103 protein-coding genes, 2 tRNA genes and 5 pseudogenes (1 of these 110 cut by a window edge) are annotated in these 115343 nt (G+C 39.6%); 54 read left to right on the top strand and 56 right to left on the bottom strand.

The features are described 5' to 3' along the window. Positions 1-250 precede the first annotated feature (250 nt). Complete coding sequence (locus EAL44_RS01685; protein WP_121074004.1) at positions 251-1171, bottom strand: tetratricopeptide repeat protein; 921 nt, start codon at positions 1169-1171, stop codon at positions 251-253. A 151-nt stretch (positions 1172-1322) separates the two neighbouring features. On the opposite strand from EAL44_RS01685, the gene rfaJ reads away from it, so the two are divergent. Next, a complete protein-coding gene (rfaJ, locus tag EAL44_RS01680) occupies positions 1323-2417 on the top strand; it encodes an HP0159 family lipopolysaccharide 1,6-glucosyltransferase (protein ID WP_121074164.1) in 1095 nt (364 codons plus the stop codon). A gap of 4 nt (positions 2418-2421) precedes the next feature. Here rfaJ and EAL44_RS01675 read toward each other — a convergent pair whose 3' ends face one another. Genes EAL44_RS01675 through recA form a run of 6 tightly spaced genes read right to left on the bottom strand, consistent with a single transcriptional unit; the run spans position 2422 to position 7109 of the window. Then, a complete protein-coding gene (locus EAL44_RS01675) occupies positions 2422-3378 on the bottom strand; it encodes a PDC sensor domain-containing protein (protein ID WP_000952263.1) in 957 nt (318 codons plus the stop codon). Positions 3379-3399: 21 nt separating this feature from the next. Further along, positions 3400-3888, bottom strand: a complete 489-nt coding sequence (locus EAL44_RS01670) for a shikimate kinase (protein ID WP_078245749.1) — start codon at positions 3886-3888, stop codon at positions 3400-3402. Positions 3889-3892: 4 nt separating this feature from the next. After that, positions 3893-4489, bottom strand: coding sequence for an AMIN domain-containing protein (locus EAL44_RS01665; RefSeq protein WP_025447172.1), 597 nt, complete (start codon positions 4487-4489; stop codon positions 3893-3895). Between the two features lie 16 nt (positions 4490-4505). Further along, on the bottom strand, positions 4506-4781 hold the full coding sequence (locus EAL44_RS01660) for a hypothetical protein (RefSeq protein ID WP_000146224.1): 276 nt from the start codon (positions 4779-4781) through the stop codon (positions 4506-4508). Next, positions 4774-6054, bottom strand: a complete 1281-nt coding sequence (eno, locus tag EAL44_RS01655) for a phosphopyruvate hydratase (RefSeq protein ID WP_121074001.1) — start codon at positions 6052-6054, stop codon at positions 4774-4776. Before eno ends, EAL44_RS01660 begins: the two co-directional genes overlap by 8 nt. A gap of 11 nt (positions 6055-6065) precedes the next feature. Then, a complete protein-coding gene (gene recA, locus EAL44_RS01650; RefSeq protein ID WP_000952108.1) occupies positions 6066-7109 on the bottom strand; it encodes a recombinase RecA in 1044 nt (347 codons plus the stop codon). A 97-nt stretch (positions 7110-7206) separates the two neighbouring features. On the opposite strand from recA, the gene EAL44_RS01645 reads away from it, so the two are divergent. Then, positions 7207-8070: a menaquinone biosynthesis family protein gene (locus tag EAL44_RS01645; protein WP_121073998.1), complete on the top strand. Its 864-nt coding sequence runs from the start codon at positions 7207-7209 to the stop codon at positions 8068-8070. Here the strand turns inward: EAL44_RS01645 and EAL44_RS01640 are convergent. From EAL44_RS01640 to ccoN, 8 genes are all read right to left on the bottom strand, one after another. Further along, positions 8067-8834 carry a hypothetical protein gene (locus EAL44_RS01640; protein WP_121073995.1) on the bottom strand — a complete coding sequence of 256 codons (768 nt, stop codon included), beginning with the start codon at positions 8832-8834 and terminating at the stop codon, positions 8067-8069. The two genes, EAL44_RS01645 and EAL44_RS01640, sit on opposite strands and share 4 nt — an antisense overlap. Before the next feature lie 88 nt (positions 8835-8922). Next, complete coding sequence (locus EAL44_RS01635; RefSeq protein ID WP_121073992.1) at positions 8923-9504, bottom strand: hypothetical protein; 582 nt, start codon at positions 9502-9504, stop codon at positions 8923-8925. 12 nt (positions 9505-9516) lie between these two features. Continuing rightward, positions 9517-10104, bottom strand: a complete 588-nt coding sequence (locus EAL44_RS01630; protein WP_121073990.1) for a hypothetical protein — start codon at positions 10102-10104, stop codon at positions 9517-9519. Positions 10105-10204: 100 nt separating this feature from the next. Continuing rightward, on the bottom strand, positions 10205-10411 hold the full coding sequence (locus EAL44_RS01625) for a DUF4006 family protein (RefSeq protein ID WP_000670518.1): 207 nt from the start codon (positions 10409-10411) through the stop codon (positions 10205-10207). A gap of 10 nt (positions 10412-10421) precedes the next feature. After that, positions 10422-11300, bottom strand: a complete 879-nt coding sequence (gene ccoP / locus EAL44_RS01620; protein WP_121073987.1) for a cytochrome-c oxidase, cbb3-type subunit III — start codon at positions 11298-11300, stop codon at positions 10422-10424. A 1-nt stretch (position 11301) separates the two neighbouring features. Then, positions 11302-11520 (bottom strand): cytochrome c oxidase, cbb3-type, CcoQ subunit, encoded by a 219-nt coding sequence (locus EAL44_RS01615; protein ID WP_001879413.1) that lies wholly within the window; start codon positions 11518-11520, stop codon positions 11302-11304. Between the two features lie 10 nt (positions 11521-11530). After that, positions 11531-12229: a cytochrome-c oxidase, cbb3-type subunit II gene (ccoO, locus tag EAL44_RS01610; RefSeq protein WP_121073984.1), complete on the bottom strand. Its 699-nt coding sequence runs from the start codon at positions 12227-12229 to the stop codon at positions 11531-11533. A 12-nt stretch (positions 12230-12241) separates the two neighbouring features. Further along, entirely contained in the window at positions 12242-13708 is a 1467-nt protein-coding gene (ccoN, locus tag EAL44_RS01605) for a cytochrome-c oxidase, cbb3-type subunit I (protein ID WP_121073981.1), read from the bottom strand. 168 nt (positions 13709-13876) lie between these two features. On the opposite strand from ccoN, the gene EAL44_RS01600 reads away from it, so the two are divergent. Together EAL44_RS01600 and EAL44_RS01595 are read left to right on the top strand one after the other, a co-directional pair. Next, a complete protein-coding gene (locus tag EAL44_RS01600) occupies positions 13877-15325 on the top strand; it encodes a DASS family sodium-coupled anion symporter (RefSeq protein WP_121073978.1) in 1449 nt (482 codons plus the stop codon). Continuing rightward, positions 15326-16312: an adenine-specific DNA glycosylase gene (locus tag EAL44_RS01595; protein ID WP_121073975.1), complete on the top strand. Its 987-nt coding sequence runs from the start codon at positions 15326-15328 to the stop codon at positions 16310-16312. 23 nt (positions 16313-16335) lie between these two features. Here EAL44_RS01595 and EAL44_RS01590 read toward each other — a convergent pair whose 3' ends face one another. Both EAL44_RS01590 and EAL44_RS01585 read right to left on the bottom strand, forming a co-directional pair. After that, positions 16336-17991, bottom strand: a complete 1656-nt coding sequence (locus EAL44_RS01590) for an L-lactate permease (protein WP_121073972.1) — start codon at positions 17989-17991, stop codon at positions 16336-16338. A gap of 48 nt (positions 17992-18039) precedes the next feature. Next, positions 18040-19689 (bottom strand): L-lactate permease, encoded by a 1650-nt coding sequence (locus tag EAL44_RS01585; RefSeq protein WP_121073969.1) that lies wholly within the window; start codon positions 19687-19689, stop codon positions 18040-18042. Between the two features lie 220 nt (positions 19690-19909). Here EAL44_RS01585 and EAL44_RS01580 point away from each other — a divergent pair, with 220 nt between their 5' ends. From EAL44_RS01580 to EAL44_RS01565, 4 genes are read left to right on the top strand one after another with little or no spacing between them, the layout of a single operon-like run. Next, on the top strand, positions 19910-20638 hold the full coding sequence (locus EAL44_RS01580) for a (Fe-S)-binding protein (protein ID WP_078249827.1): 729 nt from the start codon (positions 19910-19912) through the stop codon (positions 20636-20638). A 28-nt stretch (positions 20639-20666) separates the two neighbouring features. Continuing rightward, a complete protein-coding gene (locus EAL44_RS01575; RefSeq protein ID WP_121073966.1) occupies positions 20667-22112 on the top strand; it encodes a LutB/LldF family L-lactate oxidation iron-sulfur protein in 1446 nt (481 codons plus the stop codon). After that, the gene (locus tag EAL44_RS01570) at positions 22105-22740 is read left to right on the top strand and encodes a LutC/YkgG family protein (protein ID WP_053574858.1); all 636 of its coding nucleotides are present in this window, start codon (positions 22105-22107) and stop codon (positions 22738-22740) included. Before EAL44_RS01575 ends, EAL44_RS01570 begins: the two co-directional genes overlap by 8 nt. A 9-nt stretch (positions 22741-22749) precedes the next feature. Further along, positions 22750-23208, top strand: a complete 459-nt coding sequence (locus tag EAL44_RS01565) for a peroxiredoxin (RefSeq protein ID WP_000412952.1) — start codon at positions 22750-22752, stop codon at positions 23206-23208. Positions 23209-23441: 233 nt separating this feature from the next. Here EAL44_RS01565 and EAL44_RS08065 read toward each other — a convergent pair whose 3' ends face one another. Both EAL44_RS08065 and EAL44_RS01550 read right to left on the bottom strand, forming a co-directional pair. Further along, a complete protein-coding gene (locus tag EAL44_RS08065; protein ID WP_001222899.1) occupies positions 23442-23576 on the bottom strand; it encodes an HP0135 family lipoprotein in 135 nt (44 codons plus the stop codon). Positions 23577-23865: 289 nt separating this feature from the next. Next, complete coding sequence (locus EAL44_RS01550; RefSeq protein ID WP_121073963.1) at positions 23866-25215, bottom strand: class II 3-deoxy-7-phosphoheptulonate synthase; 1350 nt, start codon at positions 25213-25215, stop codon at positions 23866-23868. Positions 25216-25395: 180 nt separating this feature from the next. On the opposite strand from EAL44_RS01550, the gene EAL44_RS01545 reads away from it, so the two are divergent. Continuing rightward, positions 25396-26637, top strand: coding sequence for a serine/threonine transporter (locus EAL44_RS01545; RefSeq protein WP_121073958.1), 1242 nt, complete (start codon positions 25396-25398; stop codon positions 26635-26637). Next, positions 26637-28004: an L-serine ammonia-lyase gene (locus EAL44_RS01540; RefSeq protein ID WP_121073955.1), complete on the top strand. Its 1368-nt coding sequence runs from the start codon at positions 26637-26639 to the stop codon at positions 28002-28004. The genes EAL44_RS01545 and EAL44_RS01540 overlap by 1 nt, the downstream gene beginning before the upstream one ends. A 629-nt stretch (positions 28005-28633) precedes the next feature. On the opposite strand, the gene EAL44_RS01535 is transcribed toward EAL44_RS01540, so the two are convergent. From EAL44_RS01535 to EAL44_RS08060, 9 genes are all read right to left on the bottom strand, one after another. Next, entirely contained in the window at positions 28634-29491 is an 858-nt protein-coding gene (locus tag EAL44_RS01535; RefSeq protein WP_078286716.1) for a hypothetical protein, read from the bottom strand. Between the two features lie 115 nt (positions 29492-29606). After that, complete coding sequence (locus tag EAL44_RS07825; protein ID WP_162970314.1) at positions 29607-29747, bottom strand: hypothetical protein; 141 nt, start codon at positions 29745-29747, stop codon at positions 29607-29609. A 155-nt stretch (positions 29748-29902) separates the two neighbouring features. Beyond that, complete coding sequence (locus EAL44_RS01525; protein ID WP_121073952.1) at positions 29903-30334, bottom strand: DUF1104 domain-containing protein; 432 nt, start codon at positions 30332-30334, stop codon at positions 29903-29905. 490 nt (positions 30335-30824) lie between these two features. Then, positions 30825-31685, bottom strand: coding sequence for an outer membrane protein (locus tag EAL44_RS01520; protein ID WP_121073949.1), 861 nt, complete (start codon positions 31683-31685; stop codon positions 30825-30827). 200 nt (positions 31686-31885) lie between these two features. Continuing rightward, a complete protein-coding gene (gene rplT, locus EAL44_RS01515; protein WP_001264156.1) occupies positions 31886-32236 on the bottom strand; it encodes a 50S ribosomal protein L20 in 351 nt (116 codons plus the stop codon). A gap of 94 nt (positions 32237-32330) precedes the next feature. Continuing rightward, on the bottom strand, positions 32331-32525 hold the full coding sequence (rpmI, locus tag EAL44_RS01510) for a 50S ribosomal protein L35 (protein ID WP_001125542.1): 195 nt from the start codon (positions 32523-32525) through the stop codon (positions 32331-32333). Then, on the bottom strand, positions 32506-33117 hold the full coding sequence (infC, locus tag EAL44_RS01505; RefSeq protein WP_121073946.1) for a translation initiation factor IF-3: 612 nt from the start codon (positions 33115-33117) through the stop codon (positions 32506-32508). The genes rpmI and infC overlap by 20 nt, the downstream gene beginning before the upstream one ends. After that, positions 33114-34952 carry a threonine--tRNA ligase gene (gene thrS, locus EAL44_RS01500; RefSeq protein ID WP_121073943.1) on the bottom strand — a complete coding sequence of 613 codons (1839 nt, stop codon included), beginning with the start codon at positions 34950-34952 and terminating at the stop codon, positions 33114-33116. Before thrS ends, infC begins: the two co-directional genes overlap by 4 nt. A 57-nt stretch (positions 34953-35009) precedes the next feature. Beyond that, positions 35010-35141, bottom strand: coding sequence for a hypothetical protein (locus EAL44_RS08060; protein ID WP_001892720.1), 132 nt, complete (start codon positions 35139-35141; stop codon positions 35010-35012). A gap of 174 nt (positions 35142-35315) precedes the next feature. On the opposite strand from EAL44_RS08060, the gene ppsA reads away from it, so the two are divergent. The 3 genes from ppsA to EAL44_RS01485 all read left to right on the top strand — a co-directional run bounded on the left by ppsA (position 35316) and on the right by EAL44_RS01485 (position 39264). Continuing rightward, the gene (gene ppsA, locus EAL44_RS01490) at positions 35316-37748 is read left to right on the top strand and encodes a pyruvate, water dikinase (protein ID WP_121073940.1); all 2433 of its coding nucleotides are present in this window, start codon (positions 35316-35318) and stop codon (positions 37746-37748) included. A 96-nt stretch (positions 37749-37844) separates the two neighbouring features. Continuing rightward, positions 37845-37973 carry a DUF874 family protein gene (locus EAL44_RS07930; protein WP_240448860.1) on the top strand — a complete coding sequence of 43 codons (129 nt, stop codon included), beginning with the start codon at positions 37845-37847 and terminating at the stop codon, positions 37971-37973. Next, positions 37915-39264: a DUF874 family protein gene (locus EAL44_RS01485; protein WP_240448868.1), complete on the top strand. Its 1350-nt coding sequence runs from the start codon at positions 37915-37917 to the stop codon at positions 39262-39264. The genes EAL44_RS07930 and EAL44_RS01485 overlap by 59 nt, the downstream gene beginning before the upstream one ends. 146 nt (positions 39265-39410) lie before the next feature. On the opposite strand, the gene EAL44_RS01480 is transcribed toward EAL44_RS01485, so the two are convergent. Further along, positions 39411-40337: a radical SAM protein gene (locus EAL44_RS01480; protein WP_121073933.1), complete on the bottom strand. Its 927-nt coding sequence runs from the start codon at positions 40335-40337 to the stop codon at positions 39411-39413. Continuing rightward, positions 40330-42540, bottom strand: a complete 2211-nt coding sequence (gene topA / locus EAL44_RS01475; protein ID WP_121073930.1) for a type I DNA topoisomerase — start codon at positions 42538-42540, stop codon at positions 40330-40332. The genes EAL44_RS01480 and topA overlap by 8 nt, the downstream gene beginning before the upstream one ends. Before the next feature lie 165 nt (positions 42541-42705). Here topA and EAL44_RS01470 point away from each other — a divergent pair, with 165 nt between their 5' ends. Both EAL44_RS01470 and EAL44_RS01465 read left to right on the top strand, forming a co-directional pair. After that, on the top strand, positions 42706-44250 hold the full coding sequence (locus EAL44_RS01470; RefSeq protein ID WP_000010011.1) for a flagellin B: 1545 nt from the start codon (positions 42706-42708) through the stop codon (positions 44248-44250). A gap of 60 nt (positions 44251-44310) precedes the next feature. After that, positions 44311-46194 (top strand): motility associated factor glycosyltransferase family protein, encoded by a 1884-nt coding sequence (locus tag EAL44_RS01465; RefSeq protein ID WP_162970313.1) that lies wholly within the window; start codon positions 44311-44313, stop codon positions 46192-46194. Between the two features lie 11 nt (positions 46195-46205). Here EAL44_RS01465 and EAL44_RS01460 read toward each other — a convergent pair whose 3' ends face one another. Beyond that, complete coding sequence (locus tag EAL44_RS01460) at positions 46206-46502, bottom strand: hypothetical protein (protein ID WP_078245758.1); 297 nt, start codon at positions 46500-46502, stop codon at positions 46206-46208. A 20-nt stretch (positions 46503-46522) separates the two neighbouring features. Beyond that, entirely contained in the window at positions 46523-47161 is a 639-nt protein-coding gene (locus EAL44_RS01455) for a class II aldolase and adducin N-terminal domain-containing protein (RefSeq protein WP_121073924.1), read from the bottom strand. A 210-nt stretch (positions 47162-47371) separates the two neighbouring features. Here EAL44_RS01455 and EAL44_RS01450 point away from each other — a divergent pair, with 210 nt between their 5' ends. The 3 genes from EAL44_RS01450 to dnaK are packed head-to-tail and all read left to right on the top strand — an operon-like array spanning position 47372 to position 50667. Next, positions 47372-48199 (top strand): HrcA family transcriptional regulator, encoded by an 828-nt coding sequence (locus tag EAL44_RS01450; RefSeq protein ID WP_121073921.1) that lies wholly within the window; start codon positions 47372-47374, stop codon positions 48197-48199. Then, positions 48199-48774 (top strand): nucleotide exchange factor GrpE, encoded by a 576-nt coding sequence (gene grpE, locus EAL44_RS01445; RefSeq protein WP_121073918.1) that lies wholly within the window; start codon positions 48199-48201, stop codon positions 48772-48774. Before EAL44_RS01450 ends, grpE begins: the two co-directional genes overlap by 1 nt. Positions 48775-48804: 30 nt before the next feature. Continuing rightward, positions 48805-50667, top strand: coding sequence for a molecular chaperone DnaK (dnaK, locus tag EAL44_RS01440; RefSeq protein ID WP_121073915.1), 1863 nt, complete (start codon positions 48805-48807; stop codon positions 50665-50667). 233 nt (positions 50668-50900) lie between these two features. Here the strand turns inward: dnaK and EAL44_RS01435 are convergent, their stop codons facing one another. Further along, positions 50901-51479, bottom strand: coding sequence for a hypothetical protein (locus EAL44_RS01435; protein ID WP_121073912.1), 579 nt, complete (start codon positions 51477-51479; stop codon positions 50901-50903). Between the two features lie 120 nt (positions 51480-51599). Between EAL44_RS01435 and EAL44_RS01430 the strand changes: the two genes are divergently transcribed. From EAL44_RS01430 to EAL44_RS01405, 6 genes are all read left to right on the top strand, one after another. Continuing rightward, the gene (locus EAL44_RS01430) at positions 51600-52517 is read left to right on the top strand and encodes an O-acetylserine-dependent cystathionine beta-synthase (protein ID WP_162970312.1); all 918 of its coding nucleotides are present in this window, start codon (positions 51600-51602) and stop codon (positions 52515-52517) included. 24 nt (positions 52518-52541) lie between these two features. Further along, positions 52542-53684, top strand: a complete 1143-nt coding sequence (locus tag EAL44_RS01425) for a cystathionine gamma-synthase (protein ID WP_121073909.1) — start codon at positions 52542-52544, stop codon at positions 53682-53684. Positions 53685-53713: 29 nt separating this feature from the next. Next, positions 53714-54181 (top strand): S-ribosylhomocysteine lyase, encoded by a 468-nt coding sequence (locus EAL44_RS01420; protein WP_162970311.1) that lies wholly within the window; start codon positions 53714-53716, stop codon positions 54179-54181. 142 nt (positions 54182-54323) lie between these two features. After that, positions 54324-56069: a bifunctional metallophosphatase/5'-nucleotidase gene (locus EAL44_RS01415; protein WP_121073906.1), complete on the top strand. Its 1746-nt coding sequence runs from the start codon at positions 54324-54326 to the stop codon at positions 56067-56069. A 206-nt stretch (positions 56070-56275) separates the two neighbouring features. Then, positions 56276-57973, top strand: a complete 1698-nt coding sequence (tlpB, locus tag EAL44_RS01410; RefSeq protein WP_121073903.1) for a methyl-accepting chemotaxis protein TlpB — start codon at positions 56276-56278, stop codon at positions 57971-57973. A 30-nt stretch (positions 57974-58003) separates the two neighbouring features. Then, positions 58004-58768: a glycosyltransferase family 2 protein gene (locus EAL44_RS01405; protein WP_121073900.1), complete on the top strand. Its 765-nt coding sequence runs from the start codon at positions 58004-58006 to the stop codon at positions 58766-58768. Here the strand turns inward: EAL44_RS01405 and EAL44_RS01400 are convergent. The 3 genes from EAL44_RS01400 to tlpA form a co-directional block, all read right to left on the bottom strand. Continuing rightward, a complete protein-coding gene (locus EAL44_RS01400; RefSeq protein ID WP_121073897.1) occupies positions 58765-59526 on the bottom strand; it encodes an outer membrane beta-barrel protein in 762 nt (253 codons plus the stop codon). The two genes, EAL44_RS01405 and EAL44_RS01400, sit on opposite strands and share 4 nt — an antisense overlap. Before the next feature lie 406 nt (positions 59527-59932). Continuing rightward, positions 59933-61039 carry an epoxyqueuosine reductase QueH gene (locus EAL44_RS01395; RefSeq protein WP_121073894.1) on the bottom strand — a complete coding sequence of 369 codons (1107 nt, stop codon included), beginning with the start codon at positions 61037-61039 and terminating at the stop codon, positions 59933-59935. Further along, entirely contained in the window at positions 61039-63066 is a 2028-nt protein-coding gene (gene tlpA, locus EAL44_RS01390) for a methyl-accepting chemotaxis protein TlpA (protein ID WP_121073891.1), read from the bottom strand. The genes EAL44_RS01395 and tlpA overlap by 1 nt, the downstream gene beginning before the upstream one ends. Before the next feature lie 195 nt (positions 63067-63261). Here tlpA and thrC point away from each other — a divergent pair, with 195 nt between their 5' ends. Together thrC and EAL44_RS01380 are read left to right on the top strand one after the other, a co-directional pair. Beyond that, complete coding sequence (gene thrC / locus EAL44_RS01385; RefSeq protein ID WP_121073888.1) at positions 63262-64716, top strand: threonine synthase; 1455 nt, start codon at positions 63262-63264, stop codon at positions 64714-64716. Positions 64717-64822: 106 nt separating this feature from the next. Beyond that, positions 64823-65536 carry a hypothetical protein gene (locus tag EAL44_RS01380; RefSeq protein ID WP_120910614.1) on the top strand — a complete coding sequence of 238 codons (714 nt, stop codon included), beginning with the start codon at positions 64823-64825 and terminating at the stop codon, positions 65534-65536. Positions 65537-65692: 156 nt separating this feature from the next. On the opposite strand, the gene EAL44_RS01375 is transcribed toward EAL44_RS01380, so the two are convergent. Beyond that, entirely contained in the window at positions 65693-66637 is a 945-nt protein-coding gene (locus EAL44_RS01375) for a D-2-hydroxyacid dehydrogenase (protein WP_121073885.1), read from the bottom strand. A gap of 72 nt (positions 66638-66709) precedes the next feature. Here EAL44_RS01375 and EAL44_RS01370 point away from each other — a divergent pair, with 72 nt between their 5' ends. From EAL44_RS01370 to futC1, 3 genes are all read left to right on the top strand, one after another. Next, positions 66710-67240: a hypothetical protein gene (locus EAL44_RS01370; RefSeq protein WP_121073882.1), complete on the top strand. Its 531-nt coding sequence runs from the start codon at positions 66710-66712 to the stop codon at positions 67238-67240. A 95-nt stretch (positions 67241-67335) separates the two neighbouring features. Next, entirely contained in the window at positions 67336-67809 is a 474-nt protein-coding gene (locus tag EAL44_RS01365; protein ID WP_121073879.1) for an O-fucosyltransferase family protein, read from the top strand. Further along, positions 67793-68233: an alpha-(1,2)-fucosyltransferase FutC1 gene (futC1, locus tag EAL44_RS01360; protein WP_121073876.1), complete on the top strand. Its 441-nt coding sequence runs from the start codon at positions 67793-67795 to the stop codon at positions 68231-68233. Before EAL44_RS01365 ends, futC1 begins: the two co-directional genes overlap by 17 nt. A 19-nt stretch (positions 68234-68252) precedes the next feature. Here futC1 and EAL44_RS01355 read toward each other — a convergent pair whose 3' ends face one another. From EAL44_RS01355 to EAL44_RS01345, 3 genes are all read right to left on the bottom strand, one after another. Further along, positions 68253-69077, bottom strand: a complete 825-nt coding sequence (locus tag EAL44_RS01355; protein WP_121073873.1) for a DNA-methyltransferase — start codon at positions 69075-69077, stop codon at positions 68253-68255. Next, positions 69043-70086: an HTH domain-containing protein gene (locus EAL44_RS01350; RefSeq protein ID WP_121073870.1), complete on the bottom strand. Its 1044-nt coding sequence runs from the start codon at positions 70084-70086 to the stop codon at positions 69043-69045. The genes EAL44_RS01355 and EAL44_RS01350 overlap by 35 nt, the downstream gene beginning before the upstream one ends. Positions 70087-70304: 218 nt before the next feature. Continuing rightward, positions 70305-70396, bottom strand: a tRNA-Ser gene (locus tag EAL44_RS01345). A 132-nt stretch (positions 70397-70528) separates the two neighbouring features. Here EAL44_RS01345 and fabD point away from each other — a divergent pair. The 9 genes from fabD (at position 70529) to tlpC (ending at position 80715) form a co-directional block, all read left to right on the top strand. Then, positions 70529-71458: an ACP S-malonyltransferase gene (gene fabD, locus EAL44_RS01340; RefSeq protein WP_121073867.1), complete on the top strand. Its 930-nt coding sequence runs from the start codon at positions 70529-70531 to the stop codon at positions 71456-71458. A 10-nt stretch (positions 71459-71468) separates the two neighbouring features. Then, positions 71469-72164: a 5'-methylthioadenosine/adenosylhomocysteine nucleosidase gene (locus tag EAL44_RS01335; protein ID WP_121073864.1), complete on the top strand. Its 696-nt coding sequence runs from the start codon at positions 71469-71471 to the stop codon at positions 72162-72164. A 223-nt stretch (positions 72165-72387) separates the two neighbouring features. Then, positions 72388-74427, top strand: coding sequence for an RNA polymerase sigma factor RpoD (rpoD, locus tag EAL44_RS01330; protein WP_121073861.1), 2040 nt, complete (start codon positions 72388-72390; stop codon positions 74425-74427). A 19-nt stretch (positions 74428-74446) separates the two neighbouring features. Next, a complete protein-coding gene (locus EAL44_RS01325; protein ID WP_121073858.1) occupies positions 74447-75820 on the top strand; it encodes a C40 family peptidase in 1374 nt (457 codons plus the stop codon). A gap of 53 nt (positions 75821-75873) precedes the next feature. Then, the gene (locus EAL44_RS01320; RefSeq protein ID WP_121073855.1) at positions 75874-77226 is read left to right on the top strand and encodes an FAD-dependent oxidoreductase; all 1353 of its coding nucleotides are present in this window, start codon (positions 75874-75876) and stop codon (positions 77224-77226) included. A 6-nt stretch (positions 77227-77232) separates the two neighbouring features. Continuing rightward, positions 77233-77421, top strand: a complete 189-nt coding sequence (locus EAL44_RS01315; protein ID WP_001178796.1) for a DUF5408 family protein — start codon at positions 77233-77235, stop codon at positions 77419-77421. Positions 77422-77715: 294 nt separating this feature from the next. Next, positions 77716-78141: a 50S ribosomal protein L13 gene (gene rplM, locus EAL44_RS01310; protein ID WP_000167671.1), complete on the top strand. Its 426-nt coding sequence runs from the start codon at positions 77716-77718 to the stop codon at positions 78139-78141. After that, positions 78138-78527, top strand: a complete 390-nt coding sequence (rpsI, locus tag EAL44_RS01305; RefSeq protein WP_001227269.1) for a 30S ribosomal protein S9 — start codon at positions 78138-78140, stop codon at positions 78525-78527. Before rplM ends, rpsI begins: the two co-directional genes overlap by 4 nt. 166 nt (positions 78528-78693) lie before the next feature. Beyond that, on the top strand, positions 78694-80715 hold the full coding sequence (gene tlpC / locus EAL44_RS01300; RefSeq protein ID WP_121073852.1) for a methyl-accepting chemotaxis protein TlpC: 2022 nt from the start codon (positions 78694-78696) through the stop codon (positions 80713-80715). A gap of 388 nt (positions 80716-81103) precedes the next feature. Here tlpC and EAL44_RS01295 read toward each other — a convergent pair whose 3' ends face one another. The 5 genes from EAL44_RS01295 to rpsT form a co-directional block, all read right to left on the bottom strand. Then, the gene (locus EAL44_RS01295; protein WP_121073849.1) at positions 81104-82855 is read right to left on the bottom strand and encodes a dentin sialophosphopreproprotein; all 1752 of its coding nucleotides are present in this window, start codon (positions 82853-82855) and stop codon (positions 81104-81106) included. A 245-nt stretch (positions 82856-83100) separates the two neighbouring features. Then, on the bottom strand, positions 83101-84873 hold the full coding sequence (locus tag EAL44_RS01290; RefSeq protein ID WP_121073846.1) for an outer membrane beta-barrel protein: 1773 nt from the start codon (positions 84871-84873) through the stop codon (positions 83101-83103). Between the two features lie 10 nt (positions 84874-84883). Continuing rightward, a complete protein-coding gene (locus EAL44_RS01285; RefSeq protein ID WP_121073843.1) occupies positions 84884-85141 on the bottom strand; it encodes a hypothetical protein in 258 nt (85 codons plus the stop codon). 401 nt (positions 85142-85542) lie between these two features. Next, the gene (gene prfA / locus EAL44_RS01275; RefSeq protein ID WP_121073840.1) at positions 85543-86601 is read right to left on the bottom strand and encodes a peptide chain release factor 1; all 1059 of its coding nucleotides are present in this window, start codon (positions 86599-86601) and stop codon (positions 85543-85545) included. A 123-nt stretch (positions 86602-86724) separates the two neighbouring features. Beyond that, positions 86725-86994, bottom strand: coding sequence for a 30S ribosomal protein S20 (gene rpsT, locus EAL44_RS01270; protein WP_001273619.1), 270 nt, complete (start codon positions 86992-86994; stop codon positions 86725-86727). Positions 86995-87083: 89 nt separating this feature from the next. On the opposite strand from rpsT, the gene glmM reads away from it, so the two are divergent. The 10 genes from glmM to EAL44_RS01220 all read left to right on the top strand — a co-directional run bounded on the left by glmM (position 87084) and on the right by EAL44_RS01220 (position 95168). Beyond that, the gene (glmM, locus tag EAL44_RS01265; protein ID WP_121073837.1) at positions 87084-88421 is read left to right on the top strand and encodes a phosphoglucosamine mutase; all 1338 of its coding nucleotides are present in this window, start codon (positions 87084-87086) and stop codon (positions 88419-88421) included. Beyond that, positions 88415-88888 (top strand): signal peptidase II, encoded by a 474-nt coding sequence (lspA, locus tag EAL44_RS01260; protein ID WP_121073833.1) that lies wholly within the window; start codon positions 88415-88417, stop codon positions 88886-88888. The genes glmM and lspA overlap by 7 nt, the downstream gene beginning before the upstream one ends. Before the next feature lie 18 nt (positions 88889-88906). Continuing rightward, positions 88907-88982, top strand: a tRNA-Val gene (locus EAL44_RS01255). Positions 88983-89230: 248 nt separating this feature from the next. After that, positions 89231-89947: an urease subunit alpha gene (ureA, locus tag EAL44_RS01250; protein ID WP_120877511.1), complete on the top strand. Its 717-nt coding sequence runs from the start codon at positions 89231-89233 to the stop codon at positions 89945-89947. Between the two features lie 3 nt (positions 89948-89950). After that, positions 89951-91660, top strand: a complete 1710-nt coding sequence (gene ureB, locus EAL44_RS01245; RefSeq protein ID WP_000724295.1) for an urease subunit beta — start codon at positions 89951-89953, stop codon at positions 91658-91660. A 193-nt stretch (positions 91661-91853) separates the two neighbouring features. Continuing rightward, positions 91854-92441, top strand: a complete 588-nt coding sequence (ureI, locus tag EAL44_RS01240) for an acid-activated urea channel protein UreI (RefSeq protein ID WP_000901274.1) — start codon at positions 91854-91856, stop codon at positions 92439-92441. Between the two features lies 1 nt (position 92442). Continuing rightward, positions 92443-92955 (top strand): urease accessory protein UreE, encoded by a 513-nt coding sequence (gene ureE / locus EAL44_RS01235; protein ID WP_121073830.1) that lies wholly within the window; start codon positions 92443-92445, stop codon positions 92953-92955. A gap of 23 nt (positions 92956-92978) precedes the next feature. Further along, positions 92979-93743: an urease accessory protein UreF gene (locus EAL44_RS01230; RefSeq protein WP_121073827.1), complete on the top strand. Its 765-nt coding sequence runs from the start codon at positions 92979-92981 to the stop codon at positions 93741-93743. A gap of 28 nt (positions 93744-93771) precedes the next feature. Continuing rightward, positions 93772-94371 carry an urease accessory protein UreG gene (gene ureG, locus EAL44_RS01225; protein ID WP_000238762.1) on the top strand — a complete coding sequence of 200 codons (600 nt, stop codon included), beginning with the start codon at positions 93772-93774 and terminating at the stop codon, positions 94369-94371. Next, the gene (locus tag EAL44_RS01220) at positions 94371-95168 is read left to right on the top strand and encodes an urease accessory protein UreD (protein WP_121073824.1); all 798 of its coding nucleotides are present in this window, start codon (positions 94371-94373) and stop codon (positions 95166-95168) included. The genes ureG and EAL44_RS01220 overlap by 1 nt, the downstream gene beginning before the upstream one ends. 100 nt (positions 95169-95268) lie before the next feature. On the opposite strand, the pseudogene EAL44_RS01215 reads toward EAL44_RS01220, so the two are convergent. The 11 genes and pseudogenes from EAL44_RS01215 to EAL44_RS01165 form a co-directional block, all read right to left on the bottom strand. Continuing rightward, positions 95269-97682 (bottom strand): annotated as a pseudogene (locus tag EAL44_RS01215) (FtsK/SpoIIIE domain-containing protein). Beyond that, a complete protein-coding gene (locus EAL44_RS01210; protein WP_121073821.1) occupies positions 97675-98022 on the bottom strand; it encodes a hypothetical protein in 348 nt (115 codons plus the stop codon). The pseudogene EAL44_RS01215 and the gene EAL44_RS01210 overlap by 8 nt, the downstream one beginning before the upstream one ends. 1 nt (position 98023) lies before the next feature. Further along, complete coding sequence (locus EAL44_RS01205) at positions 98024-98449, bottom strand: SMI1/KNR4 family protein (protein ID WP_121073818.1); 426 nt, start codon at positions 98447-98449, stop codon at positions 98024-98026. Further along, positions 98419-99823 (bottom strand): annotated as a pseudogene (locus EAL44_RS01200) (HNH endonuclease). The gene EAL44_RS01205 and the pseudogene EAL44_RS01200 overlap by 31 nt, the downstream one beginning before the upstream one ends. Positions 99824-99832: 9 nt before the next feature. Next, a complete protein-coding gene (locus tag EAL44_RS01195; protein ID WP_121073815.1) occupies positions 99833-100078 on the bottom strand; it encodes a type VII secretion protein in 246 nt (81 codons plus the stop codon). 32 nt (positions 100079-100110) lie between these two features. Further along, on the bottom strand, positions 100111-100680 hold the full coding sequence (locus EAL44_RS01190) for a hypothetical protein (RefSeq protein WP_121073812.1): 570 nt from the start codon (positions 100678-100680) through the stop codon (positions 100111-100113). Next, positions 100677-103103, bottom strand: a complete 2427-nt coding sequence (locus EAL44_RS01185) for a hypothetical protein (RefSeq protein WP_121073810.1) — start codon at positions 103101-103103, stop codon at positions 100677-100679. The genes EAL44_RS01190 and EAL44_RS01185 overlap by 4 nt, the downstream gene beginning before the upstream one ends. A 10-nt stretch (positions 103104-103113) precedes the next feature. Beyond that, positions 103114-103587 (bottom strand): hypothetical protein, encoded by a 474-nt coding sequence (locus EAL44_RS01180; RefSeq protein ID WP_162970309.1) that lies wholly within the window; start codon positions 103585-103587, stop codon positions 103114-103116. After that, entirely contained in the window at positions 103577-104314 is a 738-nt protein-coding gene (locus EAL44_RS01175) for a coiled-coil domain-containing protein (protein ID WP_121073807.1), read from the bottom strand. Before EAL44_RS01175 ends, EAL44_RS01180 begins: the two co-directional genes overlap by 11 nt. Then, positions 104315-105184 carry a hypothetical protein gene (locus EAL44_RS01170; protein ID WP_240448858.1) on the bottom strand — a complete coding sequence of 290 codons (870 nt, stop codon included), beginning with the start codon at positions 105182-105184 and terminating at the stop codon, positions 104315-104317. It lies immediately after the preceding gene. A 726-nt stretch (positions 105185-105910) separates the two neighbouring features. Beyond that, positions 105911-106114, bottom strand: a complete 204-nt coding sequence (locus EAL44_RS01165; protein ID WP_121073804.1) for a hypothetical protein — start codon at positions 106112-106114, stop codon at positions 105911-105913. Positions 106115-106435: 321 nt separating this feature from the next. On the opposite strand from EAL44_RS01165, the gene EAL44_RS01160 reads away from it, so the two are divergent. From EAL44_RS01160 to EAL44_RS01130, 6 genes and pseudogenes are all read left to right on the top strand, one after another. Then, entirely contained in the window at positions 106436-109993 is a 3558-nt protein-coding gene (locus EAL44_RS01160; RefSeq protein ID WP_121073801.1) for a bifunctional proline dehydrogenase/L-glutamate gamma-semialdehyde dehydrogenase, read from the top strand. Positions 109994-110019: 26 nt separating this feature from the next. Then, on the top strand, positions 110020-111510 hold the full coding sequence (gene putP / locus EAL44_RS01155) for a sodium/proline symporter PutP (protein ID WP_121073798.1): 1491 nt from the start codon (positions 110020-110022) through the stop codon (positions 111508-111510). Positions 111511-111709: 199 nt separating this feature from the next. Next, positions 111710-111802 (top strand): annotated as a pseudogene (locus tag EAL44_RS08095) (type II DNA modification enzyme (methyltransferase)); the annotation flags it as partial. Between the two features lie 134 nt (positions 111803-111936). Further along, positions 111937-112720: pseudogene (locus EAL44_RS01145) on the top strand (restriction endonuclease). Positions 112721-112729: 9 nt separating this feature from the next. Next, positions 112730-113760 (top strand): annotated as a pseudogene (locus EAL44_RS01140) (site-specific DNA-methyltransferase). Between the two features lie 357 nt (positions 113761-114117). Further along, a protein-coding gene (locus EAL44_RS01130; RefSeq protein ID WP_121073791.1) for an HNH endonuclease crosses the window boundary here: on the top strand, positions 114118-115343 show its 5' portion. It continues 10 nt past the right edge of the window; the window shows 1226 of its 1236 coding nt (coding positions 1-1226); it begins with the start codon at positions 114118-114120; the stop codon falls past the right edge of the window.

Raw genomic sequence — 115343 nt, 5'->3', positions numbered from 1 at the left:
TTTTTTAACCCCATTAAATCCTAAGATCGCTTTAAAAATTATCGCTTGGTGTCGGTGCAAGCTCTTTTATGTTTATTTTAGAAGGCCTTTGAGTATTCTTATTATCAATATGAGAATAAGTCCAAACCCTAAATCTGTAGATTTTTAGTCTCAATATCCATCAATAAAGACGCTTAATCCCTATTTGATAGCAAGAGAGATGAAAGATTTCTATAAGATGAGTTTTAACGATTAGCCCTTAAGCTTTAGCTTATTGCGTGTCATCTTGCGTGTCGTTTTGTGCGTCATCTTGCAAATTATCAGACTTCTTGCCAATCACTTCTTCTAACACTTTACAGCTACCACTAAAGCCTAAAGTGCACCCTTTCTTGTAATATGAAACGGCTTTATCTAAATCCTTTGGAGCGCCCTTACCGGTGTAATACATCACCGCCACATTATGACAGCCGCTCCCTTCTTTTAAAAAACAACCCTTTTTATAAAGATTCAAGGCTTGCTCTCCATTTTGCTTGACATTCATACCGACTTCATACATGTATCCCAAACTCACACAGCTCGCTCCGTCTTTTAAATGGCACCCTCTTTTAAAATTCGTAAGGGCTTTTTTCAAATCCTTCTCCACGCCTTTGGCGTTCCTATACATATACCCTGCAAAGTTACAACTGATGCCATAATTCAAACTGCAAGCGTATTTAGAAAGAGAAAGGGCTTTGGCATAATTTTGCTTAACGCCCGTGCCATTAAAATACATAAAACCTAAACTACCGCAACTCACCCCACCTTTTAAGTGGCACCCTCTCCTATAATAATAGATAGCCTTTGGAAGGTCTTTTTGAACGCCATCGCCATCTTCATACATAGAGCCTAGACTCGCACAAGCCAAATGATTTCTTAAATTGCACCCTCTTCTATAATAGAAAACGGCTTTTGTAATATTCTGATCCACGCTATCGCCATCTTCATACATAGAGCCTAAACTCGTGCAACCAACCCCCACCCTCAAATTACAGCTCCTCTTATAAAACGCCACCGCTCTATGGTAATCCCCTCTCTTAAAGGCTTGATTGGCCATCTTAAAATATTTCTCACCGGTTGTAGCCATCAAATGACCAAAACAGCTTGCCATTAAAAACAAAATCAAAACCCACTTTTTAGTCCAACTCTTTATCATCTCATTCCTTACAAAACTAAGCCAAAGCTCACACAAAGAAAATCAGTAAAACCCCAATCTAATTGGTTATTATAGTATAATATTCAAAAAAATAAATTCAACTTTTAGATTAAATTTGATTAAAAAGCCTATTTTAGGGAAACCACTTAAAATGAGTATCATTATTCCTATTGTCATCGCCTTTGACAATCATTATGCCATCCCAGCTGGCGTGAGCCTGTATTCCATGCTAGCTTGCGCTAAAACAGAAAATCATAACAAAAAGTTATTTTATAAAATCCACTGCTTGGTGGATAATCTAAGCCTTGAAAACCAACAAAAATTAAAAGAAACTCTAGCCCCCTTTAGCGCTTTTGCGAGCGTGGATTTTTTAGACATTTCAACCCCTAATCTTTACACCACTTCAGTAGAACCCTCTGCGATTGATAAAATCCATGAAGCTTTTTTGCAACTCAATATTTACGCCAAGACTCGCTTTTCTAAAATGGTCATGTGCCGCTTGTTTTTGGCTTCTTTATTCCCACAATACGACAAAATCATCATGTTTGATGCGGACACTTTGTTTTTAAACGATGTGAGCGAAAGTTTTTTTATCCCGCTAGATGGCTATTATTTTGGAGCGGCTAAAGATTTTTCTTCTCCTAAAAACCTTAAACATTTTCAAACAGAAAGGGAGAGAGAGCCTCGCCAAAAATTTTCTCTCTATGAGCATTACCTTAAAGAAAAAGACATGAAAATCATTTGTGAAAACCACTATAATGTTGGGTTTTTAATCGTGAATTTAAAGCTATGGCGTGCTGATCATTTAGAAGATAAACTATTCAATTTAGCCCATCAAAAAGGCCAATGCGTGTTTTGCCCTGAACAGGATCTTTTAACGCTCGCATGCTATCAAAAAGTTTTACAATTACCTTATATTTACAACGCCCACCCTTTCATGGCCAATCAAAAACGCTTCATTCCTAACCAACAAGAAATCGTCATGCTGCATTTTTATTTTGTAGGAAAACCTTGGGTTTTACCCACTTTTTCATATTCTAAAGAATGGCATGAGACTCTTTTAAAAACCCCTTTTTATGCTGAATATTCCGTGAAATTCCTCAAACAAATGACAGAATGTTTAAGCCTTCAAGACAAACAAAAAACCTTTGAATTTCTTGCCCCCCTACTCAATAAAAAAACCCTTTTAGAATATGTTTTTTTTAGATTGAATAGGATTTTCAAACGCTTAAAAGAAAATTTTTAAACTCTTAGCGTTCTCGTTTGGGCAACACGCTATAAGCGAATTTAACATAAATCGCCAAACTGATCAAAAGCACTGCCACGCCGATAGCCAAATACACCGCATAAGTGATTTTATCCGGTTCGCTCACGCTGAATTTAAACACTAGCATTAACGCTTCAATGGCTAATGCGATAATAATAGAGCCTAAAAACCTGATCATCGTGCGGTGGATCGCATGGTGGTTGTCCCCGCTATTTTTACCCAAAACTTCCTCTTCAAAAATCGCCTTGACCAAATCAAAGGTGGCTAAGGCTAGGGTCAAAAGCACAATGGGGTGGAACACTTCTTTAATGTCAAAACTGCTAAAATTGACAATCGCTGTCCAAAAGCTAGAAATGCATTTCACAAATAAAAGCAACGACACTAAAGTGAGCATGATAGAAATCATAAAATACATGACCATGCTCCCTTCGCTAAAGGTCCTGAAATACTTTGAAGGCGAGCTGATTTCAATCGCCACTCTCAAAGGGATTTGCAAGCACACCACAAACGCTAGATCGTTATTTTGATCATACACCGGGTAAGACGCGCTCACTACTAAATGGTTTCCTTTTTTAGAAGGATAGGGGTCCGTTAAAATGCAACGCTTTTCACTCACGGCTTGATAAAAATAATACTTATCGCTAAAACTGGCATGCGATTCCAATTCAATCCCTTCTGTTAAATCATGCTCTAATATCCCCTCCTTATGCCCCTGCTCTTTAAGTTGGCTTGGCTTAAGAATTAGCATACCCTTAGCGTCTAACACAAAAAAATTTTTTGCCATTTTGATTTCAGCATGCATTTTTCTAATCTGTTTGTTTAAATAATCCAAAGTGATTTCAGGGAGGTGGTTGCGGATATTGTGCGAAAACAAATAAGTGAGATAAGCATATAGCTCGGTGCGGATCTTGGAATATTGGACAATGTCTCTACTTAACATCACAAGGCCTTTAAAAAAAATTTATGCGATGAATTGTAGCACTTGTTTTAAAGAATTATTTAAACCACCTCTTGCATCAATGATAAAGGAGGCGTTTTTTTCATAGAGGGCTTGGCGTTTTTCAAAAAGCTCTTTGGCTTGAGTGAGATTATTTAAAAGGGGGCGTTTTTCCCTTTCTTTTTGATTCAAACGCTTAATCAAGGTCTCAAAATCCATTTTGAGGTAAAAAGTTGTGCCTAAACCCTTAAGATTTTCATGCATCACAATGCCCCCACCGGTAGAAATGATATGGGGGGTTTTGAGCGTTTTTAATTCATCAATCAAATTTTTTTCAAACATCCTGAAATTGTCTTCGCCAAGCTCTTCAAAAATTTCTCTCACGCTCAAGCCCACCCTCTCGCTAATGATCATATCCGTATCCAACACTTCCAAATTCAAAGCCAGCCCCAATTCTTGCGCTAAAGAGCTTTTACCGCTCCCCATAAAACCGATTAAGACTAAATGCTGCATGCTTTTATTTCAATTGTAATTCATACGCCCCGTTTTTTTCTTCCAAAAGATAGCGGTATTTCCCGTCTAAAATGAGCGTGATGCGGTAATAATCTTTGTGCGTGCCGACTTTAATGTGAGAAAAAAACTTCTGGTTTAAATCCCTATTTTGATAAATATCCAACGGGCCTTTTTGCGTGTCTAACACGATTCTATAAGGATTGACTAGCACAAAAGAGCGCAAAATTTTATAAGGGGAACGCAAGATCATCGTGTTGTTTGCCATTAAAAAATCAAAATCTTGGATCTGGTAGCGTTTTTCAAAGGCGTCTTGATTAAGGGTGTGTTGGGAGAGCTTTAAAGGGTAATGCCAATCAATGCTTTTATCAATGCCCACGACTTTGGAATGGATAGAGCCATCAATATCTTGGTAAGTGAGCGTGATTTGTTTTAAAATCCTAGCGCTCGTGGGCAAATCCACATGGATTTCTTTAAAATAGCTGTCATAGATCCCATTAAAGCCCCCTTGCAAATTCTTGGAATTGATTTCAGGCTCAAAAGGGTTGTCTCTGGCTAATAAGACGCTTAAAACCACCACCAAACCTATCATCTTTTTTAACACTACCATTTCCTTAAATCTAATCTCTAGGCCGTAATTCCCTCAACTCAAACAAACGCTTTTGCAAGCGCACATTCTTGCTTTGCAATTCGGTGATTTCTTGTTGCAATCGTTCATGCTTGTCTCTTAAATCCAAATAGACTTCTAAAGAAGAACCCCCAAAAAGCAACTTCCCTAAATAATACCCAAACCCAAGCAGTAAGAGGAAAAAGACAATAAGGGAGCTATGGCTATAAAAAAAATCTCGCGCTTTGTTGTCTTTGATTCCATCGTTTTCAAAAAGGCCACTAGCCATGCTTAAACAACTCTTTACCAATATAAATCCCCCCTTTTAATTCATGCTCAATCTCTAAAAGGCGGTTGTATTTGGCGATCCTTTCACTCCTTGCGGTGGATCCGGTTTTGATTTCTCCCGTATTCAATGCGACGGCAAAATCAGCGATAAAGCTGTCCTCACTCTCCCCGCTTCTATGGCTCATCACGCATTGATAGGCATGGTGTTTGGCTAATCTTATGGTCTCTAAAGTCTCACTAATGGTGCCGATTTGATTGGGTTTGATCAAAATCGCGTTCGCAATGTTTTTTTCAATGCCTTTTTGTAAAATGCTTGCGTTCGTTACAAACAAATCATCGCCCACTAATTGGATTTGACGCCCTAATTCCTTGCTCAAAAACGCCCAACCCTCCCAATCGTCTTCGCTCAAACCATCTTCAATGGATACAATCGGGTATTTTGCCACCAACTCTTTGTAATAAGCCACTAATTCATGCGAATCTAAAATCTTATTTTCACCCTTTAAATGGTAATTAAAATTTCCATCCACTAACTCACTGCTCGCAACATCTAAAGCGAGCGCTATTTCTTCGCCTAATTTATAGCCGGCTTTTTCAATGGCTTGAGAAATGATTTCAAGGGGTTCTACATTGTTGTTAAAATTAGGCGCAAAACCCCCCTCATCGCCCACGCTTGTGAGCTGATTCTTTTCATCTAAAAGTTTTTTAAGCGTGTGATAGACTTCCGCGCTCGCTCTTAAGGCTTCTTTAAAACTTTCAAACTCTAAAGGCATGATCATGTATTCTTGAAAGTCTATAGAATTATTCGCATGCGATCCGCCATTGATGATATTGAGCATTGGCACCGGCAAAGTCAGAGCGTTAGCCCCCCCTAAATAGCGGTATAATGGCAGATTTAAAGCCTTCGCGCTAGCCCTTGCTAACGCCATAGAAACGCCCAAAACAGCGTTCGCCCCTAAATTAGCGTAATTAGGCGTGCCATCCAAAGCCCTTAACCTCTCATCCACAAAGGCTTGATTGATCGCTTCAAGCCCTATCAAATGGTGTTTGATCACGCTATTGACATTTTCGCATGCCCTTAAAACCCCTTTACCCAAAAAACGGGTTTTATCGTTATCCCTTAATTCTAACGCTTCTCTTTTACCGGTGCTCGCCCCGCTAGGCACAATCGCGCTCGCCTTAGTGTTATCGCTTAAAATCACGCTGGCTTGAATGGTAGGATTGCCCCTACTATCCATCACTTCTAAAGCATGAATATCTTTAATGGTTAGCATCAAAATCCTTTTTATTCCATTTCTTCTAAAGGCTCATCGGGTAAGGGCATGATCTCTTCATTAGAGCCAATACTCTCTTTAATCTTAAGAGTGATTTCATCCGCTAGGGCTTTATCTTCTTTCAATAAGGCTTTAGCGTTTTCTCGGCCTTGCCCTAGCTTTTTATCCTGGTAGCTAAGCCATGCCCCGCTCTTATCCACAATGTCTAATTTCACGCCGTAATCAATGATTTCGCCCTCTTTAGAAATCCCTTCCCCAAACATGATGTCAAATTCCGCTTCTCTAAAGGGTGGAGCGACTTTATTTTTAACGACTTTGGCTTTAGCCCTGTTGCCAATATGCTGTTCGTTTTGTTTTAAAGCCGCAATCCTTCTAATATCAATCCTAACGCTCGCATAGAATTTTAAGGCATTACCCCCGGTTGTGGTCTCGGGACTCCCATAACCCATCATGCCAATCTTCATTCTGATTTGATTGATAAAAATGAGAGTGGTGTTCATCTTGTGCAAGACACCGGTGATTTTTCTTAACGCATGACTCATAAGCCTTGCTTGCAAGCCCACATGCTGATCGCCCATATCCCCATCAATCTCCGCTTTAGGCGTAAGAGCTGCCACCGAATCCACCACCACTAAATCAATCCCTCCGCTTCTGGTGATCGTTTCTAAAATCTCTAAAGCTTCTTCGCCCGTGCTTGGTTGGGAAACGAGTAGATTTTCCGTATCCACGCCCAATCTCTTAGCATAATACACATCTAGGGCATGCTCAGCGTCAATGAACGCGCACACGCCGCCATTTTTTTGGCATTCTGCAATAATATGCAAGCTTAAAGTGGTCTTCCCGCTTGACTCTGGCCCATAAATTTCAATGATCCTGCCCTTTGGAACGCCCCCAATCCCTAAAGCCAGATCCAATCCTAACGAGCCTGTAGAAATAGCGTCAATCTTTTCTACTTGCTTATCCCCAAGGCGCACCAACGCCCCCTTACCAAAAACCTTATCAATTTGTTTGATCGCTAAAGAAATCGCTTTTTGTTTGTCTTCATCTATTGCCATAAATCACCTTATTGAATTTGATTTGTTTATTCTATCAAATCCTAGCCTAAAATCTATTATAATAAAAGGACTTACCCTATCACAAAAGGATTTTACTTTGATTAGTGTCGCTCATAGCCCTGATGCTGATGATATTTTCATGTATTATGCGATTAAGTTTGGCTGGATAGATTGCCCCATTAAAAATAAAACGTTCCACAACATTGCTTTGGATATTGAAACCCTAAACCAAGAAGCCCTAAAAAACACTTATGATGTGAGCGCGATTAGTTTCGGGCTATACCCTAAAATTGCGAACGATTACGCCTTGCTCCCTACAGCGACGAGCTTTGGGAATGGCTATGGGCCTAAATTAGTGAAAAAAAAGGGCGTGAAATTGAAAAAAGATTTTAGAGTCGCATTGAGTGGGGAACACACCACAAACGCTCTCTTGTTTAAGATCTATTACAAACATGCGCGCATCGCTTACATGAATTTTTTAGACATTGAAAAAGCGGTTTTGGAAGATAAAGTGCATGCGGGCGTGCTCATCCATGAAAATATCTTGGATTTCCATAGTGAATTAGAAGTGGAAAAAGAATTGTGGGATGTTTGGCAAGAACTCATTGAAGTGGATTTGCCCCTGCCTTTAGGAGGCATGGCAATTAGGCGCTCTATCCCTTTGTATCGCGCGATTTTGATTAAAAAGGCTTTGATTAAAGCGGTTGAAGCCGCTTTAAAACACCAAAATTTGCTCTCTAGCATGCTGTTAGAGCGCTCGCTCATTCGTGTCAATAAAGAGCGGTTACAAACTTATTTAAGCTTGTATGCGAATGAAACTTCAACGCGCTTAAGCGAGGTTCAAATTCTCGCCATAGACAAGCTTTTTGAATTAGGCTATCAGCATGGGTTTTATGCTAGTTTGTTAAAGACTAAAGATTGCTTGCTCACTGATGAGTATTTAAAATACCGCTTTTCTTAATCCAATTCTAATTTATGCGTGAGCAAGTAACGGATCACCCCATACAATAAAAGGATTTTTAAAAAATCCACCCCCCATAAAAGATAGTATTTATTTTCTTGTAATTCTTGTTGTTGCAAGAAATAATAAAACCCCTCATTGATGCTTAAACTAGAGCTCATTAAGGGCAGTAACGAATTGAACGCTAATTCCAAAACAACCCCCACCAAAATGAATAACAGCCCTCCTAGTAAAAAACGCGCTTTTTTGATCCTAGCAGCGTTTAAAACGCTCAAAACAAATAAAAATTTCATTAAAACAAGCCCTAAAAACAGCGCAACGCCTATAGTTTTAGTGGGTTTTAACGCAAAGGTTTTTAAAGCGGTGTGCAAGATAAACAGCACGCTGGATTGCGCGTTAAAAAGATAATAGCCCAAACGCACGCTCGCCACAAACCAGAACAAACTGAAGATAAAAAACACCATGGGGAGCAAGATTTTAGGGAGCAATAAAGATTCTAAACTAACGGGTAAAGAAAAGCTTAAAACCCCCCTTTTAGAAAAAAGCGTGTTGAGGTTTTTGATCGCTCCCACACTGATTGCAATCAGTAAAAACGCCCCCAAGACAAAAAAAAGCGTGTAGCTTAAAGTGAGCATGGTCGTTTCTTCAGCGCCTTGAGAGGAAAAACAAACCGCTAAAATAGTGAGCGTTATTAAAAAATTCCCCACAACAACATTCCCTAATTGCCCCAAAGCATCATGTTTAAAAACTTTTAAAAAACCCATACCTTATTATATCCATTTGGATAGAAAATTCAGGCTTTTTTAATGATTGAGTGCCAATAAAAAACGCTAAAGGCATTTTTTAAACGCGCTACTTTAAAAAAGCCAGTTGCTCCAAAATCAATTCTTCTTTATTTTTAAAAACAAATTTAAAAAGGATCTTATAGCGCCCCCTTTTATCGCTCTCTAACAAATCAAATTTTAAAGGTTCGCATGCGATCTTACAATCAAGCGTTCCTAATAATCTAGGCTGTGATTGGCTGGGATAAAACGCTAAATACACTTGAATATTTGGCGCATCTAAAGCGGGTTTGAGCGGTTGCAATTGCGCATAAAGCGTGTTGGATTTTTCCAGAATCAAAGCGTTTTTTAAAAGGTTTTCTTGGAGTTTTTTATCCCCATGCGTGCCTTTAGAAAAATAGGGTAAAATGGGGGTTTTAGGGCTTTTAATAAGGGGCTTTAAACCCACTAAAAAACGATAATTGGATTTAAAGTTTTCATAAGTTTTAAGCATAGCGTTAAAGTTTAAATCCACTTCATTATGCCCTTTGAAATACACTAAATCGTTTTTAGGCGAATTTTTTAGGGCAAACACCACCAAAAACACCACGATCCCAAGCCCAAAAATGAGCACGCTCATGATCCCTAAAGGCCAAAAGTTTTTTTCTTTCATTGATTTTCCCTCTTAAGATTTTCTAAAAAAATAAAGCCCCAAAAACGCGCCTAAAAGCGTCAATAACAAAATATAAAGGACCACCTTTACAAAAGTTACTCCCTTAGGAGCGTTAAAATTTTGCGCGATATTCACATGATATTTTTCCGCTAAAGCATCCACGGCGACCGAATAGCCGTTAATGAGCATGGCTGAAATCCTTTGGGGCGTGTATTCTTTAGCGTTTGTGGGGAGTAAGGGAGCGATTTTTTCAAAAAAAATTTTATCAGTATCCAACAAATCTTTAGGGTTAGCCACTAATTCTATTTTTTGAGCGTCATGGTAAAAAAAGAATACCACAAAAGGGGGTTTGAGCTGTTTTAAAAAGCCCTCTTGATACTTTTGGCGTTCATTTTTAGCCGCCAAAGCGATAGGATTTTTTTCAAAATCCGTCATATCAATCGCAAAACGCACGCCCGTTTTAAGATAAAGCTCTTTAGAAACGCCCTCTACAAACAGAACGCTTTTTTCTACCAAACGCCCTTTAGCGTTATTAAAAACATAGGACTCATTAGCCCCCAAACAACAAACAAAGGCTATTACAAGCCATAAGATTCTCATGTGCTAAACAAAAACAAGTTAGGCACAAAAGAAATAACAATTGTCATTAAAATGGTCGCTACTACCATTAAGGCTAAGATTTTTTCTAAAGTCGTGAATTTCATTTTTTACTCCCTTGATTGACTAATTCATAGTTAGCCCGGTTTTGGGTGTTTTTTGTCTCTAAAGCGTTAATATCCTTATAGCGGTAATAATTGGTGGCTTGCTCTTTTTGGATATGGATCGCTTTGAGTGCAAAAAAAACGACCACACACAATAAGATAACCACAATCAGTAAATTCCCTGCTAATCCGTTTAAAAATTTCATCTCTTTTCCTTTAATCTTCTAAGGGTTTTAGCGATTGGATAAATTCGGCTAACGCTTTAACTTGCAAATCGCTAAAGTTTTTATACTTGAATGATGGCATATGCCCTATATTGCCCTTTTTGCCATGCGTTAAGATATTTCTTAAAAAACTTTCTGTGCCGTAAGTGGTCAAATCGGCCGCAAACACTTGATTTTCTTGCAAGCCCTTACCATCATTGCCATGACAGCCTGTGCAACCCATGCTTTCAAACAATTCCTTGCCTTTATCAATGAGTTGAGGGTTTTTTGTCTTTTTAACGCCAGAAAGTTCTGCCATCACATAGCTTGCGATCGCTTTAGCGTCTTTTTCGTCCAATTCCATAGCGGGCATTTCCCCAGCGAGATAATCCATGCCCTTAGAGCCATGCTTAATGGTGTCCATAATGCCCTCTTCTTTACCCCAGCGCACCAGATTTTGAGCGCTCCCATGCAAGCCCTCAGCAGTGATACCATGGCATTGCGAACAATGGACTAAAAAGATGCCTTGACCCATATCCACTAATTCCTTTTGACCCAAATGCTTCCATTTGGCCTCAAATTTTTGGTTGTGCGCTTTAACCTCTTCGTTGTATTGCCCGATTTGAGAAAAACTATTCAGCGGATACCCAAAGAAAAAATACCAAAAGGCCCACACAATCGTGCACATAAAGCTTGCGATCCAGCCTACTGGCACATTATTAGCGAACTCCCCTATCCCATCAAACAAATGCCCATTTTCCATGAGCTCCCCTTGGGATTTGCTGTCGCGCATTTCTTTAATGAGCGAACTGGATTCATAGATGGTTAAAACTAAAATCACAAGCGCTGCAATCAAACCAAAAACATTTATATGGTCGTTTAAAAAATCCATTTCAACTTTCCTTTATGCCCTTATCATGAACTTTTTTATGGCGTGGTTCAATCAACTCGTCTTCTAAAGCATCATTTAACGCTAAATACCCGTATCGCTCATAATCCACGACGCCCTTTTTTTGCTTTCTATACATGCTAAAAATATAAGCGTACAAAAAGAGCGTAAAAAGAATGGTAAAAAACGCATACGCAAAACCTCTCAAACTTTCTAAATCCATCATTCACCCCTTATTTAGCATTTTGATTAGCGTTGATCCTGGAATTACCCAAGCTGTTCAAATAAGCGATCAAAGCCACGATTTCTAACACTTCGCCTCTTTGAATGGCGTCTAGCACCCTCTTGTCTTTCATGTCGGCTGTGATTTTTTTAGCTTCTTCTAAATAGGCTTTTTTCGCTTCTTCTATATTCCCTAATTTCACGCCGTTTTCGGTGTCATAAGGCACGCCAAAAACCTTTTTTTGCGTCAAAGCTTCCGCATAAGCGGTGTCAAAATCGCTCTTTTTGATGAATAAATGCTTATAGGCGGGCATGATGCTGTGTGGCACAACGCTTTTAGGATCCAGCATGTGCTTTTCATGCCAATCGGTTGTGCGATAATCCCCCACCCTGTGTAAATCAGGGCCAATCCTTTTAGAACCCCACAAAAATGGCCTATCATACGCATATTCCCCACTCAAACTATACGCGCCATATCGATCCACCTCAGCTTGGAAAGGGCGAATGAGTTGGGAATGGCAATGATAGCAACCTTCTTGGATATAAATTTGCCTCCCTGCTGTCTCTAAAACCGTATAAGGCCGTAAGCCTTCAATCGGGCGAGCGGATTTAAAAAAGTTGGGCAAAATCTCCACCAAGCCTGCGATCGCAAACACAAAAATAAACGCAAGAGTGAAAAAGAACGGGTTTTTCTCTAAAAAACTAAACATTTCCAACCTCCCCTATCTAGACATAGGCGTGGCGTAATTGGGCTCACGCTCTAATTTTTTGCCTGCCGTGATTGTCATAAAAATATTGTAGGCAAAAATAATAAATCCAATAAAATACATAAGACCCCCAACGCCTCTAATATTGTAATAAGGGATTAACACCTTAACCGTGTCAATGAACTGGTAAGTGAGATTCCCATACTGATCCACATCCCTCCACATCATCCCTTGCGTGATCCCTGCAATCCACATGGACGAAAAATAAAGCACAATCCCTAAAGTCATGATCCAAAATTGGAAATCCACAAGCCTGCCTGAATAAATCTCTCTTTTGAAAAGCCTAGGCGTCATGTGATACATGCTCGCAATCAAAGTGAATCCTACCCACCCAAGCACGCCGTCATGCACATGCCCAATGATCCAATCGGTAAAATGCGCTAAGGCGTTCACGCTTTTGATCGCTTGAATAGAGCCTTCTAAAGTGGAAAGCATGTAGAAAGTTGAAGCTAAAACTAAGAACTTAATCAAAGGGCTTTCTTTGAGCTGGTGCCACTGACCCCTCATCGTTAAAAGCATGTTAATAGCTGTCCCCCACGAAGGCAAGATCAACACCACTGAAAACACACTAGAAAGGGTTTGCACCCAATCAGGCACGGTGGAATAAATCAAATGGTGCCCGCCCGCCCAAATATAAACAAACATCAAGCTCCAAAAGGAAAACAAAGTGAGTTTGTAAGAAAAGATAGGCTGACCGCTCTCTTTAGGCAAGAAATAATAAATCGTGCCAATCACCCCACTCGTAAAGACAAAAGCGACCGCATTATGCCCCCACCACCATTGAATGAGCGCATCATTACTGCCTGAATACATAGAAATAGAATGCCAAACACTCCCCATATCAGCGACAAAATAGGTGGGGATAGAAAGGTTATTGAATATATACATCACCGCTATACCCACATAAGTAGCGATGTAATACCATAAAGACACATAAATGGTATTCTCTCTCCTAACGCTCATGCTCCCAAACATATTAACCCCCCATAGCACCCATGCCACAACCACAATAATATCTAAAGGCCACATCAATTCAGCGTATTCTTTAGATTGAGTAAGACCAGCAAACAGGCTAATGACCGCCAAAACTAAAAGAAGAATCCAAAGCCAAAAATGCAATAACCCTACAATTTTCAAAAAGGGGTGTTGGTAATAAGTGATTTTAAGCACCCTTTGACCGATATAATACCAACTCGCCCAAATCCCCCCAAGAGTGAAACCATAGATCACCGCATTGGTGTGTAAGGGGCGCAAGCGGCCAAAAACGCCATACTCCCCTGCAATGTAATTCAAACTAGGGAAGGATAACTCAAAGGCTAACACGATCCCTATTAACATGCCTATTATCCCAAAGCCAACCATCGCATAAAGAAACAATTTGCTAATGGAATAATCATAACTCAAAGGCACATTTTCTTGCATGCAATACTCCTATTTGTAGTAAATTCAACAAAGACAAACATAATTATAAAATTTTATCTTTTCAAAAAGCTTAATTTTTAATCTTTTTCTGTAACATTGTAATAACTTAATCCCATTTGAATGGCATTTTTAAGCCAAATTGCTACTATCTTTGGCTAAAGGTTAAACATGATTAAACAAATTCTCACCATTCTTGCCCCTTTTTTTATCGCAACGCTGTTGTATTTTTTAGGCGCACCGGACGGGCTAAACCCTAACGCATGGCTTTATTTTTGTATTTTCATGGGCATGATTATAGGGCTAATTCTAGAGCCGGTGCCATCAGGTTTGATAGCGTTGAGCGCGTTAGTGTTGTGTATAGCGTTAAAAATTGGAGCGAGCGGTGAGGTAGCGAGTGCTAATAAAGCCATTTCTTGGGGTTTGAGCGGGTATGCGAACAAAACGGTGTGGCTTGTGTTTGTCGCTTTTATTTTGGGGTTAGGGTATGAAAAAAGCTTGTTAGGGAAACGGATCGCTCTTTTGCTCATTAGGTTTTTAGGGCAAACCCCTTTAGGTTTAGGCTATGCGATTGGTTTGAGCGAATTGTGTTTAGCCCCCTTTATCCCTAGCAATTCCGCTAGAAGTGGGGGTATACTCTATCCCATCGTTTCTTCTATCCCGCCCTTAATGGGTTCTACTCCCAATAATAACCCTGACAAAATCGGCGCGTATTTGATGTGGGTCGCTTTGGCTTCAACTTGCATCACTTCGTCCATGTTTTTAACCGCGCTCGCTCCTAACCCCCTAGCAATGGAGATCGCTACCAAAATGGGGGTGAATGAAATCTCATGGTTTTCGTGGTTTTTAGCGTTCTTGCCTTGTGGGGTGCTTTTGATCTTACTCGTGCCTTTATTAGCGTATAAAACCTGCAAACCCACCTTAAAAGGCTCAAAAGAAGTGAGTTTGTGGGCTAAAAAAGAATTAGAGGGCATGGGGAGGTTTTCCTTGAAAGAAATTTTAATGCTCAGCCTCACTTTATTGGCTTTATTAGGTTGGATTTTTGGCAAATCTTTAGGCTTGCATGCGAGCGCGACGGCTTTGATTGTCATGGTTTTAATGGCGTTTTGTAAGATTGTAAGTTATGAAGACATCATTAAAAACAAGAGCGCGTTTAACATTTTTTTATTGCTAGGATCGTTACTCACGATGGCTGGCGGGCTTAAAAATGTGGGTTTTTTAAATTTTATCGGCAATGCGGCTCAAAATTTTTTAGAGCATGCTAACTTGGATCCGTTAATAGCGGTATTGTTTATTGTAGCCTTATTCTATCTGTCGCACTATTTTTTCGCTAGCATCACCGCTCATGTGAGCGCGTTATTCGCGCTTTTTGTAGGGATTGGTTCGCATATTCAAGGGGTCAATTTGCAAGAATTGAGCTTGTTTTTAATGCTTTCTTTAGGGATTATGGGGATCTTAACGCCCTATGGCACAGGCCCATCCACCATTTATTACGGGAGCGGGTATATTCAAAGCAAGGATTTTTGGAAATGGGGGTTTATTTTTGGCTTTTTGTATTTAATCGTGTTTTTAAGCGTGTGCGCACCTTGGGTCAAATTCATCGCTTACAGGTGGTTGTAGTTGAAAACTTTACACAACGCCCTTTTAAAATGGTATGAAGAATGTGGGCGAAAGGATTTACCTTTTAGGAATTTAAAAGGCATTAACGCCCCTTATGAAGTCTATATCAGCGAAGTGATGAGCCAACAAACCCAAATCAACACGGTAGTTGAGCATTTTTATTCCCCTTTTTTAGAAGCTTTCCCCACTTTAAAAGACTTAGCGAACGCTCCATTAGAAGAGGTTTTATTGCTCTGGCGAGGGCTTGGTTATTATTCAAGGGCTAAAAATTTAAAAAAAAGCGCTGAAATTTGCATGAAAGAACACCACTCACAACTACCTAATGACTATCAAAGCCTGTTAAAACTCCCTGGGATTGGCGTATACACGGCTAATGCGATCTTGTGTTTTGGTTTTAGAGAAAAGAGTGCATGCGTGGACGCTAATATCAAGCGCGTGCTTTTAAGGCTTTTTGGTTTGGATCCTAATATCCACGCTAAAGACTTACAAATTAAAGCGAATGACTTTCTCAATCCTAATGAAAGCTTTAATCATAACCAAGCCCTAATTGATCTAGGGGCTTTAATCTGCTCCCCTAAACCCAAATGCGCGATTTGCCCTTTCAATCCTTATTGTTTAGGTAAAAACCACCTAGAAAAACACACGCTTAAGAAAAAACAAGCAATCATTCAAGAAGAGCGTTATTTGGGCGTTGTGATTAAAAATAACCAAATCGCTTTAGAAAAAATAGAGCAAAAACTCTATTTGGGGATGCACCATTTTCCTAACTTAAAAGAAAATTTAGAATGCAAACTCCCCTTTTTAGGCACTATCAAACACAGCCACACTAAATTCAAGCTCCATTTAAACCTCCATTCAGCTGCGATAAAGGATCTAAAAAACCCCGTTCGTTTTTATAGCCTTAAAGACTTAGAAACTTTACCCATAAGCTCTATGACGCTTAAAATCTTGCATTTTTTAAAACAAAAAAATTTATTTGGGGGTTAAACCCTGCCAAATCTAAAATGGCTCTACTTTATCGCAGGCACCACTTCAGGGATCAAATACGCAATCGCGCTGATCACAACTCCCATGATCGCTACAAAAATAAGGGAGTATTTAACCGTGAATTTGAACAAATCGCTCTCTTTCCCGGCTAACCCCACTGCCGCGCAAGCGATAGCGATGCTTTGAGGGCTTATCATCTTGCCCAAAGTCCCACCCACAGTATTAGCCGTTAGGGTTAAAACCTCAGGGAGATGCAATCGTTGGGCGGTGAGTTGCTGTAAAGAGCCAAACAAAAGATTGGAACTCGTATCGCTCCCGGTTAAAAACACGCCTACCCACCCGATCAAGGGCGAGAAAAAAGTAAAAGCCAAACCCGTATGGGTGAGCGCTAAGGCTAGAGTGGAAGAAATCCCGCTGTAATTAGACACATAGGCAAAGCTTAAGACTAAGCCAATGGTGAGAATGGGGTAACGCATTTCTTTTAAAGTCTCGCCAAAAACGCTCACTGCATCGCTCACTCGCACCCTTAAAACGAGCATGCTAATAAGAGCGGCTAAAAAAATGGAAGTGCCAACCGTGTTGATTAAGAGAAATTTAAACACCACAGGAAAACTCACGCTTTGATTGGCTTCTACAAAAGGCGGGCTTTTAAAGATATGGTTGCTGATGTTATTAAATTCAAAATAAAAATTAGAAAAAGCTAACAAGCCGTCTTTTTCAAATAACGCTTTAAAAAAAGGCTGTATCCATAACACAATCACTAAAACCAAAATCACAAAAGGAGACCAAGCGACATAGATCTTACAAATATGATGGTTACTCTTAGTGAATGAGACCGCTTTGCCGTCGCTTCTAAAAATCGCTTTAGGCTGCCAAAATTTCAAAAAGAGCGCTGTTGCAACGAGTGAAACAAGGGCTGAAATAATACCGGGCAATTCTGGCCCTAAATAATTAGAGCTTAAAAATTGCGCGCCAGCGAAAGAAAAAGCCGCGATAAAAACGGCCGGAAAAGTTTCTTTAATCCCTTTAAAGCCATCCATTAAAAACACGATAAAAAACGGCACCAACAAGCTCACAAAAAAGAGGATTTTACCCGTCATGGCTGAAATTAAAATCGCTGGCACCCCTACCGCGCTCGCCATCGCGCTTATAGGGATGCCCACCGCGCCAAAGGCTACAGGAGCGGTATTAGCGATCAAACATAACCCGGCAGAATACAAAGGGCTCAACCCTAAGCCCACTAAAATCGCCGCTGTGATGGCAATAGGCCCTCCAAAGCCGATCGCCCCTTCTAAAAACGAGCCAAAACAAAAGCCAATCAAAATCACTAAAATCCTGTGATCTAAAGTGATGGACTGGACGCTTTCTTTTAAGATTTCAAAATAGCCGGATTTAACGCTGAGTTTGTATAAAAAAATCGCCGCAATAATAATCCATGCGATCGGCCATAAGCCATAGAGGAAGCCATAAAGAAAGCTTGAACCCACCATGCTAACAGGCATTTTATACACTAAAACCGCAATAATGGCTGACAAGGCCACGCTCAAAAAGGCCGCTGCATAACCTTTGAGTTTAAAAACCATTAAAGATAAGAAAAATAACAAGATCGGCAATAACGCCACAAGAGCGCTCAGCCAAATATTACCCAAAGGGTCATAAACTTGATGAAATTCTGACACTAAAAATCCCTTTAAAAAATATTCTCTTACTCCCCTAAACCCCCTCCATTAAGTAGGAGTAACTGGAATAATAAAGGGGAAGACATAAGCAATAAGAGTGAAGACAATCCCCATGATGATTGCCAAAGCGATAGAGTATTTTACTGTAAATCTAAACAATTCACTCTCTTTCCCCACTAACCCCACCGCCGCGCAAGCGATAGCGATACTTTGAGGGCTTATCATTTTACCCACAACGCCCCCTGAAGTGTTGGCCGCTAAGAAAAGCACTTCAGGCAAGCCAAGCTGTGTAGCGATGAGCATTTGCAAAGAACCAAATAAAAGATTAGAACTCGTATCGCTTCCGGTTAAAAACACCCCAAGCCAGCCTACAACAGGCGAAAAGAAAGTGAAAACATGCCCAGTATCCGCTAGCGCTAAAGCGAGCGTGGCGCTCATGCCGCTATAATTAGCCACATATGCGAACGCTAAAACCACGCCAATGGTTAAAATCGGCAAACGCATTTCTTTTAAAGTAGCCCCAAACACCCCTATCGCATCGCTGATTTTCACGCGCAACAAAAACACGCTCAAAATGGCGGCTAAAAAGATGGAAGTACCTGTCGTTAAGATTAAAGGGAGTTTGAACACGACAGGAAAATTGGTCGCTTCAGTAACAATGGGAACGGTTTTAAAAATCTTTTGACTGATAGAATCAAATTCAAACGCAAAGCTAGAAAACGCCAAAGCCCCGCCTTCTTTAAAGAGTGCTTTAAACCAGGGTTGTGTCCATATGATAATCGTAATCGTGAGCAACACAAAGGGCATCCACGCCACAACCACCTTACAAATATGGTGTTTTTCTGTGCCAATCGTGGGCTCTTTGCCGTTGCTGGTGAAAATGTGTTTGGGCTGCCAGAATTTTAAAAATAAAGTGGTAGCAATCAATGACACTAAAGCTGAAATAATATCCGGAAGCTGCGGCCCTAGATAATTAGAGCTTAAAAATTGCGCGATAGCAAAGCTAAAGCCCGTAACGGCCACTGCAGGAAAGGTTTCTCTAATCCCTCTAAAACCATCCATTAAAAACACGATGAAAAAAGGAATACCAATGGAAAAAATGGGTAACACCCTACCCACCATTTGAGAAATCTCTAATTCAGGGATACCCACCACGCTAGCCATCGCCGTGATAGGGATACCCACCGCGCCAAAGGCTACAGGAGCGGTGTTAGCGATCAAACACAACCCGGCAGCGTATAAGGGGTTTAGCCCAAGGCCCACTAAAATCGCTGCTGTGATCGCTACCGGGCCTCCAAAACCAATCGCGCCTTCTAAGAACGAGCCAAAACAAAACCCGATCAAAATCACTAAAATGCGGTGATCCGGCGTCAAACTTAAAATGCTTTCTTTTAAAATCTCAAAATACCCGGATTTCACTGAAAGGTTGTAAAGAAAAATCGCAGCGATCACAATCCATGCGATCGGCCACAAGCCATAAAGAAAGCCATAGAAAAAACTCGCGCTCACCATTTGAGCGGGCATTTTATACACAAATAACGCAATAATGATTGAAAGCGCTAAGCTTAAAAACCCAGCGCTATACCCTTTAAGTTTAAAAACAATAAGAGAAATAAAAAAGAGCGCAATAGGCGAAAGTGCGACTAAAGCGCTCAGCCAAATATGGCCTAATGGGTCATAGACTTGATAAAATTCCATCAATTTTCCTTGAATAATTAAAAGTATTTTTTTATCTTACTTAAAAGAAAAAACTAATTTTAAGTAGCATTTAATATTAAGTCAAATTTAATGGGTTTGTGGTTTATTTTAGTAACAATGTTTGAGCGAGTGGGTTGATCAACTTGTGATTACAATCTTACTAATTTTGAGTATTATATTGTGTTTGAAACTCTTAATTTGGAATTTTAAGGAGCCTTCTTTGAAAGTCAATTTCTTTGCTACTTGTCTAGGGACAGCCATATACAGCAACGCATCGCTTAACGCTATCAAATTACTCCGTAAGGAAAATTTGGAAGTGGTTTTTAAAAAAGATCAGACATGTTGCGGCCAGCCAAGCTACAACTCAGGATACTATGAAGAGACAAAAAAAGTCGTTTTATACAATATCAAGCTTTATTCCAATAACGACTACCCTATTATTTTGCCTAGCGGTTCATGCACAGGGATGATGCGGCATGATTATTTGGAATTGTTTGAAGGGCATGCGGAATTTAACATGGTTAAAGATTTTTGCTCTAGGGTGTATGAATTGAGCGAGTTTTTGGATAAAAAATTGCAAGTCAAATATGAAGATAAGGGCGAACCCCTTAAAATCACATGGCATTCTAATTGCCATGCCTTAAGGGTGGCTAAAGTGATTGACTCAGCAAAAAACCTCATCAGACAGCTTAAAAATGTGGAACTCATTGAATTGGAAAAAGAAGAAGAATGTTGCGGGTTTGGGGGGACTTTTTCAGTCAAAGAGCCTGAAATTTCAGCGGTTATGGTTAAAGAAAAGATTAAAGATATAGAGAGCCGTCATGTGGATGTGATTGTTTCAGCGGATGCTGGGTGTTTGATGAATATCAGCACCGCTATGCAAAAAATGGGCTCTTTGACAAAACCCATGCATTTTTATGACTTTTTAGCCTCAAGGCTTGGGCTTTAACATTAAAGAATTGTTTTAAGGAATAATCATGGAAAAATATCACAGCGACCAAGAATACGAAGAAATCATCACCGACCAATTAAGCGATACGCAATTAAGGGAGAATTTGCGTTCTGCAATGGATACCTTAAGGGCTAATCGTAAGAATTTGATTAAAAATCGTTACAGCGAATGGGAAAATTTAAGGGAATTGGGCAAAGAAGTCAAGCTTAAAATCTTATCCAGGCTTGATGAGTATTTGGAATTGTTTGAAAAAAACGCCACTCAAAACGGCTTTAAAATCCATTACGCTAAAGACGGCGATGAAGCTAATGAAATCATTTATAATCTCGCTAAAGAAAAGAATATCAAGCACATTTTAAAGCAAAAATCCATGGCGAGCGAAGAAATCGGCTTGAACCATTACTTGAAAGAAAAAGGCATTCAAGCGCAAGAAACGGATTTGGGCGAATTGATTATCCAGCTCATTAATGAACACCCTGTGCATATTGTCGTGCCAGCTATCCATAAAAACCGCAAGCAAATCGGTAAGATTTTTGAAGAAAAACTCAACGCCGCTTATGAAGAAGAGCCTGAAAAGCTCAATGCGATCGCCAGAAAGCACATGCGCAAAGAATTTGAAAGCTTTAAAATGGGGATTAGCGGGGTTAATTTCGCTATCGCTAATGAGGGGGCGATCTGGTTAGTGGAAAATGAGGGTAATGGGAGAATGAGCACCACCGCATGCGATGTGCATGTCGCTATTTGCGGGATTGAAAAATTAGTAGAAAGCTTTGATGATGCGGCGATTTTAAACAATTTGCTCGCTCCGAGCGCTGTGGGTGTGCCTATCACTTGCTATCAAAACATCATCACAGGCCCTAGAAAAAACGACGATTTAGACGGCCCTAAAGAAGCCCACATCATTTTATTAGACAACAACCGCTCTAATATTTTGGCTGATGAAAAGTATTACCGCGCCCTTTCATGCATCCGTTGTGGGACTTGTTTGAACCACTGCCCTGTGTATGATAAAATCGGTGGGCATGCCTATCTTTCTACTTATCCTGGCCCTATAGGCGTGGTGGTATCCCCCCAACTCTTTGGCTTGAATAATTACGGGCATATCCCTAATTTGTGCAGTCTTTGCGGGCGTTGCACTGAAGTATGCCCCGTAGAAATCCCTTTAGCCGAACTCATTAGGGATTTACGAGCCGATAAAGCGGGCGAGGGCAGAGGCGTGGTCAAGGGGGCTAAAAGCACCCAACACAGCGGGATGGAAAAATTCTCTATGAAAATGTTTGCTAAAATGGCAAGCGATGGGGCTAAGTGGCGTTTCCAATTGAAAATGGCTCAATTTTTCTCGCCTTTAGGCAAGCTTTTAGCCCCCATACTGCCTTTAGTCAAAGAGTGGGCGAGCGTGAGAACCTTACCCAATATGGACACGAGTTTGCATGCCAAAGTCCAACACTTAGAAGGGGTGATTTATGAGTAAAGAGCTTATTTTAAAGCGCATTAAAGAAGCCAGAGCCAAGCATGCCATTCAAGGAGCAAACCCTATTTACAGAAATATCATTAAAGTGGAGTTTGAAGACTTAGTGGAAGAATACAAGCATTTCCAAGTGTTGAATAAAGCTGAAGTCATTGAAAGCGCTAAAGAAAATTTAGAGCAAGCCATTTTAAAGGCTTTAGAAAATTTTCAAAGCAAAAAAGTCTTACACTCTACGGATTTAAATTTGAATTTTGAAGCGTTTAAGGATTTCACTTTACAGCCCTATGACAAAGAAATTGAAGCGATGCGTGAAGAGTTGTTTGAGATTGATACGGCTTTATTGCATGGGGTTTGTGGGATTTCAAGCTTGGGCATGATTGGGGCGGTTTCTTCGCATGCAAGCCCACGGTTGCTTTCGCTCATCACCCTTAATTGCATTATCCTATTGAAAAAAGAATCCATTGTGCGCAATTTGAGTGAAGGCGTGCAAGCTTTAAAAAATCAAGGCCAAAACGGCGCATTACCCACAAACATGCTCCTTATTGGCGGGCCTAGCCGGACAGCTGACATTGAATTGAAAACCGTTTTTGGGGTGCATGGGCCTCAAAAAGTCGCTGTCATTCTCTATTAAAGGATAAGAATGGAAAAATTAGAAGTAGGGCAATTAGCCCCTGATTTTAGATTGAAAAACAGCGATGGCGTAGAAATTTCTTTAAAAGATTTGCTCCATAAAAAAGTGGTGCTGTATTTCTACCCTAAAGACAACACCCCCGGATGCACCTTAGAAGCCAAAGACTTTAGCGCTCTGTTTAGTGAATTTGAAAAGAAAAACGCTGTTGTCGTAGGCGTAAGCCCTGATAACGCGCAATCGCATCAAAAATTTATCAGCCAATGCTCTTTGAATGTGATTTTGCTCTGCGATGAAGATAAAAAAGCCGCCAATCTTTACAAAGCTTATGGCAAACGCATGCTTTATGGGAAAGAGCATTTGGGGATTATCCGCTCCACTTTCATTATCAACACGCAAGGCGTTTTAGAAAAATGTTTCTACAATGTCAAAGCCAAAGGCCATGCTCAAAAGGTTTTAGAGAGTTTGTAGTTTAACTTTCAAGCTTTCGCCCATTTTAATTTTAAGCTTTTTAGCTACTCTCTTTCTTTTAAAAACTTGTTTTTTAAACTCCGTTTTAGTTTGATAACAAACTTCCATAAGGGATAGGGGGTGTTTTGAAATCATTCCCCCCACAACCCTAAGATCGCTTTACAAGAAACCACCACTCGCTAGCTTTTTGATTGTGTTATTTTAAAAACGCTTTTGAGTATTTTTACAATTTTTTATTTTTGTTCAGGTTGCCAAATGGTTTTTTCTGAAGGGGTGCTATCGGCTTCGTTTTGTAAAATTTGTTTTTTAGTTTCGTGGCAAGCCACAAACAATAATGCTAAAATTACAGCTAAAAGAGAAATTCTCATTTCAAGCTCCTTTGAATATTAAAATGCTTACGATAATTATAAAGAAAAAGAGTTAAAAAAAGATTAATATTTGGCTCTGTTTTCATCAAATGTCGGCACTCAAAACCTTATTTAACCTTATTATCCTTTAATTTTTAAAACTTTATTTTACACAAAACTCATTCTCTTAAGGGGATAACTGGGGTATTTTGAAATAACTCCCCCCCTACAACCCCCAACTAAATCCCCCTATAGAGCGCATTACAAGAAACGACCGCTTGACTAAAGCCTCTTATTATCTTGATTTCAATCAAGCGCGTTGTTTTTTAAGCATGTCAGCGATTAAAAAAGCGAGTTCTAAGGCTTGAGTGGCGTTTAATCTTGGATCGCATTGCGTATAGTAATGGCAGCTCAAACCCTCTTCGGTGATCGCTTGCGAGCCGCCGATACATTCTGTAACATTCTCACCCGTCATTTCCAAATGAACCCCTGAAGCCAAACTCCCTTCAGCCCTATGGATTTCAAAAAAGCTTTTCACTTCATCTAATACGCTATCAAAAGCCCTTGTTTTAACCCCCAAGCTGGTTTTAACCGTGTTGCCATGCATGGGATCAATGCTCCATAAAATATGGCGTTTTTCTTTCAACACCCCTTGTAAAAGTTTAGGCAAACGCTCTTTAATCATCTTAGAACCCATGCGCACGATCAAATTCAAACGCCCTTTAAGGTTGTGCGGGTTTAAAACATCGCACAATTCTAACACTTCGCTCGCGCTCGCATTAGGCCCGATTTTCACGCCAATAGGGTTACAAACCCCCCTTAAAAACTCCACATGCGCACCCTTAGGATCTCTTGTCCTTTCGCCAATCCACAGCATGTGCGCAGAGCAGTCATAAAACTGGTTAGTCAAACTATCCTTACGCACCAAAGGCTCTTCATAATGGAGCAGTAACGCTTCGTGGCTCGTGTAAAACTCCACTTCCCTAAGAATAGGCGTTTTTTCTATCTCCACCCCGCATGCTCGCATAAACCCTAAAGCTTGCGTGATCCGGTCAGCGATTTGCTGGTATTTTTGCCCAAAATCGTTGTTTTTGACAAAATCCAAATTGAAACGATGCACTTGCTCTAAATTGGCTAACCCGCCTTGAGCAAAGGCTCTGATAAGGTTTAAAGTCGCTACGCTTTGATGGTAGGCTTTAAGCATTCTTTCAGGCTTTGGCTCTCTTTCTTTTTTGGAAATCCCATTGATAATATCCCCTCTGTAACTCAACACTTCTTCATTATCTAGCATTTCAGTCGCATTAGAGCGAGGCTTGGCAAATTGCCCGGCAATGCGCCCCACTTTTACAATCGGTATAGAACCAGCAAAAGTTAAGACAATCGCCATTTGCATCATCACTTTAAACATGTCTCTAATTCGGTTAGCGCTAAATTGAGAAAACGACTCCGCGCAATCGCCCCCTTGCAACAAAAACGCCTTATTATCAATGACTTGGGCTAATCGCTCTTGCAAATTCCTCGCTTCGCCAGCAAACACTAAGGGAGGGTAGGAGTGCAATTCTTTTTTGACCCTTTCTAATTCTTGCTTATCTTTGTAAGTGGGGTGTTGCTCTATTTTAAAAGAATGCCATGAAGTGGGCGACCAGGTTGTGTTTGACATTTCTATAATCCTTTATTAATCTTTTTTTAAGCGTTATTATAGCTTGTGCGGGTTAAATCGTGGATTTTAGGGAATAAATGCGTGCCCAAAACCACCCCTTAATCTCAAAAAACCCCAATCATAAAAAGCTTTATGCTACAATGAAAACTCTTTAACACGATAAAAGGGCGGTTTAATAGCATGGTACAAGAAAAAGCGGTTCCAAGAGATCCTAAAAAACTCAATTTGTTTGATTTGCGTTGGATAGCGTCTTTATTTGGCACGGCGGTGGGGGCTGGGATTTTATTTTTGCCTATTAGAGCCGGTGGGCATGGGGTATGGGCCATTGTGGTGATGAGCGCGATCATCTTCCCTTTAACTTATCTAGGGCATAGAGCCTTAGCTTATTTCATAGGATCTAAAGATCAAGAAGACATTACCATGGTCGTTCGCTCTCATTTTGGCGCTCAATGGGGTTTTCTTATCACTTTGCTTTATTTCTTGGCGATTTATCCTATTTGTTTGGCTTATGGGGTGGGTATCACTAATGTGTTTGATCATTTTTTCACTAACCAGTTGCATTTAGCGCCTTTGAATCGGGGCTTACTGGCTGTGGTGTTAGTCTCTTTAATGATGTTGGTGATGGTTTTTAACGCTACGATTGTTACGCGCATTTGTAACGCTTTAGTGTATCCTTTATGCTTGATTTTATTGCTTTTTTCTTTGTACCTTATCCCTTATTGGCAAGGCGCTAATCTTTTTGTGGTGCCGAGTTTTAAAGAATTTGTGTTGGCGATTTGGCTAACCTTACCGGTGCTTGTGTTTTCATTCAACCATAGCCCCATTATTTCAACTTTCACCCAAAATGTGGGAAAAGAATACGGCGCTTTCAAAGAGTATAAACTCAATCAAATTGAATTAGGGACATCGCTGATGCTTTTAGGGTTTGTGATGTTTTTTGTGTTTTCGTGCGTCATGTGCTTGAATGCTGATGATTTTGTGAAAGCAAGGGAACAAAATATCCCCATTTTAAGCTATTTCGCTAACACCCTAAACAACCCTTTAATCAATTATGCGGGGCCTGTGGTGGCCTTTTTAGCAATTTTTTCATCTTTTTTTGGGCATTATTATGGGGCTAAGGAGGGTTTAGAAGGCATAATCATTCAAAGCTTAAAATTGAAAAAGGCTTCTAAAACCTTGAGCGTTAGCGTAACGATTTTTTTATGGCTGACTATCACGCTTGTGGCTTATATTAACCCTAATATCTTGGATTTTATTGAAAATTTAGGCGGCCCCATTATCGCGCTCATTCTGTTTGTGATGCCTATGATAGCGTTTTATAGCGTTTCTAGCTTGAAGCGTTTTAGAAACTTCAAAGTGGATATTTTTGTGTTTGTCTTTGGGAGCTTAACGGCTTTGAGCGTGTTTTTAGGACTATTTTAATGGCTAGTTTTTCTATTTTATCCATTTTTAAAATCGGCGTAGGGCCTAGCTCTTCACACACCATAGGGCCTATGGAAGCGGGGGCGAGATTTTGTGGGTTGTTAAAAGGCGTTTTAGAGCAGGTTGAACGCGTTCAAATCACCTTGCATGGATCATTAGCTTTAACCGGTAAAGGGCATTTGAGCGATGAGGCGGTTTTAATTGGCTTGCATGGTATTTATGCTAACGAATTAGATATAACAACCAAAAAAGCCTTATTGCATGAGGTGTTTGAAAACAAAGTTTTAAAACTCGCTAACCAGCATCATATCCCTTTTGATTATGCTAAAGATTTGATTTTTGACAACAAACCTTTAGCCAGACACCAAAACGCCCTCATTCTAAAAGCTTTTAACGCTAAAAATGAGGTTTTAAAAGAAGAGACTTATTATTCTGTTGGTGGAGGGTTTGTTTATACTGAAAAAGAATTAGACAACTTATCTAAAGAGGGTGAAAATGAAAGCATTGCCTATGATTTTTCAAGCGCTAAAGAGTTGCTAGAATTGTGCCAAAAACACCAAAAAAGCATCGCTGAAATCGTGCGTTTGAGAGAAAACTCCCTCAAAAACCACCCTGATGCAACGATGACTAAAATCTATCATGCGATGCTTGAGTGTTATCATAATGGGGCTAATTCTAAAGAAAGGTATCTGCCCGGTTCTTTGAGAGTAACACGATTAGCCCCAAGCGTTAAAACGCGCCTAGAAAAGCACCCCACAAGCGGGAAAGACCCATTAGCGTTGATTGATTACATTTCGCTTTACGCTCGTGCCATTGCCGAAGAAAACGCTAGCGGAGGCAAGGTGGTAACCGCCCCTACTAATGGGGCGTGCGCGGTAGTGCCAAGCGTGCTTTTATACGCCAAAAACCATTTATTTGAAAATTTATCGCAAAGGGCTATTAATGATTTTTTACTCACTAGTGCGGCGATTGGCTATCTTTACAAAAAAAACGCTTCCTTGAGCGGCGCAGAAGCCGGGTGTCAGGCTGAAATTGGCGTGGCAAGCTCTATGGCTGCGGGGGGGTTAGCCCATTTGTGCCAAGCGACCACACAACAGGTTTTGATCGCTAGTGAAATCGCTATGGAGCACCATTTAGGATTGACATGCGATCCGGTGGGGGGCTTGGTGCAAATCCCTTGCATTGAACGCAATGTTTTAGGGGCGATTAAAGCGATCAGCGCTTCTAAACTAGCCTTAGAAGATGAATACAAGCCTAAAGTGAGCCTAGATGAAGTGATCGCTACGATGTATGCGACCGGAAAAGACATGAATGAAAAATACAAAGAGACTTCGTTAGGGGGGCTAGCTAAAACCTTAAAATGCTAAGGGATAGCCCTCAACTTTAGGGACTTTAAATTCAAAATAAAAGGCTTTGTTTTTTATCAAATACCAATAAAGCCTTATCCAACTTTAATATTCTTAGAAAATTAAAAAATAGGGTTTTAAAGCGTTATTCCATCGTTTTGGATTTCATTTTATAGTAAAACTCATTAAGTTTGTTTAAACTCATAAGAAAACAAGGGGGTATTTTGAAATAACTCTCCCCCTTAACCCCATTAAGTATCCCCCTAACCCCATAAGAACGCGTTATGAGAAAATCACTCGCTTTTCGCAAGCTTTTTTATTTTGATTGTGAAAAACACTCAAAGGCATCAATGCCAATACTCCATTAAAAACTTTTATAGGCTTTATGAAATGCGTTGGAATGTGAGGTTATGTTTAACTCTATCAATCGCTATATTTCAAAGATTTTTGCGTAACAAAATCTTAAGCTAATCGTTACCAATCGTTACCACAAAAAAAGCCAAAAAGCTTAAAGATTTTAAAAAAGCGGTGGTTTTTAAAAAGATAGTCCTAATATAAAACAGAGTGATAGAAAGCTAAAAGCCCAAAAAGGAGTGCTTAAGAGACTTATTTAAAACCCCCTAGCCAAAAAGGTAAGCTAGGCTATTTTGCTATTTTTCAGACTTACTAGAATCGCTAATTTGCTTTTCAAACTCTTGCTGCAAGGCTTGTTGTTGCCTTTCTTTCTTTGAAAGGCGACGTTTTTTCTTGGGCTTTTTTTCCTTTTTTGAAGAAGTCTCTGGCTCTTTTGAAGCTGTTTCTTTGAGCGTGTTAGCGTTAGTCATAGGGTCTAGATCCGGGTTAGAAGAATTCTGTGTCTTAGAAGAGCTTATAAATTCAGGGCTATCAGTATGGCTTTCAAGCTCCCCACTGCTCCTCTTTTGGAATGCTGCCTTAGTGTCTTTCTCAGCTTGTTCTTCCATTTTTTTAAGAACGATTGCATCCACTTTTCTAGCCTTTTCTTTTTGGCTTACCCTAACCATGCTGATCAAATATTTGATATACCCATCATACATGTCCCCAAACTGCTCATGCAAAGCCCCAAAATCTGAGCCTTTGTAAAGCCAATTAAATAAGGGGAGTGAAAGCTCTGTCCCTAAGTCTTTAAGCACATGCTTATAAAACTTTTCTCTGTCATTCACCACAAAAGAAACCTTGCCATTCCTATGCTCATAGTAACAAATCTTTTGCTCCACGCAATCTTCCAAACTCCCCTTAAAGAAAGCTCCAAAAGCGGATAAATCGCCCTTACTCATCTTGGTTTCAGAATACTGGTTAAAATTCTTCACACGCTCTTTTTCTAAATCAACCATGCTCTTTAAAACCCTCTTGCGGTCCTTTTTCACATTCCCTGTGGAGCTTTCAGAAAACATAACATTGGGATCAACTGTAGTGTTAATAGTGGCAGAAGCTGTTTCTGCTCTCAACAAAAAAGTCGTAGCCGCTAAAAAAAATAAAATCCGTTTCACACCAAACTCCTAATTAATATATAACCGCAACAAAAATAGATACCGTTCTTCATAAGCTCTCTTTTGAAATCTTCTTCTATTGATAAAAACCCACCTAGAATTCAAGCTATTTTGATCATCTTAAAATACAGACTTTCAAAGGGTCTTCATTATTGGGTATGATACTATAAATATCCAAAAAATACAAACACTCCAAAAACTTTAACCCTAAAAAATTGACATGCTCCCCACAGCTAAGGGATTTTAAGAGTAGCAAGACCCACCCACCAGATAGATAGCCTCTATTTTAAGAGTCAACGCCCAAACGCCATGACAATTATAACACGAAAACGCCCTAATCCCCATAGCCAAAAGCTAGGGGCTTACAGCGTGGTTTTACAAAAATCAAAAAAAGTTAGCACACCCTAAGCACTAATGCTTATGATGGCTTGGTTTTTTCCCTTTTTTGCCCTTTTTTTCATGATCATGAAAAGGGCCTTCGCATGCGCAATCATGCAAATCCAACCCCTCTTCACGGTATTCTTTCATGGTCATTGTTTTCTTTTTGTTAGCAATCACTTCAAGGATTTCTTTTTTACGCTTGTTGCGATCTTCTTGACTTAAAGAAGCCAAATTCTTATCCATAGCTTTCTTGAAATCCGCTTTATATTTTTGACGATCTTCTTCTTTCATCGCTTCTAATCGTTTATTGACTTCCGCGCGAAACTCAGGGACTTCGCTAGGAGCGACTTTTCCTGCTTGCTCTAATAGCTGCTTGTTATCCATGCTCTTAAAATCACTCGCATTCAAAAAGAACCCAAAAAAAGTCCCTGTAAATAATAAAGAAAACGCTAATTTTTTCATCAAATGCTCCCAATTCAAAAATAAAATGAAATCGCAAAGATTTTACCACCTACTCCATTAAAAATAACTTATATTCCTTATTCTCATCAAATATTGATAAACCTTATTTATTAACACTCTTTCATTTTTTTAAAAAATGGGATTTTGGTTACTTTGTTTTAACGCAAAACTCATAAGGGGATAGGGGTATTTTGAAATAATTCCCCTACAACCTAAATCCCCTAACCCAAGAAGATCGCTTTTTTAAGAGAATATCATTTGCTTGACGCAAGCTCTTTCATTGTTTAATCTTTTAAAAAATTTTTACAATCAATAATCTGTGCTATTTTTTGATTAGATAGGCTGCTTGCAATGACTGACGCCACGCTATTGTTTAGTGAGTTTATGATAACGCTTGATAACGGCTTTAGCATAAGAAAAGAAAGTCATAAAAGACCATAAAGAGCAAAAGCCCTTTTCTATACCCCCATAAGATTAACCCTAAAACACCTTAAAAGCTTACAATGTAACGCCAATAAAAGGCATAGGGGCGGTGGAAGGTGAATCTATAGGTAGTCCCTTCAGGCACATTATCCGCACTAGCGGTGTAGTAATTGTTGCGAATGGTTTGGATTTTCAAGCCAATTTCAAAACCTTGGTGTTTAGTGCCTAAGCGGATCCCGCCATTAACTAAGACCTGGAAATTTGATGGGTGGAAACTCCCTCTATATTCTTCAGCTAAGTCCTTAAAATAATAGTTTGTTGGACCCCAAGAGGTGCCACCGATCGCAACGCCAAGAAAAAACCCAAAATGCAAGTTCTCACGATTGAAAATAGCCGGGTTAAACAACACATCTGTGCCAGCCCCATAGCCAAACATGAAACTTTGAGAACCCTTGCGAGCGTCTCTCATGCCATAATCGTTATAAGTGTAATACTTATAATAAGAGCTTGCAAAATCAAAGAACCCGTAATAACGGAATCCAAACTGCGGGGATTTCTTCAAAAAATGCTTATACCCTACAACAAACCCAAAACCATTGATAGCGTATTGTTGGTTGCTCAAGCCCTTATACCCACGAGTCCCTAGAGCGCCATGGGTAAGCCCTCCTGTGGGATTGCTTGCTGTGGGCATGTTAGGCGTGTTAGAGCCATAAGCCCCACTTTGATTACCATTACAATTGCCATTGGAACAATTTTGAGCGGTCGTGCTGAGCATACCCAACTGGTAATCAATCCCTATAAAAGCAGCATTTCTTTCACCTTTTTTGGTAGGGCTAGTCTTAATAGCTTTTTCTTGCTTGGGGGTCTCTGCTGACAACAAGCTTGTCATTGCTAGAGAGATAGCACCTACTATAACAAATTTCTTCATGTATTCCTTCCTTCTACATTTTCTCTATTTGAGTTCTTAATGCTACATTCTACTATAAAATTGCTTTCTTTTTGATTAAATATAGCGATTGAATGAGAATAAATTGAAACAAAAATCAATTTTAGGAACTTTTTAGTAAAAATTCCTAAATCCTCTCACCTTTTTTAGGCTAAAACCAAAACCTTAACAGCCAATAGAGATTAAAGATGCTCTTTCACGCTCTCTAACACGCTCTTAAAGGCTTGCATGTCATTCATCGCCATGTCTGCTAAAACCTTGCGGTCTAATTCAATGTTAGCCACTTTTAAGGCATGCATGAAGCGCGAATAACTTGTATCGTGCATCCTGCAAGCCGCATTAATCCTTACCACCCACAAACTCCTGAACTCTCTTTTCTTTTGTTTGCGATCCCTAAAGGCGTAATACATGCTCCTTTCAAGCTGTTCTTTAGCCTTTCTAAAATGCTTTCTTCTGCCACTATAAAACCCTCTAGCGAGTTTTAAGACTTTTTTATGGCGTCTTCTGCGCACAACGCCTGTTTTAACTCTCATTTCTTTACCTTTCTTTTTAAAATATTTTTAGGTGCGTTTTTCAAACGACTTTCCCTTAAATAAGGGGATTAACTCCACTTCCTAATGAGCATTCCTAAGCCCTGCAAAGCAACGACATGACAGAATGCGCGTTAGTATGATGCACATGTTTTGGCGCGTTTAAATTGGCTTTACGCTTAGGGCTTTTTTTAGTCAAAATATGGCTTTTAAAAGCGCTGCCACGCTTGATCAAGTTTTTTTTGACTTTGAAACGCTTGGACGCGCCGCGATTAGTCTTCATTTTTGGCATGATTTTCTCCTTTCATAAGGTTAATACGATTAAAAGGCGGGTTATTTTCTTTAGATTTCTTTTCGTTTTTGGGGGCTTCTTTAGCCTTAGGCACAAACATCCACGAAACGAAACGCCCCTCGGTTTTTGGCTCTTTTTCAGGGTTGGCTAAATCCTCCATCATTGTTTGGACTCTCAAAAGCACATCAAGCCCGGCTTTTGAATTTTGACTCTCCCTACCCTTTAAAACCACTTTGAATTTGACATGCTTATTGGCTTCAATAAATTCTCTCGCATGCTTGACTTTATAGTTAATATCGTTTTGCGCGATTTGAGTGGAAAGCTTGATCTCTTTGATTTCAATTTGCTTTTGCTTTTTCTTGGCTTCCTTGATTTTCTTTTCATTTTGGTAGCGGAATTTATTATAATCCATCACCTTACACACGGGAGGTTTCGCGCTCGCTGAAATCAAAACCAAATCCAAACCTAAATTTTGAGCGATATTGAGTGCTTCTCTAGAAGAAATAATCCCATACACTTCGCCACTATCACCCACGCAACGCACTTCTTTAAAATTAATGTCTCCGTTTAACAACACTTCGCTTCTACTCAAAAACTAACCTCTTGCATTTTAGATTCAACCATGTTTAAAAACTCCTTTAAGGGCATTTTATACTGAGCTTGTTTTTCTCTGTCTCTAATGGATAACATTTCGGTCTCCACCTCTTCATTCCCTAACACTAAAATCATAGGGATTTTTTGCTTTTCGGCTAAACGCACCTTTTTATTCAAGCTGTCGTTTTTATCCAGCACTTCTACAAAAATATCGCGCTTTTTTAGTTCCTCTTTTAATTTCAAAGCAAAAACATGATGCTCTTCATTTATAGGAATAAGAGCGATTTGAGTGGGCGCGACAAAGAAAGGGAAATTCCCCCCAAAATGTTCGCTCAAAATCGCAATGAACCTTTCAAACGAGCCTAAAATCGCCCTGTGGATCATCACCGGCTGTTCAGCGTGATTGCGTTCATTAGTGAAAGCGAGTTTGAAGCGTTCAGGCAAATTCATATCCACTTGAATCGTGCCGCACTGCCACTTACGCTTCAAAGCGTCAGTGATTTTAATGTCAATCTTAGGCCCATAGAAAGCCCCTCCTCCTTCATCAATCTTATAATCAATGCGGTGCTCTTTTAGGGCTTCTTTTAAAGCGCTAGTGGCCTTTTCCCAAACTTTATCATCGCCTATGGATTTAGCCGGTCTAGTGGATAATTCCATTTCATAGCTAAAATCAAACGCTTTCATGATCTTATGCGTGAAATCTAAAATCGCGCTCACTTCACTTTGGATCTGTTCAAAAGAGCAAAAAATATGCGCATCGTCTTGGGTAAATTCCCTAACCCTTAAAAGCCCATGCAACACGCCGCTTTTTTCATGCCGATGCACCACGCCGTATTCATAAAACCTTAAAGGCAAATCCCTGTAGCTGTGTAAAGCGCTTTGATAGACTTTAATATGCCCCACGCAATTCATGGGCTTTATGCCGTATTCTTGCTCATCAATCGTGGTGAAATACATGTTTTCTTTATAGTTGTCATAATGCCCGCTGATTTTCCACACATCGCTTTTTAAAATCTCAGGGCCTTTGACCGGCTCATAGCCTCTTAAAAGCAACGCTTGACTCAATAAATCTTCAATGCGTTTCCTAAGCCTTGCCCCTTTAGGTAGCCATAAAGGCAAGCCTGCCCCTATTTCATCATCAAAGCTAAAAAGCCCTAGCTCCACGCCTAGCTTTCTGTGGTCTCGTTTTTTCGCTTCTTCTATTTGGAAAAGATAGTCTTTTAAGCCCTCTTTGGTGGCAAAAGCGATGCCATAGATTCTAATGAGCATTTCATTGTTTTCATCGCCACCCAAATAAGCCCCGGCCAATTTAGTGAGCTTGAAATGGTTTAAAAAACGGGTGTTTGGGAGATGCGGTCCCTTACACAAATCTTCGAACTCGCCTTGTTGGTACACGCCAAATATATCGCCACTGATTTTACTCATCACCGCATGCTTTAATTCATCGCCCTTAAAACGCTCTAAAGCTTGCTCTCTGGTTAAAACCTCTTTAGTGATAGCGAGTTTTGATTTTGCAAACTCTTTCATTTTCGCTTCAATTTTAGGCAAATCCTCTTCGCTGATTTTTGAAGAAGTCTTAAAATCGTAATAAAACCCCTCTTCTACCACAGGGCCTACAAAAAATTTCGCGTCCGGATAAAGGGCTTTCAAGCTTTGCGCAAGCAAATGCGCGCATGAATGCCTGATCACCTCTAAAGCCAAAGGCGAATCATCAAAAAATATCGGCTCGCTCCCTTTTAACGCTTTAATCCCATCGCTCAGCCCTAAGACTTTCGCGCTCTCTAAATCTATTATTTGCTCGTCTTTATAAACAGCAATCAGTTCCGCACTCATTCTTTAAAACTTATGTTTCCTTTCTTCAATACTTTTTCAATATTTTTTTCAATGCTTTTAGCAATCTTTTGAGCCAAACCCGCATTGCACTTGCGAATCCACTTTCTCAGCTTTAGGGTCGCTCATAGGCTTTAAACACGCTTGTAAAAACACCATACAAAGCAAATTCAATAGCAACCGCCTATACAAAACTACCCTTTCTATTCAAAAATACCTAACTAATCTCCCATTATACAATAAAATCATAAACCAACCCCTTATTAGAAAGCTTAGAATACAAACTGGCTAAAACTAAAGCTCTATCATGCTATCATTATTAGATTTTTGTTTTAAGAGACTTAATGATCATTTTAAGGGAGTTTTGTGCGATATATCAAGTTTTTCAAAGAGTTGAACAATAAGAATGTGAATCTGGTTGGGGGCAAGAACGCTAGCATTGGCGAGATGTTTCAAGAATTAGTGCCAATTGGCATTAAAGTGCCTGATGGCTTTGCGATCACCAGCGAAGCGTATTGGTATCTTTTAGAGCAAGGGGGGGCTAAACAAAAAATCATAGAGCTTTTAGAAAATGTTGACGCCACCGAAATTGATGTGTTAAAAATCCGCTCCAAACAAATCAGAGAGCTTATTTTTGGCACGCCTTTTCCTAGCGATTTGAGGGATGAGATTTTTCAAGCTTATGAAATTTTAAGCCAGCAATACAACATGAAAGAAGCCGATGTGGCTGTAAGGAGTTCCGCTACTGCAGAAGATTTGCCGGACGCTTCTTTTGCCGGGCAGCAAGACACTTATTTAAACATTAAGGGTAAAACAGAATTGATCCACTATATCAAATCCTGTTTAGCGTCGCTTTTTACCGATAGAGCGATTAGTTATAGAGCGAGTCGTGGGTTTGATCATTTAAAAGTCGCGCTGAGTGTGGGGGTGCAAAAAATGGTGCGAGCGGATAAAGGCAGCGCGGGCGTGATGTTTTCTATTGACACTGAAACCGGTTTTAAAGACGCGGTGTTTATCACTTCAGCATGGGGGTTAGGCGAAAATGTGGTGGGCGGCACGATAAACCCTGATGAATTTTATGTGTTTAAGCCCACTTTAGAGCAAAACAAACGCCCCATTATCAAACGCCAACTCGGCAACAAAACGCAAAAAATGGTCTATGCCCCAAGAGGCAGCGAACGCCCTACTAGAAACATTAAAACCACCAAAAAAGAATGGCAATCCTTTTCATTGAGCGATGAAGACGTGCTGATTTTAGCCAAATACGCCATTGAAATTGAAAAACATTACTCTAAAGAAGCCAAACAATACCGCCCTATGGATATAGAATGGGCTAAAGATGGCGATAGCGGGGAAATCTTTATCGTTCAAGCGCGTCCAGAAACCGTTCAAAGCCAAAAAAGTAAAGAAGAAAATCAAGTCTTTGAAAAATTCAAATTCAAAAACCCTAACGAAAAAAAAGAGATTATCTTGCAAGGCAGAGCGATTGGGAGTAAAATCGGATCAGGGAAAGTGCGCATCATCAATGATTTGGAACACATGAATTCTTTTAAAGAGGGCGAAATTTTAGTTACGGATAACACCGACCCAGATTGGGAGCCTTGCATGAAAAAAGCGAGCGCGGTTATCACCAATCGTGGGGGGCGCACTTGCCATGCCGCTATTGTGGCTAGAGAAATTGGTGTGCCGGCCATTGTTGGGGTGAGCGGGGCAACCGATAGCCTTTATACCGGCATGGAAATCACGGTTTCTTGCGCTGAGGGCGAAGAGGGCTATGTGTATGCAGGTATTTATGAGCATGAAATTGAAAGGGTGGAGCTTTCTAACATGCAAGAAACTCAAACAAAAATTTACATTAACATTGGAAACCCTGAAAAAGCTTTCAGCTTTTCTCAGCTTCCTAATCACGGCGTAGGGCTGGCCAGAATGGAAATGATTATTTTAAATCAAATCAAAGCCCACCCCTTAGCTTTAGTGGATTTGCACCACAAAAAAAGCGTGAAAGAAAAAAATGAAATTGAAAACCTTATGGCAGGCTATGCTAACCCTAAAGATTTTTTTGTGAAAAAAATCGCTGAAGGCATTGGCATGATCAGCGCAGCGTTTTATCCTAAACCTGTGATTGTAAGGACTAGCGATTTCAAATCCAATGAATACATGCGCATGCTTGGCGGCTCTAGCTATGAGCCTAATGAAGAAAACCCCATGCTTGGTTATAGAGGGGCTAGTCGGTATTATTCAGAAAGCTATAATGAAGCGTTTTCGTGGGAGTGTGAAGCTTTAGCACTAGTAAGGGAAGAAATGGGCTTAACGAACATGAAAGTGATGATCCCTTTTTTGCGCACCATTGAAGAGGGTAAAAAAGTCCTAGAAATCTTAAGAAAAAACAATTTAGAGTCCGGTAAAAACGGGCTTGAAATTTATATCATGTGTGAATTGCCGGTGAATGTCATTTTGGCTGATGATTTCTTAAGCTTGTTTGATGGCTTTTCTATTGGATCAAACGATTTAACCCAGCTCACTTTAGGCGTGGATAGAGACAGCGAGTTAGTCAGCCATGTCTTTGATGAAAGGAATGAAGCGATGCTAAAGATGTTTAAAAAAGCGATTGAAGCTTGTAAAAGGCACAACAAATATTGCGGGATTTGCGGGCAAGCCCCAAGCGATTACCCTGAAGTGACAGAGTTTTTAGTCAAAGAGGGCATCACTTCCATTTCTTTAAACCCTGATAGCGTGATCCCCACTTGGAACGCCGTAGCCAAGTTAGAAAAAGAATTGAAAGAGCATGGCTTAACTTGATAATAAATGGGTTAATTTAACTTGAGTGGGTTTTTTGTATTAGTTTCCATGATATAATTTTGAAAAGTGGGATTGTTTTTTGAAAAAAGGTTGGTAATGAAATCAGTAAAAACAGAAAAAGCAAATAAAGTTGGCAAAAACACAGAGACAGCTGACACAAAGGCAAATAAAGAGACTCATTTTAAACAAGCGAGCACCATTACAAATACGATCAGAATCAATTAGTGGGTTTTTTACAAAGATCGCAAAGAGAGTTAGAGAACTTGTAAAAAAACACCCCAAGAAAAGCAGGGCGGCATTAGTAGTGTTAACCCATGTTGCGTGCAAGAAAGCGAAAGAATTGGACGATAAAGTCCAAGATAAATCCAAACAAGCTGAAAAAGAGAATAAAATCAATTGGTGGAAATATTCAGGATTAACAATAGCGGCAAGTTTATTATTAGCCGCTTGTAGCGCTGGTGATATTGATAAACAAATAGAGTTAGAACAAGAAAAACAAAAGACAAATAAGAGTGGGATAGAGTTAGAACAAGAAAGGCAAAAGACAAATAAGAGTGGGATAGAGTTAGAACAGCAAAGACAGAAAACAGAACAAGAAAGGCAAAAGACAAATAAGAGTGGGATAGAGTTAGAACAGCAAAGACAGAAAACAGAACAAGAAAGGCAAAAGACAAATAAGAGTGGGATAGAGTTAGAACAGCAAAGACAGAAAACAGAACAAGAAAGGCAAAAGACAAATAAGAGTGGGATAGAGTTAGAACAGCAAAGACAGAAAACAGAACAAGAAAGGCAAAAGACAAATAAGAGTGGGATAGAACTCGCCAATAGTCAAATAAAAGTAGAACAAGAAAAACAAAAGACAGAACAAGAAAAACAAAAGACAGAACAAGAAAAACAAAAGACAGAACAAGAAAAACAAAAGACAATTAATACACAGAAAGATTTCATTAAAGAAACAGAACAAAATTGCCAAGAAAAACATGGCCAATTGTTTATTAAAAAAGCAAGAATTAAGACCGGTATTACTACTGGTATTGCTATAGAAATAGAAGCTGAATGCAAAACCCCTAAACCCACAAAAACCAATCAAACCCCTATCCAGCCAAAACACTTTCCAAACTCTAAACAACCCCGCTCTCAAAGAGGATCAAAAGCGCAAGAGCTTATAGCTTATTTGCAAAAAGAGCTAGAATCTCTGCCCTATTCACAAAAAGCTATCGCTAAACAAGTGGATTTTTATAAACCAAGTTCTATCGCTTATTTAGAACTAGATCCTAGAGATTTTAACGCTACAGAAGAATGGCAAAAAGAAAATCTAAAAATACGCTCTAAAGCTCAAGCTAAAATGCTTGAAATGAGGAGTTTAAAACCAGACCCACAAGCCTACCTTTCAACCTCTCAAAGCCTTTTGTTCGTTCAAAAAATATTTGCTGATGTTAGTAAAGAAATAAAAGTAGTTGCTAATACCGAGAAAAAAGTAGAAAAAGCGGGTTATGGTTATAGTAAAAGGATGTAGGGATTAAAAACATTACACCAAGTTTTTAATTATCTGTCGGCTTTTGATTTCTTATGGTATTGTGGCGTTATTTGGTAATAAAAGAGAACCTTTTTAAAAGCTTAAGCTCCCTAAAGTAAGGTAAAACTATGGGTTACCAATGGAGGTTAAAACGCGCAATAAAACTCCAAAGAGCCGACTTTTTTAATCGTGATTTGCTTATGGTTTAATAAAGTTTCTAAATGTTTAAAGGTGCTAGGCTCTAAGATTAGGGGGGCTTCTTCTGCGCTTAAAGGGCGCCTGGAAATTAAAGCGAGCAATTCGTCTATACCGCAAGAAATCAATTTTTTAGCTTGAGTAATGGATCGTTTAGGCAAACTCACGCAAAGCCCTTCAAAAAATAAAGAATATTTCAATAATTCATCTTCGCTTAATTTAGGGGCTTTAAAGCTTGAGGGCCTGTCTATGGTGCTTAAATCCACTCTGGCTATATTGATTTGTTTTAAAAAGGTAGCGATGAGTTTTAAATTATTCACGCTATCATTCACGCCCTTGATTAACAGCACTTCAGCCACCAATTGCCCCTGATAGATTTGAGAAAAGCGCGAAATCCCCTCTAAAATCTTGTTAATGTCTTTGGAATAAGGTTTATCCACTCTTTCAAAGGCTTTCAAATCAATAGCGTCTAAAGAAAATTTAACGATGTCAAATTCCTTCAAGGCTTGTTGGACTTTTGGCTCATAAAAGAGTGAGCCGTTGCTTAAAATCAAAGTTTTAACGCCCTTTAAAAAAGGCTTGATGCTTTGGATAAGCTCTAATAAATGAGGGTATAGCGTGGGTTCGCCATTAGCGGTAATGGTTAAAACATCAATGGGGGTAGCAAGGTTGTTTAGGGCGTTTTGAATAGCGTTAATCAAGGTTTCCACTTTGATCACTTCTTCCATGCGTTCAATGGGCTTGGCTTTACCCAACTCGCAATAAATGCAATTGTAATTGCATTGTTTTTTAGAGGGCGATAGATCCACGCCCAAAGACTTCCCAAAACGCCTAGATAAAACAGGACCAAAAACGACAGGCGGATTTTCTTTAGCCATCATCTTCCTCTAAAAACACGCGTTCTTTGCATTTGATGCATTCACGCGCCTTTTTTTTGCGATAGATCCTTTCACTCATCAAATAATGGCATTTCTCACAACGCTTATTAATGGGCTTATGGTTGGATAAAAAATTGCATTTAGGGTAATTGTTACAGCCATAAAACGAGCCTTTCCTGCTCCTTTTTAAGGCAATATCCCCCCCACATTCTGGGCATTTCACGCCTTCTATTGTTTCTTTTGCGTTAGGGGTGTTTTTTAACGATTTGGTGTTTTTGCATTCAGGGTAGTTGTTGCAAGCCAAAAACGCCCCGTTTCTGCTGAATTTTTGCACCATTTCCCCTCCGCATTTTTCGCACAATTCTTGCGTGGCTTCATCATTAGCGTTTTCAGTTTGTTTGATATATTTGCATTTAGGGTAATTGTTGCAAGCGATAAATTCCCCATAACGGCTATTCTTTTTGACTAATTCCCCTCCGCATTTAGGGCATGATTGGCCGGTTTTTTCATGCACTTTTTGAGAGATAATATTCTTTTTCCCAGCTTCAATTTTATCCATAAAAGGGTAGTAAAAGTCCTTTAAGACTTGCTGGTAGTCGGCTTTATTTTGAGCGATATTGTCTAGCTCTTCTTCTAAAGAAGCGCTGAATTTGGAATCCACGATTTCTTCAAAATGCTTTTCTAAAATTTCTATCACTTTAAAAGCGCTCTCTAAAGCGCTGATCTGCTTTTTTTCTACCTTAATGTAGTCTCTGTTTTGTAAAAGGGAAATCGTTGGGGCGTAGGTGCTGGGCCTGCCTATGCCTAAACTTTCTAAAACTTTAATCAAGCTCGCTTCTGAATAGCGTGCTGGAGGCTCTGTAACATGGGCGTTGCTCTCTAGTTTTTCTAATTTAATGGGGTCATTTTCTTTCAAATTGGGGAGCAATTTGTCCTTATCGTCATTGCCTAAAATTTTATAATAGCCATCAAAAAGGAGCTTTCTCCCACTAGCTTTAAACTCGCCTTTTTCGCAAGCCACAACCACGCTTTGGCTTTCAAAAAGAGCGTCTTGCATTTGAGAAGCTAAAAAGCGTTTGTAAATTAAAGTATAGAGCTTTAATTCTTCAGACTTAAGGTAGTCTTTTAAAGCGTTTGGCTCTAAAATAATAGAAGTGGGCCTGATCGCTTCATGGGCTTCTTGGGCGTTTTTATTCTTGCTGGAATAGACTTTGGCTTTAGGGGGTAGGTAGTCTTTACCATAGTCTTTTAAAATCTTAGCCCTCGCTTCTTCTAAAGCTTCTTTAGCGATATTCAAGCTATCGGTCCTCATGTAAGTGATCACTCCCATAACGCCTTGTGGGGTGGCTACGCCTTCATATAATTTCTGAGCGATACTCATGGTTTTTGTGGGCGAAAAGCCTAAAAGACTGGAAGCGCTTTGCTGTAAAGTAGAAGTCATGAAAGGGGGCGGTGTGGGGGATTTTTTAGATTTTTTAACGATACTAGAGATAGTGTAGCTTTCTTTTTCTAATTCGTTTTTAATTTCTTGGGCTTTTTTTTCATCAATGAGTTCTTGAGCTTTGAGTTTGTTACCCTTATAGCTGATGAGTTGCGCTTCTAAATGCGGCTCAAACAAAGCGTCTAGCGTGAAGTAGGTTAAAGGCTTAAAGACTTTGATTTCCCTTTCTCTATCAATCACAAGCTTTAAAGCCGCGCTTTGCACCCGCCCAGCGCTCAAACCTTTAGTGATTTTTGATGAAATCAACGAGCTGAGCTTGAAACCCACGATCCGATCTAAAAAGCGCCTGGCTTGTTGGGCATTGACCTTAGACATGTCAATTTGTCGTGGGGTTTTTAGAGCGTTTAAAATCGCATTTTGCGTGATCTCATGAAAAACAATCCTAGGATAGCTCTCCAATTTCCCCCCAATCAAACATGCCACATGATAGCCTATCGCCTCCCCTTCTCTGTCCTCATCGGTAGCGATATAAGTAATAGATGCCTTTTTAGAAAGCTCTATGATCTGTTTGACAAGCTCTTTGTGGTCTTTATCCACGACATAATTAGGGGTGAAGCCTGTTTCATCAATCTTAATGCCTAAAGCGAATTTGGATAAATCCCTAACATGCCCTTTAGAGGCAATGACTTCGTAATTTTTATCCAAAAAATTTTTAATGGTTTTGGCTTTTGCGGGGGATTCTACGATAATAAGGTGCTTCATTGAACGCCTTTAATGGAATGTTTATACCTATTAATGAATGATTGTAGCATAGAATTTTGACTAAACGATTCATCAAACCATAAAAACTATAACAGCGTTAAAAATCAAAGAGTTGGAACACCCTTTGCTTGATTAACAGCAAATATCTATGCAAAGGATGCAAACATGAGTTTTAGGATAAATACCAATATCGCCGCTTTAACTTCTCATGCGGTAGGGGTTCAGAACAACAGAGACCTTTCAAGCTCGCTTGAAAAGTTAAGCTCAGGGCTTAGGATCAATAAAGCCGCTGATGATTCTAGTGGGATGGCGATCGCTGATAGCTTAAGGAGTCAAAGCGCGAATTTGGGTCAAGCGATCCGCAACGCTAATGACGCTATTGGTATGGTTCAAACCGCTGATAAAGCGATGGATGAGCAAATCAAAATCTTAGACACCATTAAAACCAAAGCCGTTCAAGCCGCTCAAGACGGGCAAACTTTAGAAAGCCGAAGAGCGCTCCAAAGCGATATTCAAAGGTTGTTAGAAGAACTAGACAACATCGCTAACACCACAAGCTTTAACGGCCAACAAATGCTTTCAGGAAGTTTTTCTAACAAAGAATTTCAAATCGGCGCGTATTCTAACACCACGGTTAAGGCGTCTATTGGCTCAACGAGCTCAGATAAGATTGGGCATGTGCGCATGGAAACCTCTTCTTTTAGCGGTGCAGGCATGCTCGCTAGCGCAGCGGCGCAAAACTTGACTGAAGTGGGTTTGAATTTCAAACAAGTCAATGGTGTGAATGATTACAAGATTGAAACCGTGCGCATTTCTACAAGCGCTGGCACTGGGATTGGAGCGTTAAGCGAAATCATCAACCGCTTTTCTAACACCTTAGGCGTTAGGGCGTCTTATAATGTCATGGCCACCGGCGGCACTCCCGTACAATCAGGAACCGTAAGAGAGCTCACCATTAATGGCGTAGAAATTGGGACCGTGAATGATGTGCATAAAAACGACGCTGACGGGAGGTTGACTAACGCTATTAACTCCGTCAAAGATCGCACCGGCGTGGAAGCGAGCTTGGATATTCAAGGGCGTATTAATTTGCACTCCATTGATGGGCGCGCGATTTCAGTGCATGCAGCGAGTGCGAGCGGTCAGGTTTTTGGGGGAGGGAATTTTGCAGGGATTTCTGGGACACAACATGCGGTGATTGGGCGCTTAACCTTGACTAGGACCGACGCTAGAGATATTATTGTGAGCGGTGTGAATTTCAGCCATGTGGGCTTTCATTCCGCTCAAGGGGTGGCAGAATACACCGTGAATTTGAGAGCGGTTAGGGGCATCTTTGATGCGAATGTGGCTTCAGCAGCCGGAGCGAACGCTAATGGCGCGCAAGCGGAAACCAATTCTCAAGGTATAGGGGCTGGGGTAACAAGCCTTAAAGGGGCGATGATTGTGATGGATATGGCAGATTCTGCGCGCACGCAATTAGACAAGATCCGATCGGATATGGGTTCGGTGCAAATGGAATTGGTTACCACCATTAATAATATTTCTGTAACCCAAGTGAATGTTAAAGCGGCTGAATCTCAAATCAGAGATGTGGATTTTGCTGAAGAGAGCGCGAACTTTTCTAAATACAATATTTTGGCGCAAAGCGGGAGTTTTGCTATGGCGCAAGCGAATGCGGTGCAACAAAATGTCTTAAGGCTTTTACAATAACAGCCCTTGATTCAAAGGGGCGTTAGCCTTTTTTATAAGTTATTTTTATAAGTTAAAATAATGGATATTTATCAAAAAAACTTACAAGCTCTTTTCAAAAAAGACCCTCTTTTGTTCGCAAAGCTCAAAGCCATTAAAGAAAACAAAAAATACGAAGTGTTTTTGGGGAATGATAGCGCGAATTTCAACCTCTTAGATAAAGAAACAAACACGCCCTTATTTGAAAAAAGCCCGCTAGATTCAAGCTTAGAGCTATACAAAAATAGCGAAATTCACATGCTTTATCCTTATTTGTATTATTTTGGCTTGGGTAATGGGGTGTTTTATCGCTTGCTTTTAGGTAATGGCAATTTAAAACGCTTGGTGGTCATTGAGCCTGAAATAGAAATTATTTTCATTGTGCTGAATCTTTTGGATTTTTCCACTGAGATTTTAGAAAATCGTTTGATTGTATTGCATGCGGATTTTTGCAATTACAACATGATCGCTTCCTTATTTGATATGGATAAAAAATCTCGTTTATACGCAAGAATGTATGATTTAAAACTTTTTAACGCTTATTATGAACGATACTCCCATCAAATGATAGAAATCAACCAGCATTTCACGCGCGCTTTAGAGCATGGCGCTATTAGCGTAGGCAATGACGCTAAAGACGCGCTCATAGGCATCAAACAGCATGCCGCTAATTTGCCTGAAGTCATCAAAAGCCCTAGTTTAGTGGATTTTGTGAACGCTTTAAAAAACAGAGACACCGCTATTATCGTTTCAACCGGGCCCAGTTTGAACAAGCAACTCCCCCTTTTAAAAGAAATCGCTCCTTATGCGACGCTTTTTTGCATAGACGCTTCTTTCCCTATTTTAGCCAGAGCCGGCATCAAGCCGGATATTGTGCTGTCTTTAGAAAGGGTGGATTTAACGGCGAAATTCTATGAAGAAACCCCCTTAGATTTTCAAGAAGGCGTTATTTTTGCTTTGACTTCCATTGTGCATAAACGATTGATTCAAGCGATTAAAAAGGGGGTTAAGCAATTCAGTTTCCGCCCCTTTGGCTATACCAATCTTTTTGATTTGCACCAGTATGGTTATGTGGGCATAGGCATGAGCGCAGCGAACATGGCGTATGAATTAGTGGTGCATTCTCGTTTCAAAAGGTGCGTGTTTATCGGGCAAGATTTGAGCTTTTCACAAAGCGGTAACAGCCATGCCAGTGGGGCGATTTATGGCGATAAAGAGATCAAGCCTAAAAAAGATAAAGACAAGATCTTTATAGAAAAATATGGGGGTAATGGGGAAGTAGAAACCACTTTAGTGTGGAAACTTTTCTTAGAATTTTTTGAAAAAGATATTTTCAACACGCCCTATAAACTAGAAGTCATTAACGCTACTGAAGGGGGGGCTAGGATTAAAGGGACTAAAGAAATGCCTTTTAAAGAAGTGTGCGAAAAAATAGACAAATCCAAGCCAAAGCCTCCTATCAATCTAAACTATCCTACCCAATTAGAACAAGCTAAAAATTTAAAGATCGCCAAACAAAAATGCGAAGAGATGATCGCATACGCCAAGGAGAAAAAAACTCAAGTTGAAGAAGTGTTTTTAAAGGTGGCAGAGTTTTTAGAAAAAGTGGAAAAGCTTCATGAAGAGAAAAAATTAGAAGAGTTGGATTTTACAGAATTAGAACATTTGAGCGCTGAAATTGATAACATTAAAGAGCTTTTTGACGACAAGCGATTCAATTCGTATTTTATGGATGCGATACAATCTTACATTTTCCACCAGGAATTGCATATCGCTGAAATCGTGTGTAAAAAAACGAATAATGAAGACGGATTAAGGGCTAAGCAATTAGAATACATTTACGCGCACAAATACTGGCTTTTTAGTTTAGCGGGTGGGATGGATTGCGTGATAGAAGCGATTAAAATGGCTTTGAAAGAATGGTAAAACCCAACCTTTTAAGCGTATGTGTCTAGGCTGGAATAAATTTCAGGGGTATTTTCGCCATCAATAAGGCTTTTTTCAACTTGGGATTTATCTTTAATCTCGCCGTCGTTATTGATAGCGTTTAAAGCTTGTAGTCGGTCAAAATCAGGGGCGTTTTGCGTATTATTTTGGCTGAAACCATCTTGAATACTGCTTTGTTGTAAATCCTGCTCTACTTGATTCCTGTCCTTTATGGTTGCGTCATTATTGATATTGTTTAAGGTTTGGAGCTGCGTGAAGTTAGGGGTGTAATGGGTGTTGATGGTCATGTTTTATCCTTTTTAGCTTTTTACACGCTCAATCGTGGATCATCATTATAGCAACAATCCATTAAATCGCCCAATCGTAAAACCTTGCATGAGTTTTCAATCAAATCAAAAACTTCCATGAGTTTAGAAAGCTCTCTGTGGTAGGCAAAAATCCCACACCCCTTAATGAAAACAAAATATTTTTTGCTCTCTTGCAACTGGCGTAAAATTTCTGTATCCGCTCTTTCTTGCCAGCTGTCATAATCTTTGGGGTTAAAAATCGTTACTTCTTCGCCCAAAGAACGATACCCTAAATAATCCCTAGGGAGCAATCGGTTGTGGCGCAAGGAATACGCCAAACTATAAGGAGGGCGCGCGTAAGCGATGAATTTAGCGTCCAAAAACTCTCTATACACGCTTGCATGGATGGGCGAATCCAAGCTCGCTTCTTTCCAGCGGTAATCTATCTTGTCATGCAAGACCAGTAAGGTGTTTTCATTCAATTGATCAAAAACAGCGTTTCTTTTATTGATCACAAATTGATTGGTGCCAATGCGCGCCGAAATGGAGCCTTGATAAAGCCCAAAAAAACCCTTTCTAAACATGGATAATGAAATGCTTTGGAGCGAACGAATCAGCCCGCTGTCAATGCCTCTTGTGTGTGTGTTCATGTTTAGCATGATAACAAGTTTTTTTAATAAAAGGTATTAGTTGCCCAACAGATCTAAATTAAATCAACTCTATAAAAAATCCTAATTTAATGCCAGTAAATAAATTTAGTGATATAGACTAAACTTTAAAGAAAAATCGGGTAATTTTTATCACTTTTTTAAAACAAGTGATAGATTATTAACTTTTTGCGCTATAATGCGAGGGTTCTTTCATCAAGAATGGTGATTGACGAGATTTTTCAAATAATGATGTTAAGAAGAATTAAAGTAGGTTCTGATTTGAATAAAAAAGAGAGTTTGTTAGATGCGTTTGTTAAAACCTATCTGCAGATTTTAGAACCCATTAGCTCTAAACGCTTGAAAGAGTTGGCAAACTTGAAAATATCTTGCGCGACGATTAGGAATTATTTTCAAATCCTTTCTAAAGAAGGCATGCTCCATCAAGCCCATTCTAGCGGCGCTAGATTGCCTACTTTTAAGGCGTTTGAAAACTATTGGCACAAGTCGTTGCGCTTTGAAGTTTTAAAGGTGAATGAAAAACGCTTAAAAAGCGCGAGTGAAAATTTCGGGCTTTTTACGCTGTTAAAAAAACCCAGTTTGGAGCGTTTAGAAAGAGTCATTGAATGCGAAAAACGCTTTTTGATTTTGGATTTTTTGGCGTTTTCTTGCGCGGTGGGTTACAGCGTTAAAATGGAGAAGTTTTTATTAGAACTTGTGGGCAGGAGCGTTAAAGAAGTGCGCTTAATCGCTGCTTCTGTCAATGCGTTGAGTTTGGCCAGACAATTAGAGCGTTTGGAGTATTCCAACACACAAATCATGCGCTTTAATCTGATGGGGTTAAAAACGCTTTTAAACAGCCCTTTATTTTTTGACATTTTAGAGGGTAAGGTTTTGGAGCGTTTTAAAAAGGGGTTGCATTTTATAGAGCCTGATTGCATGCTGGTAACACGCCCTATAGAATTTCAAAACGAGCGGATGCAACTGCTTTGTGTGGGGAAATTGGAATGCGATTATGAAGGGTTTTTTCAAACCATTAAGGAGGAATAATGAAAGATAAACACAACCAAGAACACGATCATTTAAGCCCAAAAGAGCTAGAGTCTTGCGAAAATTCTTGCGCTTGCAAAGAACAACAATGTGAAGAAAAACAAGAAACGAGCGAAAAAGAAGGCGAGATCAAGGAAGATTTTGAGCTTAAATACCAAGAAATGCGCGAAAAATATTTAAGAGCGCATGCGGATTTTGAAAACGTGAAAAAGCGCTTAGAAAGAGACAAGAGCATGGCATTAGAGTATGCGTATGAAAAAATCGCATTGGATCTATTGCCGGTGATTGATGCGCTTCTTGGGGCTCATAAGAGCGCTGTAGAAGTGGATAAAGAGAGCGCTTTAACCAAAGGCTTGGAGCTTACGATGGAAAAATTGCATGAAGTTTTGGCAAGGCATGGCATTGAGGGGATTGAATGCTTAGAAGAATTTGATCCCCATTTCCACAATGCGATCATGCAAGTCAAAAGCGAGGAAAAAGAAAACGGGAAAATCGTGCAGGTTTTGCAACAGGGTTACAAGTATAAGGGTAGGGTTTTGAGGCCGGCAATGGTGAGCATTGCTAAAAACGATTAAAACATTTATTTTAATAAGAAAGGATAACGCATGGGAAAAGTTATTGGAATTGATTTAGGGACAACCAACTCCGCAATGGCGGTTTATGAAGGCAATGAAGCGAAGATTATTGCGAATAAAGAGGGTAAAAACACCACTCCTTCTATTGTGGCTTTTACGGATAAGGGCGAGATTTTAGTGGGCGAGAGTGCCAAAAGACAAGCGGTAACTAACCCAGAAAAAACCATTTATTCTATTAAAAGAATCATGGGCTTGATGTTCAATGAAGATAAGGCTAAAGAAGCTGAAAAACGCTTGCCTTATAAGATTGTGGATAGGAATGGGGCTTGCGCGATTGAGATTTCGGGTAAAGTTTATACCCCTCAAGAGATTTCAGCCAAAATTTTAATGAAGCTCAAAGAAGACGCTGAAAGTTATTTAGGCGAAAGCGTTAGCGAAGCGGTTATCACCGTTCCTGCTTATTTTAACGACAGCCAAAGGAAAGCGACTAAAGAAGCCGGCACGATTGCAGGGCTTAACGTTTTAAGGATCATCAATGAGCCTACTAGCGCGGCGTTAGCTTACGGCTTGGATAAAAAAGAGAGCGAAAAAATCATGGTTTATGATTTGGGTGGGGGGACTTTTGATGTTACCGTGTTAGAAACAGGCGATAATGTCGTGGAAGTTTTAGCCACAGGGGGCGATGCGTTTTTAGGGGGCGATGATTTTGACAACCGTGTGATTGATTTCTTAGCGGCTGAATTTAAAAGCGAAACGGGCATTGAAATCAAAAACGATGTGATGGCGTTGCAACGCCTGAAAGAAGCGGCTGAAAACGCTAAAAAAGAATTAAGCTCTGCGATGGAGACTGAAATCAATTTGCCCTTTATCACAGCGGACGCTACCGGGCCTAAACACTTGGTTAAAAAACTCACTAGGGCTAAATTTGAAAGCTTGACAGAAGATCTCATGGAAGAAACGATTTCTAAAATTGAAAGCGTGATCAAAGACGCAGGGCTAACCAAAAATGAGATTTCAGAAGTGGTGATGGTGGGCGGCTCTACTCGTATCCCTAAAGTCCAAGAAAGGGTGAAAGCGTTTATTAATAAAGATTTGAATAAAAGCGTCAATCCTGATGAGGTCGTAGCGGTGGGCGCGAGCATTCAAGGGGGCGTGTTAAAAGGCGATGTGAAAGATGTGCTTTTATTAGACGTTACGCCTTTAAGCCTTGGGATTGAAACTTTAGGGGGCGTGATGACTAAAGTGATTGATAGAGGCACGACTATTCCTGCGAAAAAATCTCAAGTGTTCTCAACCGCTGAAGACAATCAGCCCGCTGTGTCCATTATGGTTTTACAAGGCGAAAGGGAATTGGCAAGGGATAATAAATCTTTGGGTAAATTTGATTTGCAAGGCATCGCTCCAGCTCCAAGAGGCGTGCCGCAAATTGAAGTAACCTTTGATATTGACGCTAATGGGATTTTAACCGTTTCAGCGCAAGATAAAAATACCGGCAAAAGCCAAGAGATTAAAATTTCTGGTTCTAGCGGGTTGTCTGATAGCGAGATTGAAAAAATGGTTAAAGACGCTGAATTGCACAAAGAAGAAGACGCTAGGAAAAAAGAAGTGATTGAAGCGAGAAACCATGCCGATAGTTTGGCGCACCAGACCCAAAAGAGCCTTGATGAGCATAAAGCGAATTTGAATGAAAACGACGCTAATGAGATCCAAAACGCCATTAACGCCCTTAAAGATTGCATCAAAAACGATAACGCTACTAAAGCGGAGCTTGAAGACAAAACCAAAGCGTTAGTGCAAGCGGCTCAAAAATTAGGCGAAGCCATGGCGAATAAAAACAACGCCGAGCAGCCTAAGAAAAAAGACGATGATGTGATTGATGCGGAAGTGGAGTAAAAACGCTTTTAAAACTTCTTTCAAGCGAGCGGTTTTGATCAAAACTTGCTTGCTTTTTTTCATCAACTGAATATTGATTACAAAATCTAAAAAACACTCAAAGCGTTTTTTAATCCAAATATCAAAGCTTGGTTTTAATCAAGCGATAGCTTTTCAAAACTTATTTTAAAAAGCGTTGGTAGATTTTAGGAAAATCCCTTATGAGAGAGCTCTTTTTGGTATGGGGTTATTTCTTAATGGCTTGCGCTAGATGGCTCTAACTCAAAATACGCAGTGGGGATTTGATTAAATTCATTAACAAGGTGTAAAAAATAGTCGGTAATGCTTTCAAGATCGGCTTCTAAATTGTTATAGAACTCTTGGTAGTATGTGTCTCCATTAGGATCAATGATCTTATCATACGCTGGGCATTTTTGACACTCTTTTTCCCCATCTTTCTCTCTGGATCGACCTATGCAAAGATCAATTTTTTCTAAATCGTTGCACCAATAGTAAGCAAACCAAATATAAAAACCTTTTGTTGGGGTTGGTTTTTCACCATTGACAAACCCTTCCCCTAAAATATCCTGACGGCAAAAGGTGATGGATGGCTTATAGGATAAGTCCCAAGAGCCAAGACTGATTTTACACGCATAGCCCCATGGTGCTAAAAACTTGTTCAGCCCGTTTTGGCATGAAGCCCACTTTGGTATCTTTGGGGTTTTGCCCGTTTGTCTCCCTTCTTGTGCTTTAGCGTCTATTAGCGCTACAAACTCTCTTAACAAGTCCTGAAACGCTTTTCTTTGCTCTTCGTTCCATTTTATTATTTTCATTGAAAGCTCCTTGATCGATCTTAATAAGCTCAAATTTTATCCTTAATTTTACTCCATTTAATGAGTTTAGGCATAATCGCTAAAATTGAGTTATCGTTATTTTTATTATTAGGAGGAATAATGATCCTTACCGCAATGCAAGACGCCATAGGCCACACTCCCATTTTTAAATTCACCAGAAAGGATTACCCCATTCCATTAAAGTCCGCCATTTACGCCAAACTAGAGCATCTAAACCCGGGAGGGAGCGTTAAAGACCGCTTAGGCCAATACCTCATAAAAGAAGCGTTTAGAACGCACAAAATCACTTCCACAACGACCATCATTGAGCCTACCGCAGGCAATACCGGCATCGCTCTAGCCTTAGTGGCAATCAAGCACCATCTCAAAACCATCTTTGTTGTCCCGGAAAAATTCAGCACAGAAAAACAGCAAATCATGAGAGCTTTGGGGGCTTTAGTAATCAACACGCCTACTAGTCAAGGGATTTCTGGTGCCATTAAAAAAAGTAAAGAGTTAGCCGAAAGTATCCCTGATAGCTATTTGCCCTTGCAATTTGAAAACCCTGATAATCCTGCCGCTTACTACCACACCCTAGCCCCTGAGATTGTCCAAGAGTTAGGCACAAACCTTACGAGCTTTGTAGCCGGGATAGGGAGTGGTGGCACTTTTGCTGGCACAGCTAGGTATTTGAAAGAACGCATCCCTAATATCCGCTTGATTGGGGTGGAGCCGGAGGGTTCTATTTTGAACGGGGGAGAGCCTGGACCTCATGAGATTGAGGGCATTGGCGTGGAGTTCATCCCTCCTTTTTTCGCAAACTTGGATATTGATGGCTTTGAAACGATTTCAGATGAAGAGGGTTTTAGCTACACTAGGAAGTTGGCCAAGAAAAACGGCTTATTAGTGGGTAGCTCTAGCGGGGCAGCTTTTGCGGCAGCCTTGAAAGAAGTGCAACGCCTCCCCGAAGGCAGCCAGGTTTTAACCATTTTCCCGGATGTTGCCGATCGTTATCTTTCTAAAGGTATTTATTTATAAAAATTCAATAAAAAAGGAAAAACCATGCGCATGCAAACTAAATTAATCCATGGGGGCATTAGTGAGGACGCGACAACGGGGGCGGTGAGCGTTCCTATTTATCAAACTTCCACCTACCGCCAAGACGCCATAGGCCGCCACAAGGGCTATGAATATTCTCGCTCAGGCAACCCCACGCGCTTTGCTTTAGAAGAACTCATCGCCGATTTAGAAGGGGGGGTTAAGGGGTTTGCTTTTGCTTCTGGACTAGCTGGAATCCACGCCGTTTTTTCCCTCTTGCAATCAGGCGATCATGTGTTATTGGGCGATGATGTTTATGGGGGGACTTTCCGCTTGTTTAACAAAGTGCTTGTCAAAAACGGGCTTTCTTGCACCATTATAGACACTAGCGATCTATCCCAAATCAAAAAGGCTATCAAGCAAAACACTAAAGCCCTTTATTTAGAAACCCCTAGTAACCCCTTGCTTAAAATCACGGATTTAGCGCAATGTGCTAGTGTCGCTAAAGATCATGGTTTGCTCACTATCGTGGATAACACCTTTGCCACCCCCTATTGCCAAAACCCGCTTCTTTTGGGAGCGGACATTGTGGTGCATAGCGGCACAAAATACTTAGGCGGGCATAGCGATGTGGTCGCTGGGCTTGTAACCACCAATAATGAAGCGCTAGCCCAAGAGATCGCTTTTTTCCAAAACGCTATCGGTGGGGTTTTAGGCCCTCAAGACAGCTGGCTGTTGCAAAGAGGGATGAAAACGCTAGCATTACGCATGGAGGCCCATCAAAAAAACGCTCTTTGCGTGGCTGAATTTTTAGAAAAACACCCTAAAGTAGAAAGGGTTTATTACCCGGGCCTTCCCACTCACCCTAATTACGAGCTAGCCAAAGCCCAAATGCGTGGCTTTAGCGGGATGCTCTCTTTCACTCTCAAAAACGACAGTGAGGCGACTCTTTTTGTAGAAAGCCTTAAGTTATTCATTTTAGGCGAGAGTTTGGGCGGGGTGGAAAGTTTGGTGGGGATTCCGGCATTTATGACCCATGCGTGTATCCCTAAAGTGCAACGAGAAGCTGCAGGGATTAGGGATGGCTTGGTGCGCTTGTCTGTGGGGATTGAGCATGAACAGGATTTGTTAGAAGATTTAGAGCAAGCGTTCGCTAAAATAGGCTAAAATTTGCCATTTATAAAGGAGTTAAAAACATGAAAACGCCAAAAATGAATGTAGAGAGTTTTAATTTGGATCACACCAAAGTCAAAGCCCCTTATGTGCGTGTAGCTGATCGCAAAAAGGGCGTTAATGGGGATGTGATTGTCAAATACGATGTGCGCTTCAAGCAGCCCAACAAAGATCACATGGACATGCCAAGCCTACACTCTTTAGAGCATTTAGTCGCTGAAATTATCCGCAACCATGCCAGTTATGTCGTGGATTGGTCGCCTATGGGTTGCCAAACGGGATTTTATCTCACGGTGTTAAACCATGACAATTACACAGAGATTTTAGAGGTTTTAGAAAAGACAATGCAAGATGTGTTAAAGGCTACAGAAGTGCCTGCCAGCAATGAAAAGCAATGCGGTTGGGCGGCTAACCACACTTTAGAGGGCGCACAGAATTTAGCACGCGCTTTTTTAGACAAACGCGCTGAATGGTCTGAAGTGGGGGTTTGATTAAGGGGGAATGATTTTACTCCCCCTACCCCCTTAACCCATTTTACCCGTTTTAGGCGTTACATTCCAATCAAAATCATCGCATCAGCGTTAGTTTCATGTAAAAATAATGTTATGAAGATTTTTTTATGGAAGGATTTCAATGAGAAAGTTAATTTTATTCATCTTTTTAACGCTAACACTTTCAGTATCTGCAAAAGAAGTCAAAATAGTGTTTTTAGAAACTTCAGACATTCATGGGCGACTTTTTTCGTATGATTATGCGGTGGGGGAGCAAAAATCCAATAACGGCTTGACAAGGATTGCGACTTTAATCAAAAAGCAAAGGGCTGAGAATAAAAATGTGGTTTTGATTGACAGCGGGGATTTGTTGCAAGGCAATAGCGCGGAGTTGTTTAATGATGAACCTGTTCATCCGCTAGTTAGAGCCGAAAACGATTTGAAATTTAATATTCGTGTGCTTGGCAATCACGAGTTTAACTTCAGTAAAGATTTTTTAGAAAAGAATATTAAGGGGTTTAATGGCGATGTTGTGAATGCGAATATTATCAAAATTGCGGACAATAAGCCGTTTGTAAAACCTTATGTGATTAAAAAAATTGATGGCGTGAGGGTGGCGGTTGTGGGGTATGTGGTGCCGCATGTCCCAACTTGGGAGGCCTCTACGCCTGAACATTTTGCAGGATTGGAGTTTTTGGACGCTGAAGAAGCGTTAAAAAAGACCTTGAAAGAGTTAAAAGGGAAGTATGATATTTTGATTGGCGCTTTTCACTTGGGGAGAGAAGATGAGAAAGGTGGCGATGGGATACCGGATTTAGCGAAAAAATTCCCGCAATTTGACATCATCTTTGCCGGGCATGAGCATGCGGTTTATAACACCAAAATAGGAAAGGTGCATACCATTGAGCCTGGAGCCTATGGGGCTTATCTGGCAAAGGGTGTGGTGGTGTTTGACACTCAAACGAAGAAAAAAATTATAACGACTGAAAATTTACCCACAAAAGATGTGCCAGAAGATGAAGAATTGGCGAAAAAATACGAATATGTGGATAAAAAATCAAAAGAATACGCTAATGAAGTGGTTGGCGAAGTGACAAAAACCTTTATTGACAGGCCTGATTTTATCACAGGAGAAGAAAAAATCACCACGATGCCAACCGCCGCCTTGCAAGAAACACCGGTGATAGAATTGATCAATAAAGTGCAAAAATATTACGCCAAAGCCGATGTTTCAGCGGCAGCCTTATTCAATTTTGGGGCGAATTTGAAAAAAGGGCCTTTCAAAAGAAAAGATGTCGCTTATATTTACAAGTTCGCTAATACGCTCATTGGAGTGCATATCACGGGTGAAAACCTGTTGAAATACATGGAATGGTCATATAGATTTTACAACCAGTTGCAACCGGGAGATTTGACGATCAGTTTTAATGAAAACATTCGTGGCTATAACTTTGATATGTTTTCTGGCGTGAAATACCAAGTTGATGTTACCAAACCTGCCGGGCAAAGAATCATTAATCCCACAATCAACAACAAACCCATTGACCCTAAAGCGGTGTATCAATTAGCGATCAACAATTACCGATTCGGGACATTATCCACGACTTTAAAGCTGGTTACAAACGCTGATAGGTATTATGATTCTTACGATGCATTGCAAGATAATGGGCAAATACGGGATTTAATCATCCAATACATCACTGAAAAAAAAGGTGGGAAGGTAACCCCTGAACTGGAACATAACTGGGAAATCATCCACTACGATTTTAAAAACCCGTTGTTGGAAAAATTGGCAGAAAAATTCAAAGAGGGGAGCATCAAAATCCCCACTTCAAAAGACGGGAGAACTTTGAATGTCAAATCCATTAAGGAAAGTGAAGTTAAATAAGATTTTTTATTTTTATTATTTTATTTTTAAGCCTAACTTAAAAAAGGGTGTTCTATAATTTTAGCTTGTTTGTTCTTTGTTTTCAGCGGTTTTCAAACCACTGGGTTTTAATTTTATTGGGCGCCTCTCATTTTTCGGGGGGGGGGTTATTTAGGAGCTAAACTCTCAAATTAGGGTTTGACTTAAAAATGATGGATAGGAGATAAATGATGTTTGCTTCAGTATTTGCTTCGCTAGGGACTCGTATTATGTTTGTCGTGCTAGCCGCACTTATTTCTTTAGGGGGGCTTTTTATTGGTTTTGTAAAGGTTATGCAAAAAGATGTGTCAGCGCAACTCATGGAGCATTTAGAAACCGGGCAATACAAAAAGCGTGAAAAAACGCTCGCTTACATGACTAAGCTTCTTGAACAGGGCATTCATGAGTATTACAAAAGTTTTGACAATGCTACTGCAAGAAAAATGGCGTTGGATTATTTCAAGCGCATCAACGACGATAAGGGCATGATTTATATGGTGGTGGTGGATAAAAACGGGGTGGTGCTGTTTGATCCGGTCAATCCTAAAACCGTGGGCCAATCAGGGCTTGACGCTCAGAGCGTTGATGGGGTGTATTATGTTAGGGGGTATTTGGAGGCGGCTAAAAAAGGGGGAGGCTATACTTATTACAAAATGCCCAAATACGATGGGGGCGTGCCGGAGAAAAAATTCGCCTACTCGCATTATGATGAGGTGTCTCAAATGGTGATCGCAGCGACTTCTTATTACACTGACATTAACACCGAAAATAAAACGATTAAAGAGGGCGTGAATAAGGTTTTTAATGAAAACACCGCAAAATTATTCCTTTGGATACTGACAGCGACGATAGCGTTAGTGGTTTTGACGCTCATGTACGCTAAATTGAGGATCGTGAAACGCATTGATGGATTAGTCCTTAAAATCAACGCTTTTAGCCATGGGGATAAGGATTTGAGGGCCAAAATTGAAGTGGATGATCGCAACGATGAAATCTCGCAAGTGGGCCGTGGGGTCAATTTGTTTGTGGAAAATGCCCGCTTGATTATGGAAGAGATTAAAGGGATTTCCACTTCCAATAAAACTTCAATGGATAAATTGGTCCAAATCGCGCAAGAAACCCAAAAGAGCATGAAAAATTCCTCAACCACCCTAAATTCCGTAAAAAATAAAGCCACTGATGTAGCGAGCATGATGAATACTTCCATAGAGCAGTCTCAAGGGTTAAGGAAGCGTTTGATTGAAACGCAAGGGCTTGTCAAAGAGAGTAAGGATGCGATCGGGGATTTATTTTCTCAAATCATAGAGAGCACGCACACTGAAGAGGAACTCTCTAGTAAAGTGGAGCAACTAAGCCGTAACGCTGATGATGCCAAATCCATTTTGGATATTATCAATGATATTGCCGATCAAACCAATCTTTTAGCCCTAAACGCTGCTATTGAAGCCGCAAGGGCCGGTGAGCATGGCAGAGGCTTTGCGGTGGTGGCTGATGAAGTTAGGAATTTAGCCGGGCGCACTCAAAAGTCTTTAGCTGAAATCAATTCCACTATCATGGTGATTGTCCAAGAAATCAATGCCGTAAGCTCGCAAATGAATCTCAATTCGCAAAAAATGGAACGCTTGAGCGATATGAGTAAAAGCGTGCAAGAAACTTACAAAAAAATGAGTTCTAATTTAAGCTCAGTCGTGCAAGACAGCAATCAAAGCATGGACGATTACGCCAAATCCGGACACCAAATTGAAGCCATGGTAAGCGATTTTATAGAAGTGGAAAAAGTGGCTTCTAAGACTTTAGCGGATTCTTCAGATATTTTAAACATCGCTACGCATGTGAGTGGAACGACTATGAATTTAGACAAACAAGTGAATTTGTTTAAAACTTAATCAGGGGGAGTTTATCAAAAAAGGGTTGGATTGCTAAAAGTTTCTGTGATCACGGCGTGTTTTAATAGCGAAAAAACCATTGAAGACACCATTCTTTCCGTGCTTCATCAAACTTATAAAAACATTGAATACATCATTATAGATGGATCTAGCGCGGATAGCACTTTAGAAATCATTCAAAAATATAGAGATCAAATCGCTTGCGTGGTGAGCGAAAAAGATAAGGGCATTTATGACGCTATGAATAAGGGCATAAGGCGCTCTAGTGGGGATATTATCGCTCTATTGAATAGCGATGATTTTTACAAAGATGAGTTTGTAATAGAAAAAGTGGTGCATGAGTTTGAAAACAAAAATTGCGATAGCGTGTATGCGGATCTGGTTTTTGTCAAACCGGATCGTTTAGAAAAAGTGGTCCGTTATTATGAAAGCGGGGAGTTTAACCCTAAAACCTTGCTTTATGGCGTGGTGCCAGCCCACCCCACGCTCTTTGTCAAAAAAGCCATTTATGAACGCTGTGGGCTATACAAAACCGATTATAAGATTTCAGCGGATTTTGAGATGATCATCCGCTTGTTTGTGGTGCAAAAAATAAGCTTTTCTTATTTGAAAGAAGTGTTAGTCGTCATGCGCACCGGGGGGGTTAGCGCGAATGGGTTTAAAAGCCTTTTATTAAGGAATAAAGAAAACATAAGAGCATGTAAAGAAAACGGCATTCAAGCGAATGCTTTTTCCATGCTTTTAAAATACCCTAGGAAAATCATGGGCTTATTGAAAAGGGGAAAAGGAGGCTAAAACGAAACGATTAAAGAAAGATTAGCGTTAAATCGTGGTTTGAATCTTTCTTGATGGTTGTTGTAGGTGTAAAAAATATTCCTAACCAAGGGCATTTCAATCCCTAATTGCAAGGACAAATAGCCGATAAAATCCACGATAAAACCAAAACGGAAAGGGGCTTGGAAAAAGGTTTTCTTGGTTCTGGGAATGATGGTTGTGATAGCACCTGGTTTAATCGTATCCACTAACAACACCCCTTGTTCTAAAGCGATACCCAAATAACTCCTAAAACGATAAATATTTTTATCTACAAAAATCCAAGAAAAATCTAACGCGCCCCCATAATTTTGCACCATTAAGGTTTGAGGCTGAGTGAGCGAAACAGAATGGAAATAATTATAGACGCTAAAGATTCTAAAACCGACTTTAGGGTGGTTTCTTAAAAAATGCTCCAAGCCCGTAGCGGTGTTAAACCCTATGCTATTAGCTACAAGAGTCAAGGTTTGATTAGAGGTTGAAAAAGTGGCTTGCGAATAGTTGTATCCAAAAATAAAGAAAAATTTAAGGCTTTTTTCTAAAGCCCTTTTTAAGATTTGCTGGTTTTTGTCTAGGATTTGCTGTTTTTCATTGTTTTTATCAACAATTAGGGGTTCAGGTTTGTCGTCTTCATTCTTGTTTTTAAAATTTTCTAAGAATTTAGACCAAGTGATTTCATTAGCTTCTAAAAAGAGTGGGTTCAACGATAAAAAGAGATAAATACTAAATAGAGTTTTCAAATACAGCCTTAAACTTTTTACGGCTATTGTGCCTAATCATCTTAAATTGACTTTAAATTACTTGCATGTTTTGACTAAGCATGACCCCTAATTATACACAATGCTATATTTTACAATGATATATTGTTTTAATTTTTGTTCTCATCAAGCATGGATCACTAGAGCCAACTTTAACATTCTTTAATTTTAAAAAAACGGGGTTTTTAGGTTTTGCCTTAAACTCATTTTTGGGAATAAGTGAGGTATAAAACGCTAGCAACATTTTAACTCTAGCTTGTGCAAAAATTTTAGACCCTAACAACTCCAAATTTTCACGACAAAAAAGACAATTCAAAATTATTATTTGCTTAATTGCAGTTCAAAACAAGCTAAAAAGCCATAAAATGAAGCAACTAAAACCCCAAGCTTACAGCAAATAAAACACCTTTTCTTCTTGAAAAATGCTTTTAATTTCTACAAAAAGGGTTTTTTCTGTGCGTTCTTCTAGCACGATAATAGGGTTAATACTCTCGCTCCCGCTCACTAACGCCCTTAAAGACAACTCTTCTTCATAACTTAAGGGGTTAAGGTTTAACTCTTTTAGATTATCGTAGTTTTTTGCCATAAGGGTATTAAGGCCTTCTAAAGTTAAAAACAAGGTTTCATCTCTTTGGCTATAACCCACTAGAGCGCTTAAACGCTGAGAAAAAACCCACCTTAAATCGTTGATCCTAACCTTAGCCTTACTTTTAGAGCGCACTAAAATGCAGCAATTCAAGGGGTTTGAATTTTTAGAAAGCCACACGCCCCCATTTAATAAGCGGTAAGTTGCGATCGTTTTTTGGGCTAAAAAAGGCTTATTAGCGTCCTTTTTAGCTGCGTCTAGTTCTCTAAAAACTTGCGTTCTTTCTTCAATACTTGCGGGTAAAATCTGGCGTTTTAAAGGCGAATAAAGTTCAAAGGGGCTTCTGTTTTGAGATTCTTTTTGGATTTTTAAAGCGAATTGGCAACCGCAATAATTTTGCCTATAAAGCTCGTTTTCTCTCGCCAAAGCCTGCAAGTTTAAATCCAACTCGCTCTTAAAATGTTCAAAGTTATCGTTTCTAAACACAATAAATTCCAAATTGTGCCTTTGCGCGATGCTCTGCCCCTTAGCGATGAGCTGGTTAGGGTCTTTTTTAGGGCTTGTGAGTAAGGTGGTGGTGAATCTTTCTTCCCCTAATTCAAAGGCTTTCAAAGCGCTCGCCTCTAAGCGTAAGTCAAAGCACTCAAAACAGCGTTCGCTTTTTTCCCCTAACAATTCCTTACCCTTAGCTTTGTCTAAAAATTTTTCTAATTCATAATCGCCCTCAAGCAATTCAATTTCTAGCATCTCGCAAGTGCGTTTCACATCCTCTAAACGCAACAAGTATTCGCTATAAGGGTGGATATTGGGGTTATAAAAAAACCCTATCATTTTTTCACCCACAAAAGCCTCTTTAGCCTTTTTTAAAAAATACAGATTATCCACCGAGCAGCAAATATGAATGAGCATTAAAACTGCTTTTTATTCACATCTTCTAAGATATCGTTAGAGACTTTGTCAATTTCTTGACTGATTTCTAACGAATCGCTAGCGATTTTTAGATTGCCCTCAGTAACCGATCTTAAGGCTTCAATAGAAGCGTTGATCTCTTCTACTTCTTTAACCTGGTTTTTAATGCTCTCGCTCGTGTCTGAAATGCTTTGAACTAAAATATTGATATTGGCTTCAATTTCGCTGAGCGATTTTTGCGTCCTTTCAGCGAGCTTCCTCACCTCATCAGCCACCACCGCAAAGCCTCTGCCATGCTCGCCGGCTCTTGCGGCTTCAATAGCGGCGTTTAGGGCTAATAGATTCGTTTGATCGGCAATATCTCTAATGATTTCTACAATGCTTTTAATGTCTTGCCCTTGCTCAATCATCGCTTCACTTTGAGAGCTCACGCCTTGAATGGAAGTGGTGATATTTTCTATCGTTTTGGAAGTTTCCATTAAGCTTTTGTGTTGGGAGTTGGAAGCCTTTTCTAAATTCTGCACGCATTCTTTTAAATTCGCGCTGTCGTTCGCTAGATCTTTGGCAAAATTAGACGAAGTTTCTAGCATTTTTTGGATTTCTTGCCCTAAAGCGTTAGTAACCAATTCCACCCTACCCGAAGCGTTTTGGATCCGGCCTCTAAAATCCAAACCAGAATAGCTTTCAAAGATTTTGAAAATGCTTGGCATGTGAGTCCCCACGCTTTCTTGCAAATAATCCATGATCCCGTTTAGCGCGTCCCTCAATTCTTTCAAATCAGGGCTTGCGGGTTCAGCGTTAATGCGCACTGCAAAATTCCCTGCTTTCACATCTGAAACCACTTTAATGGTGTCTTGGACGGCTTGCCTATCTTCTTGCATGGTTTTTTGGGTTTGCAAGATATTTTTATTGATCGCTGTTTGCATGCGCCCTAATTCGTCATTGGATTTCGCTTCAATCAATTTAATATCGCTAGAATGGGCTTGATTGTTCAATAATTTAAAGAAATGAGACAAGGTGCTAGAAACGACTTCCAAACGATTGCTCACGATCGCTCGCATTAAAAGAGTGATCGCTATGATTAAGGCTAACACCATGATCGCGCTCGCTACAATTACCACAAAACGCACCGAGCCTACTTGCTCATAAACCTTGTCTTTTTCAATGATTAAAGCGATCATCCAATTAAGATTGTCTTTACTTTCTGCTTTGCCTAGCATTTTAAAGGTTTCAACGGCTAAAAAATTCTCCTTATGGCTAAAGGGATCCAAGTATTCTAAAGTCGCTTTAGAGCCATTTTCTAAAATAGCCAACACTTCGTTGGTGGCTTTAGGCACGCTCTTATAAATTTCGGTGATGGACTTGTCTTGCAAATTTTTATTCGCGCTCAAAAGCACTTTACCTTTAACGCCAATTAAAAAGAGATCGCTCCTGTTTTTAGTGATTTCATTACTGAAGCTGTCAATGGAAAAGAAGATCATCAAAGCCCCCACCACTTCTTGCGTGTTTTCCTTGAATAAGGGTAAAAGAACATTAATCCCATAAACCTCCTTACCATCAGGCATTTTCCTGTAATAAGGCAAGCTTTTAGAAATTTCTTTATTTTTCATCGCTTTTTGCACTAGAGAGTTATTCCCTAATGACGGGTTTTCCATCAATTTAATCGTATCGTTATCCCTTAAAAGCGTCAGTCTTAAATCTTCTCTGTCTTTAAAAAACATGCCCACCCCAGCGACATGCGAATTGGCTAAAATGAAGTTTTTTAACAAGTGGATTTTAATTTCTCTTTTGGTGTCTTTAGGGAGCATTTCTTTGACAATGCTCATGCTCGTATAAGTGTTTTCCAAAACCCCTTGCACTTCCTTAACCTTAAAATGCAAACTATCTTGCATAGAACGCAAGGTGTTTTCTTTTAAAATTTCTTTCACCCTGCTGTTCAAGGACACCCCTAAAATGCTCACGCACACGATCACAATCAACGCCACCCACAATATGATTTTATTACCGATACTCAAACCTTTAGACAAAACACAACCTTACTATGATGAAATTTTTTGCCTATTTGTGGCAAAATTTTAAACCGCATTATAGTATTATAAGCATAAATCCAAAATTAAACTGAATTAAAAAAACGATCAATCATTCTCATTAAAAACCATTTTTAAGGTTGCATTCGCTCTTTTAGGGTATGCTACGGCTAAAAATTATAGTAAGGAAGAATAATGCCTTTTGTCCCCACGCGCTCTTTGAAAGAAAAAAAGATTGATTTTATTGAAGCAATATTAAACCCCAACGCCCCCAAAGGTGGGCTTTACACTTTAGAGCGTTTTGAAACGCTAGAATGGCAAGATTGTTTGAGTCTGAGCTATAGTGAGCTGGTAGAATGCGTGTTTGAACGATTGGGATTAGAGATTCCTAAAGGTTTATTGACAAGCGCTTTAAAACGCTATGAAAATTTTGATAACCCTAAAAACCCGGCCCCTATTTTTGCGCTCAATGAAAGGCTTTTTGTCCAAGAGCTCTACCATGGGCCTAGTTTGGCGTTTAAAGACATGGCGTTACAGCCTTTAGCGAGCTTGTTTTCTAATCTAGCGGTGGGGAAAAACGAAAAGTATTTGGTGTTAGTATCCACAAGTGGGGATACCGGCCCTGCGACTTTAGAAGGTTTAGCGGGCATGCCTAATGTTTTTGTGGTGTGTTTATACCCTAAAGACGGCACAAGCTTAGTCCAAAAACTCCAAATGGTAACCCAAAACGCTAGCAATTTAAAGGTTTTTGGGGTGAGTGGGGACTTTGATGATGCGCAAAACGCGCTCAAAAACCTTTTAAAAGACGACGATTTTAACGAAGCTTTAAAAGCGCGCCAATTAAAATTAAGCGTGGCTAATTCCGTGAATTTTGGGCGCATCGCTTTTCAAATCGTCTATCATATTTGGGGCTTTTTAGAATTGTATAAAAAAGGTGCGATCAATTCTAAAGAAAAAATCACCCTAGCCATACCCAGCGGTAATTTTGGGAACGCTTTAGGGGCGTTTTATGCCAAAAAAATGGGCTTGAATATCGCTAAAATCAAGGTGGTAACCAACAGCAATGATGTTTTAAGGGAGTTTATAGAGACAGGGCGTTACGATTTAACCCACCGCTCTTTAAAGCAAACTTTCTCGCCGGCTATGGATATTTTAAAAAGCTCTAACGTGGAAAGGGTGCTTTTTAGCCTTTTTGGGTTTGAACGCACGCTAGAATTGATGCAAGCTTTAGAAGAAGAGAAATTTTATGCCTTAAAGCCTAAAGAATTAGCCCTTTTACAGGAGCATTTTTCTTGCGCGAGCTGCTCAGATGAAGATTGTTTGAAAACCATTCAAGAAGTTTATGCAGAGCACCAATACCTGATTGACCCCCACACCGCCACCGCTTTAAACGCCAGCTTGAAAACCCACGAAAAAACCCTTGTTTCTGCCACCGCCTCTTATGAGAAATTCCCTAAAACCACCCTTTTAGCCCTAAACGAGCAAAAAAAAGACGATAAAGCCGCCCTAGAAGCACTAAAAAACAGCTACAATACCCCAGATAGCCAACGCCTTGATGATTTGTTTGAGAGAGGAATCAAGCACCAAGAAGTTTTAAAACTCAATGAGATCAAATCTTCTATTCTTTTGTGGCTAGAAAGCCTACATTAAATCTTTTTTAAGCCCTTATTCCTAATAAAATCTTAATTTTAAGTCAAACTACACTATAATAAGGAAATTCTAAACGAAGATTAAACTTTAAATGAAAGGGATTTTGATGAAAAAAATCATTTTAGTAGCGATAGCCTTACTGATGAGCGCTTGCGCGAGCTATAAGATCACGCCTGAACATGTTACATCTTATAATAATGGGATTCAAGTGATGACCTCCACGCAAGCCAAGTCTAAAGTCCAGCTAGAAATCGCTCAAAGCAAATTGAAAGGTTTGAATGAATCCCCCTTAGTGCTGTATGTAGCGGCGCAAGTTTTAGAGGGAAATCCTGTGGTGTTTAGCCGTAAAGCCATTTCGGTGTCTATCAACCAAACGAATTTACCGGTCTTAAGCCTGAGACAGGTGATGAAATCCAGTTTTGATTTTGAGGGCATTTTACAAAGCTTTAATATCAGCGTGCCGACCGCCCCTATTGATAATATCAATATGATCACCCCACCTATGTTTTATTATGGGCAAGGGAGTTTTTTAGCTTATAACGGCATGATGTATGGGGGAATGGGCATGTATGGGCCTGGCTTTGGCATGATGATGATGGATGATGTAGAAGAGCAAGAGGTCATGCAAGAAAGCCGCCAGGCTTTAAAGATCCTAGCGATCAATTATCTTAAAAACAACACCCTTAATGTTGAAGGTAAGGCTAGGGGAGGGTTTGTGGTAGTGGATACCAAAAATCTTAAAACCCCGGGCGTGGTGGTGGTTAAAGTCTTTTTAGAAGATGAAATCCACACCTTTAAAATTGATATTTCTAAGGCTTAATCGCTCTCTGTCATAAAAGCCTTTGGGGGTCAATCCACCTAAAGGCTTTTTCTTAATGGGTTAAAAACGATTAAACCCTACTCCATTTTTTAGATTTTATGGTAAAAAAGAAAAAAACTCAAACAATCAAACCCACCTCTCCATAAAATCCTACTTTTATTTTTGAGAAGCTAAAAAATCTTGGATATTTTCTTTGGTTTTTTCTATCAAGGTTTTCAAGCTGTCGCTATACGCCCATGCGATATGGGGGGTTAAAAGCAATTTGTTTTGGATCTTTGGGTTCAAAAACGCATGATCTTTTTCAAAAGGCTCTTTCACAAACACATCGCTCGCGTAATACAAATCTTTGGTTTCTAAAGTTAAAGCCAGATCCTTTTCATTCACAATGCCCCCACGCCCCACATTGATCAAAATCGCCCCATCTTTTAGGCTTTGCAATTCTTTGAGAGCGATTAAATCGCGCGTGCTTTCATTTAAGGGGGCATGAATGCTGATAATGCCGCTTGTTTTAAGCAATTCCTCTAAATTCAAGCGCTCATACTCTTCTTTTTTATCTTTAGGGGAATAATACACCACCTTTGCCCCGAAAGCTTGAGCGAGCTTAGCAACTCTTTTACCGATGGTGCCTAAACCAATAACCCCCCATTGACCCCCCTTAATAAGCCCCATTTTCATATCGCTAATGTGCGTAAAAATATCGCTTTGACTATATTCCCCGCTTTTACAATAACGATCGTAATCATTGATCCTCCCCAACAAAGACAACGCGCACGCTAAAGTGTGCTGGGCTACAGATTCCGTAGAATAAGCGCTCACATTTTTGACTTCTATGCCTAAAGCTTTCGCGCTTTTTATATCCACATTATCCGTGCCTGTAGCGGTGATGCAAATGAGTTTGAGTTTAGGCAATTGGCTTAAAACCTCTTGGGTGATAACGACTTTATTCAATACCATGATTTCAGCTTCAATTGATCGTTCAACGATTTGACTGGGCGGAGTAACCTCATAAAAATCAAAATCCGCCACTTCTTTTAAAACTTCTAGTGCTTTTAACCCCACGCTTTTAGCGTCTAATATTACGCCTTTTTTGAATGTTTTCATGCCTTTACTCCTAGATTTAATTTTAAAGTTATATAATTAAACCATAAAATCCTTTTTTAAAAGAAATTAAACATGCCAAAACCTAAGAAAAACACTCTCCCTTGTAGCCTTTCTATCAAAATGTCTTATTTCATGCGTCTCCTCATTAAATGGCGCACCCGCTCTTTAAGCCATAAAATGATGACTCTAGTTCAAATTTTAAGTATTTTAGCCTTAGCGAGCAAGGCTAGTGAAGATTTAGAAGAGCAGCTCAAAAAAATCAAAGACTACATTTATAGAACCCTAAACGCTAAAATCGCATCGGATGTGTATAACCGGGTGCTTATTTTAGTGAATGAATATTGCGCTAATGAAGAATTGTTTGATAAAGAGAGCGTTAAAATTTCAGATTTACTCATTCAAGACATCCAGCTTTACGCTTTAGTAGATGAAATGCTTAAAGAGGATAAATACCAGGTCCAATACACCATTTTAAAGGGCATCATCAAGCGCAAATACGATGAGGCCTACTCGCTCAATAGCGAAGACAGGATTCTTTTAGAATACCAAGAACGCTTGCTAGAGCCCTCATACGCGTCTTTTTCAAATAAAAAATTCAAATGATTTGAAAGCGTTACCCCACTTTTTAGGATTTTATTGAAAAAGGGTTTTAAAATAAGCTAAAATGAGCGTTTTATTTGACAATATAAAGGGATTGAATGGCTTTTAAGGTGGTGCAAATTTGCGGGGGGCTTGGGAATCAAATGTTTCAATACGCTTTCGCTAAAAGTTTGCAAAAACACCTTAATACGCCCGTGCTATTAGATACAACTTCTTTTGATTGGAGCAATAGGAAAATGCAATTAGAACTTTTCCCTATTGATTTGCCCTATGCGAGTGAAAAAGAAATCGCTATCGCTAAAATGCAACACCTCCCCAAGCTAGTAAGAGACGCGCTCAAATGCATGGGATTTGATAGGGTGAGTCAAGAAATCGTTTTTGAATACGAGCCTAAATTGTTAAAGCCAAGCCGCTTGACTTATTTTTATGGTTACTTCCAAGATCCACGATATTTTGATGCTATATCCCCTTTAATCAAGCAAACCTTCACCCTACCCCCCCCCCAGAAAATGGAAATAATAAAAAAAAGAGGAAGAATACCACCGCAAACTTGCTTTGATTTTAGCCGCTAAAAACAGCGTGTTTGCGCATATAAGAAGAGGGGATTATGTGGGGATTGGTTGTCAGCTTGGTATTGATTATCAAAAAAAGGCGGTTGAGTATATGGCAAAGCGCGTGCCAAACATGGAGCTTTTTGTATTTTGCGAAGACTTAACATTCACGCAAAATCTTGATCTTGGCTACCCTTTTATGGACATGACCACTAGGGATAAAGACGAAGAAGCGTATTGGGACATGCTGCTCATGCAATCTTGTCAGCATGGCATTATCGCTAACAGCACTTATAGCTGGTGGGCGGCTTATTTGATAAACAATCCAGAAAAAATCATTATTGGCCCCAAACACTGGCTTTTTGGGCATGAAAATATCCTTTGTAAGGAATGGGTGAAAATAGAATCCCATTTTGAGGTGAAATCCCAAAAGTATAACGCTTAAACTAACTCAAAGAAAAGGCTTATTGGAAATTTAAATCTTTGATTTTAGATCGGATTTCTTGATAGCGAGCGTCTAATTCTAATTTTCTGTTCATGGATATTTTGATAAATTCGCTTTCTTTTTCTATACCGATAAATTCCCTTTTCAAAAGATTGGCCGCAATGCCTGTGGTGGAGCTCCCGCTAAAAGGATCGCCAATGAGAGAATTTTCATCGCTCGCCATTAAAAGTAAGCGCACTAATAGCGCGAGGGGTTTTTGAGTGGGGTGCTTGCCGTTTGTTTTTTCCCAAGGCGCGATCGCTGGGAAGCTCCACACATCGCGCATTTGTTTATCGTTATTGATCTTTTTTAAAACCTCATAGTTAAAAACATGCTTGTGTTTGCGGCTTTTTCTCGCCCAAATGATTTGCTCAGCTGAATGCGTCAAATAACGGCAGCTGAAATTGGGAGGAGGGTTGGTTTTTTGCCAGGTGATGAGATTTAAAATCTTAAAATCCAATTTTTGTAAAATGCGCCCCAAAGAAAAGATGTTGTGGTAAGTCCCGCTGATTAAAAGGCTTCCTGTGTTTTTTAAAGCCTTTTTGGCGTTGTTTATCCACTGGTAATTAAACTCATCAATATCGTCAATCCCGTCTTCTTTATCCCAATCGCCTTTATTGACGCTCACAATCTTACCGCTCTGTATGCTTAAACCGTCATTAGAAAGGAAATAAGGCGGATCAGCAAAAATCAAATCAAAAGCATTTTCAAATTGGGGTAAAACCTCATTACAATCCCCTTGATAAAGAGTGAAAAGCTCGTCTGCGCTTTTAAAAATGGGACAAGAAAGATAAGGCGCTCCCATTTTTTCCTGCTTTAATGCCTTTATCTTCAATGTGTTTTTCAATGTGTTTTTGCATTGCTTCATCATCAAGCACTTCATCAAAAAACTCCCCCATATCCACTGCCGTATCAAGTCCTTTTTCAATTTGCGTGTTAATCCTTTCCATAAAAGGCTTAAAATCTTTCGGACTTTGTTCTATAAGCATGTTAAGTGTGGGTATATCAATCTCCCTTTCTTTAGCTGGCAACAAGATTTTGGAGTTTGAAATCTCAGATTCCAGCTTGATAACCCCTATACCAAAGCTTTGGTTGAGTCGTTTTAATTCATCCAAAACTTTATCTTTATATTTATCTTTAATCCCAAAAACCACCAAATACCCCTCATTAGCCCAAGTAGAATTGCTCACCGCTTGAAAATAGCTTTCTTTTAAATTGGAAAAACTAAGCTCTTTTTTAAGCTCAAAGGAAAAAAGCTTGTGTCTTTTTTGACCGGTATGGTGTAAAAATTTCAAAGTTTCTTCTTTATATTTATTGTAGGGAAAATATTTATTATAGGGAAAATACACGCCCACGATGTCAGGATAATTCCACTTGCATTCGCCCCCTTCGCCTTTTTTACATTCTTCATGGCGGATGGTTTTGCATAGGAGCTTGAAATTTGGATCTTCGCTGAGGAATTTCACAAGCAGTGGGTGTAAAACCCTTTCATGAAAAGAGTTTTTTTGTTTTTTGGCTGTGCCTGAACACTCGCTCTGTTCATCATCTCCTTCTTTGGCATCTGGGGTTTTTTGTGGAGAAAATTCTCTTTCACGAGATTTGAGCCAATAACGAAAGGGTTCTTCTTCTCTATTTATAACATAAAATTGCTTCTTGTCTTGACCAAGCACACTTCCAAGACTATGAGAAAGTATTTTTCCGCCGTTGCGTTCTTTATCCAATCCCATTTCACAAGCTCTCTCCCAAATTTCTTTAACGCTCAAAGGCTCCTCTGCTTGTTCTAAAACTTTTTTACCTAATTCTCTGTAAGTCATGTTCTTTCTTTTTTGTGATTATGAGCAGAAGCAATTATACTCAAAATGTTTGAAAATACCATAGCGGATTGATAGGGTTTAGGCTGGGTGTCTCTCTTCACCCAACCTAAAATTTGTATTTGTAAAATCTGTAAAAGGAGTGTCGTAAAAGGAGTGCTTAGAAACTATGGTGTCTCGTTAATACATTCTAAACAAAAAGTTTTTAAAGGCAAAAAGGCTGGCGGACAGGGAGGGATTCGAACCCTCGGTAACCTTGACGGCTACGCATCCTTAGCAGGGATGTGGTTTCAGCCAACTCACCCACCTGTCCTCATTCACAAAGTAGAATTATAGTAAAAATAAGTTAAAATAAACCTTAAACTTTAATGGTTTCTAAACAAAACTAAGGGCTTTTATATTACAATTTTAAATTATGGATTAATAAAACTTAAAGGATAACACCATGCAATACGCGCTATTATTTCCAGGGCAAGGCTCGCAATGTATAGGAATGGGAAAATCATTCTATGAGAGCCACACCCTAGCCAAAGAATTGTTTGAAAGGGCTTCTAACGCGCTTAAAGTGGATATGAAAAAAACGCTTTTTGAAGAAAACGAGCTTTTAAAAGAGAGCGCTTACACCCAGCCTGCCATTTATTTAGTGAGCTATATCGCTTACCAACTACTCAACAAGCAAGTAAATGGGGGGTTAAAACCTGTTTTTGCTTTAGGGCATTCGCTCGGTGAAATGAGCGCGGTGTCTTTGAGCGGGGCGTTGGATTTTGAAAAAGCCCTTAAACTCACGCACCAAAGAGGCAAAATGATGCAAGAAGCGTGCGCGAATAAAGACGCTTCTATGATGGTCGTTTTGGGCGTTTCTGAAGAGAGCCTTTTGAGTTTGTGTCAAAGGACCAAAAATGTGTGGTGCGCGAATTTCAATGGCGGCATGCAAGTGGTTTTAGCCGGGATTAAAGACGATTTGAAAGCCCTAGAGCCGACTTTAAAGGAAATGGGGGCTAAAAGGGTGGTTTTTTTAGAAATGAGCGTGGCGAGCCATTGCCCTTTTTTAGAGCCTATGATTTTTAAATTCCAGGAATTGCTAGAAAAAAGCCTGAAAGATAAATTCCATTTTGAAATCATCTCCAATGCGACTAACGAAGCGTATCACAACAAAGCCAAAGCCGTTGAATTATTGAGCTTGCAACTCACTCAGCCGGTGCGTTATCAAGACTGCGTGAAATCTAACAACGACCGAGTGGATGTCTTTTTTGAATTAGGCTGTGGGAGTGTGTTAAAGGGGCTTAACAAACGCTTGAGCAACAAGCCCACTATAAGCGTGGGGGATCATAAAGGGCTTGATGAAGCCATTGAGTTTTTAGAAGAATACGTGTGATGGGGAGAAAATGGTGCAAAAAATTGGCATTTTAGGGGCGATGAGAGAAGAAATAACCCCTATTTTAGAATTGTTTGGCGTGGGTTTTGAAGAGGTTTCTTTAGGGGGGAATGTTTTCCATAAAGGCGTTTATAATGATAAGGAAATCGTTGTCGCTTATAGCAAGATTGGCAAGGTGCATTCCACTTTAACCACAACAAGCATGATTTTAGCGTTTGGCGTTCAAAAGGTGCTTTTTAGCGGAGTGGCTGGAAGCTTAGTTAAAGATCTAAAAATCAATGATTTGTTAGTGGCTACTCAATTAGTCCAGCATGACGTGGATTTGAGCGCGTTTGATCACCCTTTAGGGTTTATCCCCGAAAGCGCGATTTTTATTGAAACGAGTGGAAGTTTAAACGCTTTAGCTAAAAAGATCGCTAATGAGCAACATATCGCGCTCAAAGAAGGCGTCATCGCATCAGGCGATCAGTTTGTCCATAGCAAAGAAAGGAAAGAGTTTTTAGTTAGCGAATTTAAAGCGAGCGCGGTGGAAATGGAAGGGGCGAGCGTGGCGTTTGTGTGCCAAAAATTTGGCGTGCCATGCTGCGTGTTAAGGAGCATTAGCGATAACGCCGATGAAGAAGCCGGTATGAGCTTTGATGCGTTTTTAGAAAAAAGCGCTCAAACTTCAGCGAAATTCTTAAAAAGCATGGTGGATGAGCTTTAGGTTTGTTTTTATAGGGTTATGGAATGGAATAGTGGAATGTAAAAAAGCTTTTTAGTATTTTTTACATTTTGTGATGAATATTTAATAAAGTGGGGAAAAATTCCAATAATATAATTAGAATTTAAGCTATTTTTTAGTAAAATAGCAGAGGATTAGGTGTATCTTAATCTTATAGACCTGGCTTTTGATTGAAAGCATGGGTTCTTATTTTATGGAGTGTCCAATGAAAAAGAAAGCTAACGAAGAAAAAGCCCCCAAAAGAGCTAAACAGGAAGCCAAAACAGAAACCACACAAGAAATTAAACAAGAAAACAAAGCTAAAGAAAGCAATAAAGCCAAAGAGGGCAAAATTAAAGAAGCCAAAACCAAAGAAAGCAAAGTCAAAGAAACAGCGAAAGAGCCTGTTCCTGTTAAAAAGCTTAGCTTTAATGAAGCGTTAGAAGAATTGTTCGCTAATTCCTTAAGCGATTGCGTTTCTTATGAGTCCATCATTCAAATCAGCACGAAAGTCCCCACTCTAGCCCAAATCAAAAAAATCAAAGAATTGTGCCAAAAATACCAAAAGAAATTGGTCAGCTCTTCAGAATACGCTAAAAAACTCAATGCGATTGACAAGATTAAAAACACCGAAGAAAAGCAAAAAGTTTTAGATGAAGAATTAGAAGACGGCTATGACTTTTTGAAAGAAAAGGATTTTTTAGAGTGGAGCAGGAGCGATAGCCCGGTACGCATGTATTTGCGCGAGATGGGGGATATAAAACTTTTAAGCAAAGATGAAGAGATCGAATTGAGCAAGCAAATCCGCTTGGGCGAAGACATTATTTTAGACGCGATTTGCTCGGTGCCGTATTTGATTGATTTTATCTATGCGTATAAAGACGCTTTAATCAATCGTGAAAGAAGGGTTAAAGAGCTTTTCAGGAGCTTTGATGATGACGATGAAAATAGCGTGAGCGATTCTAAAAAAGATGACGACAGCGAAGAATATGAAGAAAACGAAGAAAGGAAAAAAGTCGTTTCTGAAAAAGACAAGAAGCGTGTAGAAAAGGTTCAAGAAAGCTTTAAAGCCCTAGACAAGGCTAAAAAAGAATGGCTTAAAGCCCTTGAAGCTCCCATAGATGAAAAAGAAGACGAATTGGTGCGTTTATTGACTCTAGCTTACAAACGCCAAACGCTCAAAGACAGACTCTATGATTTAGAGCCTACTAGCAAACTGATTAATGAATTAGTCAAAACGATGGAGACCACTTTAAAAAGCGGCGATGGGTTTGAAAAAGAGTTGAAACGCTTGGAATACAAGCTGCCCTTATTCAATGATGTTTTGATCGCTAACCATAAAAAAATCCTTGCCAATATCACTAACATGACTAAAGAAGATATTATCGCTCAAGTGCCAGAAGCGACTATGGTGAGCGTGTATATGGATCTCAAAAAACTCTTTTTGACTAAAGAAGCGAGCGAAGAAGGCTTTGATTTAGCCCCTAACAAGCTAAAAGAAATTTTAGAGCAAATCAAAAGAGGGAAATTGATTTCCGATCGCGCTAAAAACAAAATGGCTAAATCCAATTTAAGGTTGGTAGTGAGCATCGCTAAACGATTCACGAGCAGAGGCTTACCCTTCTTGGATTTGATTCAAGAGGGTAATATCGGCTTGATGAAAGCAGTGGATAAGTTTGAGCATGAAAAGGGCTTCAAGTTTTCTACCTATGCGACCTGGTGGATCAAGCAAGCTATCAGCAGAGCCATAGCCGATCAAGCCCGCACTATCCGCATCCCCATTCACATGATTGACACGATTAATCGCATCAATAAAGTCATGCGCAAACACATTCAAGAAACCGGCAAAGAGCCTGATTTAGAAGTGGTGGCTGAAGAAGTGGGGCTTTCGTTAGATAAAGTGAAGAATGTGATTAAGGTTACTAAAGAGCCTATCAGTTTGGAAACCCCAGTCGGCAATGATGATGACGGCAAATTTGGGGATTTCGTGGAAGATAAAAATATCGTTAGCTCCATTGATCATATCATGCGAGAAGATTTGAAAGCACAAATTGAAAGCGTTTTGGATCAGTTGAATGAGCGAGAAAAAGCGGTGATCCGCATGCGTTTTGGGCTTTTAGACGATGAAAGCGATCGAACTTTAGAAGAAATCGGCAAGGAATTGAATGTTACTAGAGAAAGGGTGCGCCAGATTGAAAGCTCTGCGATCAAAAAATTGAGAAGCCCGCAATACGGGCGCATTTTAAGAAACTATTTGCGCATTTGACATTAAGGTTCTCTAAAGCATGCGTTATTTTCTTGTAGTTTTCTTGTTTTTGTTTGTGGGTTGCATGAAAAAGGATTTCACGCTCAAAGATTTATCCTTGCCCCAAGAGGCTTCAAGCTATCTTGCAAGCTCTCAAAATGGCAGTCATAATAACCAAAGCATTGACCCCCAAGCGTTAAGAGAAAATCTAAAAGAGAGCTATCTCAAAGCGTGGTATTCCCCATGGCTAGATGCGAAAGTCAAAAGCAATAAAAAAGAAGTGTTTTGGATCCTTAAGGAGATGAATAAATCCACCGGTTATGGCGAAGATCTAAAGCCCAACGCAAAAGCTTTCAATGATGAGCTTATTAAAAGCATGGATATTGAGCATTACCCGAGCGCTAAGATTAAGGCTGTTGTGGTGCGAGATAGCGATGTAAGGGCTGTGCCTACTAACAAGCCTTATTATCTTTCTCAAAAAGGCTATCCTTTTGATAGGTATCAAAATTCGCTGATTTTTCAAGGCACGCCGGTTCTAGTCACGCATTTTAATCTAGATAAAACTTACGCCCACATTCAAAGCAGTTTTGTTTATGGCTGGATTAAAGTTAGCGATTTAGCCTACATGCGCGATAAAGACATAGAACTTTTAACCAAGCTTAAAAATTATGTCATGCCTATAAAAGATAAAATCCCCCTTTATACAGACTATGGGGATTTTTATACCAATGCTAGGGTGGGTGAATTGTTCGCTCTCATCCCCCAAAGTCAAAAAACATCTCAAAACCCCCAAAAAAAGGAATTGAAAGCCTATGGCTTTTTGAGAGACGCTAAGGGTTATGCAGCTTTACAAAGCGTGATCTTAGATGAAAAGGATTTTTTTGTTTTCCCTAAGGCTTTTAACAGCGAGAACATGGCGTATTTTATAGACACCATGCTAGGGCAAAAATACGGCTGGGGTGGGCTATTAGGCAACAGAGATTGCTCGGCTTTCACTAGAGATAGTTTTGCTAATTTTGGTATTTTGCTCCCCAGAAATTCCTACGCGCAAAGCCGTTATGCGAACAATTATGTGGATTTAAGCTCCATGAAAACCAAAGAAAAAGAAGATTACATCCTTAAAAACGCCACGCCTTTTGGAACACTCATCTATTTAAAAGGGCATATCATGCTCTATTTGGGCGAACGCAACCATCAAGCGATAGTCGCTCACAGCATTTGGTCGGTGCAAACCCAAAAGCATTTTAAAACCTTGAGCCATAAAATAGGAGGCGTGGTGATCACTTCATTATGGTTAGCCGAAGAACATAATGGGGCGTTTTCTAAAAAGAAATTATTGATTGATAGGGTGCTTGGAATGAGCGATTTGAAAGATTTCATGCTTAAAACTTCAAGCCCTTTGAATGCGAATTGATTTTCTTATACTATGATTACGATTTATCAATTTAAAACATTTGGAGAAAGACAATGAGTATGGAATTTGATGCCGTTATTATTGGAGGTGGGGTTTCAGGGTGCGCGACCTTTTATACTTTAAGCGAATACAGCTCTTTAAAACGCGTGGCTATCGTGGAAAAATGCTCTAAATTAGCTCAAATCAGCTCCAGCGCTAAGGCTAATTCACAAACTATTCATGATGGCTCTATTGAAACGAATTACACTCCTGAAAAAGCTAAAAAAGTGCGTTTGAGCGCTTATAAAACCAGACAATACGCGCTCAATAAAGGCTTGCAAAATGAAGTGATTTTTGAAACCCAAAAAATGGCTATAGGCGTGGGCGATGAAGAATGCGAGTTCATGAAAAAACGCTACGAATCCTTTAAAGAAATCTTTGTGGGACTAGAAGAATTTGACAAACAAAAGATTAAAGAATTAGAGCCTAATGTGATTTTAGGGGCCAATGGCATAGACAGGCATGAAAACATTGTCGGGCATGGTTATCAAAAAGATTGGAGCACCATGAATTTTGCGAAGTTGAGCGAAAACTTCGTTGAAGAAGCTTTAAAATTAAGGCCTAACAACCAGGTGTTTTTGAATTTCAAAGTGAAAAAGATTGAAAAACGCAACGACACTTATGCGCTCATTTCAGAAGACGCTGAGGAAGTGTATGCTAAATTCGTGCTAGTCAATGCCGGCTCTTACGCTTTGCCTTTGGCTCAGAGCATGGGCTATGGCCTGGATTTAGGGTGCTTGCCTGTGGCGGGTAGCTTTTATTTTGTGCCGGATCTATTAAGGGGTAAGGTTTATACCGTTCAAAACCCTAAACTCCCTTTTGCAGCCGTGCATGGCGACCCTGATGCGGTCATTAAAGGAAAAACACGAATCGGGCCTACCGCTTTAACGATGCCTAAATTAGAGCGCAACAAATGCTGGCTTAAGGGCATTAGCTTGGAATTGTTGAAAATGGATTTGAATAAAGATGTGTTTAAGATAGCGTTTGATTTGATGAGCGATAAAGAAATCCGTAATTACGTGTTTAAAAACATGGTTTTTGAATTGCCCATTATCGGTAAAAGGAAATTTTTAAAAGACGCTCAAAAAATCATCCCCTCTCTTTGCCTAGAAGATTTAGAATACGCTCATGGTTTTGGCGAAGTGCGTCCGCAAGTTTTAGACAGAACCAAGCAAAAGCTAGAATTAGGCGAAAAAAAGATTTGCACCCATAAAGGCATCACTTTTAACATGACTCCCTCTCCAGGCGCGACGAGTTGCTTGCAAAATGCCCTTGTGGATTCCCAAGAAATCGCTGCGTATTTGGGCGAGAGCTTTGAATTAGAACGCTTTTATAAAGATTTATCCCCAGAAGAATTGGAAAATTAAAAACGCATGCAAAACGAACAAGAAGCCCGAGAAATCGCTAAAAAAGCCGTTCAAATCGTGTTTTTTTTAGGGATTGTGGTGGTGCTTTTGATGATGATAAACCTTTACATGCTCATCAATCAAATCAACGCAAGCGCTAAAATGAGCCAACAAATCAAAAAGATAGAAGAAAGGCTTAACCAAGAGCAAAAATAAAAAAGGCTTTTTGGTATTTTTAGGATCAAAATAGTAAAGAGCTTATTTTTAATCAAGCGGTAATTTTTTAAGCGGTCTTCTTGGGTTAGGGGGTCTTTAGTTGGGGGTTGTAGCGGAGGGTTATTGTAAAATACCCCCCTATCCCCTTAAGGAAATGAGTTTGACCATAAAATCAAAAGCAGTCAAACAAATTTTTTAAAAACCTTATTTTTAAACTTTAAACTTTCCTTAAATTCAGCAATATTTAAGCTTATTTCCTTATAATGGTTGCTTTAATTTTATCAAAGGATTCTTATGACAAAGACTGCTAAAGTCAATGACATCGTTCGTGATTGGGTCGTTTTAGACGCTAAAGACAAAGTTTTTGGCCGCCTGATCACTGAAATCGCTGTGCTTTTAAGAGGCAAACACCGCCCTTTTTACACCCCTAATGTGGATTGTGGGGATTTTGTGGTGGTTATCAACGCCAATAAGGTTAAATTTTCAGGCATGAAATTAGAGGATAAAGAGTATTTTACCCATTCAGGCTATTTTGGCAGCACCAAGAGCAAGACTCTCCAAGAAATGCTAGAAAAAGCCCCTGAAAAGCTCTACCACTTAGCCGTTAGGGGCATGCTCCCTAAAACGAAATTAGGGAAAGCGATGATTAAAAAACTCAAAGTTTATCGTGATGATAAGCACCCTCACACCGCACAAACTAGCAAAAAGGACGCTAAATGAGAAAAATCTATGCTACCGGTAAAAGAAAAACCGCTATCGCTAAAGTGTGGCTCACTCCGGGTAAAGGCGAATTGAGTATCAATGAGCAGAGTCTGAATCAATGGTTAGGCGGGCATGAAGCCATTAAAATGAAGGTCATGCAACCCCTACTTTTAACCAAACAAGAGCAATCTGTGGATATTAAAGCGGTGGTTTTTGGTGGGGGCTACTCAGCGCAAGCGGAAGCCTTAAGGCATGGCATTTCTAAGGCTTTGAACGCTTATGATATTGCTTTTAGAGCCATTTTAAAACCTAAGGGCTTGCTCACTAGGGATTCAAGGGTGGTTGAACGCAAAAAATATGGTAAAAGAAAGGCCAGAAGAAGCCCGCAATTCTCTAAAAGGTAATTTTTATTTCTTTTTCTCTCCTTTGGGGGAGTTTTGGGGGGCTTTGGGGGGCTTTGACTCTCTTTTATTCTACTTTTTGTCCTCTCTTGTTTTATTAAAATTTCAAAATTCAAAATTAATGTATAATAATCATTCTCTATCAATTCGTTTTAAAAGGGCAAAGGGAATGAAATCTACAAGAATTGGTTCTAAAATCGTCATGATGGTGTGTGCGGTCGTTATTATCATTAGCGCTGTTATGGGTGCTATTATCAACTACAAGGTTGAAAGCGTGTTGCAACACCAGGCCACGGAATTACTGCAAAAAGAAGCCCGACTGACTAGTTTTAAGATTCAAAACATCATGAAGCGCATTTTTATTGGCGCTAACACCCTTGAAAAATTCTTAAGCGATGAAAATAGCGCTATCAACGACACCCTAAAAAGGCGCATGCTCTCTGAGTTTTTGTTGGCAAACCCCCATGTGTTATTGATTAGCGCGATTTATACGAATAATAATGAACGAGTTATCACTGCCATGAACATCAATTCAAAAATCGCTTACCCTAATACCACGCTTAATGAAAACATGATCAATCAAATCCATTCGCTCAAAAGTATAACCCATTCAGATCCCTATTATAAAGAGGTTAATGGCGATAAAATCTATGGCATGGATATTACCCTCCCCCTAACGGGTAAAAATCAAAATGTGATAGGCGCACTGAATCTCTTTTTAAACATTGACGCTTTTTATACCGATGTGGTAGGCAAGAAAAAGAGCAACACCTTTTTAATGGGGAAAGACGGCAGGCTTTTAATCAACCCTAATCGTGAGATCCAAGATAAGATCTTAAGCGCTATCAATCCGGACAAACGAGTCGCTAAAGCTGTGGCGTATTACAATCAAAACGAAGCGGGCACTTTGAGCTACCATTCATTGAGCGGGAATACAGAAACCTTTTTAGCCATACAGCCCTTTGATTTTTTTGAAGGAAAAGAAAATAATGGCAATCATTGGCGTTGGGCGATTGGGAAATACATTAACAAATCTCTAGTCTTTCAAGAAGCGACAAACACCAAATACATTATCATCACCACTTTGATTGTGGGCGTGCTGGTGTTAGCCCTTTTAGTCTTTATCATCATTTCTAGCCTCATAACCAAACGCATCAGTAGGGTCAATAACACCCTAAATGATTTTTTCAACTTGCTCAATAACCCCAAAAATAACCATGCCATAAGCCTAACGCCCCCAAGCGCTTATGATGAAATCGGGCAAATGCAAGCTTCCATCAATGAAAACATTCTTAAAACCCAAGAAAACATTCAAGCCGATAGTAAAGCCATTCAAAACAGCATTGAAGTGGCTAATTTTGTGGAAAGTGGGGATTTCACGCAAGAAATCGCATGCGTGCCTAAAAACAAAGATTTGCAAGCTTTAAGAAACACGATTAATAGCATTATCCAGTATTTCCGCAACCAAATTGGCGCCAATATTGAAGCCCTAAATAACGCCCTAGAGCATTATAAAAACCTGGATTTCACCCACCATATCCAAGATCCTAAAGCCAACATGGAAAAAGCACTCAACACTTTAGGGCAAGAAATTTCTAGCATGCTTAAAGCTTCTTTAGGGTTTGCGAACGCGCTCAATCATGAATCCAAAGACTTAAAAACTTGCGTGGATAACTTAACCAAAACCGCCCACAAACAAGAAAGAAGCTTGAAAAACACCACTCAATCCTTAGAAGAAATCACTAATATTATTACAACGATTGATTCTAAAAGCCAAGAGATGATCTCTCAAGGCGAAGACATTAAAAGCGTGGTGGATATGATTAGAGACATCGCTGATCAAACCAATCTATTAGCCCTAAACGCTGCTATTGAAGCCGCAAGGGCCGGCGAGCATGGCAGAGGCTTTGCGGTGGTGGCTGATGAAGTGAGGAAGCTCGCTGAAAGGACGCAAAAATCCCTCAGCGAAATTGAAGCCAATATCAATATTTTAGTTCAAAGCATCGCCGATAACGCTGAGTCTATCAAAATGCAAAACAAGGGCGTAGAAAACATCCACAACTCCATTAACGCTTTGCAACAAGATGTGCAGGATAATTTGACTATCGCTAACCATTCTTTACAAGTCAGCGCAAAAATTGATGGGATCTCCCAAGACATTTTAGAAGATGTGAGCAAGAAGAAATTTTGATTTCTGCTTTTAATTTTGAGCGTCTAAAATGTGGAACCGCCCCCTTTTTCTAAAGCAAGGGGTTTTTTTAACTAAAGCACCCTAACGAACGCTAATGCGAAAGACTCTTTAAAGTCTGCATGGGCATTTCTTACCCTAAAAAGACTAGAGGTATTTTGTTAGCTTGAATATAGCCTAATGGCTATGCACTTACATCTTGCACCCTAAAGGACGGAGTTTTTTGCGCTAGTTTGATGATAAAAAGCTTTGGTTGGATTTTAAAAAGCGTTCTTAAAGGGAGTTAGTTGGGGGTTAAAGGGGTATTTATCGCCAAAGTATCCCCCTTAAAAGAATTATAAATAAAAATATTAAGTTTTGGCTATCACTCTTTGATATTGGGGGGTTAATCTCAATTCCCCATATCGCCACCCATATCCCCCATGTCCCCCATATCGCCACCCATGTCGTCGTTCATGTCCCCCATATCGCCCATGTCATCGTTGCTATTACCCATGTCGTCGTTCATGTCGTTCGCATTGTTCAAATCATCACCCATGTCGTTGCTATTACCCATGTCGTCATTAGCGTTACCCGTATCATCGTTGCCGTTGTTCATGTTGCTCATATCATCGGTGTTACCGGTGTCAGTGTTGCCGGTATCGGTGTTGTTCATATCGCCGGTATTGTTGCCACTAGCATCTTTATCATCAGTGGGGGTGTCGTTTGCGTTGCCGGTGTCAGTGGTGTTAGTGTGATCATCGTTGTGATCATCGTTAGTGGTGCTGTTAGGGTTTATGAGCGCGTTACCCCCTTGATCTTTACTGTCATTCGCATGGGTGTTGTCCATGTTGTTGGTAGGCGTTTGTTGCGCAGGTTGTTGTATAGGGTTATTGATCGCATCATTCAAATCGTCTCTATCATCGCCATCAATTTTCAAACTCCCGTCTAAATAGTTCCCTACCACATCGCTGCTATGGCTTAATTGTTGCACGCTGTCTAAGGCTTTATCCACTTGGGCTTGCTGCTCGCTTGAAAGCCCTTTTTGATCTTTTAAGTCATTGTCTAGTTGGTTGAGATTGTTGTCTAATTTGTCCCTCACTTCCATAGCTTTATCAACAACCGAATCGATCTTACTAGGACTCGCCCCGTCTTGCTTCATTTCTTTGATTTGCCCCACTAAATGGTTAAGCTCTTTAGCCTGAGAAGTGATCGCATCCACGCTTTTAGTGGGCATGGCTTTAGTGTGGAAGAGCGAATTGTCTTTGAGCATGTGGCTGTTGTCTAAATTGACTAAGGCGCTATTCAAGCGGTTGGTTTGAATATCCTTGCTGAATTTAGGATCACGATAAAAGCTCATGAGATTTGCTTGTTGTAAGGATTTATCGTCTTTATCGTCTCTGTCATCATCAGTAGGCGTATCAAGCTGGTTAATGGAAGCGTCATGGTCTAAAATCTCTTCTTGATCGAGTGCATACATGTAATTTTCTAACATCAAGTAATCTTGAACTTGCATCATGAAAAACATGTTAGGGTAGAACCCATACATGCCATCATAAAAGTCATAAAAATCATACATGCCCATGCCATACATTCCATACATACCCATTCCATACATTCCATACATGCCATAATAAGGGCTATAGTAAGAGTTGTAATAGTTGTTGCTCCTGTAATAAGGGCTTTGAGCCTTTTCATTCTCTTGTTGTTTTTTAAGATACGCCCCCACCACGCTCAAATCAGCGAGCATTTTTTGAGCCGTTTTTTGATCTTTTAAAGAAATGCCTAAGGGGATATAAATACCGGTGCGGTAACTATAAAAAGAATCCCTAGCGATGATTTTAAGGCAGTATTTCAAATTCTTTTGCAATTTTAGGGCTTGCCTCAAACGCACATGCGCTCTAAAATTCCCCAAGATGCCAGAGTTAAAACGCATTTTTTCCACTAACGCGCTGAATTTTTTCGCATCGCCATTAGCCGCATTGATATAGTTTAAAGCAGTAGCTCCCCACTCTTCAGTGCTGCTTTTATAACCCCCAAAATTCACTATTTTTGGCGTTAATTCCCCTTTTAATTGCGAATCTTTTAAATCAAACAACGCCCTATTCACGCTGATAGCGTTCAAACTGAGTGTCATTATAAAAAGTATTTTTATAGCTTTCATTGATAACCTTAAAAAATATCTCTTGCGAGCATTATAGACTATTTTTAGAAATCAAAATGACTTTTGAAAACAAGCCAAAGTAAAAAATCAAATCCCAAAACAAAAGGTTCTGTTTTAAACGCTTCTTTAGTTTTAAAAAATTTTCTTAAACAAAAACCTAACCCCCCCAACACAACAAAACAAACACCGCAAAAAAAAAAGAAACCAACAGAGAGAAAACCCTCTGTTGAAAAGAAGAAAAAGGCTTAGAAGTTGATCATGTAGTTAAAATAGATAGAGAAATTCCTTTTATAGAACACATCTACTGATCCATCTACGCCCCTTTCTTTATAGAATTGGTTGGTGAATAAAGGCAATTTAAGGCCCACTTCAATCCCGCTGTGTTTAGAAAAATTGCTCCTAAAACCAAATTCAACAGGCATTTGGAAATAGCTCGTGTTCATGCTCGCTGAACAGCCTGCGGTGTTGTTGCAAATGTGCATTTGAGATTTTAAGTAGCTCTCTCCTTGAACGATAAACGAATCCCCTCCTAACCCAAAGCCTAAGAACAACCCTGCTGTGTTATAGCCCTCTTTACTTTCATAGAAGTTATAGAGCGCATCAAAGCCCACGCCATAAGTGAAGTTATTCACTTGAGACGCGCCCTCCATGATTCCAAGCTGGCTCCCCACAAAGCTTAAATTCGCATGGTTATAGCTGTAATATCCATAAGATCTAAAGCCAAAGCGTTTGGTTTTGCCAAAGAACCACTTATACCCTGCCATCGCATCTACCCCATACATTTGCCCGTAATTATTGGTGTTAATCACGCTTGGCGTGTAGGTTGCTTGGGCTTGAGCGACAGCGGTTTGAATGTTTTTATGCACGCTCATGAAAGCGTCTTTTTGAGCCATTAGATTGGTTTTTAGCGCGTTTAAGAAATTGATGGCATCTGTCGTTGTCGTTGCGCTATTACTAGCAGTTGCAAGCACAACGGCTTGCGTTTTTTGCGTATCAGCTGTAACAAGATCAGCCAAAGCCATATCCACTTGATTGATAGCTTTATCTAACGCGCCCACAACCGCATTAGAGCCGTTTGTCAATTGCCCAATCGTCGCGCTAGAAGAATCCAAATAGCCTTTTAAAGTGTTTTGAGCGCTTTCTAATGCGCTAAACGCGCTGCTTAGCCCTTGAGCGTTAGGAATCACACTGCCTAAACTAGGATTACCGCTTAAAAGAGTGCTGATCGTTGCGGTTTGTTTAGACATGGTTTCTACCCCACTTAAAGTGGTGTTCATTGCGCTCACGCTCACGCTCTTAAAATTATTAACCATAGTGGTATCTTTAACTAGCTGGCTTGCCACAGCACTCCCACTAGCGCTTGGTGTGCCACTTGTTTCATCTTTTTTAGCTGGTGGGGTTGTTGAACTTGGTGTGCCACTTGAAGCGGTGTGTTTTGGTTCCTCTTTAGTTGGTGGGGTTGGTGGTGTCTGATCTTTTAGTGCTGTTTTTAAAGCATCTTGATCGTTAGTGAGTTGATTTTCAGCCTTTTGTAAATTTGATTCAGCGGTTTGCTCTGCTTTTTGATCGTTTGTGAAAGTGGTTTCATTAAAATCTGTAGCCTTAGCGTCGTTTTCAACTTGAGTTACAGCGTTTTTTAAAGTTTTTTCATCGTTTTGAACGGCTGTGTTATCGGTTTCTACTTTTTTAGCCGCATCAGCTACAGTAGTGTCAGAGCTGTTTGTATAAGTTTCATCAGTTGTGGCGGTTTGGCTGTCATTAGCAGCGGTGTTCTCCAGTGTTGTCGCTTCTTGGCTGTCGCTTGAAGCGGTGTTTTGGGCTTGAGTTTGGGCTTGTTGTTGCGTTGGTGAATCGCTTGTTAATTTACTATCCTTATCCTTTTCAGCATAATTACCAAAAACATGCGATGGTTTTTGCAATGCTGCGTAAGTTTCTAAATCGCTAGCATTCATGCTCCCTAAAAGCACGCTACTCGTTGCCAAAGAGACAAATCCTAATTTTTTGAATGACTTTTTCATGACTTCCCCCTTATTTTTTCATCCAGCTTGTGCTTGGATTGACTTTAGTGTCCGGTTTGGAAGTGCTTTGCGTTTGAGAGGTTGGGGCTGTTTGATTGTTGCCAAACATTGAAGTGTCTATCGGGGTGTTATTGTTAGCGCCTGGGGTGCGGGTGGTGTTTTGGTTTTCTAAATTAGAATATTGAAACCCCCCTCCTAAAAACGCGCCGCTTTTTTCTGCCATAGACACACTAAAGGCTAATGCCATACCTAAAAAAACTTTTTTCATTTAAAACTCCTTAATGTGAGAAATCCTTAAGGATTTCTTTTTTTATTGCATTCATGCTATGGCGCAAAAATATAGGGGGTCATCAAAATTTTAGAGTTGTCTTCATACATTCGCTTCTACAGAATACAATTCGCTTTTACAAATATTAAGCTTTGGGGTTATATCACAAAAAAGTGAATTTTTGTTAAGAATGGGGTAAATAAATCGTTTTATTTTTTAAAAGTTAATTTATATATATATATATAGAATTTAAAATTATATTTATAGCTAGATTTTATGGAAGCTTTTACTCTGTTTTGGTGGGGCGAAAATTTAGAGCTTTTAGGGTTTTTGGTCGTAATGGGTGGCTATCTTAAAAAATGCTGTTTTATCGCTTTTGTTTTATCGTTTTAGTAATGGTCTTATTCAAACTGGCTTTGAGCATGAGCGATTAAAGGGTTGATCACTTCATCTAAATTCCCTGAAAGCATGATTTCTTCTAAACTATACAGAGTTAAATTGATTCTATGTTCGCTCAAGCGGTTTTGCGGGTAATTATAAGTGCGGATCCTTTCACTCCTATCCCCACTGCCCACTTGTTCCTTTCGGTCTTTAGCGTTAGCGAGCTGTTGCTCTTCAATTTGTTTTTCGTAAAGGCGCGCTTTTAAGATTTTTAGGGCTTTATCCTTGTTTTTATGCTGGGATTTTTCATCTTGCATGCTCACGCTGATATTGGTGGGGAGATGCGTGATGCGAACGGCGGAGTCTGTAGTGTTGACGCATTGCCCCCCATGCCCGCCAGCGCGAAACACTTCAATCTTTAAATCGCTAGGGTTGATAGAAACTTCCACATCATCCACTTCAGGCATGATCGCTACTGTGATAGCGGAAGTGTGGATTCGCCCTTGAGATTCTGTTTCAGGGACTCTTTGGACTCGATGCGTGCCTGCTTCAAATTTGAGCCTTGAATACACGCCCTTGCCCTTAATCAAAGCGATGATTTCTTTATAGCCCCCTACGCTGTTTTCGCTAGAGCTCACTATCTCTACTTTCCATTTTTTCAAATCCGCATAACGGCAATACGCCTTAAACAAATCCCCTACAAAAATACCCGCTTCATCGCCCCCTGTGCCGGCCCTTAACTCTAAATAGATGTTTTTATCATCGTTAGGGTCTTTGGGGATAAGGAGTTGCTTAATGGCAGTTTCTAGCTCGCTTTTTTTAATTTCTAAAATTTTTAACTCTTCTTTGGCCAGTTCGCTCAATTCCTTGTCTTCTAAAAGCTCCTTATTCTCTTTGATATTTTCTAAAACGCTCAAATACTCTTTACTCGCTATGGAGATTTCTTCAATGGAGCTTTGCTCTTTGCTCAATTCGGTGAGTTTTTTAATATCGCTAATCACTTCAGCGCTAGAAAGCAACGCTGTGAGTTCGTCGTATCGTTTGAGAATGGAAGAAAGCTTTTCAGCTAGAATAGACATGCCAAACTACCTATAAAAAGATGTGAATGAAAAATACAACAATCTAAAAAATGCTAAAACTTAAAAAGAAGCCCAATAATAAAAACCCATTACTGAGCTTAAAGAAGTTAAAACGCCCTAAAACTAAGCGAGAGCGATTTTTTTCACTGAAGCGTTAAGCCTTGAGACTTTCCTAGAAGCGGTGTTTTTCTTTAAAATCCCTTTGCTGACAAATTTATGCAACTCTTTGTTAGCGATTTTCAAACGCTCTTGAGCTTTTGTTACATCATTGACAGCGACCGCTTCACGCACGGCCTTAATGATATTTTTAATTTTAGTTTTATAGAACCTGTTGCGTTCGGTTCTTTTAATGGTCTGTCTGATTCGCTTTTCTGCGGACTTATGATTTGCCATAGCCTTGTTTTAATCCCTTTGTAATGTAAAATTTGGCATAATTCTACCTAAAAATTGATTAAAAATAGTTTAAAAGGTATTTTATAACGATGAAAATTTTTGGGACTGATGGCGTGAGGGGTAAAGCAGGGGTGAAACTCACCCCCATGTTTGTGATGCGTTTAGGCATTGCTGCCGGATTGTATTTTAAAAAACATTCTCAAACGAATAAAATTCTAATCGGTAAAGACACCAGAAAAAGCGGCTATATGGTAGAAAACGCTTTAGTGAGCGCTCTCACTTCCATAGGCTATAATGTGATCCAAATAGGGCCTATGCCTACCCCTGCGATTGCGTTTTTAACCGAAGATATGCGCTGTGATGCGGGTATTATGATAAGCGCGAGCCACAACCCTTTTGAAGACAATGGCATTAAGTTTTTCAATTCTTATGGTTATAAACTTAAAGAAGAAGAAGAAAAGGCGATTGAAGAAATCTTTCATGATGAAGAATTACTGCATTCTAGCTATAAAGTGGGCGAAAGCGTCGGTAGCGCTAAAAGGATAGACGATGTCATAGGGCGCTATATCGTGCATTTAAAACACTCTTTCCCCAAACATTTGAATTTACAGAATTTAAGGATCGTGCTAGATACCGCTAATGGCGCGGCTTATAAGGTGGCTCCGGTCGTTTTTAGCGAGCTTGGGGCTGATGTGTTAGTGATTAATGATGAGCCTAACGGGTGTAACATTAATGAGCAATGCGGGGCTTTACACCCTAACCAATTGAGCCAGGAAGTGAAAAAATACCGCGCGGATCTGGGCTTTGCTTTTGATGGCGATGCCGATAGGCTAGTGGTGGTGGATAATTTAGGGAATATCGTGCATGGGGATAAGCTTTTAGGGGTGTTAGGGGTTTATCAAAAATCTAAAAACGCCCTTTCTTCTCAAGCAATTGTCGCTACAAACATGAGCAATCTAGCCCTTAAAGAATACTTGAAATCCCAAGATTTAGAATTGAAGCATTGCGCGATTGGGGATAAGTTTGTGAGCGAATGCATGCAATTGAATAAAGCCAATTTTGGAGGCGAGCAAAGCGGGCATATCATTTTTAGCGATTACGCTAAAACCGGCGATGGCTTGGTGTGTGCTTTGCAAGTGAGCGCGTTAGTGTTAGAAAGCAAGCTTGTAAGCTCTGTTGCGTTAAACCCCTTTGAATTATACCCCCAAAGCCTAGCGAATTTGAACATCCAAAAAAAACTCCCTTTAGAAAGCCTGAAAGGTTATAGCGCTCTTTTAAAAGAGTTAGACCAACTAGAGATCCGCCATTTGATCCGTTATAGCGGCACTGAAAACAAATTACGAATCCTTTTAGAAGCCAAAGATGAAAAATTGCTCGAATTGAAAATGCAAGAATTAAAAGAGTTTTTTGAAGGGCATTTGTGCTAAACACCACCCCACAAAGCCTGTTGGTTTTTATAGGGGTTTTTTTTCTTATCTTTGGCGTGGATCAAGCGATTAAATACGCTATTTTAGAGGGGTTTCGCTATGAAAGTTTGGTTATAGATATTGTTTTAGTATTCAATAAAGGCGTGGCGTTTTCCTTGCTCAGTTTTTTAGAGGGGGGTTTAAAATACTTGCAAATCCTTTTGATTTTAGGGCTTTTTATTTTTTTAATGCGCCAAAAGGAGCTTTTTAAAAGCCATGCGATAGAGTTTGGCATGGTGTTTGGCGCTGGGGTTTCTAATGTTTTGGATCGGTTTGTGCATGGGGGCGTGGTGGATTATGTGTATTATCATTATGGGTTTGATTTTGCCATTTTTAACTTCGCTGATGTCATGATAGATGTGGGCGTGGGCGTTTTATTGTTAAGACAATTCTTTTTTAAGCAAAAACAAAACAAAATTAAGGCATAATTTCCTTTTTTAAATAAAGGTCGCGTAGCTCAGTTGGTAGAGCACTACCTTGACATGGTAGTGGCCGCTGGTTCAAGTCCAGTCGTGGCCACCATTATTACTCCAATTTTAATTCTCATTTTTTTGCGGGTTTTTGATTTTTATAAATTCTAAAGGGGTATTAAACGCGCTCCCAATAACGCTTTTATAGCGTTTCAAAACTGTAACACTAATTCATTTTAAATAATAATTAGTTAATGAACGCTTTTGTTAATCTTAGTAAATCAAAACATTGCTACAATTACTCCAACCTTGATTGCGTTATGTCTTCAAGGAAAAACACTTTAAGAATAGGAGAATGAGATGAAACTCACCCCAAAAGAGTTAGATAAGTTGATGCTCCACTACGCTGGAGAATTAGCTAGGAAACGCAAAGAAAAAGGCATTAAACTTAACTATGTAGAAGCAGTAGCTTTGATTAGTGCCCATATTATGGAAGAAGCGAGAGCTGGTAAAAAAAGTGCGGCTGAATTGATGCAAGAAGGGCGCACTCTTTTAAAACCGGATGATGTGATGGATGGTGTGGCGAGCATGATCCATGAAGTGGGTATTGAAGCGATGTTCCCTGATGGGACCAAACTCGTAACCGTGCATACCCCTATTGAGGCTAATGGTAAATTAGTGCCTGGTGAGTTATTCTTAAAAAATGAAGACATCACTATCAACGAAGGCAAAAAAGCCGTTAGCGTGAAAGTTAAAAATGTTGGCGACAGACCGGTTCAAATCGGCTCACACTTCCATTTCTTTGAAGTGAATAGATGCTTAGACTTTGACAGAGAAAAAACTTTCGGTAAACGCTTAGACATTGCGAGCGGGACAGCGGTAAGATTTGAACCTGGCGAAGAAAAATCCGTGGAATTGATTGACATTGGCGGTAACAGAAGAATCTTTGGATTTAACGCATTGGTTGATAGGCAAGCAGACAACGAAAGCAAAAAAATTGCTTTACACAGAGCTAAAGAGCGTGGTTTTCATGGTGCTAAAAGCGATGACCACTATGTAAAAACAATTAAGGAGTAAGAAATGAAAAAGATTAGCAGAAAAGAATATGTTTCTATGTATGGCCCTACTACAGGCGATAAAGTGAGATTGGGCGATACAGATTTGATCGCTGAAGTAGAACATGACTACACCATTTATGGCGAAGAGCTTAAATTCGGTGGCGGTAAAACCCTAAGAGAAGGCATGAGCCAATCCAACAACCCCAGCAAAGAAGAACTGGATTTAATCATCACTAACGCTTTAATCGTGGATTACACCGGTATTTATAAAGCGGATATTGGTATTAAAGACGGCAAAATCGCTGGCATTGGTAAAGGCGGTAACAAAGACATGCAAGATGGCGTTAAAAACAATCTTAGCGTGGGTCCTGCTACTGAAGCGCTAGCCGGTGAAGGCTTAATCGTAACGGCTGGTGGTATTGACACACACATCCACTTCATTTCACCCCAACAAATCCCTACAGCTTTTGCAAGCGGTGTAACAACCATGATTGGTGGCGGAACCGGTCCTGCTGATGGCACTAACGCAACCACTATCACTCCAGGTAGAAGAAATTTGAAATGGATGCTCAGAGCGGCTGAAGAATATTCTATGAACTTAGGTTTCTTGGCTAAAGGTAACGCTTCTAACGATGCGAGCTTAGCTGATCAAATTGAAGCCGGTGCGATTGGCTTTAAAATCCACGAAGACTGGGGAACCACTCCTTCTGCAATCAATCATGCGTTAGATGTTGCGGACAAATACGATGTGCAAGTCGCTATCCACACAGACACTTTGAATGAAGCTGGTTGTGTAGAAGACACTATGGCAGCTATCGCCGGACGCACTATGCACACTTTCCACACTGAAGGCGCTGGCGGCGGACACGCTCCTGATATTATTAAAGTGGCCGGTGAACATAACATCCTACCCGCTTCCACTAACCCCACTATCCCTTTCACCGTGAATACAGAAGCCGAACACATGGACATGCTCATGGTGTGCCACCACTTGGATAAAAGCATTAAAGAAGATGTCCAGTTCGCTGATTCAAGGATTCGCCCTCAAACCATTGCGGCTGAAGACACTTTGCATGACATGGGGATTTTCTCCATCACCAGTTCTGACTCTCAAGCGATGGGCCGTGTGGGTGAAGTTATCACTAGAACTTGGCAAACAGCTGACAAAAACAAAAAAGAATTTGGCCGCTTGAAAGAAGAAAAAGGCGATAACGACAACTTCAGGATCAAACGCTACTTGTCTAAATACACCATTAACCCAGCGATCGCTCATGGGATTAGCGAGTATGTCGGTTCAGTAGAAGTGGGCAAAGTGGCTGACTTGGTATTGTGGAGTCCAGCGTTCTTTGGCGTGAAACCCAACATGATCATCAAAGGCGGATTCATTGCGTTAAGTCAAATGGGCGATGCGAACGCTTCTATCCCTACCCCACAACCGGTTTATTACAGAGAAATGTTCGCCCACCATGGTAAAGCTAAATACGATGCAAACATCACTTTTGTGTCTCAAGCGGCTTATGACAAAGGCATTAAAGAAGAATTAGGGCTTGAAAGACAAGTGTTGCCGGTAAAAAATTGCAGAAACATCACCAAAAAAGACATGCAATTCAACGACACTACCGCTCACATTGAAGTCAATCCTGAAACTTACCATGTGTTCGTGGATGGCAAAGAAGTAACTTCTAAACCAGCCAATAAAGTGAGCTTGGCGCAACTCTTTAGCATTTTCTAGGATTTTTGGGAGCAACGCTCCTTAATCCTTATTTTTAAGCTCTCTGACTTTTATTATTTATTAAAAGTTAGGGGCTTATTTTTTTGTTTTATTTTTTGTCAATTTACTATTTTTCTTTATGATTAGCTCAAGCAACAAAAGTTATTCGTAAGGTGCGTTTGTTGTAAAAATTTTTGTTTGGAAGGAAAAGGCAATGCTAGGACTTGTATTGTTATATGTTGGGATTGTTTTAATCAGCAACGGGATTTGCGGATTAACCAAAGTCGATCCTAAAAGCACTGCGGTGATGAACTTTTTTGTGGGCGGACTTTCCATTGTTTGTAATGTGGTGGTCATCACTTATTCTGCGCTCCACCCTACAGCCCCTGTAGAAGGTGCAGAAGATATTGTTCAAGTATCGCACCATTTGACTAGTTTCTATGGGCCAGCTACTGGGTTATTGTTTGGTTTTACCTACTTGTATGCGGCTATCAACCACACTTTTGGTTTAGATTGGAGGCCGTATTCTTGGTATAGCTTGTTCGTAGCGATCAACACTGTTCCTGCTGCGATTTTATCCCACTATAGCGATATGCTTGATGACCACAAAGTGTTAGGCATCACTGAAGGCGATTGGTGGGCGATCATATGGTTGGCTTGGGGTGTTTTGTGGCTTACCGCTTTCATTGAAAACATCTTGAAAATCCCTTTAGGGAAATTCACTCCATGGCTTGCTATCATTGAGGGTATTTTAACCGCTTGGATCCCTGCTTGGTTACTCTTTATCCAACACTGGGTGTGAGATGATCATAGAGCGTTTAGTTGGCAATCTAAGGGATTTAAACCCCTTGGATTTCAATGTGGATTATGTGGATTTAGAATGGTTTGAAACGAGGAAAAAGATCGCTCGTTTTAAAACCAGGCAAGGCAAAGACATAGCCATACGCCTTAAAGACGCTCCCAAGTTGGGTCTCTCTCAAGGGGATATTTTATTTAAAGAAGAGAAGGAAATTATCGCCGTTAATATCTTGGATTCTGAAGTCATTCACATCCAAGCCAAGAGCGTGGCCGAAGTAGCGAAAATATGCTACGAAATAGGAAATCGCCATGCGACTTTATACTATGGTGAGTCTCAATTTGAATTTAAAACACCATTTGAAAAGCCCACGCTAGCGTTATTAGAAAAGCTAGGGGTTCAAAATCGTGTTTTAAGTTCAAAACTGGATTCCAAAGAACGCTTGACCGTGAGCATGCCCCATAGTGAGCCTAATTTTAAGGTCTCACTAGCGAGCGATTTTAAAGTGGTCGTAAAATAGAAAAGAAATAGAAAAATAACAGAATGGATAAAGGAAAGAGCGTGAAAAGCACTAAAAAAAGCGTGGGTACGCCCCCAAAAACCCCAAAGACAGACAGCAATACTCATGTGGATAACGAATTTCTGATCTTGCAAGTCAATGATGCGGTGTTCCCTATTGGCTCTTACACGCATTCTTTTGGGCTAGAAACTTACATCCAGCAAAAAAAGGTTACCAATAAAGAAAGCGCTTTAGAGTATTTAAAAGCCAATCTTTCTAGCCAGTTCCTTTATACGGAAATGCTGAGCTTGAAACTCACCTATGAAAGCACCCTCCAACAGGATTTAAAAAAAATCTTAGGGGTTGAAGAAGTTATTAGGCTATCCACAAGCCCCATGGAATTACGATTAGCCAATCAAAAGCTAGGCAATCGTTTCATTAAAACCTTACAAGCCATGAACGAATTAGACATGGGCGCATTTTTTAACGCTTACGCTCAACAAACCAAAGATCCCACCCACGCCACTAGCTATGGCGTTTTTGCGGCGAGTTTGGGTATTGAACTGAAAAAGGCTTTAAGGCATTATCTTTATGCGCAAACTTCTAACATGGTAATTAACTGCGTTAAAAGCGTCCCCTTATCCCAAAATGATGGGCAAAAAATCTTATTGAGCTTGCAAAACCCTTTTAACCGGCTCATAGAAAAAACCCTAGAACTAGACGAAAGCCACCTGTGCGCGGCAAGCGTTCAAAACGACATTAAGGCGATGCAACATGAGAGTTTATACTCGCGCCTTTATATGTCTTGAATTTTAATCTCAAATTGAAAGGAATTTTATGGTAAAAATTGGAGTTTGTGGTCCTGTAGGAAGCGGTAAAACCGCCTTGATTGAAGCTTTAACGCGCCACATGTCAAAGGATTACGACATGGCGGTTATCACTAATGATATTTACACTAAAGAAGACGCAGAGTTTATGTGTAAAAATTCGGTGATGCCACGAGAGAGGATTATTGGCGTAGAAACGGGGGGCTGTCCGCACACCGCCATTAGAGAAGACGCTTCCATGAATTTAGAAGCGGTAGAAGAAATGCATGGCCGTTTCCCTAATTTGGAATTGCTTTTGATTGAAAGCGGAGGCGACAACCTTTCAGCGACTTTCAACCCAGAGCTAGCAGATTTTACGATTTTTGTGATTGATGTGGCTGAGGGCGATAAAATCCCTAGGAAAGGCGGGCCAGGAATCACGCGCTCAGACTTGCTTGTCATCAATAAAATTGACTTAGCCCCCTATGTGGGAGCGGACTTGAAAGTCATGGAAAGGGATTCTAAAAAAATGCGCGGCGAAAAGCCCTTTATTTTTACGAATATCCGCGCTAAAGAAGGCCTAGATGATGTGATCGCATGGATTAAGCGCAACGCTTTATTGGAAGATTGATGAACACTTACGCTCAAGAATCCAAGCTCAGGTTAAAAACCAAAATAGGGGCTGATGGGCGGTGCGTGATTGAAGACAATTTTTTCACGCCCCCCTTTAAGCTCATGGCGCCCTTTTACCCTAAAGACGATTTAGCTGAAATCATGCTTTTAGCGGTAAGCCCTGGCTTAATGAAAGGCGATGCGCAAGACATGCAATTACACATCGGTCAAAATTGCAAGTTAAGGATCACTTCGCAATCCTTTGAGAAAATCCATAACACTGAAGACGGGTTTGCCAGCAGAGACATGCATATCGTTGTGGGGGAAAACGCCTTTTTAGACTTCGCGCCTTTCCCGTTAATCCCCTTTGAAAACGCGCATTTTAAAGGCAATACCACGATTTCTCTACACTCTAGCTCCCAATTGCTTTATAGTGAAATCATTGTCGCCGGGCGAGTGGCTCGTAATGAGTTGTTCCAATTCAACCGCTTGCACACCAAAATCTCTATCTTACAAGATGAGAAACCTATCTATTATGATAATACGATTTTAGATCCCAAAACCACCAACATGAGTAACATGTGCATGTTTGATGGCTATACGCATTATTTGAATCTGGTGCTTGTCAATTGCCCCATAGAGCTGTCTGGTGCGCGAGCATTGGTTGAAGAGAGCGAAGGAGTGGATGGAGCCGTGAGCGAGATTGCTAGTTCTCATTTATGCCTAAAAGCTTTAGCGAAAGGCTCAGAACCCTTGTTGCATTTAAGGGAAAAAATCGCTCGCTTCATCACGCAAACGATTACGCCAAAGGTTTAAAAGCGCTTCAAAAAGATTAAATTCCTTTAGTCTTTTTAACCCCCCTTTTTTTAACTCTCTTTTTTTAGCTCTCTTTTTTTAGCTCCCCCCTTTTTTGTCCCTATAAGCTGAAAGGCCTGAATTCAGTGTGGCTGTCTTTGGAAAGCTCTATGAAGAGCGCGTTGAATTCGCTTGGTAAAGGTAAACCGCTTTTGAGAGCGTTTAAGTTTTCCCTATTGCACTTAAAGGCTAGGCATTGCTTGAAGTGGTGGTTTAACAACTCTTTTAACTTGTCAAGATGGTAATTAGCTTTAATTTGCCTGTAGTCATGCGCAAAAATGACGCAATACTGCTCGTTGTCGGTGGCTTTTTCTAAAAACGATTTTAATTTTTCCACCGCTACTTTGTCGTGCCATTCTTTCGCTTCGTTGAGATTGTCTATCACAAGCACGCTGTTAGGATTCATAGCGGTGTCTAAAACGCTTAAAATATTTTCTACAGGCGTGATGCCGTATTCTTTTGGCGCGTCAAAAAACCTTATCAAGCGTTTTTCTTTATTACAGAAGATCAATTCTTTGTTCGCGCTTTTGATGTTTTGGAATAAGAGTTTCATTAAAGCGATGCGAGCATCTAAATCTTGGCTCACCACCAACAAATGCGATTCGTTGTTTTCAAACTCCACTATCAAGTCCTTTTGCTCATAATCCACTTCTTTGCCCAGATGCAAACGCATTTCATTAGCCTTAAGGGTGTTGGGTATTTTTAAGGCCGTTTCGCCATTATAGATTTTACGCTCTATGGGCGCGAGATTTCTTTGATTAAATTCTTCATGGATTTTTTTGATAAACGCTGTGAAATCATCAGGGGCTTTAGGGATACTCATCTTGGTGTGGAATTTTTGATGCCCTCCGTTGTTGTTGAAAATGGCTTCTGGTTTTTGAATCTCACAAGCCGCATCATTGTCTAAAATTTTAGCACTGTCGTCTGCATCCATAGGCAAAGCGATGCGGTTGGCGATTTGAGCCTTAATGCTACTATCAATTTCACCGCCGCGCATGGTCTGAGTGGCTAAAACTAGATGCACCCCATAGCTACGGCCCTTTTTAAGCAGAGTGTTTAAATACCGCTCCACGCTCCCTTTGGATTTATCGCTAAAAAGCACCTGAAATTCATCAATCACGACAATCAATCTGGGCATTTTTTCATGCTTTCGGTAATCGCTTAAATCTTTCACCTTAAACTGCTTGAACAGCTCGGATCTTTTTGTCATTTCATCACAAAGCCATTTCAAGAAAGTGATACCATAAGGGACCGAACTCGCCACGCTCACCAACCTCGCATGCTCTAAAATCGGATCTGTGTATGCGTTAAATTCCACCCCCTCTTTATAGTCTAACAAAAAGAGTTGGACTTCATCGGGATCGTAGTAGAAAGCTAGATTTTGAATCAACACATGCAAGAAATTGGATTTCCCGCTCCCGCTGTGGTCGCAAATGAGCGTGTGGTTTTGTTCTTTACCGATTTTAAAACACACTTCCGTATGGTTAATATCCCACCCCACCGGCACGCTCACTTCATACTGAGAGCTTTTAGTCCAAAATTCTTTGTCTCTTTGTAAGTCTTTCAACTCCCTTTTAACTTCTTTTTTTTGCCTATAATACGCTTTGATTTTATCAGCGAAGTCTTGCATGTGCTGGGATTTAATCCCTTGATCGTTGATGATTTCTACATTAAGATATTTTAAGCGCTCAAAACTTGTCGTATCTTTAAAAAACTCCGCATGTTTTTTCAGAACTTCTGCGGATTGATTGTTTTTTTCGCTCTCTAGATTGACAAAGCTCAAAACCCCATTTTTAGAGCCAAAACGCATGATCTTTTCCAAATAATAAAGCGCGTTTTGACTCAAAGCATCTACCCCGCTTAAAAAAGCGCTTTTAAAGGCAAGGGATCTGTGGCGTCTTCATTATAGTGCACAAAATCTCTAAAACCGGCTAATTTTTCTTGCAAATTAACCTTTAAATATTCATACAAATGCTTTAGGGCTTCTTCTATTTCCTTGCTTTCGGTTAAAATCCTTCGTTGGTAAATAAAGTCATTGTCTTTATCTAAAAGCCTTCTGGCTAGATTGAAAATACCCCCCAAGCTCAACGCATCAACCAAAATCACTTCCAGTTGCACTAAAGGCGCGCTAGAGAGTAAGCGCATGAGCATTTCTCTCAAAAACTGCCCGTCTTTTTCATGTTCTATATACAAGCTTTTAGGAGGGAAAGGATAAACTTTAGGCAATAAAAATTCCATGTTAGCGCCATTTTTGCCCCTAACATGCAACAAACCACAACTTAAAAATTTAGGGTAAGTGGTCGTTTCATTGAATTGTGGCGCGTCTGTGAATTGCGCTTGAACTTGCCTGATACTCTTTTGATATTCTTCTATTTTTAAAGTGGATGGCTTGAGAAAACTCTCTGGCTCTTTTTTAGCAACAACCTTATCTAAGGCGTCGTCTAGTTCTTTTAATAAATTACCCGCATCAATCATGTTTATCCTTAAGATATTCATCATAGCGCCTCCTAGCTTCTCTTTCATGCTCTTTGGCTTCACGCATAAGCTTATCGATTTCGCTTGGTGAATGGAAATTCATATCAATTTGCTTCTCCAAATACTTGGCTTCTTCAATTTGCTCGTTGATTTTTCTTCTTTGGTATTGAGTGTCTTGCTCTAAATTTTCTAAGTCATGCACGATTTTTAGCATCTCCTCTAGCACCTCATCCTTGAGTTTCTGCCCCAAATCATCTTGCATGGCGTTTTCTGTGAAATCATCGCAAATCTTTCTTAATTTATTGGTGCAACCCTCCAAAAAAACTTTATGAGAAAACATTTTAACCCCTTGATTCCAGTTTTTTTAAAAACATATTAAGATTTAATAGCGCTTTTTTTGAGCCATCATCAGTGTCTAAAAACAGCACCACATCAGTGCTCGTATTCAAAAGATAATACCCCCCATACCCGTCATTAGCGAAGATAATTTCTTCAGGCTCTAACCATTCTTTTAAGCTCTGCATGAAATCAATAAATAAGCCCTTGCCCTCTAAATTGAAGTTCAAAACATGCTTGAATGTGTAGGATTCATTGCCCACCATGAAAGAACGCCATTGGCTAAAGCCATAATTTGATCGCTTGATAAAGTCCTTAAACGCATCGCTCAAGCCTATTTTCAATCTCTCTTCTAACCCGTTCAACGCATTCTCATTGAGCGGCTCTACAAATTCCCAATTCAGTTCTGTGTTTGTAGGAATTTCTCCCATAGTTTGTATCCTTTCGTGTGTTTCACGCCTAATAATAACTCTTCTCTCACCAACACCACATTCCCTAAAACATTCGCGTCAAAATGCCATAAATAGCCCCTAGGAATGAATCCTTTTGCGATCTGTTCCAACTCTGCCGCATCAAAGCCCAGATCCTCATTCTTAAGTGCAGCTTCTAAAGCCTTTAGGGCATGATGAGCGCATGCGGTTTTACTCCAATCTTCTAAAGGCACAATGACGCTAAAAACGCTATCAAACTCCGCTAAACGCAAATCATTGAATCTGACCTCATCAGGGTAAGGGTTTTGCTCATCTACAATAAAGCCCTCTTTTTCTTTTTCTAAAAACTCGCCATAACCCAACGCTTGGCACTTATAGTTTTCATACTGCTCTAAAATGGGCGCTATTTTTTGGCTCAAATTTTCTGTAGCGCGCTCTAACTCTGTTTCTAAATTATCAAAAGCTTCATTGATAGCGTTTGAATCGTTGAGAGATTCTTTGATTTTTTCTGCAAAATCTTCTAAAGCTTTCTTACAATTTTTAACGCAACGCTTTTTGGCTAGAGTCAAGCTCTCATCATAAGAAGGCACGCCTAAAACGCTTGGCATCAAATCCTCTAAACTCTTTTCAAATTCTTGTTCTCTAAAAGCTATCATGCGATCTAATTCCTCGTTAGACAAAGCGTTATGATGGATCTTATCTTTCAAATCAGCGTATAAAGAAGCGAAATTTTCTCTCAAATCTTTCAAGCGCTCATCAAAAACGCTTTTTTTAGGGCTATAAGAGAAAGTAGGCCGTTCAAAATCGTATTCCATTAAAACGCCTGGGGTTTGGAAGGTTGTATTCATTATCTATCGCATCGCTCGCTTGTTTCAAACGCTTGATAAATTCCTGGTGTTTATCAACATAAAAGTGCAACATCTTTTTAACGCTCTCCCAAGCCCCCTCCACAAGCTCCACGCTCGCTTTGGCTTGAGTGGAGTAGATTTCAAGCATTCGTTCTAACAGCTCCACATTCCTTTTGCGTTTTTCTGTGTCTTCTTTCATACGCCTTAAAACTATTTCAGCGGCTGCAATGGCTACCGCAGCAGCTATTCTAGCAGGAGGCCAAATCCACGAGACGACAGAAGCACCTTGCAAGACTCTTAAAGCAACTTTAGCGTCATCTTCATTGCTTTTGGCTTTTCTTAATTCTTCTATGGCTTTTTGCAATTGCATTTCAATTTTTCTGCGTTCTACCAGGATTCCTCGCGCATAACTATCAAGGTCTTTGATAAATGGACTGCATTTTTCTTCTTGCAAGGATCTTTTAAATTCCCTGCATTTTTCAACAACCTTTTTGACTTCTTCTGTGTCCGTTTTCCATTCAGCCATAAACCACCCCTAATAATCTTGCTCTAAAACCCTAATCCTCTCTTTAAGCCATGCGATTTGCTCTTGCACGGCTTCATCAAATTCATTGAAAGTGCTTTTCAAATTATCCAGCACCTCGCTAAATTTATTCCTCCTAGCGTCTTGCCATGATTCTAAATTATGGAAATGGCCATTCAAGCTATTCACTTCCTCGTTTAGCAACTCTTTAAAGCGTTCTAAATGCCCTACAAATCCTCTGACCTCTTCGGTATCCATATTTGCACTCTGCTCATCGGTTGTCCTTTCTTTTAAAAATTTTCTTCATTAGAATCAGGCTTTTTATCGCCGCTGATTCTAATGCTCCCACCCCCATAGCTAGGGGGTGTTGTGGGGCGAACCTCTAGCGTTTCGCCTCTTTCTCTTTTGTATTTTTCTTGCTGGCTTTGGTGGTATGTTTTCATGCTGTCTATCACGATTGTTTTGTGGGTGCTCCCTAAATCAGCGTTGGTGAGCAATTTTTGAGCGCCATTACCCAAGCTGTTAGAACGCTTGTCTTCTATCTTAAGAGACAAATTCAAGCCCTTAAAATTCTCCAAAGCCTCCACTAACGCTACCACAAGCTTCCTGTCCCAAATGGAATTTTTCAAATCTTTACACAAGGAAAAAACCTCGCTTGGAAACTGGTAGTCATACAAAAACAAAAGGTCTAAATTCTCTAAAAATTCCAGATTGCAACGCTCTTTAAAACTTCTCAAAAAGCCCTCTTTTAACGGCGCAAAGCCTTCCGTGATAGGGATTATCCCCTTGTCTTTGGCGCATTTAAACACCATAATGCTTTTTTCAATCACGACAAACGCGTAAGCGTTCTTAGTCATCATAGTTTTTCTGCCTCGCTTTCATAGATCAATTGGCCGTCTTTAAACAGCCCCACTTTAATGCTTTGGGAATCCACGCAGCACACCTTCACATCCACTTCTTCATGCTCTTCTAGCGCTACGGAAATCATTTGCGTGTCTTTAATGTTTAGAGTGTTGGTGTTGGCTAGGGCTTTGTCGCTGTAGCGTATCTCTAGCTCATCAAAGCCTCCCCATTCCTCTTTAGTTTGGAAAATCTGGTATTCATTAGGCTTTAAAGAATCCCTATGGATTTTAGCGTGGAATTTCCCCTCTATCTCAATGCCTAAATCGTATTTAAACACAGGATTGGAGCTTATAGAGGGCATTTCAATCCCTTTAGCCTTGTCCCTGCTTTCTAAAAGCCCAAAAGCCACCCCGGTTTTACAAGTGAGCTTCAAATAAGCGGGCGTGTTAGAAACATCTTCTCCTGTAAGCTCTAAAATCTGTTTGTCTGAGGCTTCTGTGCCTAGCGGCTCGTAAATGATGAATGCAAAATCATCTTTAGAGGTCTTTTGCTGGTAATCTTTAAGCTGCTTTTCTTTGGCGTTTTCAAACGCTTGTTTGACTAACACTGAACGGCTCGCATTCCCGCCTAAGAAAATATGAAACGCCCGACACTCATCATCAATGTTTTCAGCCATCACTTTAGAAAATCCGGCAAAGAAGTTGGCAACGCTTTCGTTGATCTTGTCTTTTAGGAGGTTTAAAAGCTCTTTGCAATCAACTTTAAGAACGCAGTCTGCTTCTACCCCATTCCTATCAAACAGCTGGGCTTTAAAATCCTTTTCAAAATCCTTTATCTCAAACTCTTCATTTTCTTCTATCGCTTCTATAATATCAGCGTCTAGATTTTCTAAAAAAGGGCGTAATTTAGAAGCGATCGTTTGCAAATTCAAGCGCGCTTCCCTAGAATTTTGCATAAACGATCCAAAGCGTTGCGTATCGATCCTGTCATAGTTGGGCTTAGCGATGACAATGTCTTTTGCTTTCAGCTCTTGGAAATTTTTGGCATACACTTCAAAAGCCAGCAATTCCAATAAGTTTTCACCGCCTAAATATTTATCCCCTCCGCTGCTAAAATGCGTCATTTTGTAAAGGAATTTAGGGCTGGCGCTTTTTTCCCATTTGCCAAAGTTAAAATCCGTCGTCCCGCCCCCAAAATCAAACACCCCGTAATAAACGGGCTTGTCTAATTTTGCTGTTTTATCAAACCCGTAGCTTTTTAAAGCGCTAAGGGCATACGCGCAAGGCTCGCTCGCTTTTAATTCCACTTTGAACCTTTTAGCCGTTTTTTCATCGTCAAAAACATGCCTAGGTAAGGATTTTTTCAAGCCTCTTTCAAAACTCTCTCTGATTTTTTCAGCCTGATGCTTTTCATACTTGATGGGGTAGGATAAAAAGTATTTCAAAAACACGCCATTTTCCATGTTGTTGATGCAGCGGCCGATGCAGTAAGCATAAATTTCTATGGGGTTAAAATCCGTGCAATTAGTGAAACTTTCTAAAGAAAAATCCTCTATGAGATCCCTAAAATTCTGTTTTTCATCCGCTCCAGCCCATTGCTTCAATTTAGAAAAAAACCGATACAAATGATTCCCTTCAATGCCTGTAGTGTTCTTTTGGGCTTCATGCGCCACTTCTATATCGTTCTTTTCTGTGAAAGGGCGGTGATCTAGCGCGTTGTATTCTGTAATAAATTTTTCTTTATGTCTAAACTCCATGATCGTAGGGTTTTCAAACTTGGTTGGGCTTGTGTCATCTACTAGCCCGCCAATAGAGAGCAAGCGGTATTCTCCGTTCTTATCCATATAGCTTGCGGTCGTGCTTTTAGTCCCAAAGTCAATAGCGACAACGCCCTTGTTTAAGTCTTTCAAGCTTGAGCGCACATAGAAGTTCATTTCTTTTTTGTCGCCGTCTATAGGCAAATTATCAAACCTAAAGGTTACGCTTTCTTTAGGCGCGCTAGGCACCTCTAAATCCCAATGCCCTCCATCTAAATCAAGCAATTGGCTTTGGCTATAGCTCTTAAGGCCTACCGCTATATTATCCACATTGAGCATCAACTCTTTAAATTTTTCAAAATCCACATCCACATCGCTAACAGAAACGATCTCTAAGGTTTTTTCTATTTTTTCATTAGTGATCTTTTTATCTTGCGCTAAATCCTCTATGAATTTTTGATTTTCATCAGAAAGATACCTTAAAGAAGTCTCATTATTGACGATCGCAAAAAGCACCCGCAACGCTTTTTTAAACTTGGTCTGATCTTCTTTTGACACTTCTTCTTTGAAATTGACTCCACTTTTTTCATTGAATGCGGCTTTATTGTTTAAAGACAGCTCGCACAGCTTCTCTACTAAGGGGTGGCCAAGAGGCAGTCTTAAACTTTGTAGGGGTTTTACCATGATATTTCCTTTATTGTGGTTTTTGTGGTTGCAATGTGAAGAGTTGCTCTTTCAAGCCATCAACCTTCTCTTTGAGGGCGATATTCTCTTCTTCTAATTTTTGGTTTTGGCGTTTTAAATCCTGGTTTGCACTCGCTAAACGCCTGTTGTGTAAGTCCAGATCGCTTTTTTCTTGGTGCGATGCTTTAAGCTCATATCTTTCTATGGCTAGCGCTTTGATTTTTTCAGCTAATTCGGTGTTTTCTGCTGTTAGCTTTTGATTTTTTTCAGTCAGCTCGGCTTTTTCATTTTTTAGAATGGTGTTTTCATGAGTCAGCCCGGCTTTTTCATTTTTTAAAACTTGCTGAGATTGTTCTAACTCATGCATTTGCTTTTGTGATGCATTAAGCTGATCGTTTAGATAATCTCTTTCTGCGGTTAGCTTTCTACTTCTTGTAATTAACCTTTCTCTATCTTTTAACAATTCAGTTTTTTCATCTGACATTACCAGCCTCCTCTTTGAGTTTTATATTCTCTTCTTCTAATTTTCGGTTTTGGCGTTTTAAATCCTGGTTTGCACTCGCTAAACGCCTGTTGTGTAAGTCCAGATCGCTTTTGGCTTCCATACCTTCTAAGCTCTTCAAGCGCGCGATTTCTCGCTCCAGCTCGGTTTTTTCTTTGGCTGTTTTTTCTTTAGCTTGCGCTAATTGAGCGTTAGAGTTTTCTAAAGCTTGCCGTAATTGGTTGTTAGTGTTTTCCAAACTTTTTTGAGCGCTTTCTAACTTTTTGAGCTTGTCGGTTAGGTGTTGGTTTTCTTTTTCTAAATTAGCGCATGATTTTTCTAAAAACCCCCGCTCTTCTTGCAATCGCGCTCGCTCTTGTTTGAGGCTGCCCTGCTCTTTATTGAGTGCGATAACTTGGTGGTTGAGCTTGTCATTTTCGGTTTTCAATTCGGCGGTTTTTTCAGTCAGCGTGGCGTTTTTATGGGTTAGCTCGGTGTTTTCTTTAGTGAGCTTTTCTTTATCTTGCCATAATTGATCGTTAGAGTTTTCTAACCCGCTGATTTTTACAGATAAATTTTCGTTTTTTCTTAACCATTCGGTGTTTTCGTCGATTAGAACGGCTTTTTCTATTAACAACTTGGCATTTTCATTTTCTAACTCACCGATGCGGGCTTCTAATTCTTCTCTGATTGGAGAGAAGCCAAACCATTTTTCAATGAGCCTTCCCATTTATGATCCCATATCCACGATAGTGTAACATGCTATTTTTTTGTCGTATGTGTAGCCTCTTAAGACCACTCTTTGCATCTTTTGAGAAGTGTTTTGCTCTGGGTATAGCTTTTTGCATGAATGGTCATAAGCGCTTGGCTCTTTCAAACGCTCAAATTTACTATCCTTGATGTATTCAAAAAGCAAATCAAACAATTCAGCTAATTTCTCGCCCTTATCGCTCCTCTTATCGCTTAATTCTTGGCTCGCTCTGTTATAAAGGCTTTCTAAATAGTATTTGCTATCGCTAAGAACAGATGCGATCAAATCCATTGCGCTGTGAGTGGTTGCTACAAAACTAAAATTCAAGCGATCTTTGACTTCCAAAAAGACTTCATAGAGTTTTTCTAATTTTTTGTATGAAGCGTATTTTTGCTCTAGCTCGTTTAGTTTTTGACTCGTTTGTTCGGCTTGGTTTTTTGCTGTTGATAACTCTGTAGTTAGGTTTTCTTTTTCTTTAGTTAGATTTTTACTTTCTCTTTCTAGCCTTTCTTTTTCTGTGGATAACCCGGTGATCTTATTCGTTAGCTCTGTTTTTTCTGCTGTCAGTTTTTGATGTTTTTCAGTCAGATCGGCTTTTTCTGCTGTCAGTTTTTGATTTTCTTTTGATAACTCTTCGTTTCCATTTTTTAAAGCTTGATAAGATTGTTCTAACTCTTTCACTTGTTTTTGTGATGCGTTAAGCTGATCGTTTAGGTTTTCTTTTTCTTTAGTTAGATTTTTACTTTCTCTTTCTAGCCTTTCTTTTTCTGTGGATAACCCGGTGATCTTATTCGTTAGCTCTGTTTTTTCATTTTGTAAAACTTGCTGAGATTGTTCTAACGCTTTCACTTGCTTTTGTGATGCGATAAGCTGATTGTTTAGATTGTTTTTTTCTGTGGTTAGATTTTGATTTTTTTCAATCAGTTCTGCTTTATCTTTAGCTAAATTGTCTTTTTCTGTTTTCAGATCTGTTTTTTCTTTAGTTAGATTTTCTTTATCTGCGGTCAGTGCTTTAATTTTTTCAGCTAGCTCGGTGTTTTCTTTAGCTAGATTATCTTTTTCGTTAGTTAGCCTTTGATTTGTTTCAATCAGTGTTTTATTTTGGTCAGCTAGCTTATCTTTTTCTCTAGTTAGATCTGTTTTATCTCTATTTAGTGCGGTGTTTTCTTCTTGGACTTTTTTAAGCTCTTCCTCTTTTTCTTGAGCGTCTTTTGGGTTTTCTTGGGTGTCGTTAGAGGATTTTCCAAGCGAAAAGAAAGAGCCTATAAGATGAGAGATTTTTCTAAGGGGTTCAAAGTCTTCTAATTTAAGATCTTCTAATTTTTTAATGCGATCTTTGAGATCTGTAATAGATTTTAAAAGCTCTTCATTATTGGGGGGGTGGAAGCAGTGGGATTTGAAATATTTGGTTTTTCTATTTTCTCATTATTCGTATTTTCTACAATATGAGCACCACTCATAAGAATATCTCCTTTTTCATACTTATATCAGTGTTAAAAAGATTGTTATTGTAATTTGAGAAAACTTAAAATGAGCTTTATTTCCTCCCCCTTTTGCCCCCTCTAAACAAACCCCTTAGATGCCCATTTGGTGCTGATCAGAAGAGTAGGGGTCAAAAAAGCCCTTAGGCATGTATTGCGCTTCTTTTTTGGTAGAAGCGTCTTTTGAAGAATGGTCTTTAGGGAGACAAGCGAAACGCTGAGTATCAAAGCTAGAACAACCGCTCAATAACAACGCACCGAGTGTGCCAATCATAATACCATTTTTAATTGTTTTCATTTTATATCCTTTGTTTTGTAAAATTTTTTATAAATCCGTTTAATTTAAAATCGTTTCGTTCAATGGTTTTAAATTACACGATGCGAATATTATAATTTATTATTAAACGAAAAGTAAATGAAGCTAAAAACAATACAAATTATCACTCAAATTCTTATCATTGTGTAAAAATGCGTGATAAACTCAAAAAGGTTGGAATGAGAATTAATTACCACTAGAACAAAATTTAAAATTAAAAAACATTACCAATAAATGAGACTTAAAGCCACCAGCTTAAAACATGCTACAATCAAGCCAAATTCTTAAATAAAAGGTAAGCTCATGCAAAAAATCATTGACGATTCATTAGAATTAGCTAAAAAACTGCAAGATAGTATCAGTAGTCATTTGAGCGATCAAGAAAAAGCGTTCCACTCTAAAATGCAAAAGCTTTTAAACAACCCTGAAAACAAAGTCATGCTCATAGAGCTTATGGATCGGAGTTTTAGATGCCTAGACAATAAAGCCCGCTTTGAAATGATTGAGCATGTTTTAGACAAATACAAAAGCCGTGAGATTTTTTCTTCGTTTGAAAAATGGCTTTTAATGGGGTTTTTAAGCTTTGGGAAAATGCTCCCTGATATGAGCGTGCCTTTCTTTGTCAATAAAATCAGAAGCGACACAAAAGCGATGGTTTTAGAGCAAGAAGAGAGCCAATTGAAGGAGCGGATTTTAAAAAGAAAAAATGAAAAAATCATTTTGAATGTGAATTTTATCGGCGAGGAAGTTTTAGGCGAAGAAGAAGCTAATGCGCGTTTTGAAAAATACTCTCAAGCCTTAAAATCCAACTACATCCAATACATTTCCATTAAAATCACGACGATTTTTTCTCAAATCAATATCCTTGATTTTGAATACTCTAAAAAAGAGATTGTCAAACGCTTAGACGCTCTTTATGCTTTAGCTTTAGAAGAAGAAAAAAAGCAAGGCATGCCTAAATTCATCAACTTGGATATGGAGGAATTTAGGGATTTAGAGCTTACGGTGGAATCGTTTATGGAATCTATCGCCAAATTTGATTTGAACGCCGGTATTGTGTTGCAAGCTTATATCCCTGATTCTTATGAGTATTTGAAAAAACTGCACGCTTTTTCTAAAGAAAGGGTTTTAAAAGGGGTAAAGCCCATTAAAATCCGCTTTGTTAAGGGAGCGAACATGGAAAGCGAAGAGACTATCGCTTCTATGAAAGATTGGGCGTTACCCACATTTTCTAGTAAGCAAGACACCGATTCTAATTACAATAAAATGCTGGATTTTGTTTTAGAGGGCGACAATTATAAATACATTCATATTGGTGCAGCGAGCCATAACATTTTTGAAATCGCTTATGTTTATACGCGCATCCATGCCCTTAATGACCCTATTGTGTTGGAGCATTTTAGTTTTGAAATGCTAGAGGGCATGAGCTTGCAAGCGAGCCAGGAATTAAAAGAGATGCACAAACTCATTCTTTATGCACCGGTGTGTGATGAAGCGCATTTTAACAATGCGATCGCTTACTTGGTGAGGAGGCTAGATGAAAACACCTCAAGCGATAATTTCATGAAAGCTTTCTTCAACCTCAAAGTAGGCACGAGCGAATGGAAAGACCAAGAACAACGCTTTTTAAACAGCCTTAAAGGAATCGCCACTTTAGACAATACCACCCACAGGACCCAAGATAGAAACGCCAAACAAACCGGGCATACCACCTACCCCAACCACTCCTTTAAAAACGAAAGCGATACCGATTTTATTTTAAAAGCCAACCGAGAGTGGGCTAAAAAAGTACGCGAGAAAATGCATAACGCTCCTATTTTAGAGCTTTACCCAGAAATGGATGGGAGGTTTGAAGATCCTAATTTAACCCCTTTAGAAGTCTTTGATAAAATCCATCATAAAAAAATCGCCAGCGTGCATTTAGCGGATAAGGAAGCGATTTTAAAAGCCCTAGAAGTGGCTAAAAGCGATAAGAGTCATTTCAGCCAAAAAAGCTTTACAGAAATCCATGCCTTATTGAGTCAAACCGCCCAGCTTTTTAGAGAAAGGAGAGGCGAATTAATAGGGATTTCGGCTTTAGAAGTGGGTAAGACTTTCGCTGAAACGGACGCTGAAGTGAGCGAAGCCATTGACTTTTTAGAGTTTTACCCTTATAGCTTAAGGGTGTTGCAAGAGCAAAACACAAAAACCCAATTCACCCCTAAAGGCGTGGGCGTGGTCATTGCCCCATGGAATTTCCCTGTGGGCATTTCTGTAGGCACTATCGCCGCCCCCCTAGCCGCTGGCAATCGGGTGATTTACAAGCCCTCAAGTTTGTCTAGCGTAACGGGTTATAAGCTTTGTGAGTGCTTTTGGGATGCGGGCGTGCCTAGAGATGCGCTCATTTACTTGCCCTCTAAAGGGAGTGATATTAGCGAGCATCTTTTAAAAGATGAAAGCATTAGGTTTGCCATTTTAACAGGGGGCGAAGACACCGCTTATAAAATGCTAGAGGCTAACCCCACTTTAGCCTTGAGCGCTGAAACGGGCGGTAAAAACGCCACCATTGTGAGCAAAATGGCAGACAGAGACCAAGCGATTAAAAATGTTATCCATTCAGCTTTTAGCAATTCGGGGCAAAAATGCTCTGCCACTTCGCTTTTAGTGTTAGAAAAAGAAGTCTATGAAGATGAGAACTTCAAAAAGACTTTGATAGATGCGACCCTAAGCCTTAGCGTGGGCGATCCTTTTGATTTCAAAAACAAAATCGGCACTCTAGCGGACAAGCCTAATGAAAAAGTCATCAAAGCCATAGATGAATTGAAAAGCTATGAAAATTACGAAATCCCGGCAAGCTTTGTGAATGATAACCCCTATTTGATGAAACCAAGCATCAAATACGGCACTAAAAAAGGCGATTTCACGCACCAAACTGAGCTTTTTACGCCCATTTTATCCGTGATGAAAGCGCAAGATTTAGACGAAGCGATAGAAATAGTCAATTCTACCGGTTACGGGCTGACTAGCGCGTTAGAGTCTTTAGACGAAAGGGAGTGGGAATATTATTTAGATCGCATTGAAGCCGGTAATATCTATATCAACAAACCCACCACAGGAGCGATCGTTTTGCGCCAGCCTTTTGGGGGGATTAAAAAATCCGCTGTGGGGTTTGGGAGGAAAGTGGGCATTTTTAACTATATCACGCAATTTGTGAATATCCATCAAGATGAAGAAGATGAACACGCCCTAAAAAATCCCTTAAGCGAAGCCTTAGAAAACTTAACTCAAAAAGGCTATGACGAACACACGCATGAGTTGAAACGCGCGATTTTTATGGCAAAGAGCTACGCCTATCATTATAAACATGAATTCAGCCAAACTAAAGACTATGTCAAAATCAGAGGCGAAGACAACCTCTTTTCCTACACTAAGGTTAAAAGCGTGGGCTATCGCATCACCGAAAAGGACACTTTAAGCGATATGTTAGGCGTGGCTCTAGCGTGTTTAATTTCTCAAATCCCTTTAACGCTCAGCATAGAAAACGAGCGAACGAACAAGGATTTAACCTTTTTTTTAGAATGCTTAAAAGCGCTCCGAGCAAACGCCCCTATTATTTATGAAAGCTTGCAAGCTTTTAGCGAAAAATTGCATGCTTTCAATCGTATCCGCTATTTAAAAAGCGGTTTGGATTTATTGCACAAGCAAGCGAGCGCTTTAGGGATGGTTTTAGCCACGGCCAAACCATGCTTGAACGGGCGTTTTGAATTGCTGTATTACCACTTAGAGCGATCGGTTAGCATTTCTTACCATCGTTATGGGAATTTAGGCTCAAGGGTTTTAAGGCAACCCACTTGCCACAAATCATGCTGTGCTGAAAAATAAATATTGTATTAAATAAGGAGATCAAAATGGGACATGTTGTTTTAAGCACCCCTATTGTTACGATGTTTGTCGCTTATTCGCTGTTAATGCTCTATATTGGTTTTTATTTTTACAAGCAAAATGAAACGACTGAAGATTATTTCTTAGGCGATCGCTCTATGGGCCCTGTGATTAGTGCTTTGAGCGCGGGGGCGAGCGATATGAGCGGGTGGCTTTTAATGGGATTACCGGGAGCTTTATATATGGGGGGGCTTATCAATTCACACATCGCCATAGGATTGAGTTTGGGAGCGCTCATTAACTGGGTTTTTGTGGCCAAACGCTTACGCATTTATACGAGCGTGATCGCTAATTCCATTACCATTTCAGATTATTTTGAAACGCGCTTTAGCGATGATAAACACATCTTGCGCTTGATTTCAGCTTTTGTGATTTTGATCTTTTTTATTTTTTACATTTCTTCAGGGCTTGTGAGTGGGGCCAAACTCTTTGAAGCGACCTTTGGCATCCAATACAACTACGCTTTAAGCATTGGCACGCTGATCATTGTCTCTTACACCTTTTTAGGAGGGTATAAGGCGGTGTGCTGGACGGATTTGATTCAAGGGCTTTTGATGATGAGCGCTTTAATCGTGGTGCCGATCGTTATGATAATCCATCTTGGCGGGATTGGAGAGGGGATTAAAATCATTAGAGAAATCAAGCCTGAAAACCTTTCTTTCTTGCAAGGCTCTAGCGTAGTCGCCATTATTTCAAGCCTTGCTTGGGGCTTGGGCTATTTTGGGCAACCTCATATTTTAGTGCGCTTCATGTCTATCCGCTCCATTAAAGATGTGCCTAAAGCGACCACTATTGGGATTTCTTGGATGGTTATTTCTTTGATTGGGGCATGCGTTATGGGGCTTTTAGGCGTTGCGTATGTGCATAAATTTGATTTGAGCTTAGAAGACCCTGAAAAGATTTTCATTGTGATGAGTCAATTGCTCTTTAACCCTTGGATCACAGGCATTTTATTGAGCGCGATTTTAGCGGCGGTGATGAGCACAGCCAGTTCGCAACTGCTTGTAAGCTCTTCTACCATTGCTGAAGATTTCTATGCGACAATTTTTAACAAAAACGCCCCGCAAAAACTAGTGATGGTTATTTCTAGGCTTTCGGTTTTAGGGGTGGCTTGCATCGCTTTTTTCATTTCAACGGATAAAAACGCTAGCATCCTTAGCATCGTGAGTTACGCATGGGCTGGCTTTGGCGCGAGTTTTGGCTCTGTGATTTTGTTCTCGCTTTTTTGGTCAAGAATGACGCGCGTTGGCGCGATTGCTGGCATGCTCTCTGGGGCTAGCACGGTGATTTTATACGATAAATTTGGCAAAAGCTTTTTGGATATTTATGAAATCGTCCCGGGCTTTATTGCAGCGAGCATAGCTATTGTTGTGTTTAGTTTGTTTTCTAGCGTGCGGGCAGGCACTAAAGAGGCTTTTGAAACCATGCTTAAAGAAATTGAGAGCTTGAGGCATTAAGACGCTTCAAATGAGCTTGGTTTAATCCCTAAAACCCCTATGCCCTTTAATCAAACCTTAACCTATATTTCTTTATTTTCTGGGGCTAGGGCAAAATTTGAGTGGCGATACTCTATGATGAGATAATCAATTCTAAAACCTTTAAACCAAAACTAATGAGCGCTATTTTATAATCCTTTTAAAAAATGAAAGGTTATTGTTGCTTGTTTCTCACTTTTTAAATGACAATATTGACCCTTTTAATTTGGGAGTGTTGTTGAGCCGTTTCCAAATTAAAAATGATCGTATTTATTTGATAAAATAGCGAAATTTAACAACTTATTTTTCAATCAAAAACACTTCTTATCCTAAAATTGTTTTTAGAAATTTAAGCAATATTTTTGTTACAATCCATGCAGTGAAACTATTTTCAAAAAGGTTAAATTGGTGAATTATTGGACAAAGCTAAGCATAGAATACGCTAATCAACGCTCCTATTTGGATGACTTGTTTCAAGTATATCCTACAATTCCAGAAGGTTTGAGAGAGATTGATTCAAAAATTTGGTCTAATGTTGAATATCATTTTAAACGAAAAGACAATTTAGCCTTAATAACTGAATTGCTTAATTTAGATTTATTCCCTATTAAAGATAGTTATATGGCTTATTTAAAACGGGATAAAAGTGCCTTAGAACGCAATCCAAGAACAATCAATCGTATTTGTGGGAGATTGTATGAAATGGGGCTTAATAAAAATTTTTGAAAAATGCAGTGAACCAAAGGAAACAAACCGCCAAATCGGTCCTATGTTTAAAGATTGGATCAATAATAAATCTTTAGGTGTTGAGCCTGTAGATTTAAATGATTTTATAGCGAATGAAAACGATGCCATTTTAAGAGCAAGCGATAATATCATGGCAGAATTTGCCAAATCTCATTTAAATTATCACCATCATAAAGAGCTAGACTTTGTGGCAAGGTTTAACAAAAAGTATATTATTGGCGAAGCCAAATTTTTAACTGATTTTGGAGGACACCAAAACGCTCAATTCAACGACGCTATTAACACAATTGAAACGCCCAACATCAAAGCAATTAAAGTAGCTATTTTAGATGGCGTATTATATATTGAAAGCAATAATAAAATGCGTAAATTGCTAGATACTACTTCTAGAAACTATCATATTATGAGTGCGTTAGTGTTACGAGAATTTTTATATCAAATTTAAATGAGAGAAATGCAAAACTTATTAATACAAGCAGAAAATACAATCGCTCTACTTTTTTTATTGAATGATAAAAACCTAAAAGGAAGAATAGATTTAATATATATTGACCCTCCATTTGCTACAAACAATCATTTTACTATCACAAATGGTAGAGCAACCACAATCAGTAATTCCAAGAATGGTGATATTGCTTATAGCGACAAAGTAGTGGGTATGGATTTTATAGAATTTTTAAAGCAACGCTTGGTATTGCTTAAAGAATTACTTTCAGAACAAGGCTCTATCTATGTGCATACAGATTATAAGATAGGACATTATGTTAAGGTAATGTTAGATGAAATATTTGGCATACAAAACTTTAGAAATGAAATCACACGCATAAAGTGCAATCCTAAAAATTTTAAAAGAATGGGCTATGGCAACATAAAAGATATGATTTTATTTTACTCTAAAGGAAAAAATCCCATTTTTAACGAACCTAAGATCCCTTATACGCCACAAGATTTAGAAAAACGATTCCCTAAAATTGACAAAGATAAAAGGCGTTACACTACCGTTCCAATACATGCTCCAGGAGAAGTGGAAAATGGCGAATGTTCCAAAGCATTTAAAGGTATGCTGCCTCCAAAAGGGCGGCATTGGCGCACTGATATTGCCACACTTGAGCGTTGGGACAAAGAAGGTTTGATTGAATACTCTAACAATAATAACCCTAGAAAAAAATTTATGCCTTAGAGCAAGTTGGCAAAAGAGTCCAAGACATCTGGGAATTTAAAGACCCACAATATCCAAGCTACCCTACAGAAAAAAACGCTCAATTATTAGATTTAATCATTAAAACCTCTTCTAATAAAGATAGTATTGTTTTAGATTGCTTTTGTGGTTCTGGAACAACCTTAAAATCTGCGTTTTTATTGCAACGAAAATTTATAGGCATTGATAATTCCGATTTAGCTATCCAAGCTTGCAAAAACAAGCTTGAAACAATAACAAAAGACTTGTTTGTTTCTCAAAATTTTTATGATTTCCTTGTTTTTTAAAATTGTATTGGGTCAGGATAACTCCAATAAAGCTTGATACAAGTTTTCTTTATACCTAAATTTGTGTTCTTTTAAATGGAGTCAAAAAACTCACATGTTAATTGATATGATTTATTCTTTTGCAAACCTATTTTTAAATGCTAAAGCCCTACGATGTGTTTAAAAATTTAAATGACACTCCCAAGAAATCCAATTATGCGCTTATTCAATATCGTAAGTCTTTTAACTTAAAACTCTTTGATGAGAGCTTAGATTGAGATTCTTTTAAATCATGCTCTGTTAGCAGTATGATAAAACCTTTAAACAAAAACTAATGAGCGTTATTTTATAATCCTTTTAAAAAATGAAAGGTTGTTGTTGCTTGTTTCTCGCTTTTTAAATGACAATATTGACCCCTTTAATTTAGGGGTGTTGTTGAGCCGTTTTCAAATTAAAAATGGTTGTATTTATGGGGTGTGCTCTTATAGGGCTTCAAAATTTATCCCTGACTATGAAGAAAGCAAAGCACAGGTTTTAAACGCTCTCAATACTTTAAGCGTGCATCCAATTTGGCGATTCAATCAAGAAAGCATTACAAAAATCAAAGGAACTTTTGTTTTTATTTTAGAAAACGACTTGCATTTAGACGAAAACTCTTTTTATAAGAAACTTTTAAACTCGCTCATAGACAACGACTTTTTTAACCGTTCTAATTTAATGAATTTAATGACCCCCAATCAAAAACGCTTTTTGAGCGGCTTTTTTGAAAGCAGGGGCAGCATTGATACGCAACGGAATTTTTTAACTTTAGATTACTTCTTTCATAGCCCTTTAGAGTTTAAAAAATTCCATTATTTAATCGATTTTTTCAATATCCCTAGCGAAGCGCTGAATTTCAACTTTAGGGAATTACAACCTGAACACGCACAAGGCATTCACCAACGCAACGCTCAATTCAGGATTTATTTGGATTGGTATTTATACCATATCGGTCTGTTTAACCCCTATAAAGCGCGAATCGCTCATCATGTTTTTAAAACTACCCTTATTTATGATGGTATTTATCATAAATTAAGCTACCCGCCAACAACAAAGTATCATGGTAATGGCTTTACAGAACGCGCTCATTTTTATTTGAAGAATGTTTATCAACAAGATTTAGATGATAAAAGCATTGAAAAATTAAGGGAGCAGTTAGGATTCATTCAAAAGAGCGAGGAATTTAAACGAGATAGCAAAATCATCAATTTTTACCGTATTTCAACGCCTAATGTTTGCAACGCATGCTGCGGTGATTACGACATTAAAGAAAGAAGTTTCATTTCTTTACCTTTATACAAAATCACTCAAAAATCTGATTCCTACTACACTGAAACACACCATGCGGTTTCTTTAGGCAAAAACCAAGAATTAGATGTTTTAGAAAACCTCACTAAACTTTGCCCTACTTGTCATAGGGCTTTAAAAAAGGGAGCTAGCGCAGAAGGGTTTCAAAAACGCTTGATTGGAAAGATTTTAAAACGCAATAAAGACAATTTAGAGTTTGCGCAATTGCGTTTTGAAACCGATGATCTTCCAACGCTTATTGATAGAGTTTATGAAAG

The sequence above is a fragment of the Helicobacter pylori genome (genome assembly GCF_003637685.1).
Taxonomy (GTDB): domain Bacteria; phylum Campylobacterota; class Campylobacteria; order Campylobacterales; family Helicobacteraceae; genus Helicobacter; species Helicobacter pylori_CJ.
Note: the sequence above shows the minus strand (reverse complement) of the source record. Positions and strands in the feature narration are given on the sequence as shown.

Coding starts and splice junctions, on each gene's coding strand:
- EAL44_RS01685 (WP_121074004.1), bottom strand. CDS start 1,171: ATGATAAAGAGTTGGACTAAAAAGTGGGTTTTGATTTTGTTTTTAATG.
- rfaJ (WP_121074164.1), top strand. CDS start 1,323: ATGAGTATCATTATTCCTATTGTCATCGCCTTTGACAATCATTATGCC.
- EAL44_RS01675 (WP_000952263.1), bottom strand. CDS start 3,378: ATGTTAAGTAGAGACATTGTCCAATATTCCAAGATCCGCACCGAGCTA.
- EAL44_RS01670 (WP_078245749.1), bottom strand. CDS start 3,888: ATGCAGCATTTAGTCTTAATCGGTTTTATGGGGAGCGGTAAAAGCTCT.
- EAL44_RS01660 (WP_000146224.1), bottom strand. CDS start 4,781: ATGGCTAGTGGCCTTTTTGAAAACGATGGAATCAAAGACAACAAAGCG.
- eno (WP_121074001.1), bottom strand. CDS start 6,054: ATGCTAACCATTAAAGATATTCATGCTTTAGAAGTGATGGATAGTAGG.
- recA (WP_000952108.1), bottom strand. CDS start 7,109: ATGGCAATAGATGAAGACAAACAAAAAGCGATTTCTTTAGCGATCAAA.
- EAL44_RS01640 (WP_121073995.1), bottom strand. CDS start 8,834: ATGGGTTTTTTAAAAGTTTTTAAACATGATGCTTTGGGGCAATTAGGG.
- EAL44_RS01635 (WP_121073992.1), bottom strand. CDS start 9,504: ATGAAAGAAAAAAACTTTTGGCCTTTAGGGATCATGAGCGTGCTCATT.
- EAL44_RS01630 (WP_121073990.1), bottom strand. CDS start 10,104: ATGAGAATCTTATGGCTTGTAATAGCCTTTGTTTGTTGTTTGGGGGCT.
- EAL44_RS01625 (WP_000670518.1), bottom strand. CDS start 10,411: ATGAAATTTTTAAACGGATTAGCAGGGAATTTACTGATTGTGGTTATC.
- ccoP (WP_121073987.1), bottom strand. CDS start 11,300: ATGGATTTTTTAAACGACCATATAAATGTTTTTGGTTTGATTGCAGCG.
- EAL44_RS01615 (WP_001879413.1), bottom strand. CDS start 11,520: ATGGATTTAGAAAGTTTGAGAGGTTTTGCGTATGCGTTTTTTACCATT.
- ccoO (WP_121073984.1), bottom strand. CDS start 12,229: ATGTTTAGTTTTTTAGAGAAAAACCCGTTCTTTTTCACTCTTGCGTTT.
- ccoN (WP_121073981.1), bottom strand. CDS start 13,708: ATGCAAGAAAATGTGCCTTTGAGTTATGATTATTCCATTAGCAAATTG.
- EAL44_RS01600 (WP_121073978.1), top strand. CDS start 13,877: ATGATTAAACAAATTCTCACCATTCTTGCCCCTTTTTTTATCGCAACG.
- EAL44_RS01585 (WP_121073969.1), bottom strand. CDS start 19,689: ATGGAATTTTATCAAGTCTATGACCCATTAGGCCATATTTGGCTGAGC.
- EAL44_RS01575 (WP_121073966.1), top strand. CDS start 20,667: ATGGAAAAATATCACAGCGACCAAGAATACGAAGAAATCATCACCGAC.
- EAL44_RS01570 (WP_053574858.1), top strand. CDS start 22,105: ATGAGTAAAGAGCTTATTTTAAAGCGCATTAAAGAAGCCAGAGCCAAG.
- EAL44_RS01565 (WP_000412952.1), top strand. CDS start 22,750: ATGGAAAAATTAGAAGTAGGGCAATTAGCCCCTGATTTTAGATTGAAA.
- EAL44_RS08065 (WP_001222899.1), bottom strand. CDS start 23,576: ATGAGAATTTCTCTTTTAGCTGTAATTTTAGCATTATTGTTTGTGGCT.
- EAL44_RS01550 (WP_121073963.1), bottom strand. CDS start 25,215: ATGTCAAACACAACCTGGTCGCCCACTTCATGGCATTCTTTTAAAATA.
- EAL44_RS01545 (WP_121073958.1), top strand. CDS start 25,396: ATGGTACAAGAAAAAGCGGTTCCAAGAGATCCTAAAAAACTCAATTTG.
- EAL44_RS01540 (WP_121073955.1), top strand. CDS start 26,637: ATGGCTAGTTTTTCTATTTTATCCATTTTTAAAATCGGCGTAGGGCCT.
- EAL44_RS01525 (WP_121073952.1), bottom strand. CDS start 30,334: ATGAAAAAATTAGCGTTTTCTTTATTATTTACAGGGACTTTTTTTGGG.
- EAL44_RS01520 (WP_121073949.1), bottom strand. CDS start 31,685: ATGAAGAAATTTGTTATAGTAGGTGCTATCTCTCTAGCAATGACAAGC.
- rplT (WP_001264156.1), bottom strand. CDS start 32,236: ATGAGAGTTAAAACAGGCGTTGTGCGCAGAAGACGCCATAAAAAAGTC.
- rpmI (WP_001125542.1), bottom strand. CDS start 32,525: ATGCCAAAAATGAAGACTAATCGCGGCGCGTCCAAGCGTTTCAAAGTC.
- thrS (WP_121073943.1), bottom strand. CDS start 34,952: ATGAGTGCGGAACTGATTGCTGTTTATAAAGACGAGCAAATAATAGAT.
- EAL44_RS07930 (WP_240448860.1), top strand. CDS start 37,845: ATGAAATCAGTAAAAACAGAAAAAGCAAATAAAGTTGGCAAAAACACA.
- EAL44_RS01480 (WP_121073933.1), bottom strand. CDS start 40,337: ATGGCTAAAGAAAATCCGCCTGTCGTTTTTGGTCCTGTTTTATCTAGG.
- topA (WP_121073930.1), bottom strand. CDS start 42,540: ATGAAGCACCTTATTATCGTAGAATCCCCCGCAAAAGCCAAAACCATT.
- EAL44_RS01470 (WP_000010011.1), top strand. CDS start 42,706: ATGAGTTTTAGGATAAATACCAATATCGCCGCTTTAACTTCTCATGCG.
- EAL44_RS01465 (WP_162970313.1), top strand. CDS start 44,311: ATGGATATTTATCAAAAAAACTTACAAGCTCTTTTCAAAAAAGACCCT.
- EAL44_RS01460 (WP_078245758.1), bottom strand. CDS start 46,502: ATGACCATCAACACCCATTACACCCCTAACTTCACGCAGCTCCAAACC.
- EAL44_RS01455 (WP_121073924.1), bottom strand. CDS start 47,161: ATGCTAAACATGAACACACACACAAGAGGCATTGACAGCGGGCTGATT.
- EAL44_RS01450 (WP_121073921.1), top strand. CDS start 47,372: ATGGTGATTGACGAGATTTTTCAAATAATGATGTTAAGAAGAATTAAA.
- grpE (WP_121073918.1), top strand. CDS start 48,199: ATGAAAGATAAACACAACCAAGAACACGATCATTTAAGCCCAAAAGAG.
- dnaK (WP_121073915.1), top strand. CDS start 48,805: ATGGGAAAAGTTATTGGAATTGATTTAGGGACAACCAACTCCGCAATG.
- EAL44_RS01435 (WP_121073912.1), bottom strand. CDS start 51,479: ATGAAAATAATAAAATGGAACGAAGAGCAAAGAAAAGCGTTTCAGGAC.
- EAL44_RS01430 (WP_162970312.1), top strand. CDS start 51,600: ATGATCCTTACCGCAATGCAAGACGCCATAGGCCACACTCCCATTTTT.
- EAL44_RS01425 (WP_121073909.1), top strand. CDS start 52,542: ATGCGCATGCAAACTAAATTAATCCATGGGGGCATTAGTGAGGACGCG.
- EAL44_RS01420 (WP_162970311.1), top strand. CDS start 53,714: ATGAAAACGCCAAAAATGAATGTAGAGAGTTTTAATTTGGATCACACC.
- EAL44_RS01415 (WP_121073906.1), top strand. CDS start 54,324: ATGAGAAAGTTAATTTTATTCATCTTTTTAACGCTAACACTTTCAGTA.
- tlpB (WP_121073903.1), top strand. CDS start 56,276: ATGATGTTTGCTTCAGTATTTGCTTCGCTAGGGACTCGTATTATGTTT.
- EAL44_RS01395 (WP_121073894.1), bottom strand. CDS start 61,039: ATGCTCATTCATATTTGCTGCTCGGTGGATAATCTGTATTTTTTAAAA.
- thrC (WP_121073888.1), top strand. CDS start 63,262: ATGCCTTTTGTCCCCACGCGCTCTTTGAAAGAAAAAAAGATTGATTTT.
- EAL44_RS01380 (WP_120910614.1), top strand. CDS start 64,823: ATGAAAAAAATCATTTTAGTAGCGATAGCCTTACTGATGAGCGCTTGC.
- EAL44_RS01375 (WP_121073885.1), bottom strand. CDS start 66,637: ATGAAAACATTCAAAAAAGGCGTAATATTAGACGCTAAAAGCGTGGGG.
- EAL44_RS01370 (WP_121073882.1), top strand. CDS start 66,710: ATGCCAAAACCTAAGAAAAACACTCTCCCTTGTAGCCTTTCTATCAAA.
- EAL44_RS01365 (WP_121073879.1), top strand. CDS start 67,336: ATGGCTTTTAAGGTGGTGCAAATTTGCGGGGGGCTTGGGAATCAAATG.
- EAL44_RS01355 (WP_121073873.1), bottom strand. CDS start 69,077: ATGGGAGCGCCTTATCTTTCTTGTCCCATTTTTAAAAGCGCAGACGAG.
- EAL44_RS01350 (WP_121073870.1), bottom strand. CDS start 70,086: ATGACTTACAGAGAATTAGGTAAAAAAGTTTTAGAACAAGCAGAGGAG.
- fabD (WP_121073867.1), top strand. CDS start 70,529: ATGCAATACGCGCTATTATTTCCAGGGCAAGGCTCGCAATGTATAGGA.
- EAL44_RS01335 (WP_121073864.1), top strand. CDS start 71,469: ATGGTGCAAAAAATTGGCATTTTAGGGGCGATGAGAGAAGAAATAACC.
- rpoD (WP_121073861.1), top strand. CDS start 72,388: ATGAAAAAGAAAGCTAACGAAGAAAAAGCCCCCAAAAGAGCTAAACAG.
- EAL44_RS01325 (WP_121073858.1), top strand. CDS start 74,447: ATGCGTTATTTTCTTGTAGTTTTCTTGTTTTTGTTTGTGGGTTGCATG.
- EAL44_RS01320 (WP_121073855.1), top strand. CDS start 75,874: ATGAGTATGGAATTTGATGCCGTTATTATTGGAGGTGGGGTTTCAGGG.
- EAL44_RS01315 (WP_001178796.1), top strand. CDS start 77,233: ATGCAAAACGAACAAGAAGCCCGAGAAATCGCTAAAAAAGCCGTTCAA.
- rplM (WP_000167671.1), top strand. CDS start 77,716: ATGACAAAGACTGCTAAAGTCAATGACATCGTTCGTGATTGGGTCGTT.
- rpsI (WP_001227269.1), top strand. CDS start 78,138: ATGAGAAAAATCTATGCTACCGGTAAAAGAAAAACCGCTATCGCTAAA.
- tlpC (WP_121073852.1), top strand. CDS start 78,694: ATGAAATCTACAAGAATTGGTTCTAAAATCGTCATGATGGTGTGTGCG.
- EAL44_RS01295 (WP_121073849.1), bottom strand. CDS start 82,855: ATGAAAGCTATAAAAATACTTTTTATAATGACACTCAGTTTGAACGCT.
- EAL44_RS01290 (WP_121073846.1), bottom strand. CDS start 84,873: ATGAAAAAGTCATTCAAAAAATTAGGATTTGTCTCTTTGGCAACGAGT.
- EAL44_RS01285 (WP_121073843.1), bottom strand. CDS start 85,141: ATGAAAAAAGTTTTTTTAGGTATGGCATTAGCCTTTAGTGTGTCTATG.
- prfA (WP_121073840.1), bottom strand. CDS start 86,601: ATGTCTATTCTAGCTGAAAAGCTTTCTTCCATTCTCAAACGATACGAC.
- rpsT (WP_001273619.1), bottom strand. CDS start 86,994: ATGGCAAATCATAAGTCCGCAGAAAAGCGAATCAGACAGACCATTAAA.
- glmM (WP_121073837.1), top strand. CDS start 87,084: ATGAAAATTTTTGGGACTGATGGCGTGAGGGGTAAAGCAGGGGTGAAA.
- ureA (WP_120877511.1), top strand. CDS start 89,231: ATGAAACTCACCCCAAAAGAGTTAGATAAGTTGATGCTCCACTACGCT.
- ureB (WP_000724295.1), top strand. CDS start 89,951: ATGAAAAAGATTAGCAGAAAAGAATATGTTTCTATGTATGGCCCTACT.
- ureI (WP_000901274.1), top strand. CDS start 91,854: ATGCTAGGACTTGTATTGTTATATGTTGGGATTGTTTTAATCAGCAAC.
- ureE (WP_121073830.1), top strand. CDS start 92,443: ATGATCATAGAGCGTTTAGTTGGCAATCTAAGGGATTTAAACCCCTTG.
- EAL44_RS01230 (WP_121073827.1), top strand. CDS start 92,979: ATGGATAAAGGAAAGAGCGTGAAAAGCACTAAAAAAAGCGTGGGTACG.
- ureG (WP_000238762.1), top strand. CDS start 93,772: ATGGTAAAAATTGGAGTTTGTGGTCCTGTAGGAAGCGGTAAAACCGCC.
- EAL44_RS01220 (WP_121073824.1), top strand. CDS start 94,371: ATGAACACTTACGCTCAAGAATCCAAGCTCAGGTTAAAAACCAAAATA.
- EAL44_RS01210 (WP_121073821.1), bottom strand. CDS start 98,022: ATGTTTTCTCATAAAGTTTTTTTGGAGGGTTGCACCAATAAATTAAGA.
- EAL44_RS01205 (WP_121073818.1), bottom strand. CDS start 98,449: ATGGGAGAAATTCCTACAAACACAGAACTGAATTGGGAATTTGTAGAG.
- EAL44_RS01195 (WP_121073815.1), bottom strand. CDS start 100,078: ATGGATACCGAAGAGGTCAGAGGATTTGTAGGGCATTTAGAACGCTTT.
- EAL44_RS01190 (WP_121073812.1), bottom strand. CDS start 100,680: ATGATGACTAAGAACGCTTACGCGTTTGTCGTGATTGAAAAAAGCATT.
- EAL44_RS01185 (WP_121073810.1), bottom strand. CDS start 103,103: ATGGTAAAACCCCTACAAAGTTTAAGACTGCCTCTTGGCCACCCCTTA.
- EAL44_RS01180 (WP_162970309.1), bottom strand. CDS start 103,587: ATGTCAGATGAAAAAACTGAATTGTTAAAAGATAGAGAAAGGTTAATT.
- EAL44_RS01175 (WP_121073807.1), bottom strand. CDS start 104,314: ATGGGAAGGCTCATTGAAAAATGGTTTGGCTTCTCTCCAATCAGAGAA.
- EAL44_RS01165 (WP_121073804.1), bottom strand. CDS start 106,114: ATGAAAACAATTAAAAATGGTATTATGATTGGCACACTCGGTGCGTTG.
- EAL44_RS01160 (WP_121073801.1), top strand. CDS start 106,436: ATGCAAAAAATCATTGACGATTCATTAGAATTAGCTAAAAAACTGCAA.
- putP (WP_121073798.1), top strand. CDS start 110,020: ATGGGACATGTTGTTTTAAGCACCCCTATTGTTACGATGTTTGTCGCT.